The organism is Nonomuraea aurantiaca, from assembly GCF_020215705.1.
GTDB classification, from domain to species: Bacteria; Actinomycetota; Actinomycetes; order Streptosporangiales; family Streptosporangiaceae; genus Nonomuraea; species Nonomuraea aurantiaca.
On sequence record NZ_JAIWNB010000006.1, the window covers coordinates 1 to 114,509 of the forward strand.

The following is a 114,509-nucleotide window of genomic DNA, read 5'->3' on the forward strand; positions in this document are numbered from 1 at the left end:
GAGCCATCGTGAGCGTGTCCTTCCGGGAAGAATGAGCGCTTCCCTTCGACCGTCACACGATGGCTCACCTTCTGCCAGACCTCGGTGACTGATCGTCACGAACTACACCACTCGATGGGACGCCATCCAGTGGAGCGCTCGCGTAGCTTTCGGCCAGGCAGAGCGGCAGGCGACCGTCGCAGGCCCAAGGCACTCAGACGTTGCTCACGCCAGAGCACCGCGAATGCCGTCTATGACGGCCACGGCCTCAGAAGAGGAGCCGCTCTTCTCCCAGAGCTCCAGCCACTCCGAGTCCTCGCCCTTCACCCGGTCCAACGCCCGCACGGCCAGCGCCACGAGTTCGTCATCGACCTCCACCCTGCCGCCTTCCAGCAGGAAGTCCGGCGCATAAGGCGAGGTGATCGGCACGCCGCTGCGTTGAGAGGCGACGATGGCCGCTGCCGCGATCGCCTCTACCGCCTCATCGCTGTCCAGATATTTCGTACGACCCGCAGCGGCTTTGAGCGCCTTGCGGATCAGAGTCGGACGCCGCTTAGGGGCTGCGTTGTGCAGATCGCCGCACCAGTCGGCGGCCGAGTCGTTGTCGAACGGTCCCACATCCCATGTGCCCATGGCCGATTCATATCGGACCTCCGACATTTAACCGTCATCCGTCGGCGCAGCTTTGCCCTATAGGGAGCTCGCCGGACGACTCTGACGCCCGATCGGCCCGTGACCCTGATCAAGGGCTGCCCCTCAGCCGCGTCCGCACCCACGGACTGGGGCTGGGACTGACCATCGTCCGCGCGATCACCCTCGCCCACCAGGGACGCATCGCGGTCACCCCCGCACCGGCGGCGGCCTCGACATAACCATCGACCTCCCGCACAACCCGGCAACGACGGCAGATCAGCAGGCGCGATGACGGCATGCGGGTGCCGCCCAGCTTGGCGATGATCGTGGACGAAACCGCGGGTGGTCAACGCGATGGCAGGCGGCGCATCATGACGCCGACGAGCTGGTCGCCTCGCACGTAGCCGAAGTCCCGGGAATCCCAGCTGGTGTCCGGGTTGTCGCCCAGCACGACCAGGGCGCGAGGGGGCACGACGGTCTCGGGTACGTCGCGGAGCGCCGGGAAGGCCGGTCTCGGCACCGGTTCGCCGGCCACCGCGACCGCCCGCTTGACGAGCAGATGCCAGCCAGGATCCGATCTCTCCGGCACCTTGTCCTCGTCGCCGGGTTCGAGGCCCGGCGGCAGACCGTCCAGCGGTGGCGGATTCGGGATCCTGACGACCACGATCTGGCCGGCGCGGACTCGCCTCGTCTTGCGGACGAGCAGTCTGTCCCCGGAGCGCAGGGTGGGTTCCATGCTGGGGCCGTGGACAGTGGCGACCAGGTACCGCCGGCGGATCCACCACAGCGACATTCCCAATGTCAGCAAGCCGGATACCGGCAGGAGCAGATTGCCGGCCTTCATCGCACCTCCTGGTATCCCGAGGCCTGGAGCCGGAACAGACGGGCGTAGTGTCCGTCCGCGGCGAGCAGCGCCTCATGCGGTCCCTGTTCGGCGATCAGCCCGTCGTGGAGCACGGCGATGAGGTCGGCGTCCCGTACAGCGCTGAGCCGGTGGGAGATCAGCAGGCTCGTACGACCGGCCCGATACTTCCGGATGCTGGTGTGGACCTCGTGCTCGGCCTCCGGGTCCAGGCCGGAGCTGGGCTCGTCGAGGATCATCAGGTCTCTGCCGTCGCGGACGAGGGCTCTGGCCAGGGCGACGCGTTGCCACTGTCCGCCGGACAGCACCACTCCCGTCTCCGGATCGCCCTTGTCGGCCTCGGAGAAGAAGATGCGGGTGAGCAGCGTGTCGTAGCCTCGCGGCAGCCCCGAGAGCGTCTCGTGCACTCCCGCGCGGACGCCCGCCTCCTTGATCCGGGCCGGGTCGTCCAGGGCGGGCAGGTCGCCGAGTCCGATGTTCTCGGCGGCGGACATGTCGTAGTTCATGTGGTCCTGGAACACCGCGCTGATCCGCTCGCGAAGATCAGCGGGCGGGATGTCCCGCAAATCCACACCGTCCCACAGGATCCGGCCGCGCGTCGGATCGTACATCCTGCACAGCAACCTGATGAGGGTGCTCTTACCGGCGCCGTTCAATCCCACGAGGGCGACCGAACGGCCGTGCGGAATCGTCAGATCGACCCCGCGCAGCACCCATGGATGGTCGTCGCTGTAGCGAAACCAGACGTCCCGCAGTTCGATGCCCCGGCGCAGCACGGGGGCCGTACCCTCGTCCACGCTCGCCAGGTCCGGCTCGGTCCTGATCACCGCGACGTAGTGCGAGAAGGTGAGGAGCCCCTCGTGGACGGACGCCATCGAGGAGACGAGCATGTTGAGCGCGGCCTGCACCCCGCCGACGGCCGCCACGAACATGGCGACGTCTCCGACGCTGAGGGAGCCCTGGCGGGCGGCCGTGATCGCCCACCACAGACCGGCACCCGCGACCGCCGCGCTCAGCGTGGTCAGGCCGCCCTGAGTGACCAGTTCCCGGCGGTCCATCCGGTTTTCGGCGGTGTCGGCCCTGCGCCGCTCGGCCATCATCCGGGCACGAAGGAACGCGCCGATGCCGAACAACCGGATCTCCGTGGCGGCCTGGACGCCGGTGAGCAGCCGGCTGTAGAAGAACTCGCGGCGGTGGATCTGCTCGATGTCCCACTGCATGGTGGCCCGCCTCCGCGACAGCAGCACTTCGGCGACGAGCGCTGGGACGGCGGCCAGCAGTACCAGGGCGGTCATGGCGGGGCTGAGGATCAGGAGGGAGCCCACGAAACCGATGAGGGACAGGACTCCGTTCAGGCTCCCGCAGACTCCGGTGACGAGGTCGCCGGTGCCCCCGGCGCCCTCCTGCGCGAGGCGCAGCCGGTCGAGGAACACCGGATCCTCGAAACGCCGCAGGCCGACCTGCCGCTCGGCCGCCGCGAACAGCCGGTCGATCGCGTCGGCTCGCGCGAGGCGCCCGGTCTGGGCGCGCAGATAGCGGCCGATTCCCGGGAGCGCGGCGGCGGCCAGACCGGCCGCGGCCAGCCCCAGCGCGAGACCCGCGACCGCCTCGTTGGGAGTCGTCAGCCGGTCGATGACCGATTTGGTCAGCCATACGGTGGCGATCGGGGCCGCTGCCTCCGCGAGCGTCAGAAAGACGTAGCCGGTGACCCCTCCTGGTGCCGACCGCCAGGTCAGCGACAGGGCCTCGCCGGCGGCCGAGGCCAGGTCCCGAATCCCGGCCCGTCGGCTCGTACCGGGGTCGCTCATGCCGTCGATGCGACGGAAAGGTCCTCCATGCGTCCGCCGGTGGCGACGACGCGGTGATCGGAGCCGAGCAGGTAGAGCGCCGGGGTCCACGTGTTCTGGAACGCGCCTGCCACCGGGCCGTCGTAATCCTCGACGATCACACGGGCCACGGGCGTGAGCGCTTCGACCGCCTCCGCGTCGTCCCCGGCGACCACCGCCAGCACGTTCTCCCGTCCGAGGGTGCGAGCATGCTCGGTGAAGCGGGGAAGCAGCTTGTGGCAGGGTTCGCATCCGGCGGAGAAGAACCCGACCAGGCCGGCGACCGTATCGTGCGACACCGCCTGGCCGTCGACGGTCACGGCGGCGAACTCGCCGACGGGCGAGCCGGGCCGCAACGCGATGGGAGGCCCGGCGTGCTGGACGTCTGCCCCGCCCGTCTGCCTCATCCGGCGGATCAGGGTGAGGGTGAGGAGCAGATTCAACACACAAAGCAGACCGATGAGCACGACGGCGGCGGTCAGGTAAGGCATCAGGCGTTCCTCGCGAAGAGATCGACGATGTCGTCGAAGGAGGTGATCAGTATCGGCCCGATGAGCCCCCGGCACCTGCCGGGGCCGCTCCGCCGAGTGCGGGCAGGCCGCCAGGCAGCAGTACGCCGAGCGCGGCTGCGATGATCAGCAGGCTGTTTCGGACCAAGTGACGGGCGCCAAGGCAGCGGATATACCGAAGCACGCGAAGAAGAGCCCGATCAGGCAGGCGCATCCCGTCCGTACATATTCCATCCACGCATCTCCACCGCCGTGCGGGCGGCGGCTGGCCGCCACCCGCGGGACGCCTACTACAGCCGCATCAGCATTTGCCGACCTTGACCGTCTGGCAACCCTGGTCCAGGCAGCACTGACGGAGGTACTTGATTCCACCCGAGCAGTAGTAGTAGTTGCTGCAGCCGGCCTCCACGGTCACCTTGTGGGCGACGCGAGTCAGCAGACGGTCGACGAGACCGAGCATGATGTCTCCTCTCTGGCCTTGCGGGGCAAGATGATGATGATCACGATGATCCGGTCTTCCGAATTACGGCGCAACGGTCGAGATCAAATTAGCAAATAATGATCTAGAGGCACAGGTTTTCGTAATTTCGGACAAGAGATATCGTCCCCCATATGGGACCGGAACGCCTGCCGCCTCGTAGGCGGCGGCGTCGAGGCGCCAGGGCTCGAAGCCGTACCGCTCGTGGACGGCGGCCGCGATGGCGACGCCGCCCCTGTCGAAGTCGCCGTGGTACGCGAACCGCCCGCCGCCCTCCGACAGCTGACGAACGTCCGCAGTACGTCCCGGTAGAGGGCGGCGTTCGGCGCACTGAGGTGCGCGAAAGGCTGAGGCTCTTGGGGCGGGGAGGACATGAGGTCAAATGTCCCTCATGTCCCCCGTGTCTCGCCGGCCCCGCGAGGTGCTCAGCTGAGTGAGCAGCTCACTTGGGGTAGCGCGTTGGTGGTGTTGTTCCAGGTCGCGGTGAAGCCGAAGGTCGTGGACGCGCCGATCGGAAGGTTGCCGTTGTAGCCGGCGTTGCGTGCGGTGACGGTGGCTCCGTTCTGGGTGAGTGTGGTGTTCCAGGATTGGCCGATCTGCTGGCCGTTGGGGAAGGTGAAGGTGGTCGTCCACGCGGAGGAGGCGGCTGCGGAGTCGTTCTTCACCGTGATCTCGCCCTGGAAGGCGCCGCCCCACTGGGAGATCACCTTGTAGGTGGCGGTGCACCGGGCCGGCGGAGGAGTCACCGACGGGGAGGGTGAGGTCGGCGGGATCACGCCGTTGAGTACCTGCGCGAGCGTCGGGTACCAACGGTCGGCCATCTTCTGGAAGCCGGTGTCGTTGGGGTGGACTCCATCGCCGGTGTCGGTGGCCGTGTTGAAGCCGGTCCATAGGTCGGCGACGACGATGGGCGACTGTGCGGTCGTGAGGCCGGCGGCCCAGCCCGGGATCGCGTTGTCGAGCGCCACCACACTGGCCGCGCAGGTGGGGCAGCCGGACGGATTCATGGGGATGATCCGCGCCACGATGATCTTCATGTTCGGGTTGTTCGCCCGCATCTGGCCGATCAGCTTGGTATACGCGGCGAGGACGGTGGCGGTGGGGATGAAGCCACCCCACATGTCGTTGGTGCCCAGGTGCATGAGGACGATGTCGGGTTTGGCCGCGTCCAGCCACGGTGGCAGTTGGTTCTGGTCGGCGATGCCGGTGGCGGCGTAACCGCCGTGGCCCTCGTTGTCGCCGTCGTACGCGAACCCGTAGTTGCAGCCGCCGTCGGGGACGCTGCCGACGAAGTCGATATTCGTATATCCGGCTGTCTGCAAGTGGTTCCAGAGCAGGGCGCGCCAGCAGCCGGGTCCGGCGGTGATGGAGTCGCCGAGGGGCATGATGCGGACGGGGGCCGTCGCCGACAGCGCGGGCAGGGCGACGCCGAACGCGACCGCCACGAGGAGCGTGACGAGGACGGCGTACAGGTGGGATCTGCGGCGCATGAGCGGCTCCAGCTAGAGACCCGGGCCCGCCCGATGACGGACCCGGCCGAGTGCTGCTACGACAGGGGGTTCTGGGTGAGCAGGTGTGCCTTGAAGCCCTCGCCGTAGGTGCTGGTGGGGGTCCCGTTGTAGTCGGTGATGAGCACGTTGCCCTGGCTGCAGCCCCACGGGTTCCAGGTCCAGGCCGTGTACCCGACGCCGTGCGCGTCGGCCCAGCTCATCACCTGGTCGATGTAGTCGTGCGCGCAGGAGTTCTGGCCGATCTCACCGGCCTGCACCGGCACCTGGGCCGCCACCGCGCCGACCTGGCTGTCCCAGCAGGCGGTGTTGGAGCAGGTGTTGAAGTTGTAGGTGTGCCAGGCGGCCATCAGGTTGCCGGTCGGATCGGTCGGCTTGTAGGTCAGCCATTGGCTCAGGTCGTTGGACCAGGCCAGGCCGCCGAGCATGATCACATTGGTGGCACCCGTGGCGCGCACCGTGTTGACCAGCGACTGCATGCCGGCCACCTGGTAGCCGATGCCGGTGCAGGTGCCGCCGTCGCGCCAGCACTTCCAGCCGGCGGTCGCGTCCCAGTTCGCGGCCGCGTCCGGATACGGCTCGTTGAACAGGTCGAAGACGACCGCGTTGGTGCCCTTGAAGGCGTTGGCGACCCCGGTCCAGAACGTCGGGGCGTACTGGGCGTCGGGCATCGGCTTCTGGCAGGTCGCCGTGGTGTCGGAGCAGCCGGCGCCCTGACCGGTGTACTGGCCGTAGTTCCAGTGCATCTCCACGATCGGCGTGATGCCGTTGGCGACCAGCAGGTTCACGTAGTCCTTGACGTTCTGCTGGTACGTGGGGCCGCTGGGCGTGCCGTTGGTGCCGTTCCAGCACTCCTCGTTCAGCGGGATCCGGACCGTGTGGATGTTCCACGCCTTCATCGCGTCGACCGAGGCCTGGTCCACCGGGCCGCTGTCCCACATGCCCTTGCCCTGCACGCAGGCGAACTCGCCGCTGGCCCGGTTGACGCCCAGCATCCGGTAGGTGGCGCCGGCCGCGGTGACCAGCCGGTTCCCCGAGACGTGCAGGGCGGGTGCCGCGCCCCCGGTGCCGCCGTCGTTGTCGGCCTCGGTGGCGTTCACCGTCACCGACGTCAAGCCGCTGGATGCCACGGTGATCGGGCGGGCGCCGTTCGTGGTGTCGCTGTCCTCCGAGGCGCTCAACGTCACTGTCTGCGGGGTGTTCCAGTTGGCGGTGGTGAAGGTCAGGGAGGCTCCGCCGGTCACGGTGATGTTGCTGTCACCGGCGCCCGCGGTGCTGGTGACCGTCACGCTGCCGGTCGGCTGGGAGCGCAGGCGGACCGTGTAGCCGCCGGTCCCGCCCTCGGGCACGCTCACGCTGGTGGCGGAGACCACCAGAGCCTGTTGTGTCCCTCCGGAGCCGGTTCCTGTGCAGGAGACGCTGGGGTTGGTGTTGGCGCCACCGGTGTAGGTGCCGTTGAAGCCGAGGCTCCAGGTCGCCCCGGCGGCCTTGGCCGCGTTGTAGGGGACCGGGTTGACGGTGATGGCCGCACCCGCCGGAGTGGGGGTCGCCGGAGTGGGCACGCCCTCCCACATCTGGGTGATCACCTGATTGTTGGGGAAGTCGAAGCTCAACGTCCAGCTGGTCAACGCGTCGCCGGTGTTGGTCACCGAGACGGCGGCGCCGAACGCGCTGCCGTTGTCCCAGCTCTTGGTATAGGTGGCCGAACACGACACGGCGGCATTGGCGGCGGTCTGGACGATGGCGAGGCCGAAGGCGGCCAGCAGTACGGCGACCGCGGCCATCAAGGCCCTGCGTAACACGTTCGGCATGAGAGCCCTCCGTGACGAAACCGATGGACACCGCTTCTCGAAGCGGCCAAGCTCCGACACTTGGGAGCGCTCCCGACGATCTGTCGCCCTGATTCGCCCCGCAAGAGCGTCCCCAGGCCTCAGAGCACGGCACCTACGCCGACCTTGGACAAGGCCGACGACGCTGCTGAAACTTTCAGCTGGGTTCGGCCAGGATCAGGGTGAAGTCCCCGGCCGGGTCCGTGTAGCGACGGCGCACCTTGAACCCCGCGCCCACGAGCTCCGCCCACAGCCCCTCCGGCCGGAACTTCGCGCTGATCTCGGTCCGGATCTCCTCCCCCTCCGCGAAGTCGGTGACCAGTCCCAGCCCGCCGATCCGCACCCGCATGTCGCGGCTCGCCCGCAGCCGCATCTCGATCCATTCCTGCCGCTCGTCGTACAGCGCCACGTGCTCGAACGCCTCCGGGTCGAAGTCCGCCTCCAGCTCCCGGTTGATCACCCGCAGCACGTTCCTGTTGAAGGCGGCCGTCACCCCGGCCGGATCGTCGTAGGCCGCCACCAGCCGTTCGGTGTCCTTCACCAGGTCCGCCCCGAGCAGGAACGTGTCGCCGGGCTGGAGCGTGGCCCGCAGGTCCTTCATGAACACCTCGCGGGCCGCTGGTTCGAGGTTGCCGATCGTGCCGCCGAGGAAGGCCACCATCCGCCGCCCGGTACGCGGCAGCAACGCCAGATGGCGCTCGAAGTCGGCGCACACCGCCTTCACCCGCAGCCCGGGGAAGCGCCCGGCCAGCCGTTGCGCCGCCGCCGTGAGGGTGACCGCGTCGACGTCCACCGGCGTGTAGACGCGCGCGGCGAGCGCCTCGAGCAGCAGGACGGTCTTCTCGCTGGTGCCCGAGCCCAGCTCGACCAGCGTGTCCGCGCCGCTGGCGGCAGCCAGGTCCGCGGCCCGCGCGCGCAGGATGGCCAGCTCGCGCCGGGTCGGATAGTACTCGGGCAACCGCGTGATGCGGGAGAACAACTCGCTGCCCGCGGCGTCGTAGAACCACTTGGGCGGCAGCCACTTGGGCACAGCCGTCAGCCCGGCCCTGACATCGTGTTCGAGCGCCTGGCGCAGATAGTCGCGGTCAAGATAGTTGATCACCTGCACGGTCGACTGGCTGACAGGCACGATGCCTCCTGAAGTGGATTACAACGGCTGGACGCGTACGTCGTCGCGGGTGACGGTCAGCAGGCTGCGCTCGGGTACGGCCTGCCATCCGGGCAGATCGTCGAGCGGCTCGCTGGCCACCAGCACGCCGTCGTGGAGTCGGTGGTGGAAGAGGGTGTCGCCCCAGACGGTCGCGGCGATCGACGCGCCGTCGCAGGCGAGCAGGTTCAGGCGAGCCCCGGGGTCCTTCTCCCCGGCGCGGACGACGACGTCGGCGAGCGCCTCGCCCAGGCCCAGCCCGGCGTGCCCGCGCTGGAACACGGCGGCGGCGACCCAGGCGGCGTCACACGCGCTTTCCGCGCTGTCGGCCAGGTCCCTGACCGTGTCCCGCTCGACGCGCCCGTTGTGGCTGAGCAGCCACCGCCCGTCGGTGAACGGCGCGGTGGCGCTCTCCTCGATCGGCATACCGGCGGTGGCCGAGCGTACGGCCGCCAGCAGGCAGGTCGAGCGGGCGATCCGGGCGAGTCCGGGCAGGTTGGCGTCGGCCCACATAGGGATGGCACGGCGATAGCGCACCGGGTCCGGATTCTCCTCATACCAGCCCATGCCGTACCCGTCGGCGTTGATCATGCCGTAACGCTGCCGCCGCGGCGCGTACGACTGCTTCAGCAGGCCATGTTCCGGCTCGTTGATGAGCGCGGCGAGCGGGCGGGCGGCGCCCAGCCAGGCCGCGTGCCTGCACACGTTAGACCAGCTCCGAACGGGCGCAGCGGAAGCCGCTGAAGATCTGCCGGCGGATCGGGTAGTCCCAGTTCCTGAACGTGGTCCGCACCGCCGCCGGATCGGCCGCCCAGGAGCCGCCGCGCAGCACCCGGTACTCCTGGCCGAAGAACACCTCGCTGTACTCCTTGTACGGGAAGCTGCGGAAGCCGGGGTAGGGCTGGAACCAGGAGGAGGTCCACTCCCAGACGTCCCCCACCATCTGCTCGGCCCCATAGGCGCCGGCCGCGGCCGGGTAGGCGCCCAACGGCGCGGGATGGGCGGCGCGATGTCCGAGGTTCGCCCGCTCGGGGCCTGGAGCGTCCTCACCCCAGGGGTAGCGGCGCGCCTTGCCGGACAGCGGGTCCCAGCCGCAGGCCTTCTCCCATTCGGCCTCGGTGGGCAGCCGCTTGCCCGCCCAGCGGGCGTAGGCGTCGGCCTCGTACCAGGACACGTGCTGGACCGGCTCGTCCATCGGGACCGGCTCGGTACGGCCGAAGCGGGTGCGCCACCAGGCGCCGCCGTCCCTGACCCAGAACAGCGGGGCGAAGGCGCCGCTCCGCTGCCGCCACTGCCAGCCTTCCGTGGACCACCAGCGCTCGTCGTCGTAGCCGCCGTCCTCGATGAACGCCGCGTAGGCGCGGTTGCCGACGGGCAGCCGGTCGATCGAGTACGCGGGCAGGTCCACCCGGTGCGCCGGCCGCTCGTTGTCGTAGGCCCAGGGCAGCGTGTCGGTGCCCATGAGGAAGGGACCCGCGGGCACGAAGACCTCTTCCGGGCCCTCGCTCCGGCCCGGCGGAAGGTCGCCGTCGCGCACCAGCCCGGGCTGCCCGGACAGTTGCAGGGTGGCGAGCATGGTCTCGTCGTGCTGGTGCTCGTGCTGGATCACCAGGCCGAACACGAAGCCGTCGCGGTGCAGCGGGGCGGGCCCGTCCAGGTCGATGGCGTCGAGGACGTCGAGCACCCGCCCGCGCACGCCCTCGATGTAGCGGCGGGCCTCGGCCGGACCCAGGAAGGGCAGGCTGGGGCGATCCTTGCGCGGTGTCTTGAAGGCGTCGTAGATGTCGTCGATCTCGGGCCGGAGCGGATCGATGCCCCCGGCCTCGCGCAGCACCCAGAGCTCCTCGTAGTTGCCCACGTGAGCCAGGTCCCACACCAGCGGCGACATCAGCGGGGAGTGCTGGCGTACCAGCAGGTCGTCCTCCGCCGCCGTGTAGGTGAGTGACCGGTCGCGCACCGCGATGAGTTCGGCCGCGATACGTTCCTTGATGTCGTTCATTCCCATCCTTCGTCGCTCGGCCAGTTCGAGAGATCCAGCAGGTAGGAGGCCGGTGAGCGGCCCGTGCTCACGTGCCGGTCGGCGAACGCGGCCACCTCGCCGACCAGGCCGGGACCCGCGCCGCAGCGCGGCAGCGCCTCCAGCGCGGCGCGGAAGCACTCCTCGGCGGCCCGGCGCAGGCCCGGATCGGCCAGCCCGCAGCGCGCCGCCACCCCCCAGAGCCGGCGGTACGGCTCCGCGGCGGCCATCGCGGCGTCGGCGGCGCGGTCGTCGGTGACGAGGGCATGGGTCACGGCCACGCAGACGGGCCAGATCGCCGGGTGCTGGGCATCGAGGTAGCGGATCTCCAGCCAGCCCCGGGGCCGCACCGGTGGAAAAACCGTCGTGGCGTGGTAGGCCAAATCCTCGGCGGTGGGCCGCCGCCGGCCGTCGGCGTTCAGCCAGTCGCGGAAGCTGGAGCCGTCACGGACGGGGCGATAGCTCTGCTCGTCCTCTCGCACCAGCATGAGCCGGGCATCCAGCAGGTATTCGGCCCAGTCCGCGGCGGGATCGCCCGAGGCGGGCACGGGCGAGGTTCTGGTGCGGTCGAGGTGATCCCAGACGGCCTGGCGGCCCGACATCCAGCCGCACGGCCGGCCATCGCGCAGCGGCGAGTTGGCGAAGGCCGCCGTCAGCACGGGGCCGAGCGCGTGCGCCCGTTCCCAGCGCGCCACCGGCCGCTCGCCCAGGTCCAGGTTGACCTGGATCGACGCGGTCGAGCACATCATGAGCGCCCCGTACGGCACGCCGAGGAACTCGGCCATCGCGTCGTACCGGGGCTGACGCAGCTGGCGCCGGGCCGGCCGTACGGGATCGAGACCGACACCGGCCACCACCAGCCCGGACGCCCGCAAGGCGGCGCGTACGGCGGCCACGTCGGTGGCCAGGCGGGCCAGCGACTCCGCCGGCGAGTCCGTCGGGCCGGACAGTTCGAGCTGTCCGCCCGGTTCGAAGGTCACCCGGCTGCCACCGGGCAGCTCGGGCATGGCCCGCTCGATCCGGGCCGGCGGGACATGCCGTGCCGGCGTCGTACGGTCGAAGATCAGGAATTCCAGCTCCACGCCCACCTGGTCCGCGGCGGCGGGACAAAAGCAGCGACGCGCGAAATCCGCCACCTCCGAGGCGTCCCGCAATGGCGGACTCTCGGCCGTAAGCCCGATCATCGTTTCCCCTTCGCGTGGCGCATGGGTCTTTGATGGTCCAGCGGTCCACCGCAGGCAGCGATGGCCCCATCTACAGACCCACGAGCCGCGCGAGCGTTACACGCGGATTTCGGGAAAGGGATGAGCTAGGTCATGTGGGGGGCTCGCGCCTCATGACCGCCGCCGCTCGCGGAACGCGGACATGAGCCGCTTTCGCAGGTCGGCGGGGAGTTTCTCCGGGGGCGGGTCACCCAGGGCGACGATGGTCGCGCGGAACTGTTCTAAGTAGCGGCTGCACCCCTCGCAGCCGGCCAGGTGAGCGTGCACGCCCTCGCGCTCGGGCGGATCGAGGGCGTCGTCAAGGTAGGCGGTGAGGAGTTCCACCAGCTCGCCGCATGTGAAGCGCTTCACGACGTTGACCGCCCTCGTCTGCTGAATGAACCGTTTCACCTATTGTGCCGCCGCACGGAGCGGACCGCCGCACGGAGCGGAAGAGGTCAGTCCGGCTGTCTCGCGAACTCGAAGTAGTCCGCCAGCCAGCCGCGCACCGCGACGCGGGCGCGATGCAGCAGGACCCGCTGGTTGGCGGCGGAGATCTTCAGGATCTCGCACACCTCGTCGGAGGTGCATCCCTCCACGTCCCGCAGGGTGATCACGATCCGCTGCCGGGGCGGCAGCCTGGCCAGGACCTCGCCGATCAGGCCGCGCACCTCCGAGGCCAGCACCTCTTTCTCGGGCGTCGGCCACGCCGCGGGCGGATCCTGCCAGCCGCCCGGCGGCACCAGGTCGAGACTCTGGCCCGCGATCGTGCCGCCGTCGTCCTTGACAGCGCTCCACGGAAGCGTGCGCCTCTCGCGTACGCCGCGCTTCTTCGCCGTGTTGACCAGGATGCGGAAAATCCACGTCTTGACCGACGAACGGCCCTCGAAGTCGTCGATCCCGCCGATCACCGCCAGCCAGGTGTCCTGGACGACCTCTTCCGCGGAGTGGTCGGTGGGCACGTACGACCTGGCCACCCGGAGCATGCCCCGGGACCAGGTGTCGAGCAGCGCCGCGAACATCGCCTCATCGCCCGCGCGCAGGGCCGGAACGATGACGTCATCCGAAGGCAACTCCCCGCCCGCGAAAGACCCCACGATCGCTTCCCTCCGGTCAGACGTCGGGACATCGATGACATCCAGGTCGTACCGACCCCGGCCTTTACCAGGCTAATCTCCCCCACCGACGTCCATGCGCCCGGGATGCCGAGTCACCCCCGTGCGTATCCTCAAAGAAGCGAGTCCCCGGCGAATCGGTGAGGAGCATCCCATGCGTCGGTCGGAAAGGCTGCTCTACGCGGCGAACGGGGTCGATCTTCGCGTCGTGGACCTCGAACTGACCGACGGCGGGCACGTGGAGCAACCCTTCGTCCGCACCCCGCAAGCCGCCGGAGCGGTGGTCTTTCACGCCGGACGCGCCCTGTTGCTGTGGCGGCACCGTCCTGTCACCGACACGTGGGGGTGGGAGATCCCGCTCGGCGAGATCGGCCCGGACGAGGACCCCGAGAGGGCCGCGGCCCGTCTCGTGGAGCAGCAGACCGGCTGGCGGCCCGGCCCCCTGATGCCGCTGATCCGGATCCGCACCGCCGAGGACGTCGCCGACAGCGACCACGTGATCTTCGTCGCCTACCAGGCCACCCCCATCGCCGCACCGGCCGACGACCAGACTGCGCCGACCGGCGACCAGGCTCACGAACGAGAACGGGCCGAATGGCTGCCGGTGCTGGGCATCCAGCGGCTGATCAGCGAGCAGGCCATCACGTCCGCGACCACGGCAGCGGCCCTGCTCCATCTCCTGGCCGACCTCCTACAGGCCCGCACGTCACATTAGAGCAGCGCCGCCGCGGTCCTGACCCGAGAGGTTCGGCCTCCTGCCAGCGTCACCTGGTCTGATTCCCTGGATGTCAGCGTGTGACCCTTCATGCCCGGACGAGGGTGACGGCGTGACCGCGCGGGCTGGTGACCTGTTCGATGGCGGTGCGCTCCAGGAGGTGTGGGGCGGTGGGCCGGCGGTCGAAGACGATGAGGGTGCCGTGGCTCAGGTCGAGGCGATCGAGGTAACCGTCGAGCTGGTGCAGGCCGTCTTCGACGGGGTCGGGCCGCTCGACCGCCTGGTGCATGTGCTCATCGGTGATCGACTGGCTTACCGGGATGCGCATCTCGCGGATGATCTCGCGGGCGAGGGCGTTGACCAGCCACGGCTGCCCCTGGCTGGCGTGGAAGGCACGCTGGATCGCGTGCGCGGTGAACTCCTGGCCGGTGGCGTCGGTGTGCTGGCCGTACAGCTCAGCCACCTGCTCGAAGGTGAAGTCCGCCAGCCGCATCGACTTGGCGAGGATGTTGAACGGCGAGGGGCCGACCAGCCTTGACGGGTCGCCGCCCGAGGCTGCCTTGTAATCGCGCACGTCACGCATCCCGCACAGCGCCACACTGTGCGGGAACGGCACTGGGAAGCTGTTGTATCCCTGGCGGAGCTGCCGGAGAACGCTGATCAACTCATCGCCATGGATCGAGTCGATCTCGTCCATGAGCAGCACGATGGGACGCGGGCAGCGCCGAGCCCATGCGGAGAGCCCTCTGAGCAGCCGGGTCGCTCCAGGCGCCGCTGGCCAGGGCTCCGGCGGCAGACATTCCTCCGGAAGCCCCGTTGCCTGTGCCATGGCCGCGATCTCGGAGAGAATCCGCACCTCTGCCGGGGCGGCCTCCTCAGCCCGGGTGGAAGCACTCTCGCAGGAGATGTACACCGCCGCATACTCGCCCTCGTCCCGCAATTCGGCAGTCAGGGCCTGCAGCGAGGTCGTCTTGCCGCTCTGGCGAGGCCCGCGAATGACGAAGTATTTCTCCTCGTCGATCAGCTCCCTCGCCTCGGGGATCCGGGGAATCGGGGGCAGCATGAAGTGCTTGCCCGGTCGACACGGACCCGTCGTGTTAAAGGTCTTCACTCTCTGTACAATATTGGTTACCCATCTGTCGCGCGGCCTGGTCGGCGAGGGTCGTCAATCTCGGTCCCGCCGGGCCAGGAGCAGGTGCGCATCAGCTGAGACCACACTGGCCCGGAGCTCTGCCCGGCACATTGACGTTCCGCGCCACTTTCACCCCAGGCAATCGCCCCTGCTGGGGGCACCACGACAAAACCCCAGGTCAACCATGACCTGGGGTTTTGGTGCGGTGCGCCGCCAGGGACTCGAACCCCGGACCCGCTGATTAAGAGTCAGCTGCTCTAACCAACTGAGCTAGCGGCGCTTGCAGAGAGGAATATACCGGCACTCCGCATCCTGGTCGAATCGGTATCACTCGTCCGCCAGCCGCTAGAATAAAGTTCGGCAAGCAGACAGGAGCATCGATGTTCGACTCGCCCGCCGACGTGACCGAGCGGCTCGCCACCGTTGACTATCTCTCCGACGACGCCATCTCCACCTCGGTGTTCCTCGCCGCCGCCCTCGGCAAGCCGCTGCTGGTCGAGGGACCCGCGGGGGTGGGCAAGACGCAGCTGGCCAAGGCCGTGGCGCAGGCGACCGGCGCCCAGCTGATCAGGTTGCAGTGTTACGAAGGGCTCGACGAGGCCAGGGCCCTGTACGAGTGGAACTACAAGAAGCAGCTCCTGCGCATCCAGGCCACGAGTGCCGATGACGACATCTTCAGCGAGGAGTTCCTGCTGGAGCGGCCGCTGCTCAAGGCGATCAGGGCCGGGGTGCCGACCGTGCTGCTCATCGACGAGACGGACAAGGCGGATGTGGAGGTCGAGGGGCTGCTGCTGGAGCTCCTGTCGGACTTCCAGGTGACGATCCCTGAGCTGGGCACGATCAGCGCGGTCCGCAAGCCGTACGTCGTCCTGACCTCGAACGCGACCCGCGAGCTGTCCGAGGCGCTCAAGCGGCGCTGCCTGTATCTGCACATCGAATACCCGACGCCCGAACGCGAGCGCGACATCGTGCTCAGCCAGGTGCCGACGATCCGCGCGGACCTGGCCGAGCAGCTGGCCAGGACCGTCGCCACGCTGCGGGCCATGGAGCTGAAGAAGGCGCCGTCGGTGGCGGAGACGGTCGACTGGGCCAACACGCTGCTCGCGCTCGGGCGCGACGAGCTGGACGAGCCGACGGTGGCGGGCACGCTGGGCGTGGTGCTCAAGCACGCCTCCGACCATGCTCGCGCGGTCAAGGAGCTCGGGCTGCCCTCATGAGTGACACGTCGCTGGTCGACCGGCATGTCGGGTTCGTGCACGCGCTGCGGGAGGCGGGGCTGCCCGTGTCGCTGGCCGAGGGGCTCGACGCGGCGCGGGCGCTGCGGGTGATCGACCTGACCGAGCGCGAGTCGCTGCGCGCCGCTTACGCGGCGACGCTGGTCAAGAAGCCGGGCTACCGTCCCGGGTTCGACATGCTGTTCGACCTGTGGTTCCCGTCATCGACGACCGGTCTGTACGACGAAGACGCGGTAAAGAGTGACACCGCCGAGCTCAGTGAGCTGCGTGACCAGCTGGCCAGGCTGCTCACCAGGGGCGGTGAGGCCGAGATGCGGGAGTTCGCCAGGGCCATGGTCGGTCGCTTCGGCCGCCAGCCGGCGGGTCCCGGCCGCCAGAACTGGTTCTCCTACAGCGTCCTGCGCGCCCTGTCCCCCGAGACGCTCATGGCCCGGATCCTCCAGGAGGTCCTGGCCGGCCAGGAGCGCGGCGGCCTGGCCGAGAAGACCGCCCGCCAGCGGGTGAACTCCGGCATCAGGCGCTTCGAGGAGGCGGTCGCCACCGACGTGCGCCGCCGGATCGCCGAGGACTCCGGCGTCGAGCGCATCGCCCGCTCGGCCGTACGCCCCCCGCTCGACCAGCTCGACTTCCTGCGCATCACCAAGGCGGACCTGGCTAGGCTGCGGCGCGAGGTCTACCCGCTGGCCAGGCGCCTGGCGGCCAGGCTGACGATCAAGCACAGGAAGGGCCGGCGCGGCCGGCTCGACTTCCGGCGCACCATGCGGGCCTCACTGCAGAGCGGCGGCGTCCCGCTGACCACCCATTTCAAGCCGCCCCGGCCGCACAAGCCCGAGCTGGTGATCCTCTGCGACACCAGCGACTCGGTCTCGTCGTTCGCGCACTTCACGCTGCTGCTCACGTACGCGCTGAGGGAGCAGTTCACCAAGGTACGGGCGTTCGGGTTCGTCGACACGGTCGACGAGATCACCCGCTTCTTCGTCCCCGGCGCGGACGTGGTGGAGGCGATGACCCGGCTGGCCAACGAGGCGGACATGGTGCGCTTCGGGCGCACGAACTACGGCCACTCCTTCGAGCGCTTCGCCGAGCGCTACGGCGACGCGATCGGTCCCAAGACCTCGCTGCTGATCCTGGGCGACGCCCGCTCCAACTACCAGCCGGCCGCCGTCGACACCCTGCGCGCCCTGGCCGCGAAGGCTCGCCACGCCTACTGGCTCAACCCGGAGCCCCGGCAGCAGTGGGACACCGGCGACTCCATCGCCACCGACTACGACGCGGTCGTGCCGATGTACGAGTGCCGCAACGTCGCGCAGCTCAGCGCGTTCATCCAGGACCTGGCCTAAGCGCGCTGGAGCTCCCGGGCGGCGGTGCGGGTGAGCAGCTCGATCTGCTGCTCGTCGAGCACCTCGCCGGCGGTCGCCTTGATGCGCCGGGCCACCAGGCTCGGCTTGAGCAGCGTGAGGCCCTCCGCCGTGACCTGGCCGCCGCGCGGTAGCAGGCCGCAGTGCACGGCGAGCAGCGGCGTGATCGAGACCGGGATGCCGGTCTCGCGGGTCAGCAGCTCGGCGAAGGCGTTGGAGGTCTCGATGAGCGACTTGGCCACCTTGGTGCCGTACTTCTCGCCGAAGAACAGCCGCCCGTTGTAGGTGGCGATCTCGGTGTCGGGGCTCCACGACTCGTTGTCGACGACCCACAGGCCGCCGGGGCCGATCACGAGGTGGTCGATGGACGCCTGATCTCTGATGGCCCGGCCGTCCAGGACGCTGTAGCCGAGCTTGCCGAGCGAACGGCGGAGCATCCGTCCGGTGATCACCTCACCGCGCCGCCGGCCGCGCCAGACCGCGGTCGCCTGGAAGGAGCGCCAGGCGATGTACCAGTCGACGCCGGCCACGATCGCCGCCAAGGCGACGCCGTAGAAGGCGGTGAGCGCCAGGTCGAACCGGAGCGCCAGACCGATGCCGGCCGCGAAGCCCACGCCCGCCTTGATCATCCTTGATCGCTTGCGGTTGTTGGCGTCCTCCCGCCAGAACTTCTCGTAGTACCACTGAGGCGAGGCCCCAGTGAACTTCTCGTCCTGCTGCACGTAGATCGAGCCACCGGGCACGGCAAACTCCCCCAATGAGTCGCTGAACCATCAGGATCTGCCACGCCGAAGATCCCTCGCTGAGTCAATTAATACCCCACCTGGCCCCAACGGAAGCAAGGGGACCCTAAGGTGACGGAAATAGCACCTGCGGGAAGTCCGTCAACCGACCAGTCGGTATGCTGTGACGCGTGAAGGAAGAACCGGTACGCAGGAGGCTGCTGAGCGAGGCGACCCGGCTGTTCGCGGAGCGGGGCTTCGAGGGCACCTCCGTGCAGGAGATCGTCGTGGCCGCCGGCGTCACTAAGGGCGCCATGTACCACTATTTCGACTCCAAGGATGATCTCCTCCACGAGATCTACGCGCGCGTGCTGCGCATGCAGATGGAGCGCCTGGCCCAGATCGCCGACGGCCCCGGGACGGTCGCCGAGCGGCTGCACTCGGCGGCGGCCGACGTCGTCGAGACCACCACCGCGAACCTCGACGACTCCAAGATCTTCTTCCGTTCGATGCACCTGCTCGCGCCCGAGACGCGCAAGACCGTACGCGCCGAGCGCCGCCGCTACCACGAACGCTTCCGCGATCTGGTGATCGAGGGCCAGCGCGAGGGGCTGTTCAGCGAACGCGTCCCGGCCGAGCTGGTCGTCGACTACTTCTTCGGCTCGGTGCACCACCTGGGCAGCTGGTTCCACACGGACGGACCGCTCACCGGCGCCCAGGTGGGCAAGCACTTCGCCGACCTACTGCTGACCTCGCTCGGGGCCGGGCACATCGGCGAGTGAAGCCGGCGCCGGCACGTCGGCCAGTGAGGCCAGCGCCTCCCGGTGGTCGCCGGGCGTGCCGAGCGCCGTCTCGGTGGCCTTGGCGCGCTTGAGGTAGAGGTGCAGGGGATGCTCCCAGGTCATCCCGATCCCGCCGTGCAGCTGCAGGGCCTCCTCAGCCGCGTGTACGGCCACACCCGCGTTCCACGCCTGGGCCACGGCGACCGTCACGGCCGAGCCGTCACCGGCCGCGGCACGGGCGGCGGCCCGCGCCCTGACCACGTCGAGCCAGAGATCCGCCAGCCGATGCTTGATCGCCTGGAACGAGCCGACCGGGCGGGCGAACTGGTGACGCTCCTTGACGTAGGCGAGCGTGGTGTCCAGACACCACTCCGCCACCCCGAGCTGCTCGGAGGCGAGCAGCCCCGCGCCGGAGCGCAGCACCTCGGCCAGGTCGCACGGGCCCAGCGCCCGCGCGGGCGCCGCCGAGAAGGCGACCGTCGCGACCGGACGGGTCAGGTCCAGCGACGGTACGACCTGGACGGCGGCGTCGGCGGCCTCGACCGCGTACAGCTCGCCGCCGACCGGCACCAGCAGCACGTCGGCCACCTCGGCCCCCGCGACCGCGGACACGGTCCCGGACAGCCGCCCGCCGTCCAGGCTCACCGACGAGCCCCGCCCCGGCCGGTACGGCGAGGCGGCGAACGACACCACCAGGGCCGCGGTCGTCCGGCCTTCCGCCAGCCCGCCCAGCAGGTCGGCCGAGCCCGTCGCCAGCAGCGCCTGGGTGGCCAGCACGGCGCTGGTGAAGAACGGCACCGGCGCGACGCCCCGGCCGAGCTCCTCCAGCACGACACCGGCCTCACGGGCCGAGGCGCCCGCCCCGCCGTACTGCTCGGGAATGAGCAGGCCCGCGACCCCGATCTCTCCCGCGAGCGTCTTCCACAGGTCGAGGTCGTAGGGGTCGGACTCCACCCGCTTGAGCACCGCGGCGGGCGGACAGCGGTCGGCGAGCACCCCGCGCACGGCGGCGCGCAGTTCCTCCTCGACCTCCGAGTACAGCAGGGTCATCGTGGCAGGTCCTTCCAAGGGACGTCCTTGTCGACGCGGGGTTCCGAGGGCAGGCCGAGCACCCGTTCGGAGATGATGTTGCGCAGGATCTCCGAGGTGCCGCCCTCGATCGAGTTGCCCTTGGCCCGCAGGTAGCGGTAGCCGGCGCCACGCCCGTAGAAGTCGAGGTCCTCCGATCGGCGGAAGGTCCAGTCGTCGTAGCCGAGCTCGCGCCTGAGCTCGATGTCGAGGCCCGACAGCTCCTGGTTCAGTTTGGCGAACGACAGCTTCATGCCCGACCCCTCCGGACCGGGGTGGCCGGCGACGAGCTGTTCGCGCAGCCGTACTCCGGACAAGCGGGTCACCTCCGCCTCGACCCACAGCGACAGCAGCCGCTGGTGCAGGTCGTGCGTGCGCAGCTCGGGGTGCTCGCGCCAGGTGTCGAGCACCGGCCCGATCATGCCGCCGCCGCGCCGTACGGGAGCGCCGCCGATCGCGACACGCTCGTTCATCAGCGTGGTCTGGGCGACCCGCCAGCCGTCGCCGACCTCACCGAGCCGCAGGTCGTCGGAGAGCCGCACGCCGGTCAGGAACACCTCGTTGAACTCGGCCTCCCCCGTGATCTGCCGCAGCGGGCGCACCTCGACGCCCGGCGCGTGCATGTCGCAGATGAAGTACGTCATGCCGCGGTGCTTGGGCACGTCCGGGTCGGTACGGGTGACGAGGATCGCCCACCGGGCGTGGTGCGCGCCGGAGGTCCAGACCTTCTGGCCGTCGACGACCCACTCGTCGCCGTCCCTGACCGCCCTGGTGGCCAGCGTCGCCAGGTCGGAGCCGGCGCCCGGCTCGCTGAAGAGCTGGCACCAGATCTCCTCGCCCGTCCACAGCGGCCGCAGGAAGCGGCGCCGCTGCTCGTCGGTGCCGAACGCCAGGACCGTCGGCGCCGCCATGCCCAGGCCGATGCCCTGCACGCCGGTGTTGAGCTGCGGCGTGCCGGCGAGCTCCCGCTCGACGACCTGCTGCAGCTCACGCGACACGCCCAGGCCGCCGAGCCCCTCAGGGAACCACACCCACGCCAGCCCGGCGTCGAACCTGGCCCGCAGGAACTCCAGCCGGTTCTTGGGATCATTGGCACCGAGGAGCGCGTCGACGCGCTCCTTGATATCCGCCTCGTTCACATGTACCTCTTCAGTTCGCGGTAGGCGAGTGAGCGCTTGTGCACCTCGTCGGGCCCGTCGGCCAGGCGCAGCGACCTGGCTCCCGCCCAGAGGGCCGCCAGGGGGAAGTCCTGCGAGACGCCGCCCGCGCCGTGCACCTGGATCGCCTTGTCCAGGATCCATTCCACAGCGATCGGGGTCGAGATCTTGATGGCCTGGATCTCGGTGTGGGCGCCCTGGTTGCCGACGGTGTCCATGAGCCAGGCCGTCTTGAGCACGAGCAGCCGCAGCTGCTCGATCCGGATGCGGGACTCGGCGATCCACTCCTGGATCACGCCTTGCTGGGCGACGGGCTTGCCGAACGTCGTACGCGCCAGCGCGCGGCGGCACATCAGCTCGACGGCGCGCTCGGCCATGCCGATCAGCCGCATGCAGTGGTGGATGCGGCCCGGCCCGAGCCTGGCCTGGGCGATCGCGAAGCCGCCGCCCTCCTCGCCGATCAGGTTGTCGACCGGCACCCGTACGTCCTCGAACACGATCTCGGCGTGGCCGCCGTGGTCGGCGTCGCTGTAGCCGAACACGTGCATGCCGCGCTTGATCTGCATACCGGGCGTGTCACGCGGCACCAGGACCATGCTCTGCTGGCGGTGCTTGGGCGCCTCGGGGTCGGTCTTGCCCAGGAGGATGAAGATCTTGCAGTCGGGGTTCATCGCGCCGGAGATGAACCACTTGCGGCCGTTGATGACGTACTCGTTGCCGTCGCGGGCGATGGAGGTGGCGATGTTCGTGGCGTCGGAGGAGGCCACGTCGGGCTCGGTCATCGCGAACGCCGAGCGGATCTCCCCGTCGAGCAGCGGCTGCAGCCACTCCTTGCGCTGCCACTCGTTGCCGAACATGGAGAGGACCTCCATGTTGCCGGTGTCGGGCGCGGCGCAGTTGGTGGCCACCGGGGCGAGGTTGGGGCTGCGGCCCATGATCTCGGCCAGCGGCGCGTACTGCAGGTTGGTCAGCCCCCCGCCGTGCTCTCCCGGCAGGAACAGGTTCCACAGGCCGCGCTTCCTGGCCTCGTCCTTGAGGTCGGCGACGAGCGGCGGGGAGCTCCATCCGCTGGTCGCGGCCTGCTCCTCGAAGGCGGCTTCGGCCGGGTAGACGCATTCGTCCATGAAGAGCAGCAGGCGCTCACGCAGGTCCTCGGTGACGCTGTCGAAGGCGAAGTCCATACCCCGGACCCTACCGACCGGCCGGTATGAGTGTCGACAGGTGGTCCCCGATAAACCGTCGCAGGTGGCCATAAAGGCGATCCGGATCTTCTTTTAGGGTGACCGCTATGACCGCGAACCTGCCCTCCCCTGTGGTGCTCGAGAACGACGTCGTCCGCCTTGAGCCGCTGACCATGGCGCACATCCCCGACCTGTTCCTGGCCGGCGGCGGGGATGAGGAGATCTGGCGCTGGATGCCCGCCAAGCCGCCGCAGGCGGAGTCGGAGCTGGCGGAGCTCGCTCAGGGCCTCATCTCGGACGACAAGCACATCCCGTTCGCGGTGGTGCTCAGGTCGTCGGGGCTGGCCGTCGGCTGGACCACCTACGGCGACGTGCCCGGGTTCGCGGAGAGCATCGAGATCGGCTGGACCTGGTACGGCCGGACAGTCTGGCGTACGGCCGTCAACACCTCCTGCAAGGTGTTGCTCATCGACCATGCTTTCGACAAGCTGGGCTACAACCGCGTCATGCTCAAGACGGACGTCCTCAACCTCCGTTCGCAGAACGCCATCAAGCGCATCGGCGGTGTGCATGAGGGGACGCTGCGCCGCCAGCGCAGGAGGCCGGACGGCACCTGGCGCGACACGGTCTATTTCGGCATCCTCGAAGAGGAATGGCCGGACCACCGAGCTCGCCTGATCCGTTAGCCGAAAGGGCCGCATGACTGACCGGCTGGGGGGCTACTGGTTAGGCTCCCGGCTCGGCGGTGCCGTCCATGACGCTTACGACGAGTCGGGCACTCGATATGCGCTCACCCTCCTGCCCGCGCGGCCCGGGAGCTGTGTCAAGGCGGCCCTGCGGGTGCGGTCGCTGTGCGTCGCGCGGGTGGTGGAGGCCTGTCTCGACGGGGACGCGCCGTATCTGGTCAGCGAGTACGTGCCCGGGCCGACGCTGGCCGAGGTGGTCGGGCGGCGGGGGCCGTACGGCGGGGACGACCTGTACCGGCTGGCGGCGGCCACGGCGACGGCGCTGGCGGCGATCCACGAGGCCGGGGCGGTGCACGGCGGGCTCACGCCGGACCGGGTCGTCCTGGGGGCCGAGGGGCCGCGGCTGGTCGGGCTCGGGACCGCGACCGACGGGAGCGGACCGCCGGGGGATGTGCGGGATTGGGGCAGGCTGCTGGTGTTCGCGGCGTACGGCCCCGCACCACCCGACGGGCTGAACCCGTCACCGGGCCGACCCTCCGACCAGCCCAACCAGCCCGAGCGACCCGGCCAGCCCGAGCGGACTGGCCAGCCCGGTCGGTCCGAGCGGCTGCTCGATCGGTTCGATCGGCCGCTTCGGGAGCTCGTGCTGGCGGCGCTGCGCCGGGATCCGGATCGGCGGCCGAGCGCGCACCAGCTGCTGCTGTCCCTGCTCGACGTGCCGCAGTCGCAGCAGGGGCGCCTGCTCCCGCCCGAGCCGGTGGACGACCCGCCGCTGGGCGCGCGGGCGGAACGCCTCTACCTCCGGCTCAGCCGGGCCGACCAGGACCTGGTGCCCGAGGTATTCCTGCGCCTGGTCGGCATGGCGGCCGACGGCAGCGACACCCGCCGTCGCGCCACCCGTGCCGAGCTGGTCACCGGCCGCCCTCCGGAGCAGGCCGCCATGGACCGGGTCCTCAGGGCGTACACGGAAGCGGGGCTGATCGACCAGAGCGGCGCCGACGCGAACGGCCTGGTCATCGCCCATGCGGCGCTTCTGCGGGCCTGGCCGCGCCTGCACGAGTGGCTGGACGCCGAACGCGACGGCCTCGCCGTACACCGCGACCTGACCAGGGCGGCGCGGCGGTGGGAGACGGGCGGCCGGCGGGAGACCGACCTGTTCCAGGAGGACGACCTGGACAGGGCGCTGGCGTGGGCGGCGAGCGGGCGGCGGCGCGTGACGCTGAGCGCCGCCGAGCAGGCGTTCCTGGACGGCGGACGCGCGCTGGTACGCGGCCGGGCACGCGGCCGGCGGCGGGCCATGGCGGGCCTGGTGTCGGTGACCCTCGTGGCGGTCCTGGCGGCGATCGTCGTCGCCGTCTGGCACCAAGGCAGCGCCGACGGGCAGCTCAATCAGGCGATGGCGAGGGTGGCGGCGTCCAGGGCGCGGGCGCTGCGGGCGGCCGACCCGGTGGCGGCGCGCAGGCTGAGCCTGGCCGCGTGGCGCCTGGCCCCGGTCGCGGAGGCCCGAACCGCGCTGGCGGACTCGGCGGCCGATCCGGCGGTGGACGTGTTCGCCGACCCGTACGACGGTCCGCACTCGCTCGACGCCCTCAGCGACGACGGCACCCGGCTGGCCGCGCTGACCGACGGGACGATCCGGGTGTACGACACCCTTTCCCGCAGGCAGCTGGCCACGACCGCCGGCCCCGCCCAGAGCGTACGGGCGCTGGCCTGGTCCCCTGACGGCCGGACGCTGGCGCTCGTCGGCGTCGACCGGTCGTACCTGTGGGACACGTCCTCGGGCGCGGGCGTGGGACGGCCCTTCGGCCGGGGGCTGGGCGCGCCGGGGCAGCAGGCGGCCTGGTTCAGTCCGGGGGGCGGTCTGCTGTTCGCCGCGGCCCGCCAGTCAGGCGAGCGATGGGCCTGGAACCTGCGGACCGGCCGGGCCGCGTTCGTCGGCCAGTACGTGGTGGTGGGGCCGCGTGACAAGGTGGCGCTGGTGTTCGCGGGGACGCGTTCTGAGGTCGTCCGCCTGTCCGGCCATGGCGCCCGTACGCCGGCGCCCTGGCTGGACCGGATGCCGTGGGAGTACACGGTGTTCAGTCCCGAGGGTGAACGGGTGGCGATCGCCGAGGAGAGCGGGGTGCAGATCTACGCGCTGGACGGCGTGCCCGTGCTCCCCGCCCGGCTCCGGCCCGCTCCCGGCGTTCTCACCTTCAGCGCCGACGGCCAGCTCCTGGCCGGCACGGACAGCGACCGTGTGCGGGTCTGGCGCGTCGCGGACGCCACCCGCCTAGCGGACCGCCAGGTCCCGGCGGCCGGCGCCGACCGGCCCGTCCAGGCCGCCCTCGCGCCGGGCGGACGCTGGCTCCGCGTGCTGGCCGGCCACGGCACGGTCCTCACCATCGACCTCGCCCACGCCACCCCGCCCCCGGATCCGGCCGGGTCGGCGGCGTCGATCTGCGGCCGCTACGGAGGGCTGTCCCAGGCTGATTGGGACCGATATCTGTCCGAGGTGCCCTATCGACCGGTGTGCTAGCTCGGGTCAGACCAGATCTGAGGTCGTGGTCAAGGAACGAGATTCTCGGGTGGTGCCCACCGGCACGGACTTCGAGTGATCAGGGGCCAGCCGCCCGAGGGTGATGGTCCCGCCGATGGTGAGTGCGGCCGCCAGCACGGCGGGGATGGCGGTGGAGGGGTTGGCCGGGAGGGGTTCGCCGAGGAGGATCGCTCCCGCGAGTACCGAGGTGATCGGATCCACGACCTGCACGCCCGCGTACGCGATGCCGAAGTAGCCCACCGCGTACGAGCGTTGCAGCAGCACGACCGCGCAGACCAGCAACACGGGGATGGCGAGTGTGAACCAGTGCAACAGCCGGCCCCAGTCCCCCTGCATGCTCCCGCCGACCGCCCGGACGAACGTGGACACGCTCGCGGTCACGGCGCCGGCGCCCACGGACAGGATGAGGGCCTTGTTGGGCCCGCTCAGCCGGTTGGCGATCAGCTCGGCGGCCAGCACGATCAGACCGATCACGACGATGAACCCGACCGCGGCCCCGTCGCCGAGGCTCGGCGTCACGTTGTGCGCCGGAAGCAGCACCATGAGCCAGAGCAGCCCGACCGCCACCGCGATGGAGCCGAGGATCTCCGCTTTGTACGGGCGGCGGCCGTACATCAGCGCGGCGAGCGGCACGGCGAACACCAGTGTGGCCACGCTGATCGGTTGCACGGCGACCAGTGGCGCGACGCTCAGCGCCACGGCGTGCAGGCACGCGCCGGTGAAGCCGATGACGCCGCCGATCCACCAGCGGGGGCGCTTCACCAGTCTGAAGGAGGCGCCCTCCGCTACGGCTTCGTACTGTTGCAGCGCCGCACCGAACGCGTATCCGAGCGCCCCCGCGAGCGCGATCACGAGGCCGACCCAGGTCATCGTCGCCCACGCAGGGACATGGATCCTTCCAAGAGCATTGCACCAGCTTATGAGGGAAGCTAAGTGCTGCAATCATCCTTTAGGACAATAGGCCGCGCATCAGGGACGTATCCGCCGTGCCGAGCGGGGCTTCCGCACGGCGGATCCAACGGTATGTCAGGCCTGCTCAGGGCACACGCAGAACAGGTGCCCCTCCGGGTCCTGCATGACCACCCACCCCACCTTCTCCTCGGTAATGCCGGGCTGGAACGCGGGCTTCGTCGCCCCCAGGGCGATGTACTCCGCCACCGCCCGCTCCACATCCGGCACCCGGAAGTCGAGATGGAACTGCTTGTCCGAGCTGGGCCACTCCACCGGCTTGCGGTCGGCGACGCGGCCGAAGTAGATGTTCGTCGTCCCGTCGCCCACCGCGGCGTACTCGTCCTCGGAGTACTGGATGTCCAGCCCGGTCACCTGGTGCCAGAACTCGGCCAGCTTCTTGGGCTCGGCGCAGTCGATGGTGAAGGCGATGAGCTTCGCGTGAGTTGTCATGGTTAAAGGCTCGCAGGCATACCTGCCATCTTTTGTCAGGTACGCCTAGCCGCGACGCGTGGCCGATGTCACACGCTTGAGGATCCTGTCCCACTCCGTACCGAACGGGTTGTCCTGTACCAGATACGTCCAGGTCGCGGTGGGGCGCTTGAGGTCGGGCTCCGGCGCCTCGAACGATTCGACCGAGCGGCGTTCGACCTCCGACAGCAGCGACTTGTACTCCGCCACGGCCTCTCGGTGGAACTCGTCGATCGGGCTCATCCGGCCGAGCGCCCGCAGGTGGATGCCCTCGCGCAGGTCGGTCAGGAACGCCAGGTGCTCGGTCCAGCAGCGGTCGATCGCGTGCAGCACGATCTGCCTGGCGGTCTCGTCGCGGGTGTCCTCCGGCAGCGACTCCCAGCGCTCGGGATCGGCCTCGGCCAGCGCCTTGGCCGCCGAGTCGCCGTGCAGGACCTTGTCGCGCCACTCCAGGATGAGCTCGCGCTGGTGCTCCAGCAGGCGGGTGTAGCGCCACGTGTTGCGGTGGATCTCCAGGTTCACGCCCTCGGCGACCCGCTGGGCGTGGGCCACGAGGTAGGGGCCGCGGCGGTGGCGTACGAGGCCGTCGGCGTCGGCCGCGGGCGGGCGCTCGTCGGGGACGAACTGGGTGATGAGGTCGTCCTGCATGCTGACGAAGAACACCGAAGCGCCGGGGTCGCCCTGACGGCCCGCGCGCCCGCGCAGCTGGTCGTCCAGGCGGCTGCTCGCGTGGCGTCCCGAGCCGATCACGTACAGGCCGCCCAGCTCGGCCACGCCGTCACCGAGCCGGATGTCCGTGCCGCGGCCGGCCATCTGCGTGGAGACGGTGATGGCGTCGCGCTCCCCCGCCTTGGCGATGATCGCGGCCTCTTCGGCGTCGTTCTTGGCGTTGAGCACGACGGGCTCCAGGCCGCGCCGCTGCAGGAGTTTGGCCAGGTTCTCCGACTCGGCCACGTCGAGCGTGCCGATGAGGATGGGCCGGCCGGTGGCGTGCGCCTCCTGGATCTCCTCGACCAGCGCGGCGTCCTTGTCCGGAACCGTCGGATAGATGCGGTCCGGCTCGTCCTTCCTCACGCACGGCCGGTTGGGCGGGATCACCGCGACCTTGAGCCCGTAGAACTCGCCGAGCTGCTCGCTGACGGCGACCGCCGTGCCGGTCATGCCGGAAATCTGCGGATAACGCCGGATCAGGCCCTGGACGGTGATCGAGTCGAGGATCTCGCCCTTCTCGCTCGGCGGCAGCGTCTCCTTGGCCTCCACGGCCGCCTGCAGGCCGTTGGGCCAGCGCTGGAGCACGGCCACCCGGCCACGTGACGGGTTGATGAGCTGCACCTTGCCGTCGCGCACGATGTAGTCGACGTCGCGGGTCAGCAGGGCATGGGCGTGCAGGGCGAGGTTGAGCTCGATCAGCGTGCCGGGCTCGTTCTCGTCGTACAGCTCGACGTCCAGCATGCCCTCGACGCTGTCGGCGCCCTTGGTCGTCAGGTAGACGTTGCGCGCCTGGTCGTCGATCTCGTAGTGGTATCCCCGGATCAGCTGCCTGACCAGCGCGGCCATCTTGGGCACCGCGCTGCCCTCGTCCGCCGCCCCCGCCATGACCAGCGGCACCCGCGCCTCGTCCACGAGCACCGAGTCGGCCTCGTCGACCAGCGCCACCTCGGGCGCGGGCACGATGATCTCCGCCGCGTCGGTGCGCAGCCGGTCGCGCAGCACGTCGAAGCCCATCTCGCTGACGGGTCCGTACGTGACGTCCTTGGCATAGGCCGCGCGCCGCTCGTCGGGCGTGGAGTTCTGGTCGATCCAGCCCACCGTGACGCCCATCGCGTCGTAGAACGGCGCCATCCACTCGGCGTCGCGCCTGGCCAGGTAGTCGTTGACGGACATGACGTGCACCCGCTTGCCCTGCAGCGCGTACCCGGCCGCGGCCATCGCCCCGGACAGCGTCTTGCCCTCCCCGGTCGCCATCTCGGCGATCTTCCCGTCGAGGAGAGCGAGCGTGCCCAGAAGCTGCACGTCGTACGGCCTGAGCCCGAGCGTCCGGTCGGCGGCCTCCCGCGCCACGGCACAGAACTCCGCCAGATCATCCATTTCCGGCCTGGGCAACTCTTCGAGCGCGCTGACGCGTTCGGCTCGTTCGCCCGCCGCCTTGACGATCTTTTTGTACGGGCTGAGGTTCACCCCGCCCGGACGATCCAGGAGGTTTCTCACTATTCCGGAAATCGACGCCACAATCCCTCCAACGCATGCTTTGTCAGCGCCGTTCCCATTTAGTGTCAAGTGCGCTCAATCGGGAGCGGAGCGACGGTACGGCAAGCATCGCCGTACCGGACCCTAACTCATAGGACGCCCGCAATCGCCACTCCGCTCCGCGACCACTAATCCTTCTCTGTAGTACATCCTGCTCGAACGGCCGGCACCACCACCGCCGCCAGCAGCAACGCGCATCCACACCATGCCATGGGCGTGAGCCGCTCACCGAACAGCACCACGCCGAGCACGGCCGCGCTGACGGCTTCACCGAGCGAGATGATGGAGACGGTCGTGGCGTTCAGCGCGGTCAGGGCGCGGAAGAACAGCCCGTACGCGAGCGCGGTCGGCACGGCGCCCAGGTAGAGCAGCAGGGCGACAGGGGTTACCCCGGCTGCCGGCAGCACCCCGTCGACCAGGGCGAACGGAGCGAGGCAGGCGGCCGCGACGGCGAACCCGCCCATGGCCGTGCGCTGGGGGTCGTCGCTGTGGTGGCGCGAATAGAGGGTCACGCCGGCGTACCCGGCCGCGGACACCAGAGCCAGCACGATCCCGGCCGCCCGCCCGCCGCCGACGCTCTCCCCGGAGAGGGCGTTCTCCCCCGTGAGGAGGAGCAGGCCGCCCAGCGCCGCGGCCAGCGCGGCGAGCGCGGTGCGGCCGATGCGCTCCCCCAGGAGGAAGCGGCTGCCCAGTGCGGTGACCACCGGTGTGGCGCCCATCGTGACCACCGTGGCGATGGCCACGCCGGACTGGGCGATCGCGCCGAAGTAGGCCGTCTGGTATACGGCCATCCCGACGCCGACGACCAGAACCCGCCGGTCGAGACGCCCCCGCGGAAGCCCGCCGAGATCACCCGGCCGAACGACAACCGACCGAACGGCGGCTCGCCGAACGGCGGCTCGCCGAACGGCGGTCGAGGCGAGGCGGGTGGTGACGTACAGGAAGGCAGCGCCCAAGAGGTAGCGCCAGAACGAGACGTCGACGGGGCCGAGCCCGCCCGTCTGGAAGAGCAGGGAACCGGCGGCACCGCCGGTGCCCCAAGCGGTCGCGGCCACGGACACGTAGAAGGCGCCCCGCCGTGCGGAGACATGGGACATGACTGATCTCTCCGGATGGAGTGGTGGAAGTGGGCCCGGTGCGCGGGCAGCAGCCACCCCCAGATCTGGTCAGATCCGGAAAAATCGGGAAAAGCCGCCCGCTACTCGGCGGGCGGAGGGGAACAGATCAGTCGACGCGGCACGACGCCCACTCTAGCGCCGGCAGCGAGTCAGCGAGGTTTGCGCGCCACGCCGCCCAGCAGAAGCGCCTCCCACGTGGCCAGCGGCCCCGGCAACCGCTCATCAGGCCGCCACTCCGGGAAGTGCACCACCCCGGGCTCCTCCAGCACCAGCCCGTCGAAGAAGCGCTCGACCTCCTCCCGCGACCGGAAGTAGCCCGTCCCCATCGTCGCGTGCAGCATGGCTTCCAGCGCCTGGGCCTGCGGGCTGACCGAGGCCAGCATGTTGGAGGCCGCCAGGTAGCTCCCCGGCGCCAGGGCGTCCATGTACCTCTTGACCAGCCCGTGCGGATCGTCCCTGTCGGGGAACAGGTGCAGCAGCCCGATCGCCATCAGCCCGACGGGCTGCGAGAGGTCGATGAGCCGGGTCAGCCTCGGATGCCGCAGCACGGCCGCCGCGTCCCTGGCGTCCTCGGTGATCGCCAGCGCGTTCTCGTTCCCGTTCAGGATCGCCCGCGCGTGCGGCTCGACCATGGGGTCGGAGTCGACGTACACGACCCGCACGGAGGGGTCGGCGAACTGGGCGACCTCGTGGGTGTTCTCGATCGTGGGCAGCCCGGACCCCAGGTCGATGATCTGCCGGATCCCGGCCTCACGGACGAAGAAGTCGACGACCCGGCCGACGAAGGCGCGGTTGCACCAGACGAGGTTCACCACCTCCGGCACCGCCTCTTTCAGGCGGCGGGCGATGGCCCGGTCGGCGGCGAAGTTCTCGGTGCCGCCCAGGAGGGCGTCGTGCACGCGCGCGACACTCGGCGTGGTGCTGTCCACGCCGGGAGGCGCCCACTCGGACCCGAGAGTCACCTGTCCCCTTTCACCCATGTGTGACGCGGATGTTATCCGCTAGCTGGCCATTCCGGAACTGCCGGCCGGCTCGGCGGGACGCCGCCGGGGAGCCGTCAGGCGCCTGAGCGCGGCGCGATTCGCCCCCTACGTCATGAGGAGAGGGCCCAGCCGCCTTGGCGGCTCATTGACGACCGCTTTACGAGAGCGCGGTGTTTAGCGGCCATGGACGGGGTAGCGGAGGGCCTGCCCGAGAAAAGACGAAAGACGGAGAGAGGATGAGCCATGGAGCTCTGGGACTATCAGCCTGACGTCTACAACCGCGGCCAGAGTCTGGACCTCGTGGGTTACCACGTCCAGGCGACGGACGGGAAGATCGGGTCCGTCGATGAGGCCACGTACGAGGTCGGCGAGAGCTACATCATCGTCGACACCGGTCCGTGGATCTTCGGCAAGAAGGTGATGCTCCCTGCCAAGGTCGTCACACGTATCGACCCGCAGGAGCGCAACGTCTACGTCTCGCGTACCAAGGCCGAGATCAAGGACGCGCCCGAGTTCGACGAGGGCAGCTTCAAGGAGCCCGAGTACAGGACGCGGCTGGGTGACTACTACGGCCGCTTCCCGCACTAAGCTCCCCGCGCAAGACGAGAGCCGCGCCCGACCACGGGCGCGGCTCTCGCCGTCTCGGCCACCGTCTCGGCCACCGTGGCGACCGCCGTCTGTGCCGACGTGGCGACCGCCGTCGAAACGGCCACCACGTCACGCCGCCACGTCATATGGTCACGGCCAATGCGGGTCGCCGTTCGCCTTCACCGGCGAATCCAGTACGCCCAGGCGTTCGAGCAGCGTGATGAACGTCGTGGCGTACGGCGATCCGGCGACCACGGCCGCCGCCCGGGGCCAGTCGACCTGCTCGCGCAGGGCCCGCACCTGGGGCAGCAGCGCCCCGTAGTCGCAGGCGTGCTCCGACAGCGGCAACAGCCACGAGATCACCAGGTCGGTCGCCTCCAGCACGGGCACGATGACCGCCGACGCCGTCATCGGCTCGGCCCGGTCGAGGAGCTCGTCCGTGATCGCCTGGTCGGACACCCGGAAGATCAGATCGACCAGCCGGTCCTCGTCGAACGCCTTGACCAGCCAGTCCTCCGGCGGTTTGGCGGTCTTGAAGCCGATCCCCCGCAGGGCCTCCAGCGCGGCCGGCACATCATGCTCGGTCAGGACGAAATCGACGTCGTGCAACGAGGGAGCGGCGCCTCTGGCATAAGCCGCACAGCCGCCCGCCAGGGCGAACTTCACCCCCGCGTCCTTCAATCCGGAGCTCGCGCGCTTGAGTGTGTCGAGGATGGCATCAGTGACCGCGTGACTATGGCTGCTCATGGGATCGGGCTACCCGGACGATCGACAAGTAGACGTTGCCCCGCGTAGCGGAGTAGAGCCGGAACCCGAGGGTAGCGCCAGCCCTTATGACCGACTTCCTGGAGCAGACCGAACGGGACTACGAAGGCGAGCACGACCGGCCACTCCGCACCTACGCACGGATCATGGCCGTCTACGGCGGCGCGGTGGCGACGGCGGTGGCGGCCGCCGCGCTCACCGGGCGGCGGCCACCCGAGCGCGTCGGGTTCATGGACGTGGCGCTGATGGCCGCCTGCACGCACAAGGTGGCGCGGCTGATCGCCAAGGATCCGGTGACCAGCCCGCTGCGCGCGCCCTTCACCCGCTACGAGGGCGTGAGCGGGCCCGCCGAGCTGGACGAGACACCCCGCAACACGATGGGCGAGCTGCTCAGCTGCCCGTTCTGCATCGCCCAGTGGGCGGCGACGGCGTACGCGGCCGGGATGGTCTTCGCCCCCCGGTTCACCCGGCTGGCGGGCGCGACGATGACCGCCGTGGCCGTCGCCGACTGGCTCCAGCTGGGTTACGCCAAGCTCATCAAGGCGACCGATTAGCGAGCCCCTTCTCAGCCCAAGAAATGGGGCTATACACCTTTCTACCTGGTGGTTCGGAGAAAAGCATGTTAAAGGCCGATCGCTGAGGGCAGAGGCGGCTCATGGCTACTTTGCTCTGGATCATCGCCGTCATACTCGTCATCTCCGGGATCTACGTGATCCTGGCCCGGCGCGACCTTCTCTGGGGAATCGTGCTCATCGTACTCGGCTTCCTGGTCGGTCCCGGCGGTGTCAGCATCTTCAATGTGTAAGGGGCGTGATGCCCCGTCACACCGTCCCCTCCACTGGGCCGGTCTAGGAGTCCGGCCCAGTGGACTGTCTACTCTTTGCTGAAATATCGCAACGTATGCACCTCTTTCTCGCCCTCTGGTAGGGAATGGGAAGGATGTGAGCAATTACCCGCCGTTCGGCGGCCGCTACGACTGTGGCGCGGCGGCCGCCGGGATTCGCGAGCTGCTGACGCGGCTTCGTCGCCGGATGCGTAACGAGGCGATCGTCGACGAGGCCACCGCCAGGCTGGCGATACGGCTCAACGTCAGGCCCGCGGAAGCGGCCGACGAGCTGTCACGGATGGCGCACGACAGTGGGATCTCGCTGATCGAGGTCGCCATGGGAGTCGATCGGCCGCCCGGCAAGCCCGTCGAGCCGCCGAAGCTGCCCGGCTGGGTAACCGGAGTCCTCGAAAGCGTGCACGTCCCGGCGTGTTTCCTCACGCCCGTGCGCGACGCCACGGGCCGCGTGGTGGACTTCCTGATCGCGGCCGCCAACCAGCAGGCCGGCGAGCCGGCCGGTCTGACGCCCGAGGAGCTGCGCGGGCGCCGTCTCATCGAGACCAGCCCCGGTGCGGCCAACTCGGGGCTGTTCGACGACCTCCTGAAGGTCCTGGAGACCGGTGTGACGCTGCACCGGGGGCCGCTGGAGTTCGTCGAGGCGCGGGACCACCTGCTCTGGCCGGCCACGATGACCGTCCGCGCGGTGCGCATCGAGAATGGGCTGCTGGTCAGCTGGCGCGCGCTCGACGACGAGGAAGTGCTGGTCGCCGGCTGGGAGCGGGCGCAGCGGCTGGCCGAGCTGGGCTGGGGCGAATGGAACCTGGCCACCGAGCGGACGCTGTGGACGCCGCAGATGTATGAGATGTTCGGCAGGGAACACGGCGAGGGGCCGATGCCCCTGGAAGAGCTGCCCCTCGTGGTGGTGCCCGAGGACCTGCACATCGTGGACGACCAGTTGCGCACGCTCCTGGAGCACAGCGAGGCGGTCGAGACGGAGTTCCGCATCCAGCACCGGCACGGGCTGCGGCATCTCAGCGTGGTCAGCGAGCCGGTGCTCGACACCGACGGGCTGCCCGTCAAGGTGCGCTTCCTGGTCCAGGACGTGACCAAGAACCGCCGCAGGGAGCGGGCCCTGGCCGTGGCGCACGCGCAGGCCTCCCGGCAGCGGGAGCGGGCCGAGGAGGAGCACCGCGTCACCGTCCAGCTCCAGAACACGATCCTGCCGGTACGCCGGGGGCTGATGCAGCTGCCCGGCCTGTCCATCGGCGTGCGCTACCTGCCCGGCGAGGAGCTGTCCCGGCTGGGCGGCGACTGGTTCAAGGCCCGTCCCATCCCCGACGGCAGGGTGCTGCTGGCGATCGGCGACGCGATGGGCCACGGGCTGGCGGCGGCGAGCCTCATGCTGCAGATGCGCTCGGCGCTGGCCGGCCTGGCCTACACGCACGCGCCCGCCAACCAGCTCACCACCTGGCTGAACGACCTGCTCGTCCACTCCAACGAGGGTGTGACCGTGACCGGCACCGCGATCATCGGCCACTTCGACCCCGTTGACCGCACGCTGACCTGGACGAACGCCGGCCATCCGCCGCCGGTCCTGGTCAGGAACGGCCACGCCGAGCTGCTCGAGGGCGTGCCCGGCACCATGCTGGGCGCCTTCGAGGCCGCCCAGTACGGCCTGGCCACCACGCAACTGGAGGCCGACGACACCCTGGTGCTCTACACCGACGGCGTCATCGAACGGCGCAGCCAGGACCTCGACGCCGGGATCGCCGCCCTCGCCCAGGCCGGGAGCCAGTGCGTCGGCGACGACCCGGAGAAGATGATCGACTGCGTGCTGGCGCACCTGGACGGCCGGGCGACGGACGACGACGTCTGCATCGTCGCCGCCCGCGTCCTGTGAAGCCCAGGTCGATCAGTCGCAGGTCGATCAGTCGCAGTCGTCGAGGCAGTAGACCCCGTACGCCCGGCCGAGCACTGGCAGGGCCACGTTGCGCACCCTGATCCCGCCCGGCGTCATGCCCTTCTCTGTGCCCTTGTGCGCGTGCCCGTGCACGAAGAGGTCCGCCCCGGCGGTGTCGACCGCCTCGGCCAGCAGGTAGCTGCCGAGAAACGGGTAGATCTCGGGCGGCTCGCCCTCCAGCGTCTCCTTGATCGGCGAGTAGTGGGACAGGACCAGGCGATGATCGGCCTGAACCTCCTTCAGCGCCACCTTCCACGCCTCGGCGATGTGCCGGGTGTGCGCCACGAAGTTCTTGATCTCCCGCTCGCCGAACTCGCTCGCGCTCTTGCCCGCGAACCCGCCGCCGAAGCCCTTGCCGCCGACCACGCCCAGCTTCGTCTCGCCGCACTGGAGCACGGCGCCGTCGTCGTCGAGCACCGTCACCCCGGCGTCGCGGAGCTCCGAAGCGATCTCGTACTGCTGGTCGGAGTGGTAGTCATGGTTGCCGAGCACGGCAACGACGGTGACGGGCAGGTCGCGGAACTCGTCGGCGACCACCCGGCCCTCCTCCAGCGTGCCGTGGCGGGTCAGGTCGCCCGCCAGCATCAGCACATCGGCGCGCTCCTCGATGCCCTCCAGATGTTTCCGGTAGTGGCCCCGACTGTCCTCGCCCAGGTGAACGTCCCCCACGGCCGCTATACGCAGGTCAGTCAAGGTGCTCATCCTCTCCGGGCTCGACGATGTCGACGATCTTGATCTCGTTGTGCAGGTGGAGGGCCGGCGCCGTCTCGTGGGCCACCGCCCCGAGCCGCTCGCGCTGTTCGGCGCCGTCCACCTGGCCGCGCAGGAACAGCTGATCGCCTCTGATGTCGACCCGGATGCCGAGCTCGTGCGTGCGCGCATCCTCGGCCAGCGCCCGCTGGACCCTGGCCGCGACGTACTGCGGAGCTTCCATCGCAACTTCCTCCTTCTCCAGACGCCGCATGCCCAAAGGGAAACCGCTCAAACGGCGCGTACCAGGCCGATGACCGCCCGTTCCACCGGGCCACGCGTGGCCAGTTGGCCGAAGCCGGCGTCGGCGCCGAGCTCGGTCAGCGCCCCCGCGATCGTCTTTCCCCGCTCGTACGCCTCGACCACCCGCGGGTCGACGTAGGACTCGCGAGCGACCGTGGGGGTGTTGCCGAGATACTCGGACACCTCCTTCATGACCCGCGCGACCGCCCGCTTGCCGGTCCCGGCGTGGACGGAGACCGCCAGCCCCACGGCCGCCAGCACGGTCGCGTGCCAGGTGCGGAAGTCCTTCGCGGTCACCTCGTAGCCGATCGTCTCGCGCAGGTAGTCGTTGATGTCCTCGCTGCGCACGTCGGCCCAGCCGCCGTTGTGCCGGTAACGCAGCAGCTCGCCCTCGGCCCTGAGCCTCTTGAGCGACCTGATCACCGCGCACGCCCCGGGGTCGGCCACCTCGATCTCGCGGGAGATGTCGCGCTTGGCGGGGTACGAGCAGGTGATCACGCCCTTGCCGCACGACACGTGCTCCATCTTGAGCGTCGCCAGGCCGTACGAGTCGTAGCTTTCCCCGCCGACCCGGAAGAAGCCCACGTCGAGCAGCCGCGCGGCGGCGGCGAGCACCCGCTCCTTGGTCAGCCCGCGCCCGGAGAGCTGCTCCTCGACGGTCTCGCGGAAGGCGGGCAGCCGCTCGGCCAGTTCCAGCACCCGGTCGAACTTCTCCCGGTCCTGCTGCTCGCGCCAGACGTCGTGGTAGCGGTACTGCCGGCGCCCGGCGGCGTCGGTGCCGGCCGCCTGGAGGTGCCCGTCCGGCGAGGCGCAGATCCACACGTCGGTCCAGGCCGGCGGGATGGCCAGCGCCCTGATCCGGCTCAGCGTCCCGGCGTCGCGCACCACGCCGCCGTCGGGCGTGTGGTAGCTGAATCCGCGACCGCGCCGGCGGCGCGCGATCCCCGGCTCGTTCTGGTCACTCGGCCGCAGTTCAGGCACGACAGCGCGGCTACCCGCGACGTTAAGCGGCAAACGGCGGGGGCAGGTGGGCCATATGCCTGAGAACAACGGTTGGGAAGAGAGCCGGGATGAGCGATCCCACGCGATGGTCCCCGCGACACCGCGCGATGTGGCGCACATCAGGGTGGGCTCCTTCATCTTGGTGTTCCTGTTCGCGTTCGCCGTACTCGGCGTCATCGCCAGGGCCCCCGTGATGACCGGCATCGCGGTCGTGGCGGCGATCGCCACGGTCATTGACATGGTGCTGGCCGTCCGGCGGCAGCACCGCGGTAGATCAGGAGAGGCGGGTTGACCTTCATGGCGCCACAGAGTGCCGAGAATCTCACGACAAAGACGGATATCACGGACGACCTGCGGGGACGCGTGGTCGTGGTGACGGGCGCGAGCGGCGGCGTGGGCCGCGCGGTGGTGCGCGAGCTGGGCGCGAAGGGCGCCAAGGTGGCGCTGATCGCCCGCGGGACGACCGGCCTGGGCGCCGCCGCCGTGGACGTCGCCGCCGCCGGCGGGAGCGGGCAGGTCTATGAGGCGGACGTGGCCGAGTACGACCAGGTACGCCAGGCGGCCGAGCGCATCGAGGCGGAGATCGGCCCGATCGACGTGTGGATCAACGTGGCGTTCTCCTCGGTGTTCGCCAGGTTCTCCGACATCTCCCCGGAGGAGTTCGAGCGGACGACCAGGGTCACCTACCTCGGCTACGTCTGGGGCACCCGGGTGGCCCTTGAGCTGATGCGGCCCCGCAACAGGGGCGTCATCGTCCAGACCGGCTCGGCCCTGTCCTATCGGGGGATCCCGCTGCAGTCGGCGTACTGCGGGGCCAAGCACGCGGTCAAGGGCTTCACCGAGTCGGTGCGGGTCGAGCTCCTGGCCGCCCGCAGCAACGTCAAGATCACCATGGTGCAGCTGCCGGCGGTCAACACGCCCCAGTTCGACTGGGTGCTCAGCAAGCTGCGCCGCCACCCGCAGCCGGTGCCGCCGATCTACCAGCCCGAGGTCGCGGCCCGCGGCATCGTGTACGCCGCCGAGCACCCGGAGCGCAAGGAGTACTGGGTCGGCGCCACGACAGCGGCCACCCTGGTCGCGCAGCGGATCGCCCCCGCGCTGGTGGACCGCTACCTGGCGCGGACCGGCGTGGACTCCCAGCAGACGGACGAGAAGCCGCGCAGCGATGCGGCCAACCTCTGGGAACCCATGGACGACGACCGCGACTACGGCGCGCACGGCAGCTTCGACAAGCGCTCGCACGCCCGCAGCCCGCAGCTCTGGCTGTCGCAGCACCGGCGCGCGGTGCTCCTCACGCTGGCCGCCGCCGCGACGGCGACCGGTCTCGCGGCCCTCGGCCGGGCCAGAAGCTGAGGAAGCCTCACGCGGGCCAGCGTTAAGCAGGCCAGAAGGGGTAGGCGGCGGGGCAACCACGAGGAGGGACCTGATGCCTGAACGCGATCTGCGATTCCTGTCCGAACTCGCCGCCCAGTTGCGTGTGGACTCCGTACGCGGCTCGGCCGCCGCCGGCTCCGGCCATCCGACGTCGTCGATGTCGGCGGCCGACCTGATGGCGGTGTTGTTCGCGTGCCACCTGCGCTATGACTTCCAGAATCCCGGCAATCCCGCCAACGACCATCTCATCTTCTCCAAGGGTCACGCCTCGCCGCTGCTCTACGCGCTGTACAAGGCCGCGGGCGCGATCACTGACGAGGAGCTGCTGTCGTTCAGGAGGCGCGGCAGCCGTTTGGAGGGCCATCCGACGCCCAAGCTGCCATGGGTGGACGTCGCCACCGGCTCGCTCGGACAGGGGTTGCCCATCGGGGTGGGGGTGGCGACGGCCGGGCGGCTGGAGCGCCTGCCGTACCAGGTGTGGGTGCTCTGCGGTGACAGCGAACTGGCCGAAGGGTCCATTTGGGAGGCCGCCGAGCAGGCGGGGGCTGAAGGGCTGGCGAACCTGACGTTGCTCGTGGACATCAACCGGCTGGGCCAGCGCGGCCCGACCCGGCATGGCTGGGACACCGGCGCGTACGCCCGCAGGTTCGGGGCGTTCGGCTGGCACACGATCGAGATCGACGGGCACGATCCAGGACAGATCGACTTCGCGCTGAACGACGCCTGCAACACCCGCCGGCGGCCGACCGTGATCCTCGCCAAGACGCGCAAGGGCGAGGGCGTCCTGGAGGTGGAGAACCGCGAGGGCGCCCACGGCAAGGCGCTCAAGGACCCGGACAAGGCCATCGGCGAGCTGGGCGGCGTGCGGGACGTGCGGGTCGAGGTGCGGCCGCCCGAGCCCACCGGCGAGCCGTTCCGCTTCCACAGCGGGGAGCTGGTGCTGCCCGCATACAAGACCGGTGACGAGGCCGCCACCAGGGACGGGTTCGGCGCGGCGCTGGTCGCGCTGGGCGCGGCCCGTGGCGAGGTGGTCGTGGTCGACGGCGAGGTGGCCGACTCGACCAGGACCGAGGACTTCGCCAAGGAGTTCCCCGAGCGCTTCATCGAGTGCTACATCGCCGAGCAGCAGCTGGTCGCGATGGCGATCGGCCTGCAGGTGCGCGGCTGGATCCCCTACGCCGCCACCTTCGCGGCCTTCCTGACCAGGGCGTACGACTTCATCAGGATGGCCGGGGTGAGCCACGCGTCGATCAGGCTGGTCGGCTCGCACTCCGGCGTGTCGATCGGCGAGGACGGCCCCTCGCAGATGGGCCTGGAGGACCTGGCCATGATGCGCGCCGTGTACGGCAGCACGGTGCTCTATCCGTGCGACGCCAACCAGGCCGCCGCGCTGACGGCCGCGATGGCCGACATCTCAGGGGTGTCGTACCTGCGGACCACTCGCGGCGCCCTGCCGGTGATCTACGAGCCGGGCGAGCGCTTCCCCGTGGGCGGCTCGTCCGTGCTGCGGCAGTCGGCGGCGGACCGGGCCACGATCGTGGCGGCCGGGGTGACCGTGCACGAGGCGCTCGCGGCGGCCGACGAGCTGGGCCGGGACGGGATCCCCGTGGGCGTGATCGACATGTACTCGATCAAGCCGATCGACACGGCCGCGCTGATGGAGGCGGCCACCACCACGGGAACCCTCATCACCGTGGAGGACCACCGGCCGGAGGGCGGGCTGGGCGACGCCGTGCTGGACGCCGTCAGCGAGCTCGGGCCGCGCGTGGTGAAGCTGGCGGTACGGGAGCTGCCCGGGTCGGCGACGCCGCATGAACAGCTGGCAGACGCCCGCATAGACCGCCACGCGATAGCCGAGGCGGTCAAGCGGGTGCTGTGAGGGGGTGGTGAGGGTCAGCCGCGGGCCTTGGCGCCGGCCCGCGGGTTGACCTTCAGGTAGCTGGAGGACTTACAGGGGCGGCTCGTCATAGCGGCGACGCTCCTCGTACACGGTGGTCCGGCGCGCCTCGGGCTGCTCGTAGACGTCGTGACGGACTACCGGCTCGTCGATGGGGGCCACGGCCCTGCGGGTCACGCTGATCCGGTAGATCCCGAACAGCAGGCCGGCCACACCACCCAGCATGAGGATGACGCCGACCACGTTGATGTCGAGTCCGGCAAGATCGAACTCGACGGCCCAGGTGAGAATCGCACCGAGCATGATGAGGATGATGCTTCCGGCTATGGTCATGATTTACCTCCTTGACAAGATGAACCTCTATCCCCATGTCGAAAAACAAACCACTGGTCATGGGCAGGTCGAGTTTGCCCCTGCTGAGCAGGCTTGATAGTGAGGGGGGATGTTCGCTGACAAGCCCACCCTCCAGGGCCACCGAGTGACGCTGCGCCCGGTCGGCCCCGAATACGCCGACGATCTGTTCGAGCTGGTCACCGACCCCGAGGTGCGGCGGCTGACCGGCTCGCACGGCGAGTTCGACCGGGAGGCCAGCCGCCACTGGTACGCGACGAGGAGCCAGCACGCCGACCGCCTCGACCTGGCGATCATCGCGGAAGGCGGCTTCGTGGGCGAGATCGTGCTCAACGAGCTCGACGAGGGCAACCTCGCGTGCAGCATGCGGATCGCGCTCATCGGCGCGCGCGCGTTCGGCAAGGGCTACGGCACGGAGGCCATCGACCTGCTGCTCGGCCACGCCTTCAGCACGACACCGCTGCACCGGATCGGCCTGGAGGTCTACGCCTTCAACGACCGCGCCAGGCACGTCTACAAGAAGGTGGGCTTCGTCGAGGAGGGCGTACAACGTGACGCGCTGCTCTGGGACGGCCAGTGGCACGACGCCATCACCATGTCGATACTGCGGACCGAATGGCGGCCAAGATCGGAAAGCCTGACATAATGATCATGACGCACGGGTCCTCCGGGGCGCGCGGGGGACCTGTGACGTCTTGCAACCAATTCACGATTTCGTGCATCTAAGCAGCAGTGACGATGCGCTTGGTGCCCGGTGACCCCGAGAGACTTGGCGGCTACTGGCTGGCCGGGCGGCTTGGCGCGGGCGGGCGCGGGGTGGTCTACGACGCCTACAACGACGAGGGCCGCCGGTTCGCGATCAAGGTGCCTCGGGGCGAGGTCACCAGGCAGCTCGCCGAGGCCGTCGGCCTGATCAAGCCGCGCCACCTGGCCCGGGTGGTCGGCGTCGGGCTCGACAGCGAGAGTCCCTACATCGTCAGCGAGTTCGCCGACGGACCCGATCTGCGGCAGGCGGTGGCCGTGCACGGGCCGTACGCGGGTGACGAACTGCTCGCGCTCGCGCTCGCCCTGGCGACCGCGCTCAGGACGCTGCACGAGGCGGGCATCACCCACCGCGACCTGAAGCCCGAGAACGTGCTGCTGGCCCCCGACGGCCCGCGCGTCATCGACTACGGCATGGCGGCCGGCAATCCGGTCGGCGGACGGCACACCTACCTGGCACCCGAGGTGCTCACCGGGCAGCGGGCCGGCACCGCGGCCGACGTGTTCGCCTGGGGCGCGGTCGTGCTCTACGCGGCCACCGGCCGCGACCCGTTCCAGGGCGAGAGCCTCGGCGCGATCATGCACCGGCTGCTGACCGTCGATCCGGACCTCGGCGAGCTGCCGCCGCGGCTGCGCGACCTGGTGGGGCGCGCCCTGGCGAAGAACCCGGCCGACCGCCCCTCCGCCACGGAGCTGCCGGCACGCGGTCCGGCCGAGCTGCGCCCGCCCGGCGGGCTGAGCGGCCCGCGCTCGCTCGGCGAGGTGGCCGAGGAGGCGTACGCCTCACTCACCCCGGCGCAGCAGGGCGAGCTGCCCGGCCTGCTGCTGCGCCTGCTGGACGGCGAGGAGGTCAAGGACGACGGCGAGGAGCCGGGGGTGCTGACCCGCCTGGTCGCCGCCGGCCTGCTGGTACGGCTCAGCGTCCGGGTCGAGCCCATCACGACCGAGGTGGGCAAGCTGGTGGCGATCAGTGACGACCGGGTCGCCCCGGCCAGCGCCGCGCTCTTCCGCGCCTGGCCCCGGCTACGCGACTGGGCGGCGCACGACGCGGCGAGCCGCCACTCGAGCGGCGCGCCGGCCCGGCGGACGAACGGCTCGGCGGCCCGGCGGGCGACCTCCACTCGCGAGGACGGCTCGGCGGCCCGGCGGACGGCCTCCGCTCGCGAAGACGGCCCGCCCCTGACCGGCCCCGCCCCGATGTCGGATCTCACCTCGACGGCCGGTCTCACCTCGACGGCCGACCTCACCTCGATGTACGTCGTCCACCGCGCCATGCTGACCGACCTGCGGCGGCTCGCCGAGCTGCTGACCGGGCCCGCCGAGCTCGGCGCGGCCAGGGGCAGGGCGGTGCGCGGCTACGCGGCCGCGCTGCTGACCCAGGTCGGCCACCACCACGCCAACGAGCGCGACCTGCTGTGGCCGGCCATCGAGCGCGCCGCGGGCCAGTCCGTCGACCTGACCTCCTACGCCACCGGCCGCCAGGCGTTCGGCCCGCTGCTGGCCCGCTGCCGCGCCGCGCTGACCGGTGAGCCGGGCGCGCTCGGCCGGGAGCTGAGCGAGTTGCTGGAGCCACTTGAGGAGCACCTCGCCGAGGAGGAGTCCGAGCTGTTCCCGATCGTCTTCCGGTTCGTGCCGTTCGACGCCTATGTACGGGTGGAGCGGCAGGTCGCCAGGCGCGCCACCCTCCGCGAACTGGCCTTCACCACTCCGTGGCTGCTCCGCCACGCCACGCCCGAGGAGGCCGCGCGCCTGCTCAAGCGGGCGGGCGGGCCGCTGCGCCTGCTGGCGGCCGCCACCGGACCAGGCTACACCCGGCGCGAGCGGCAGATCTTCGGCTAGCCCGTTGCCTACGGGCACCCACGTGAGGCCGCTGCATGACGGGCACCAACATGATGCCGCGCCTGGTCGGCGGGTACCCTGTGGGCGGCCGAACGTCCGCGGAACGGCGCCGCGCATCTTCGAACAGCTGGGAGCTCGACTCGATGACCGATCTGGTGACCTTCGGTGAGACCATGGCGCTGTTCTCGGCCCGGCGCACCGGTCCGCTGCGCTTCGCCCGCGACTTCGACCTGGGCGTCGGCGGCGCCGAGTCGAACGTGGCCATCGGTGTCAGCCGCCTGGGTCACAGCGCCACCTGGATCAGCCGGGTCGGGGCCGACGAGTTCGGCGAGCTGATCCGCTTCACGCTCCAGGGCGAGGGCGTCGACGTCCGGGCCGTCACGGATCCGGAGGCGCCGACCGGCCTGATGATCAAGGGCCGGCGGACGGCCGACCTCGTCGACGTCCGCTACTACCGGGCGAGGAGCGCCGCGTCCCGGATCACGCCCGAAGACGTCGACCCCGCGCTCATCCAGGCCGCCCGGGTGCTGCACGTCTCCGCGATCACCCCGGCCTTGTCGGCGTCCGCCCGCGAGACCGTACGGCAGGCGATCGCCGTGGCCCGCGCCGCCGGGGTGTTCGTGTCACTGGACATCAACTACCGCCGGGCGCTGTGGACGGCCGAGGAGGCCGGCGCCTGGCTGCGCGAGACGATCGGCGACGTGGACGTGCTGTTCGCGACCGAGGCGGAGGGCCGGCTGGTCACCGACGTCGAAGGGGGCGCCGACCTGGCCAAGGCGCTCGCCTCGCTCGGTCCCGGCCATGTGCTGGTGAAGTCGGGTGCCGAGGGGGCCCTGGAGTACTCGGGCGGCTCCGTACGGCAGGCTCAGCCGTTCCGGGTGACGGAGGTGGACCCGGTCGGCGCCGGGGACGCGTTCGCGGCCGGGTGGCTCGCCGACTGGCTGGCCGGCGCGGACGCCGGCCAGCGGCTGCGCACGGCGTGCGCGGCCGGGGCGTTCGCGGTGACCTCGCAGGGCGACTGGGAGAGCCTGCCCCGCCGGGCCGACCTGAACCTGCTCCAGCGGCCCGCCGACGGGGTCAGCCGCTAGTCACTTGATCGCGGCGACGTCGAGCCGTCCCTGGCCGCACACGCGGTCGGCGCCGAACGCGATGGTCGTGTACGTCCGATCGTCCGGCGCGATGACGAGCAGCCGGTTCGCGCCTGGACAGTCCGTCTCGCCGCCGCTCTCCACGACGGTCCAGTGGAGGACCGCGCGGGCGCTGCCGCCGGGCCTGAGCGTCACCTTCGGGTGCGCTCCCGGCGTCCGGCGAACTCTTGTACGCAGGGCGTCACCCCGCTCGTCGAGCATCACCAGACCGGGATAGCCGCGTACGGTGCACGTGGCGCGCGACCGGTTGGTGAACACCAGCGGCGCGTAGCGGTTGCCCGCCCCGGCGTCCACCCGGCCCAGGCGCACCTGGAGCTGGGTCGTGGAGCAGCGCTGCGGGGCCGCGGCCGGTTGCGCGCTCTCCTGCGCCAGCGCGGGCGCGGCGCCGCCGAGCAGCAGCAGCCCGCCCACGAGTGCGGCGATCCTGAACGTCTTCATGGATTTTTTGACGCGTGCAACACACCAAAGGTTCTAAGCCGGACTTTCTGGCATTCGCGCTGGTATTGCCGCTGGCCGATCAGTCGCCACAGGACGCGGGCGGCCATCGGCATCAGGCGGAGAAAGGCCTCGCGCTCCCATGGGGTGGCGTCCTCCAGCAGCGCGCCAAGGTTGATCAGCAGCCGGTCCTTGGGCAGCTGGGCGCGGGCGTACTCCGAGAGCGTGTCCCATTCGGCCTTGGTCAGGTGCGCGGCGACGAGCGGCAGGATGCGCTCCTCCTCCTGGTCGAGGTGGACCAGGAGCTCGTCGTGGAGCAACGTCAGCGTGTCGGCGAGCCGGTCCCTCCGCTCGGCGTCGGCCTCGGCCCGCCAGGCGGGCAGCAGTTCCTCCAGCACGGAGATGTGGTCGGCGACGCGCTCGTGCTGCTCCTCCATCGTGCGGATGAGGACGCTCTCCAGCTGTACGCGGCGGAGGAGCACCGGCCAGAGCAGCTTGTCCTCGGCCTCGTGGTGGTGGTGCAGGCCGGTCAGCAGCTCGCCCAGGTAAGCGGCCAGCGTGGCGGCCCGCTCGGTGTCGCCGGGGGCCACCTGCCGGACCAGCTCGGGGGCCAGCCTGAACTCGCGGCGGAACACGCGGTGGACGACCACCATCTCCCAGATGGCAGGTGCGTTGTCGTTAGTCACCAGGACAGGATGGGGGACGCCGATTGCCATCCGATTGTCCACTGATGCAAGCGGTAGCACCCGCCCCGCTGTTACAGGAGGCCGGCGGCGGCCAAGTGCTTGCCGACGCGGCCGGTCTCCTCGTCGTTCAGCGGGACCTGCGGCAGCGCGGTTGCCGGGTGGTCGATGACGCCGCGCAGGTGCAGCGCGGCCTTGAAGGCGCCCAGCCCCGACGAACTGCCGCCCATCCGGTCGCCGCCGACCGTGACGATCTCGAACAGCCGTACCAGCCGCTCCTGCTCCAGCCGGGCCGCCTCCCAGTCGCCCCGCCGCGCCGCCTGGTAGAGCCGGACGTACCCGTGGGGATCGACATTGCCCAGACCGGGCACCACGCCGTCGGCGCCCATCCACAGGGCGGAGTCCACCGTCACCTCGGACCCGGTCAGCACGCTGAACGGCGCCTCGCGGCCCAGGATCACCTGCCGCAGACCGCCGTCGTCCCCGCTCGAATCCTTGACCCCGGCCAGCACCCCCTCGGCGGCCAGTCCCAGCAGCAGCTCGGCGGACAGCTTGGTGCGCACGGCGACCGGCAGGTCATAGGCGTAGACCGGCAATCCGCTCTCGGCCCTGATGGTCCGGAAATGTGTCCGTATCTCGGTGGGATGGGTGCGCGTGTAGAACGGCGCCGTCGCCACCAGCCCCGACACCCCGGCCTCGACCGCGACCCGCACGTGTTCGAGCACCCGTGGCGTGGTCATGTCGATCACCCCCGCCAGCACCGGCACCCGGCCGCCCGCATGACCGACCACGGTGTCGAGCACCACCCGGCGCTGGGCGTCGGGCAGGTAGGCCACCTCCGACGACGACCCGAGCACGAACAGCCCGTCCACCCCGCCGTCGATCAGGTGGTCCACCAGCCGGATCAGCGACGCGGCGTCCACCTGGCCGCCGGCGGTCATCGGGGTGCACACCGGGGGGATCACACCGGTCAATGTCATGCGTGCTCCTGGATCAGTTCGAGGTCGGTCGCTCCCGGCGCCACCGGGTGGTAGCAGTGGAAGAGGTGGTCGGCGTCGGTCCGCGCCGCGGGCCAGGCCGCGCCGCACTCCTCGTCCGCCCGCCAGCATCGGGTGCGGAACGGGCAGCCGCTCGGCGGCCTGGTGGCCGAGGGCACGACGCCGACCAGCGGGATCGGGTTGATCGGGGAGATCAGTCCCGGCGTGGCGGAGAACAGCGCCCGCGTGTAGGGGTGCCGGGCGTTCAGGGGTACGGCGTGCGCGGGAGTCTGCTCGACGATCCTGCCCAGGTACATGGTCACCACCCGGTCGCTCATCCGCCGGACCGTCTGGATGTCGTGCGAGACGAACACCAGCGCCAGCCCGAGCCGCTCCTTCAGATCGAGCAGCAGGTTGAGTATCTGCGCCCGTACGGACACGTCAAGGGCGCTGGTCGGCTCGTCGGCGATGAGCAGGTCGGGTTCGAGGGCCAGCGCCCTGGCGATGGCCACGCGCTGCCGCTGCCCGCCGGACAGCTGGCCGGGCAGCAGGTCGGCCGCGCCGGCGGGCAGGCCGACGAGGTCGAGCAGCTCCCGGACCCGGGCGTCCCGCTCGGCCGGGGTGCCGCGCCCGTGCACGTTGAGCGGGTCGCGGAGCACCTTGCTGACGGGCAGCCGCCGGTTGAGCGCCGTGGACGGGTCCTGAAATATCATCCCGACGCTGGACCCGATCAGCCCCCGCCGCTCCGCCTCCTTGAGCGCCCACAGGTCCTTGCCCCGGAAGGTCACGGTGCCCGAGGTCGGCCGTTGCAGGCCCACCAGCACCTTGGCCAGCGTGGACTTGCCGCAGCCCGACTCCCCCACGACGCCGACCGTCTCGCCGGGGCTGATCGAGAGGTTCGCCTCGGTCAGCGCGTAGACGCGGTCCCGCGAGAACACCCCGCCCGAGCGGGCCTTGTACACGACGTGCACGTCCTTGAGATCAAGCATGCTGATCACTCCCCACGAGGACGACGGCGGGATGGTGACACGCCACGGCGTGCCGCCGGGTGTCCCCTTCCAGCACCGGAGCGTCGGTGCGGCACACATCCGTGGCCATCGGGCACCGGTCGGCGAAGCGGCAGCCGGCCGGGAAGTCCGCCGCCGCGGGCACCACGCCGGGGATCTGCGTCAGCCGCTCGGCCCCCGACTCCAGCGACAGCACCGAGCCGAGCAGCCCGCGGGCGTAGTGGTGGGCGGGCGCGCCGACCAGCGTCGCCGTGGCGCCGGTCTCCACGATCTGCCCGCCGTACATGACGACCACGCGGTCGGTGACGTCGGCGATCAGCGCGAGGTCGTGCGAGACGAGGATCAGCGCGAACCCGAGCTCCGCGCGCAGTTCCAGCAGCAGCTCGATGACCTGCGCCTGGACGGTCACGTCGAGCGCGGTGGTGGGCTCGTCGGCGACGATCAGCTTGGGCTCGCGCGACAGCGCCATCGCGATCAGCACCCGCTGCCGCTGCCCGCCGGACAGCTCGTGCGGGTAGGAGGACAGGGTACGGCGGGCGTCCAGGCCGACCAGTTCGAGCAGTTCGGCCGGTGTCCGGCGGCCACCACGGCGGGTGACCTGCTTGAGCTGGGCCTTGATGGTCATGGCCGGGTTCAGCGAGGAGAGCGCGTCCTGGTAGATCATCGCCATCTCGTGGCCGAGCAGGCGGCGGCGGGCGCGGCGCGGCAGCGAGAGGAGCTCCTGCTGGTCGAAGCGTACGTGGCCGCTGACGCGGGCGTCGCGGGGCTGCAGGCCCATGATGGTCAGCGCGGTCAGCGACTTGCCGCAGCCGGACTCGCCGACCAGACCGAGCACCTCGCCCGGACGTACCTCGAAGGCGATGCCGTCGACGATGTCCACGCCCTCGGCGAAGCCGATGCGCAGCCGCTCCACCGCGAGGATCGGCGGGCCCGAGGGCAGGGGGCGGGCCCGCTCGGCCAGCCTGCGGGCGGCCTCGGCCAGGCCCGGCAGCTCGACGATCTCGCCGGAGCCCGGCCGGGCCGCCTCGAACGCGTCGTCCTTCTTGATGGCGGCCTTGCGGGTGGCGGGCGCGGCCCAGGCGTCGGAGATGCCCTCGGAGAGGATGTTCAGGGCGAGCACGGTGATCAGGATGAGCAGGCCGGGGAAGACCGTGGCCCACCAGCCGCCGAGGAGCACCATGTTCTTGCCGTCGGCGATGACGCTGCCCCACGACGGGTTCGGTGGGCGTACTCCGGCGCCGATGAACGACAGCGAAGCCTCGAACACGATCGCGTCGGCCACCATCACCGTGCAGAACACCAGCACGGGCGCGGCGCAGTTGATGGCGATGTGCCGGATCAGGATGTGCGGGGTGCGGGCGCCGATGATCCGCTCGGCCGCGACGTAGTCCTCGCCGTACTGGGCGATCACGTTGGCCCGTACGACCCGCGCCACCGAGGGCATGTAGAGGAAGGCCATCGCCATCACCAGCACCGGAATGCTGCCGCCGAACACCGCCACCAGCACCGCGGCCAGCGCGATGCCGGGGAAGGCCATGATCACGTCGAGCAGGCGCATGATCGTCTCGTCGACGGCCCGGCGGGAGGTGGCCGCGGCGGCGCCGATGACGGCCCCCACGACCAGGGCCAGGGCGGTCGCGCCGAGGCCGATGATCAGCGACCAGCGCGCGCCGTACAGGAGCCTGGACAGGATGTCGCGGTTGGCGCTGTCCAGTCCCATCCAGTGACTCGCGGACGGGCCGCCGCCGGCGACCTCCTGGAAGTACGGCGAGTGCGGCGCGATCACCGGCGCGAGCAGCGCGGCCAGCACGATCACGGCGACGACGCCCACGGCGATCCACGACAGCGGCCGGAGCCGTCTGAAGGCGACGCCCGGCTTGGCGAGGCGTTCGGTCAGTCCACGTCTCATCAGGTGGCGCTCCTGAGCCTGGGGTTGACCAGCAGGTACAGGACGTCGACCAGCAGGTTGACGACCATGAAACCGACCGCGACGGTCAGCACGACGCCCTGCACGACCGCGGGGTCACCGTCGCGCACCGCGTTGATCATGAGCTGGCCCATGCCCGGCAGGCCGTAGATCTGCTCGATGACCACCGCGCCGCCGATCAGGTAGCCGATGCGCAGGCCGAGCACGGTCAGCGGGTTGATCAGCGCGTTGCGCAGTACGTTGCGGCCCACCACCACGATCGGCGGCAGCCCGCTGCCGATCGCGGTGCGTACGTAGTCGCGGTCGAGCTCCTCCACCATCGAGGTGCGGATGATCCTGGTGAGCTGGGCCGCGACCGGCAGCGACAGCGACAGCGCGGGCAGCGTCATCGAGCGCAGCCAGCCGCTCGTCGAGTCGGCGGGGTTGATGTAGCCGCCGGTCGGGAAGAGCCCCTCCCCCACGGCGAGCCACTGGATCATCAGCAGTGCCAGCCAGAAGGCCGGAGCCGCGACCCCGACCAGGGACACGATGCGGATCACCTGGTCGGGCCAGCGGTCACGGAACAGCGCCCCGGTGACGCCGAAGATCAGCGCCAGCACGACCGCGACGAGCAGGCCGAGGAGCGTGAGCTGGAGCGTCAGCGGCAGCGCGGTCGTGACCGATTCGAGCACCGGCTTCTTGGTGAGCACGCTGGTGCCCAGGTCGCCGCGGACCAGGTCGCCGATGAAGCGCAGGTAGCGCAGCGGCAGCGGGTCGAGCAGGCCGTTCTCGACCTGGAACTGGTGGATCTGCTCGGGGGTCGGGTTCGCGCCCTGGAAGTAGGCGTACTCCGGCTTGCTGTTGGAGAAGCGCATCACGATGAACACGAACGCGGCGACCCCGAGTACCAGCGGGACCAGAACGAGGATCCGCCGGAGGAGCATTCTGACGATGAAGGCCATGGGCTCAGGTGCGCTTGGCCTGGAGGACGTTGATGCCCGGGTAGGCCTGCGCACGGATCCCGGTCAGCTTCTTCGGGTCCCAGGCGGTCATCAGCTCGGTGTGGACGACGGGGTAGAGGACCGCCTGCTCGGCGATGAGATCCAGATATTTCTGGACCTTCGCGGTCTTGGCCGCCTTGTCGGGCTCTTTGGTGGCCTCGTCCATCTGGGTGAACAGCGCCTTGGCGTCCTTGCTGTCGCCCCAGTGGCTGTACTTCATCCACAGGCCGCCGGCCACGTAGTTGTAGCGCATGATCAGGTCGGCGTCCATGCCGAACTGGTTGGGGTTCGAGGCCGCCGCGACCACCTGGTAGTCCTGGAACTGGTCCATCTTGGCGAACAGCGCGGCCGTGTCCTGCGGCTCCAGCGTCGTCTTGACGCCGATCGCCTCCCAGGAGGCGGCGATGGTCGGCAGGCAGTCGGCGATCCAGCTCACGTTGACGGCCATCAGGTTGACCGTCAGGTCGGTCACGCCCGCCTCTTTGAGCAGCGCCTTGGCCTTCTCCTGGTCGTAGTCGTAGACGACCGAGGCCCGCTTGTGGTCGGGGTGGCCCTCGTTGAGGAAGGAGCTGGAGGCGGTGCCGTGCCCCTTGAGGGCCACGTCGATCAGCTTCTTCTTGTCGATGGCGTAGTGCAGCGCCTGGCGTACGCGGACGTCGTCGAACGGCTTGGTCCCGGTGTTGAACATCAGGAACATGTGGTTCATCCCCGCGCCGCCCTCGACGCTCAACCCCTGCTGCTTGAGCTGCTCGACGTTGGCGTACGGGATGTTGTCGGCGATCTGCGCCTCGGCCGAGCCGCCGGAGATCTTCGCGACGCGGGCCGCCGCGTCCACGATCGTCAGCCAGTTCATCTTCTTGACGGTCGCCGGGCGCGGCCCGTTGTAGTCGGCGAACGCCTCGAAGGTGGTGTTGCTCTTGGGGTTGTGCGCGGTCTGCTTGTACGGCCCCGAGCCGACGGCCTTGCCGGTCTTGGCCTGGTCCCAGGCGCCCGCCTGGCTGAAGACGTGCTTGGGCATGATCTTGGCAATGGTCAGCCTGGGCGCCGCGTCGGGGAAGGCGAACTTGAAGACCAGCTCGACGTTCTTGTCGTCGATCTTCTTCACTTCCTGGAGCCAGGACTTGAAGAAGTTGCCCGTCAGCACGTTGGCTGCCGGGTCGAGGATGCGCTGGAAGGTGAAGACCACGTCGTCGGCGGTCACCGGCTGCCCGTCGTGCCACTTCGCGCCGTCGCGGAGGGTGAACTTCCACGAGGTGGCGTTCAGGTCCGTCGGCAGCGCGGTCGCCAGGGCCGGGTACGGCTCACGGGTGATCGGGTCGGTGTCGAGCAGGCCCTCGTAGACGTGCTGGATGCCGGCCATCGCGAAGGCCGAGGCGGTCTGCGTCGGATCCCAGCTCTGGTCGTTGCCATAGCCGATGACGGCGGTGATCAGGTCCTTGTTGGATCCGGCGCCGACCGAACCGGTCGAGGCCGGGCCACCCGAGCAGGCGGAGAGGGTGGTGGCGATGAACGCCGCCGCACCCGTGGCCCCGCTGTAGCGCAGGAAGTCACGGCGGCTGAACTCAGAGCTCACGGATGCCTCCTGGGGGTTGGTGCAGATCCTGCGATCCGCATTAGGCCGCCGATCCGCGGTCCTAATGTAGAACGTGGGACATCCCATGTCCTATGTTGTGCGTAGGGTGGACGCTATGGGCCGGACCCGGTTGAGGTCAACAGGAGATTTCCGGAATGTTACCTAAGCGCTTACGACGAAGGGATTTTTCATGACCACTGTCCCGCGCCCGCGGCCCAGCCGTGCCGTCGAGGCCCAGGAGGGCGTCAAAGAGCTCATCCTCCGGCGCGGGCTCGTGGCGGGCGATCCCCTGCCCACCGAAACCGAGCTCATGGAAGAGCTCCAGGTCAGCCGCAACTCCGTCCGGGAGGCGCTCAAGGCGCTCCAGGCCGTCGGGATCGTCGACATCCGCCACGGCTTCGGCATGTTCGTGGGCCGGATGTCGCTGGCCGGGCTGGTCGACGAGCTGGCCTTCCACAGCCGCATCACCCTCCAGGACGGCAAGAGCCACCTCACCCACCTCACCGAGATCCGCGAGATCCTGGAGGCCGGCCTGGTTCAGCGGCTCATCGACCTGGGCCCAGAGGCCGACCTGACGCCGGTGGCCGACGTGATGGCCCGCATGGAGAGCGAGGCGCTGGTCGGCGACGTGTCACCGGAGACGGATCGGCTCTTCCACGACCTGCTCTACCGCCCGCTCGGCAATCCGCTGGTCAGCCAGCTGCTCGGGGCGTTCTGGGACGTCTACCACCAACTGCGCGACGGCCTCGGCACGCCCGACGAGCCCCCGGCGGACGTGGCCAAGCGGCACCGCGACATCTACACGGCCGTGCAGGCCGGGGACAAGACCGCGGCGGTGGCGGCGGTCTTCGCCCACTTCGACGGCGTCCGCAACCGGCTGGCCCGCCTGCACACCCGCTGACGGGTTACTCCGCTTCGAAGGCCCGCCAGTCGTCCCGCCAGCCGGCGAACCAGCGGGCGAACCACGGTGACGTCGCCGCCAGCGGCACGATGTGCTCCACCGTCTCCCGGTGGTATCGCCGCTGGAAGTCCACCGGCATCCGGTACAGCTCCTGTACGTTGCTCACCCGGTCGGCCAGCTTGACCAGCACGGCCTGCGGCGGCGCTCCCGCCAGCGCCCGCAGGTAGGCCGCCTTCACCGCCGCCTTCGCCGCCGCCCTGTCCTGCCCGGTGACCACGCCCGGCTTGTCCTGCGGGGCGGCCACATCGCGCTTGTCCTGAGGGGCGGCCACGTCGGGCTTGGTCACCCATGCGACCAGCTCGGCGACGTGCTCTCCGAACCGCTCGGCGATCTCCGCGCGCGTGCACGGGGTGTCCTCGACCACGTCGTGCAGCACGATCGCCACCAGCACGTCCGGGTCGCGCACCGCCGCCCCGCGCACCGCGATCTCCAGCGCCTCCAGCAGATGCTCCACGTAGGGGACGCCGGTCGGCCGCAACTGATCGTCGTGGCGCAGTACGGCGAAGGCCACCGCCTCCTCCAGCACCGCGACCGTCTCCTCCGGCAGCGCCGCGGCCAGCGGTTGCTCGGCGTCCCGCCAGGATTTCCAGCTCGTGAAGATCTCAGTCACGCCTCGGATGCTATCCTCTGGTCAAACGCCTTGGACGATCGCCCAGGGCGTACGCCCAACGGGAGGAACCCATGCCCGGACCCAAGGCGGCGGACCAGGGCCGTGAGGTGCGCGGGCGGCTGCTGCGCGTGGCCGCGGAGCTGATCGCCGAGCGTGGGTGGTCGGCGGTGAGCACGCGGATGCTGGCCGAGCGCGCCGGGGTGACGCCCGGACTGGTGCATTACCACTTCTCCTCGGTGCACGCCCTGCTCACGGAGGCCGCCATCGGCACGATGCGGAGCCTGGTCGAGGGGCTGGGCCCGCTGCTGGAGCGGGCCGGCACGGCAGAGGAGGCGCTGGACCTCATGCTCGCCGCGCTGGACGAGCACGACGGGCGCGACCCCCTGTCGCTGCTGTTCGCCGAGACGTACTTGGCGGCCGCCCGCGACGAGACGCTGCGCCGGTCGCTGGCCGAGGTGGTCACCGCCTTCCGCGACCGGCTGGCCGCACGGCTGGCCGCCCAGGGCGTGGCGGCGCCGGACCAGACGGCGGCGGTGGTGGCCGCCGCCATCGACGGCCTCATGCTGCACCGGGCCTTCACTCCCGGCCTGACCGCCCCGGCCGTCGCCCCCATCCTCAGACGGCTTCTCGACGGAAGGGTGCTCACATGAAAGCCGTGATCTGCGGTGCCGGCATCGGCGGGCTGGCCCTGGCCCAGCGCCTCGACACCATCGGCTGGGACGTGGTGGTGCTGGAGCGGTCCCCCGGCCCCCGTACCCATGGCTACATGATCGACTTCTTCGGCCCCGGATACGACGCCGCCGAGGCCGTGGGCGTGCTGCCCCGCCTCCATGAGGTGGGCTACGTGGTGACGGAGATGACCTACCGCGATGAGGAGGGCCGCCGCCGCTCCGGGATGTACTACGACCAGGTGGCCCAGGTGGAGCTGCCACAGTGGAGCCGCGACCGGGTGACGCTCATCGGGGACGCCTGCCAGGCGGTGTCGGTGGTGGCCGGCCAGGGCGCCTCGCTCGCGATCGCGGCCGCCTACGTCCTGGCCGACCGCCTCTCCACGGCGCCGTCGATCGACTCCGCCCTGGCCGAGTACGAGCGGGTGCTGCGCCCGGTGGTGGCGGACAAGCAGGAGGTGGCGCGCAAGGGCGTCCGCTGGTTCGTACCGGAGGCGCGCTGGCAGCTGCCGGCCCGCAGAACCGCCCTCCACCTGGCCCGTCTGCCACTTCTCGACCGCTATGTGGCGGACGCGGTGGCGGGGAAGCCGAGCGCCATCATCTCCTAGACATCGGCCGGCTACTTCGCACGGTCGGCGATCAGGAGTTCCAATCGGCGTCGCCGGCCTGGTCCTGTTCCTGGTACGGCAGGCCAGGGTGGCCGACCCCCTCATCGACGTCAGCCTCTTCCGGCGGCCCGCGTTCGCCGGTTCGATCAGCACGAACCTCTTCGCGATGTTGGCGGACCCGAGCACGGCTGTGGCACGGTGTGGGCGTGTCCGACGAACTCCCCCGCACCGCGCTTCCCCAGACCGTGACCGAGGCGATCGCCGCCGAGCAGGCGGGCCAGGTCCTGCGCTACCTCTACTTCTGGGGCCACCGCCCGGCCCGCGACGGCGGGGTCGGTCCCGGCTGCCTGTCGCAGTGGTGGCCGGTCACGTTCACCGAGGACGGCCACACCTTCGCCTCCGCCGAGCACTACATGATGGCTCACAAGGCGTGGCTGTTCGACGACCAGCAGACCGCCGCCGAGATCCTCGCCGCGGATCATCCCGGCGAGGCCAAGAAACTCGGCCGGGCCGTGCGCGGCTTCGAGGAGGACGTCTGGAACGCCCGCCGCTTCGACATCGTGGTCCGCGGCAACCTCGCCAAGTTCGCCCAGCACCCCGACCTGGCCGGCTTCCTGCTCGGCACCCGGAACCGGGTCCTGGTCGAGGCCAGCCCCCACGACCGGATCTGGGGCATCGGCCTGACCGCCGACGACGAGCGCGCCGCCTCCCCGGCGACCTGGCGGGGCCTGAACCTCCTCGGCTTCGGCCTGATGTCCGTACGGGACACGCTATCTGCGGCTTCGGTCTGATGTCCGTACGGGACGCGCTCGCCGCGGCTTCGAAGGGGCGAGCCTGGGTCAGCTCATGTGCTTGACCGACCCCGGGCGACTGCGGCGAGGAACCCGCCGACGAACGCGTCGCCGAGCCCGATGGTCGTGGGCGCGGCGACGTCAAGCTCGAAGCCGGGCAGGCAGCGAACAACCCCGCCCATGCGGCCTTCCAGCGCCGCGGCGAAATCCACCGCCTCCGTTCGCCTCGGCCGGTTCCGCATGAGTTCGTAGTGGTGCCCTGCGTACCCATCGCCGTGCGAGTAGCGAGTGCTGGCGATCACGATGCCCTCGTTCAGCGGCTCCGCGTAGTCGCCGGCTCTCTCGCCGTAGGCCGCCGACCAGTACTTGGTATGCACGACCAGGGTCGGCACGGGGATGAGAGCGCACAGCGATTCGAGGGCGCGGGCCACCTCCGTCACGGAGAGCAGGTCGACGGCGTAGCCCAGGTGCGACTGCAGCTCGTCCTCGTTCAGTCCGTGGACGTCGATGACTTCCAGAAGCGCGTCGCGGACCAGTTGGCTGTGGCCCGGCTCGTGGAATCCGGCATCCTCGTAGTAGACGACCGCCTCGGCCGGAAGTTGCCGCATGTGGCTGCGCAGCGTGGACAGACGCAGGTCCAGTGTTCGCCGGTCCCGTATCGCGTTGAATCCCGAGATCAGAAAGACCCGTGCCTCGCGAAGCAATGAGCCCAGCTCATCGCTCAGCAGCATGGACTCGTTCGCCGGGTCGTTGACGTAGATCAATCTGTTCGGGAACGGCGCTCGGATGTCGATGTCACCTGCTCGAACCCGCAGGTCCTGGTCGTACTGCACGATCAGGTGCGGATAGAGGGTGTCCCCGTCGCCGCTGCAGATGTAGTCGCAGCTCGCCGGCAGCAGGCGGCGGACGATGTCGTTGAGACTGACCAGGTGCAGGGTGGAGGGCACGCCGAGCCGGCTCATCTCCATCGCCGCTCGGACGGAGGTGCCGCCCAGGGTCGTTCGTGTGGGGAACCGCCCGGCGAATGCGCTCAGGCATTCGGAGGAGGCGACGAAGTGCTCGCCTCCTCCGCCCTTTTTGAGGTAGGTGAGAATGGAGATGACCAGCTCGCGCTCGTTGGTCACGGTGACCGATGACGTCAGCTCGGCATCGTGGATCTCGTACGCGACGACCAGCTGCTCCAAGATCGACGAGGACAGCTTGAGTTCGTAGTCGACGCATCCCCCCAAGCCCAGGACCACATGGCTGGTCATGTCAGTAGAGAGATGCCTTGCCGGCCGCTTCGAAGAGCTCGATCTTCTGCGCGGCCACCACCTTCATCGCGTCGATGCACGGCGGCTGGATGGAGTTGGGCTCGCGCAGGCTCTCATCGGCCAGGACCTCGCGCATCTTCGTGTGGTAGGCCAGCTTGATGTCGCTGGAGATATTGATCTTGTTGATACCGAGCTTGACCGACTCCGCGATCTCGTCGTCGGGATTGCCCGATCCGCCGTGCAGCACGAGGGGGATCCTGACCCGGTCCTTGATCTCCTTCAGCAGGTCGAGCTTGAGCTCCGGCTTCAGGGTCTTCGGGTAGATGCCGTGATAGGTGCCGATGGCCACGGCGAGGCTGTCCACCCCGGTCTCCCGCACGAAGGTCACGGCGTCCGCCGGGTCGGTGTAGATGATCGCGTCGCTGCCGTCTTCGGCCTCGTTGTCGGTCTTGCCGATCGTGCCCAGCTCCGCCTCGACCGACAGGCCGACCGCGTGCGCGGTGTCGGCGACCTTCTTGGAGATCGCGATGTTGTCCTCGAAGGACTTCATCGAGGCGTCGATCATCACCGAGGTGAAGCCGATGCGGATCGCGGTCAGCATCTCCTCATAGGTCGCGCCGTGGTCCCAGTGGATCGCGATCGGCACGGACGAGCGATGGGCCCGCTGGGTGATCGCGGCGATCACGTCCACGCCGAGGTGCCGTACCTCGTCGGGATGGATCCCGACGATGAGCGGCGCGTTCGTCTCTTCGCTGATGTCCACGATGCCGTTGAACATGGCGTAGTCGCTGATGTTGAAGGCGGGCACCGCGAAGTTTCTTTCGTTCGCGACAGCCAAGAGCACCTTGCCGGTCGTCAGCATTACTTTATTTCTCCTTCTGAATAATGATTGTCGTGCGGGACGGGCATGATGCGTCAGGCCTTGACGGCGCCGGAGGTGAGGCCGCCGATGAATCGCCGCTGGAAGAGGAGGAACAACAGGAGCACCGGGATGGACCCCAGAATGCTCATGGCCATCATCTGATTCCACTCGTAGGAGTGCTGGCCCATCAACAGCTGGATGCCGATGGGCACGGTTCGCATGTCGTCGGTACGAGTGAGGGTCAGCGCGAACAGGTATTCGTTCCACGAGATCATGAAGGTGTAGACGCCGACGGCGACCAGTCCGGGAACCGAGATGGGCACCAGAATTCGCCAGAGAGCCGTCCAGCTCGACGCCCCGTCCACCTTGACGGATTCGTCCAATTCCCGGGGCAGGGTATTGAAGTAAGCGGTCATCATGATGATCGCATAGGGCAGAGTGAACACCATGTGCGTGAGAATCAGGCCCGGATAAGTATTATACAGGCCGAGCCCCACCACGAGACCGAAGTAGGGAATGACGAGGGTGATCGGCGGCACCGCCTGAACGGTGACGATCACGGCATTGATGGATCGCTTCATCGGGAAGTTGTAGCGGCTGAATCCATAGGCCGCGAGTATCGCCACGAACAATGTCAGCACGGTCACCGAAAGCGCGACGATGTAACTGTTGATGAAAAACCGCAACTGGGCCGCGTCGCCCAGGATCTTCGCGTAGGCGTCGAACGAGAAGTTATCGGTGATCAGCCGCGGCGGGACCTGGAAGACCTCCCCATTGGTCTTGAACGACGTCGACAGCATCCACACGACCGGCAGGCCGGCGAAGGCCGCGCCGACGCACAAGCCCGCGAGCACGGCGATCTTCGCGTAGAGGCGCCGCCTTTGACGGGTGAGCACGGGTGATCACCTCTCCTTTTGCAGGCGAACGTAGAAGACGGCCAGAATCATCGTGAGCAGCAGGACTATGACGGCGGCGGCGGACGCGGTGGCGAACTCGTAACTGCTGAAGGCCTGCTTGTAGGTGTAGGTGCTGAGCATCTCGGTGACATTCAGCGGGCCACCACCGGTGGTCATCCAGATGAGGGCGAACTGCTGAGAGGTCCAGATGAGATCGAGCACGGCCATGCTGAGGAGCACCGGCTTCAGCTGGGGCAGCGTCACATTGCGGAACTGCCGGAAAGCGGTCGCGCCGTCCACGGAGGCCGCCTCGTACAGAACCGGGGAGATCCCCTGCAACCCGGCGAGAATGCTGATCATGAAGAAGGGGAAGCCGGCCCAGATGTTGATGAAGGTCAACGCCCAGAGCGCCATGTTCGGGTCGGAGAGCCAGCTCACTTCCGCGCGCAGCACGCCGATCGTGGTCAGGATGTAGTTGACCACCCCCGACGGGTCCAGCATGAGCCGCCAGATGACCGCGATCACGGCGACCGTGAACAGCCAGGGCAGGATGTAGACGATGCGGAAGATGGCCTTCGTCACTCCGCCCAGCAACGGCGAGTTGAGCATCGTCGCGAAGGCCAGCCCGAGGCCGAGGTGCGCGGCGGTGCTCAGAGTGATGAAGATGAACGTGTTCTTCAGCGCTGCCAGGAAGTTGGGATCGGTGAGCACCGTGGTGTAGTTGGCGAGACCGGCGAAGACCGGATTCTGCTCGACGATCACGTTGTCCTTGAACGAGTAGCTGACCACCATCGCGATGGGGATGATCATCAGCACAAAGATCAATATGAGCGTCGGCGAGAGATAGCCGAACGGGACGACACGCTGCACGGGGAAAGGCCGCGTACTTCTCCGTCGGCCCGCAGCGGATTCCGCTGCCGGTGGTGGGGCTCCCGGGGAGGCCGCGGGATCGAGTTTCGCGGTTTCCATCGATGTCTCCTTGGTTCGGGGCCGCGCCGCACGGTCGGCGCGGCCCGCGAAGTGCGGAAGGTCAGAGCACCGGCGCCCAGGCCTGTTGCGCCTTGTTGAGCGTGTCGTCGATGCTCTGCTTACCGGTGAGCAGGAGCTGCAACTGCTCGTCAAAGCTGCGCATGAGGTCTTCGGCCTTCGGCAACCCCACGAACTCGTTGGCGGGATAGCCCTCCTTGTAGATGTCGAAGGCCGTCTTGAACAGCGGGTCGCTCGTGCTGAAGTCGGGCTCGGCCGTCTTGTTGCCGGGGAAGCCCTTCGCCAGCGTGCTCAGCTCCGCGTTCGCCTGCTTGTTCATCAAGAACTGGACCAGCTTGAACGCCTCGGCCTTGTGTTCCGAGGAGTCGGCGACGCCGATGCCCCAGGACGCGTACGGGATGCCGCGCTTGCCGGTGTAGCCGTCCTGGGCCGGAATCGGCACCACGCTGAAGTCCAGCTTGGGATTGTTCTTCTTGATCAGCGTGATGTGGGCCAAGGAATCGATCATCATGCCGACCTGGCCGGTGGCGAACTTCTCGACCTTGTCCTGCTCTTTCATGGTGAGCGAGCCGGGCGCGACGACGCCCGCGTCGTTCAGGCTCTTGACGTATTCAACGGTGCTCCTGACGCCTTGGCCGGTCAGGTCGGGCTTGCCGTCCTTGGTGAGCATGCTGCCGCCCGATGCCCACAGCCACGACATCACGTCATTCTGGATGCCGTTGGGAACGGCGGTGTCGAGTGGCAGAGCCCAGCCCTTGACGTTGCCCCCGAGCGCGCTGATCTTCTTCGCCGCGTCCAGGAACTCCGTACGCGTGCTCGGCGGCTTCTTGACCCCCGCCTTCGAGAGCAGGTCGTTGTTGACGAACAGGGGGTAGACGAAGTTGACCACGGGGATCATGTAGGTCTTCCCCTTGACCTGGATCTGGCTGGCGAGCTGGCTCGAGTCGTACTTCGCAGCCGTCATGAGCTCGGACAGGTCAGCGATGGCGCCCTGCTTGGCGAAGTCGCTCACCCAGGCGCCGTCGAGGCCCACAACATCGGGCAGCGTCCTCGACGCCGCTCCGGACACCAACTGCTGCTTGGTGGACGCGTACGGACCACTCAGCAGTTTGACCTTGATATTCGGGTTCTGCGCCGTGAATTCCGACATGAGCTTGTCGAAGGATCCCGCCGGGAGCTCGGGCGCCCACCACTGCGCGAACTCCAGCGTGACGGGGCCACTCCCGCTCGATCCCGCGCTCGTTCCCGAGTTGGATCCACACCCCACGGCGGTGGCGCTGAGCACCGCCACCGCCATCACCCCGAGTAGTCGCCGTGTCCGGCCCTGCAACCGGGTGCTGCCTCCGGTCATCGCGACCTCCTTGCTGTACAGGTGTTACCGCTCTTTGCCGGTTTCCGCCACATTAACAACGCGTGACGCCGCCCACAAGCCCCAGCAACCGCAAAATACAGCTAGGAACCGCACAGTTCGGCAAAGAAAAGAGAGGAGGTGCGCCATCAGCAGGGGGATCCAGGCGTCGGACCCCTGCGGAGTAAGCGGCATCGTGCCCTGGAGAGGCAGTGTTATGCGGTAGTCTGCGGTTCTAGGACCTGTATCACTCCTCTGTTGCGTGGATCCAGAGCGCAACTACCGCAGAGATGGGAGGGTCAGTGACCCTTGACGAAGAGGACCGGCAGCGTCGTCTACCTGCAGGACGTAAGGCCCAACTGGCGGCATACGTCGCGGAGACCGGGCAGGTCACGGTCAGCGCACTCGCAGAGCGTTTCGGGGTCTCCATCGACACGATCCGGCGGGACCTGGACCAGCTCAGCGCCGAGGGCGTCCTGGTCCGCACCTATGGCGGAGCAGTCAGTCAGTCGACCCTTTCCCGGGTCGACCGGGCCGTGGACGTGCGGCTCAAGATGGAAGAGCGAGAGAAGGAGAAGATCGCGGTACTTGCCGGGTCGCTGGTCGAGGACGGGTCGATCGTCATGATCAACGGCGGCACGACCACTCTTGCCGTGGCCCGCAACCTGCGCAACCATCGCGACCTGACAGTGGTGACCAACAGCCTGCTCGTACCCCCGGCACTGCCGACCTCAGCAGTCCGCGATGTGTACGTCGTCGGTGGCGCGGTCCGCACTCTCACGCTGGCCACCATCGGCCCCGTCAGCTTCCGGGCGTCCGGCGGAAGCGAGCTGGACATCAGCTGCGACCTGGCGTTGATCGGAGTCGGCGCCGTTTCAGCGACCGCCGGCTACACGACGAGCAACCTCGCCGAGGCGGCGATGATGCGAGAGATGATCTCTCGGGCGGCGCGCGTGGCGATCCTGGCCGACTCCTCCAAGTTCGGTCGCCGGCTCTTCGCCCAGGTGGCCGAGTTGGGGGGCGCCGACTACCTAGTCACGGACTCGACTCCTCCGCCTGATCTTTTGGAGGCGCTGAGGGAGAGCGAGGTAGAGGTGATCACGCCGGAGAATCTCGAAGGCGCTCCCGAGACCAGCCAGGATCCTCAGTAGCCCACAAACACCACTGGCCGTTCCCCCATGACAGGAGAACGGCCAGTTGACGATGGTGCGCCGCCAGGGACTCGAACCCCGGACCCGCTGATTAAGAGTCAGCTGCTCTAACCAACTGAGCTAGCGGCGCCCGCAACAGAAGTAACTGTAGCAGCCACCGCACACCACCCAGCACATCATCCGAGCCGCTCCCCCAGCCCCTCGTAGGCCCCCAGCACCGTCTCCCAGAACCGCTTCACGTCCAGCGATGTGGCCACCAGCGCGTTGGGCCGCCTGTCACGGAGTTTGAAGTCGGTGACCGTCATTCCCGAGGTGTGGCGGCCGACCGTCTCCACGTCCACCCGCGCCGGTACGCAGGTGAACAGCTCAGGGTCGAGCACGTACGCCACGGCGCACGCGTCATGGATGGCCGGTCCGGAGTCGGCCGTGACCCTGCCGTAGGACTGGGCGGCCGGGACCAGCAGGTCGGACAGCCGGCCGAGCGGGCGCATCCGGTCCAGGACATCGGTGGTCACCTCGGCCGTGAGGGTCACGTCGAGGCCGAGCATCTTCACCGTCCAGCCGGCGTCGAAGACGATGGCGGCCGCCTCCGGGTCGGCCTTCATGTTGAACTCCGCCGCCGGAGTGGTGTTGCCGCGGGTGTAGGAGCCGCCCATGATCACGAAGTCGCGGGCCCACTCCACGACGCGTGGCTCCCGGCGTACGGCCAGCGCGATGTTGGTCAGCGGCCCGATGGCGACCAGGGTGATCTCGCCCGGCGCGGCCCGCAGGGTCTCCATGATGAAGTCCACGGCGTGGCCGTCGGAAACGGGACGGGTCGCCGGCGGGAGGACGGCGTCGCCGAGACCGGACAGGCCGTGGACGTCGGCGGCGCGGACCGTGGGGCACACCAGCGCGCCCGAGCTGCCCGGAACGACCGGAACGTCGCCGAGGTCGAGGAACTCCCTGAGCGCCAGCGCATTGGCCGTGGTCAACGCGAGATCGACGTTGCCGCCGACCGTGGTGATGCCCACGAGCTCCAGGGCCGGGGTGCCCGCCACCAGCGCCAGGGCGAGCGCGTCGTCGATGCCGGGATCACAGTCAATGAGGACCTTTGTCACAGAACCGAACAATACGCATGAATCGGGGCCGGACAGTCCCCCAACTGTCCGGCCCCGACCGAGGGCGGTCCAGGCCGACGCTTTCCCCCAAAAACGCCGGCGGTCCCGCACTGCGAACGACGGTCCCCCTCCGCGTCCGCTCTTCGGTAAAAGTCTGCAAGTCAGTCGCAGGACTCTTGACCTGCCTCGACACTACCGAGACGAATGCAACGAACGTGCCATAGGGGGGTCGAATGTCCGCCTAATCCGGTTACGGGATTACCAAACGGACCTCCGTACCTTCCTGGAGGGAGCGGCTGACCGTGCAGTACTTCGCGTGCACCCGCTCCGCCACGGCCCGGAAGACCTCATCCGCCTGCTCAGAGGGGACTTCGACGTCATAGGTCACCGTGACGGGACCCAGCAGGTTCGGCTCGATCTTCTCCGATTCGACGCTCATCGCCAGGCGGATCAGCCTTTGCCCACGCTTGGCGGTCAGGGGCTCCACGGACACGATGTTGCACCCGCCCACCGCCGCGAGCAGCAGCTCGACGGGCGTGAACACGCCCTCCTCGTCGCCGCCCCCGATCCGTACCTCCGCGCCACGGGCGTTCGTCGCCCGGAACCCGCCGTCTTCGGTCCGCTCAACACGTACGTTAGCCATGTTTCAGACACTACTCAGATGGCTCTCATGTTCGGCGCGCATCGTCTATCCCATGGCTAGCGAGGCAAAGGCTAATCAGCCTCTCATCGTGTTCTGGTGCGGTGTGGCGGTTGCGGAGTTCGGGGCGATCCCACCGGGGTTCGGCTACCCGTGGCGCCCGTCCGCGTGGGCCGTCGCCGGACTGCTGGTGACGCTCGGGCTGCTGTCCGCCAGGGCGCCGGAACTCCTCCGTTCGGAACAGGTCAGGCGACGCCTGCGCCTGGCCGGTTATGTGGCGGGCACGCTGCTGGTGACGCACCAGCTCAGCTCGACCGCCTATGTGACCAGCGCCAGCCGCACCGGCTCGCTCCTCCTGTACGGCATCGCGGCCGTGATGGCCGTCTGGCACCACGGCGTACGGGCCACGACCAGGGGCTCCCTGCTCATCGTCGCCGACCTCGAACCCGCCGGGCTGCGCGACCTGCTCGCCACCCGCACGGGCGACACCGTGACGGTCTACCGGACCGACCGGGTGACCGACGAGCTGCGCGAGCTGGAGGCCGAGCACGGCCTGGTGCTCGTCACCGGCGAGGAGCACGACCCCCGGGCCAAGGAACGGCTCAGCGCCTCGGGGCTGCGCCGCCAGGTGCCCGACATCGCCGAACGCACTGTGATCGTCGCCGGACCCCGGCCCTTCCAGAGGTACGTCCGGGGCGCCCTGACCCGGCTGTCCGTACCAAAGGCACAGGTCAGGACAACTCGTTTCAAACCCAAGCCTAGGGTTTAACCAGGCATTACGCGCGCCGTGGGACGGTTGCTGCGAACAAGGAGGCAAGGTGACGACTTTCCCCGGAAGCGCCCGTGTCGAAATGGTCATGGGCATACCGGTCAGCGTGGACATCCGTACCGCCCTGCCGCAGCGTGAGCTGGTCCCCGTACTCGACGACGCCTTCGCCTGGCTGCGCTGGGTGGACGAGACGTTCAACCCCGCAAGGGAGGACAGCCAGATCAGCGCACTGAACCGCGGTGGGACCATCCGGCAGATCCCGGAGCTCATCGAGGTGCTGCATCGCTGCGACGAGCTCAGCGAGGCGACGGGCGGGTGGTTCGAGTCCCGCATCAACGGCGTCATAGACACCTCCGGCTACATCAAGGGGTGGGCGCTCGAACGGCTCTCCCGCGCGCTGACCAACGCCGGCGCCGTCGATCACCGCATCACCGCCGGCGGGGACATCAGGGTGCGCGGCTCGGCCGCCCCCGGCAAGCGCTGGCAGGTCGGGATCCGCGATCCGCGCACCGGTCTGGTGCGCAGGGCCGTCTTCACCCACGACCTGGGCATCGCCACCACGGGCGGCGCGAAGGTCGTCGATCCGCGCACCGGAATCAGGCAGGACAGCCTCGGGTCGGTCACCGTGCTCGGCCCCGACCTGAGCGTCGCCGACGCCTACGCGACCGCGATGTACGCCATGGGTCCGGTGCTGGCCAGGCGCTTCGCCATGGAGCTCGCGGCGGCCGGGGCGTACGAGACCATGCTCATCGGCCGTGACGACCAGGAGGTCAGCACGCCCGGCTTCGCCGCTCACGGCGGCCCGGAAGCCCGCCTGGCGGGCTGAGGCGCCTTTCGGACGGCGCGGCCCTTTCGGACGGCGCGGCGCCTTTGGGTGACGCGGCACAGAACGGCCGCGGAACAGAACAGCTGTGGGGTGGAAGCACTAAGCCTCGGGGTGCTTGCTCAGATATTCGATGTAGACCGGCCGCAGGGCCTCGCCCAGCTCGCCTTCGCCGGCCGCCAGAGCATCGCTGAGCAGCGCGGACACCCGGCTGAGGTCGTTGGCGGTCTCGGTGTCGTGACCGCTGGCGGCCTCGGCCGCCGGGATCACCCGCAACAGGTTCCACAGAAAGCCCAGGTCGCCGTGGCGTACGGCGTAGCTGACCGCGCGATCGTGCAGCTCGCTGGCCGACAGCGATTCGAATCCGTCCGAGTCCATCTCGCTCCCTTCCCCCGACTGCCTCTTCCCAGTGTCGCCCCTCGGTAACGCCTATCGACAACGCCTATCACAGTGGGTGGCCGGGCTACACATATCCGCTCATCACGATGTGCCTCTATCGAAGCACCGATCGGTAATGGGAGGATCAACCAGCGTGAGATTCATCATCAGAACCCTGGCGGCCGCGGTCGCCCTCTGGGTCGCCATCCAGTTCGTCCCCGGCATTCAGATCGCCGGAGCGAACACCCCCAAATACTGGGGCACCCTGCTGATCGTCGCCCTGATCTTCGGCCTGATCAACGCCATCGTGAAGCCGATCATCAAAACGCTGGGCTGTGCCCTGATCGTGCTGACGCTGGGGTTGTTCCTCCTCGTGATCAACGCGGCCATGCTGCTGCTGACGAGCTGGATCTCCGGCCAGCTCGACATCCCCTTCCATGTCGACAACTTCTATCCGGCCGCCTTCTGGGGCGCGATCATCATCAGCGTGGTCAGCTGGCTGCTCGGCCTGTTCATCCCCGACAACGATTGAGCCCGGTGGAACTCGACGGTGCCGCTCTGACCTGCGCGCAGGTCTATGCGGTGGCGTACGACGCGGCTCGGGTCACGATCTCCTCACTGGATCGGGCCCGGGCGGCGTGGCGGGCCGCCCAGGAGCTGACCGGCCCCATCTATGGGCGGAGCACCGGGGTCGGGGCCAACAAGGACGTGGGCGTCGAGGAGGGCGGGATCGACCTGCTGCGCAGCCACGCGGGCGGGGCGGGGCCGCTCGGGGCACCCGAACGGGCCAGGGCGATGCTGGTGGTGCGGCTCAACCAGCTGCTGGCGGGCGGCTCGGGCATTGATCCGGGCGTGCTGCCGGTGCTGGCGGAGGCGATCAACGACGGCTTCACACCCCCGATCCGCACCTACGGCGCCATCGGCACCGGCGACCTGACCGCCCTTGCCACTACCGCGCTGTGCCTCCTGGGAGAAATCCCCTGGCGGGGGCCGGCCTCTCCGCAGGAGCCCACGACGGCTCCGGTGAGCGGGCCCCGTTATCCCCTGGTGTCCGGTGACGCGTTGCCGTTCATCAGCTCCGGGGCCGCGACGCTGGCCCACGCCGCCATCGCCGTGCACCGGCTGCGCGTCCTGCTCGATGCCGCCGTCGACGTGGCGGCGTTCAGCTTCGTCGCGGTGTCGGCCTCGGCCGAGCCGCTGGCCGCCGCCGTACAGGAGGCCCGACCGCATCCCGGCCAGGCCGCCACGGCCGCCCGCCTGCGCGGGCTGCTCTCGCGGGAGCTCGCCGCCCGCATCCAGGACCCGTACGGCTATCGCGCGTTCGCCCAGGTGCACGGAGCCGCGCTGGACGCGCTCGGCCGCGCCGAGAGCGTCGTCGAGACCGACCTCAACGCCGCCACCGAGAACCCGCTCATCGCCGACTCGCTGGCCTGGCACAACGGAAACTTCCACTCGGCGCCGATCGCGCTGGCGCTCGACGCGCTGCGCGCGGCGCTGGTGCCGACGGCCCAGCTCAGCGTGGCCAGGCTGGCGACGCTCATGGAGCCCGCCTATACGGGGCGGCTGCCGTTCCTGGCGGCGCGGCCGGGCGGGTCGGGGGCGTTGATCCTGGAGTACGTGGCCCAGGACGCGCTGGCCGAGCTGCGCCACCTCGCGAACCCGGTCACGGCCGCGACCGCCGTCATCTCCCGGGGGACGGAGGATCACGCAGGGTTCGCGACGCAGGCCGCGCGCTATGCCCTGCGCTGCGTGGAGCCGCTGGAGATCGTGCTGGCCTGCGAGCGCGTCGCCGCCACAAGAGGCCCCGATGTCCCCGACCGTCCCCTCTCGGATGACCTCGACGCCGCACGCGCGCTGATCTCACAGCCTTTCGATCTCGTACGGCAAGCGGTGGGCACCCGCCACCCACCGCACGGGGCTGAGCGCCTCCAGGAAGACGGCCGCTGACCGGCACAGCCATCCCGCCGTTACGCCCCGCCCACAGTCGGCGCGTGCCCCACCGAGCCGCGTTCGCGGAGTGTCGGCTGCTGTACGACCCGGCGGCGCCGGGCCCCTCCGTCGGCCGCCGCCGACATGAGGCGGACGGCCGCCCGTACGATGCCGTCGATGTCCCAGTCGACCGTCGTGAGCCCCGGTGTGAGCAGGCTCGACATCGGGTGGTTGTCGTACCCCATGACCGAGACGTCGCCCGGGATCGACAGCCCCAGCTCTGCCGCCGCCGCGTAGACGCCGTAGGCGATCGAGTCGGCGAAGCAGAACACCGCGCTCGGCCGGTGGGCGTCGAGGATGCGGTGGGCCGCGTCGGTGGCCGCCGCCAGGCCGTGGGGCGCGGTGGCCACCACGATGTCGAGGCCGAGGCGGTCGGCCTCGGCGGTGACGAGCACGTCGGCGGGACGGTCGGGGGTGCTGGTCATGGTCGGCGTCAGGAGGGCGATCCGCCGATGGCCCATGGCGTGGAGGTGTTCGAGCGCGAGGGTGACACCGCGGCGGTTGTCGAAGACCACTTCGCCGGCCGTGCCCGCCAGTGAGTCGCCGATCGCCACCACCGGCAGCGACTCGCACAGCTCCGACCAGAACGGCGCCGCCGGATCGACGGGCTGCACGATCATGCCGTCGACCCGCTGGTCGCGCAGCTGCTGGGCCAGTGCCCGCTCGCGGGCCGGGTCGCCCACCGCGTCGAGGATCAGCGCGTAGCGGTCCTTCTCCCGCAGGCCCCTGCTGATGCCGACGGCCAGCGACTGCTGCCAGAGGTCCTCCAGCGAGCCGCAGAGCAGCCCGATCATGTTGGTGCGCCCGCTGGCCAGGGCCCTGGCGATGGGGTCGGCCTCGTAGCCGAGCTCGGCGGCGGCGGCACGGACCCGCTCCATGGTCTCCTCGGAGACCTGCATGCCACGCAGCGCGTAGGAGACAGCGGCCGGCGACAGACCGGTCGCCTGGGCCACTTCCCGGATCGTCGCTCTCTTCCGTGGCATCTAGCCAGCCTATTGCGTGACACCGACAGAAGCTCGCATGCCGAAGAGACCGCCGGCGGGGTTCGTCCCTCTCGTGGGCAAGCGGCCAACAGTTGACATTTGTCCGGTGAAACGGTTCACTGAACCGTATCACTGAAACGGTTCACAACCTTGAAATTCCAGCGTGATAGGTTTACCTGCAATACTAGTAGGAAATACAGGGAGGTGTGGTCGTGATCATCGACATCCATCAGCATTTGTGGACCGGAACATTCGTCGAAGCGCTCCGCGACCGGACCGCGCCTCCCTACCTCGACGGCTGGACGCTGATCCTCGACGGCGAGCCGCCCTACGAGGTCGACCCCGCCGACCACGCGAACCGGGACGTCTCAGGGCTGGAGCTGGCCCTGGTCTCGCTGTCCAGCCCGCTCGGCATCGAGTTCCTGCCGCCGGAGGAGGCGTGGCCGCTGCTCGACGCCTATCACGAGGGCGCGCTCGGGCTGCCCGAGCCGTTCGGGGCATGGGCCTCGACCTGCCACAGCGAGCCTGACCCCGAGCGCCTGGCCAAGGACCTCGACCGCGGGTTCGCCGGGCTGCAGATCCCGGCGACGGCCGTGCCCGACGACCGCCTGCTGGACGTGCTCACGGAGCGGGACCTGCCGCTGTTCGTCCATCCGGGCCCGGCCGCGGCCACCCCCGGCACACCGTCGTGGTGGCCCGCGCTGGTGCCGTACGTCCAGCAGATGCACGCGTCGTGGCACTACTTCCATGCGGTCGTCCGGCCGCGCCACCCCAGGCTGCGCGTGTGCTTCGCGCTGCTGGCCGGGCTGGCCCCGCTCCACTCGGAGCGACTGATCGCGAGGGGCGGCACCAGCCGCGGCCTGGTGGACCCCGGCTGCTTCGTGGAGACCTCCTCGTACGGCCCGCGCGCGATCGACGCGATCGTCCGCGAGCTCGGCGTCGACGTCGTGGTCAACGGCTCCGACGCCCCCTACGCCACCGCACCCGACCCGGGACTCGGCGAGGCAGCCGCCCACGCCATCCGGGTCACCAATCCCCGTCGTCTACTCGGTCGAAAGGAGACCCGTACGTGAGCGAGCAAATCCTCGAGCACACCGGCATTGATCAAACCCAGGACGGGGGTGCCTGTGCCCGGCTTCCGGAGCGCACACTGGACCGGCGCGAGCTGCGCAAGCTGGTGAACGAGCTGGCCGCCAACCCGGCCGAGTGGCGCAACCAGGTGGAGTTCCCCGCCGACGGCGGCCGGCACTACGCCTCGCTCTACCGTGACGCCTACGTCGACGTCTGGCTCCTGTGCTGGCGGCCCGAGGACGACACGGGCTGGCACGACCACGACATCTCCTCGGGCGCGGTCCACGTGGTCCAGGGGGCGCTGCTGGAGTGCAACCCGCGCATCGGCGGCGAGCACCTGGAGACCGTGGTGTCGGAGGGGCAGTCGTTCTCGTTCGGCCCGGACCACATCCACCGGCTCAACGGCGCCATGGACAACAGCGTCTCGATCCACGCCTACTCGCCGCCGCTGTGGCGGCTCGGCCAGTACTCCATCGACGACACCGGTGTCATGCGCCGCGTCTCGGTCAGCTACGCCGACGAGCTTCGTCCGATGGACGACGCCGCGGTGGCCTGAGCACGCAGCAGCTCGCGCAGGGCTCCACATCGGGCAGCGCGATCCACAGGCAGCAGGTCCGGCGGAAGTAGCCGTCGTCGGAGGGCTCGATCAGCCCGTCGACCGGCTTGCCGATCTCGGCCAACAGCGCCATGTAGTCACCCGCCACGAACTGCGTCAACGGGTGGGCGAACGCCTCCGCGGTCGAACCCCAGAGCGTCCGCTCACCCACTCTGGCCATCCGGCTGAGCACGCGGACGAGCGGCGCCTGCGACTCGGCCAGCGCCCGCCTGATCGGCGCGACGCCGGAGCCCCAGCTCACGCGGCTGGCCGCGATCGTCACCCCCGCCCCGGACACCTTGAAGTACGTGTCGGCCGGCCGCATGGTGGGCACCCGCCCGTCGAGCGCCCAGCCGAGCGCCATCGGCATCGTGTGCCAGTAGCCGTAGGTCTTCCAGAACAGCGCGGCACCGACGTGGCGCGGGGCGCTCCAGCGCGCCGCCGTCTCGTCGACCAGCTCCTCCAGCAGCGTGTACGGCGGGCGCAGCAGCTCCGAGGCGGCCGTCCAGGTCTCGTCCGGCGTGATGACCAGATCGGGTTCGACCCCGATCACCCCGCCGCGCTCGTCGGCCAACCGCTGCAGCGCCTCCGTCAGCACGTGAGTCCTCCCGCTACCGGTAAGCCTTGTCCAACGTAGCAGGACGCCCCGCGAACCAGCCGGCCAGGAGCTGCGCCCCCAGCACCCCGAGCCCCGTCAGCAAGGACACCGTCCACCCGCCGGACACCTGCCTGAGCAGCCCGAACAGGACCGGCCCCAGCGCGGCCACCGCGTACCCCACCGACTGCGCCACCGACGACAGCGCGGTCACCGACGCCGGGTCGGGCGCGCGCAGCGCGATCAGCAGCAGCGCCAGCGCGAACGAGGCCCCCTGCCCGACCCCGAGCACGACCATCCACACCCACGGCAGCCAGGGCGCGGCGACCGGGGCCAGCAACATGCCGAGGTACCCGGCCACGGTCAGCAGCCCCGCCCCCATCACGAACGGCACCTGCGACGGCCGCCGCCCGGCCAGGATCGGCACGGCGAGCGTGGCGCCCACCTGGACCAGGTTCGTCACACTGAGCAGGTAGCCGGCCTGATCGGCGGGCAGGCCGGCGTCATGGAAGATCGTCGGCAGCCAGGCCAGCAGCACGTAGAAGGTGAACGACTGCAGGCCCATGAGCGCGGTCACGTACCAGGTGATCCGGCTGCGCAGCACCACCCCGAACGGCCGCGGCCCGCCCTGCGGCCCCGCCTGCCCGCGCAGCGCCTGCGGCAGCCAGAGCAGCGCGGCAAGCAGCGCGGGCACGGCCATCAGCGCCGAGACGCCCCGCCAGCCGTAGCCCGTGGCGTGCTCGACGGGGATCACCAACGCCGAGGCGGTCGCGGCGCCGCCCACGATCGCGGAGCTGTAGACGCCGGTCATCAGGTTGACCCGGTCGGGGAAGTACTCCTTGGTGATGCCGGGCATGGCCACGTTCATCACGGCGATGGCGGTGGCCGCGATCGCCGAGCCCGCGTACAGCGCGGGGACGCCGTCGAGGCCGCGCAGCACCACGCCGGCGGCCAGCACGAGGAGCCCGGCGAGCAGCGTGCGGTCCAGCCCGATCCGGCGCGCGAGCAGCGGCGCGATCGGCCCGAACACGCCCAGGCAGACCACCATCACCGTGGTGATCCCGCCGCCGGCGGCGGGTGTGAGGCCGACGTCGTTCATGACCTCGTCGAGGAGCGGGGAGACGCCGGCGATCGCGGGCCGCAGGTTCAGCGCGGCCAGCACGAACCCGGCGACGAGGAGTGCGGATCTCGGCGACATAGAACCTCTACTCTCGCATAACCCTCTGACAACGTTGTCTGGCCGTCCTACTTGGGAAAGGATCCAAGAGTGAGACCGACGATGAAGGATGTCGCCACGGCAGCCGGGGTGGCGCTCAAGACGGTCTCGCGCGTCGTGAACGGCGAGCCGGGCGTCAATCCGGCGACGGCCGAACGGGTGCGCGAGGCCATCGACCGGCTGGGCTACAGCCGCAACGAGAGCGCCCGCGTGCTGCGCAGGGGCCGCACCGCGACCGTCGGGCTGGTCATCGAGGATGTCGCCGACCCGTTCTACGCGGGGCTGAGCCGGGCGGTGGAGGAGGTGGTCATCGGTGAGGGCTGCCTGCTGCTGAGCGGCTCGTCCGGCGAGAAGCCGGCCAGGGAGCGCGAGCTGGTGCGCACGTTCTGCGCCCGCCGGGTCGACGGTCTGATCGTGGTGCCCGCCGGTGACGACCACTCCTACCTGCGTCCCGAGCTCGACGCCGGGACGCCCGCGGTGTTCGCGGACCGGCCGCCCGGGCCCGGCCTGGACGTCGACACCGTGCTCAGCGACAACGCGGGCGGCGCCAGGGAGGCCGTCGGCCACCTCCTGGCGCACGGCCACCACCGGATCGCCATGCTCGGCGACCATCCGTCGATCTACACGGCGGCCGAGCGGCTGGCGGGTTACCGCGCGGCTCTCGGCCCGCTCTTCGACTCCCGGCTGGTGGCGATGCGCGGGCCCGCGCCCGAGACGGTCTGGGACGACCTGGAGCGGATGCTGGCGCTCGACTCGCCGCCGACCGCCCTGTTCACCGGCAACGGGCGGCTCACCGTGACCGCGCTGCGCGCCCTGGGCGGGCGGCGGATGGGGCTGGTCGGGTTCGACGACTTCGAGCTGGCCGACCTGCTGACGCCCGGGGTGACGGTGGTGGCCCAGGACCCGGCCGGGATGGGCCGGGTGGCGGCCGAGCTGCTGTTCCGCCGCCTGGCAGGGGACGGCGGGCCGTCGGAGCACGTCGAGCTGCCGGTACGCCTCATCCCCCGCGGCTCGGGCGAACTACCTCCGTGACCTCCGGGCCCGCCTCTCCGGCCGAAGCCGGGTAGGCGTCTCCAGCTAGAGCCGGGCGAGTGTCCGGGCGTAGTGCGCCTGACAGGGCCAGGGCGACGAGGACGCCCGCGACGCCCGCCGCGAAGATCGCCGGTCCCGGTCCGATCGCCTCGCCCAGGACGCCGATCGCCGCCGCGCCGATCGCCTGCCCGGTCATCAGCCCGGCCGACAGCAGCCCGAACGCCTGGCCGCGTACCTCCTCCGGCACCGCGTCCACGAAACGCCGCTGCAACCCGAGCTGGTAGGACACCCCGGCGGCGGACACGGCGGCCAGCACCGCCGCCCACGCCACGCCGGGCGCCATGAGGAAGGCCAGCCACGGCAGCCCGATCAGCACCGCCAGCGGCAGCGACAGCCGCTCCCTGACCGCCGGAGCCGCGAACCGCCCCACCGTGAACTCCCCGACCGCCATCCCACCGGCCGCCGCCGCCAGCACCACCCCCGCCTGCCCCTGGCCACCCAGATAGGGCACGACCATCGCCTCGGCCCCGGCCAAGCACATGCACGGCAGCCAGCTCGAAAGCAGCAGCCCCCGCACCCGCCGATCGACCATCAGCGACCGATTCACCCGCAGAGTCACCCGCACGGCCCCACCGCCCGAGCCGCGACCCGCCGCCCCATCACCGGCCGCCGCCGTACGGCCGCCTGCCGCGCCACCAGCAGCCGTACCACTGCCTGCCGCGCCCCGGCCAGGCCGGTAAGGCAGGCCGTACCGGAGTACCAGGGCGGCCACCGCCGAGAGCGCCGCCGTGACCGCCAGCGCCCCGCGCGGCCCCGTGACCGCCAGGAAGGCACCCCCCACGGCCAGCCCGGCGATCTGGGCGCCCGCCGAGGTGACCCCCATCAGCGACCGCGCCAGCACGAACGCGTCCCCGGGCAGCACGTCGGGCAGCAACGCACTGCGCGCCGCCCCGAACACCGGCGCGAACAGCCCCGTCACCAGCACCAGCCCGAGCATCACCGGCACCGGCAGTCCGGCGAAGGCCAGCAGCAGGCACACCACCACCCTGACCAGCTCGCCCACGACCATCACCGCCCGAGGCGGCAGCCGATCGGCCAGCGAGAGCAGGAACAGCCCGCCCAGGATGTACGGCAGCCACCCGGCCATGTACGCGGCGGCCGAGAGCCCCGGCGACCCCGTCTCCGCGTACACCAGCACCGACAGCGCCAGCATCTTGATCGAGTCCCCGGAGATCAGCAGCGCGAAGCTGCCGAACAGCACCCGGAACTCCCGCACCGCGAACACCTGCCCGAAGGTGGCCCCACGCTCGGTCAACCCGCACCTCCACATTGAAAGGGCGGCTCCGGAGGGAGGTCTCGGAACCGCCGGTCACGATGCTGCGGGACCAGGCCCGGCGAAGGCGACACTTTCGGATATAAACGAAAGGTGTTCAGGATCGAGGTCACCCCGCAGGACGTGGTGGCCAGCCGGTTCGCCATCTCGCCGCTGATCGAGACCATGCACGCGCAGTGGGTCCTCGAAGGGCGTACCAGGGCGGGCGCGCACCGGCGGTGGGTGGACAGGTGGCACGAGCGGTACAAGGAGCTCGCCGCCCGCCACCCCGCCCTGCGCGCCATGGCGGCGATCACCGGCAACAAGGGCAGCGGCAACGTCGACTTCATCGCGCCGCCGCCCGCCGGGATGAGCGTGCCGTTCGAGACCGAACTGGCCGCCATGCGCACGACTCCGGTCGGGCAGGCGCACGCCGAGATCGCCTCGGTCCTGGCCCAGCGGCCGCCCGTGCCGGAGTGGACCAGGCAGCTGCTGCTCGGACCCGACGTCGTCCAGGTGCTGGCCGACGCCTACGAGGTGCTGTGGACGGAGATCCTGTCCGCGGACTGGCCGCGCTTCCAGGCGATCCTGGAGCGCGACGTGGTGCAGCGGGCGGGCCGGCTCGCGGCGTACGGCTGGGCGGCCGCGCTCGACGACCTGAGCGAGCAGGTCCGGTGGCACGGCGACGGGTACATCGAGGTCCGGATGGGCCAGAGCGAGGAGCGGCACCGACTCGGCGGCAAGGGGCTGCTGTTCCTGCCGTCGGCGTTCGTGCCCGCCGTGGGCGCCTATCTGGAGGACGCCTGGCCGTACGCGCTCACGTACCCGGCCCGCGGCACGGCCGTCGAGGCGCCCGCGACGGGAGCGGGGGCGGCCCTGGCGGTGCTGATCGGCCGCACCCGGGCCCGCATCCTCGCCGAGCTCGCCGTGCCCGCCACGACCACCCACCTCGCCGCCCTGCTCGGACACAGCCTCGGCACCACGGGCGGCCACCTGGCCGCCCTGCGCCGCACCGGCCTCATCGCGGGCACCCGTACCGGCCGCGCCGTCCTGTACGCCCGCACCCCACTCGGCGACGCCCTCGTAGCGGGAAACAACTGAAGCACGGGTACGCGCGCGAGGACCGATGATAGTTCGGCAGACTCGATACCCCCTTGATCTGAGGGCACGAAGGTATAGTCACATCCGTCCAGCACAACTGTTCAGGCCCGAGGGAGCGCGCGCATGAAGGCCGCCGATGTCGCGCCAGAGGCGCAGGCCCGGTTCCCGCACGATCTCATGTACGCGGCAGCGACCCAGTACTACCTCGAAGACGCCACCCAGGCCGACATCGCCAAGCGGCTGGGCGTCAGCAGGGCGACCGTGAGCCGGCTGCTCACCGAGGCCCGCCGCCAGGGCATCGTCGAGATCAAGGTGCACCGGCCCGCCACCCTTGAGGACGGCCCCCTGGCCGCCAGCGTGGCCGAGGCGCTGCGGCTGCGGCGCGTCCACCTGGTCCCCAAGGTCAGCGGCCCGGCGCTGGGCCCCTGGCTGGCTCCGGGGCTGGCCCGCGCCCTGGCCGGGGTGGGGCTGGAGTCCGGCGACGTGGTGCTGGTCTCCTCCGGCAGCACGGTGTACGAGTGCGCGCGCGAGGGGCTCGGGCAGTTCCCCGGCGTCACCATCGCACCGGCTGTGGGCGGGCAGGAGGAGCCGCAGCCGTGGTTCCAGACCAACGAGACCACCCGCATCCTGGCCGAACGCGTCGGCGGCGTGCCCAGCTACCTGTACGCGCCCGCGCTGCCAGGGCCCGAGCTGTTCTACTCCCTCCAGCACGAGCCGTCGGTGCGCAAGGTCATGGACCTGTGGGCGCACGCCAAGTGCGCCATCGTCGGCGTCGGCTCCGCGCCGCTGATGCGTCAGGTCGTGCCCGCCTTCATGCCGCGTGACGCGGAGAGCCTGCGCGAGGCCGTGGGCGACGTCTGCATGCGCGTCTACGACCGGGCCGGCGAGCCGGTCTCCTATCCGGGCAGCGAGCGCCTGGTGGCCCCCGGCCTGCACGAACTACGCCGCATCCCGTCGTCGATCGCCGTCGCGGTGGGCGCCGAGAAGGTGCTGTCCATCATCGCGGGCGCCAAGGGCGGCTACTTCAACCAGCTGGTCACCGACGTCCTGACCGCCGAGGGCCTCCTCGCCGCCGCCCGGCGCTCCTGACGTTCCTGATAGACAGCCGACAAACCGGGAACGAACCCCAAAGGACTACTTCTTGCCCAAAACCAGGCTCAAGCCCTGAACACTTTTGCTGGACAATTATTCAGACCTCGCGCTAGCGTGAGCCGCACCACAGGACGTGGCCGGTTGTGAGCGGCTTGTCTCCCGTGGAGTTTTCGGGGGAGCGACGCGATCAGCGAGTCTGTGAGGACGTAGTGAGTGAGGAAAGAACCCGTGAAGAGAGTTCAGATGCGGACCTCCGCGTTCGCCGCGGTTGTAGTCATCGCAGGGTCGGCGCTGGCCGCCTGCGGCTCCGGTTCCACCGGTGGTGACAGCGGCTCCAGCAGCACCAAGGCGGGCGGCGGCGCGGAGAACGCCAAGGTGGCCTTCCTCATGCCCGACCTCGCCTCGACCAGGTACGAACTGCAGGACAAGCCGCTGTTCGAGGCCAAGATGAAGCAGCTCTGCCCGAGCTGCACGGTCATCTACCAGAACGCCGACTCCGACGCGGCCAAGCAGCAGCAACAGGCGAACTCGGCCCTGGCGCAGGGCGTCAAGGCCATCGTGCTCGACCCGGTCGACTCGGCCGCCGCGGCAACGATGGTCAAGACGGCGCAGTCGCAGGGAGTGGCGGTCATCGCCTACGACCGGCCGATCCCGGCCACGCCCGCCGACTACTACATCTCGTTCGACAACGAGAAGATCGGCAACATGATCGCCCAGTCCCTGGTCGACCACCTCAAGAAGGAGAACATCCAGGGTGGTCTCCTGGAGGTCAACGGCTCGCCCACGGACGCGGCGGCCGGCCTGATCAAGAAGGGCATCCACAGCGCGATCGACCCGAGCGGCTTCAAGCTGCTGGCCGAGTACGACACTCCCGATTGGCAGCCGGAGAAGGCCCAGACCTGGGTCAGCGGCCAGATCACGCAGTTCAAGGACCAGATCGCCGGCGTGGTCGCGGCCAACGACGGCACCGGCGGCGGCTCGATCGCCGCGTTCAAGGCGGCCGGCGTGAAGGTGCCGCCGGTCACGGGCAACGACGCCGAGCCGGCCGCCGCCCAGCGGATCATCGCCGGCGACCAGTACAACACCATCTCCAAGCCGATCAAGATCGTGGCGGAGGCGTCGGCCGACGTCGCCTACCAGTTCATGCAGGGCAAGAAGCCCGCGGGCAAGACCACGCTCTACAACACCCCGTCCCAGCTGTTCGTCCCCACGGTCGTGACCAAGGAGAACATCAAGGCGGTCCTGTTCGACAGCGGCATCATGAAGGCCAGTGAAGTGTGCACCGGCGAATACGCCAAGGGCTGCGCCGACCTGGACATCAAGTAAGGCTAGGGAGGAGCGGCCTTGTCGCCCACACAGCAAGCGGACAGCGTTCTGTCCCTGCGGGGGATCAGCAAGACGTTCGGAGCGGTCGCCGCGCTCACCGACATCGACCTCGATGTCGCGGCGGGCCAGGTCATGGCCATCGTCGGCGACAACGGCGCGGGCAAGTCGACGCTGGTCAAGATCCTGTCGGGGGTGCACCCGCCCGATTCGGGGACGATCACCTTCGAGTCGCGGGACATCCACATCCCGACGCCGGCGGCGGCGCACAAGCTCGGCATCGCCACCGTGTTCCAGGACCTCGCCCTGTGCGAGAACCTCAACGTGATCCAGAACCTGTTCCTGGGCCAGGAGGTCCGCCCGCTCCGGCTGAACGACGTGGCGATGGAGACCCGCTCCTGGGATCTGCTCCGCCAGCTGTCGGCGAAGATCCCCAGCGTCCGGGTGCCGGTGGCCGCGCTCTCCGGCGGCCAGCGGCAGACGGTGGCCATCGCCAGGTCGCTGCTCGGCGACCCCAAGGTGATCATCCTCGACGAACCGACCGCCGCCCTGGGCGTCGCCCAGACGGCGGAGGTGCTCAACCTGGTCGAGCGGCTCCGCGAGAACGGCCTCGGCGTCATCATGATCAGCCACAACATGGCCGACGTGCAGGCCGTGGCCGACACCGTGGCCGTGCTCCGGCTCGGCCGCAACAACGGGGTGTTCGACGTGGGCGCGGTCTCCACCGAAGAGATCATCGCCGCCATCACCGGCGCCACCGACAATGCGGTCTCCCAGCGCCAGGCGCGCCGCAAGGAAGGTCTGCCCTCATGAACAGCACGCTCACCACGGACCGCCAGGACGAGCGGCTGAGCGGGAACGAAGGGCTGCGCGGCGCGATCGCCGACGTGGTCGAGCGGGCCCGTGGCGGCGACCTGGGCGTGATCCCCGTCGTGGTGGGGCTCATCGTCATCTGGACGGTGCTGCAGATCCTCAACCCGATCTTCCTGTCCAGCGCTAACCTGGTGAACCTCACGCTGGAGTCGGCCGCGACCGGCATCATCGCGCTGGGCATCGTCTGCGTGCTGCTGGTCGGCCAGATCGACCTGTCGGTCGGCTCGGTCAGCGGCCTGTCGGGGGCCGTGCTCGCCGTGCTCTTCGTGGTCAAGGGGCTGCCGGTCTGGCTGGCCATCGTGGCCGCGGTCATCATGGGCGCGGTGATCGGCTGGGTGTACGCGCAGCTGTTCAACCGCTTCGGGGTGCCGAGCTTCGTCATCACGATGGCCGGGCTGCTGGCCTTCCTCGGGCTGCAGCTCTACGTGCTGGGCACCAAGGGCTCGATCAACCTGCCGTTCGACTCGGGCCTGGTGAACTTCGCGCAGCTCGACTTCGTACCGGCCTGGCTGTCGTACTGCTTCGCGGTGATCGCGGCCGTCTGGCTGTTCGGCAGCGGCTACCTGCACGCCCAGGAGCGGCGGCGCGCCGGGCTGTCGGCCAGGAGCCTGTCCATGCTGCTCATCAGGAGCCTGGCGCTGCTGGCCGTGCTGGCCTTCGTGGTCTATTACCTCGGGCAGACCCGCGGTATCGGCTGGATGTTCATCTTCTTCGTGGCGCTGGTGCTGATCATGCACTACATGCTGTCGCGTACCAAGTGGGGCCGGGCCGTCTACGCGGTCGGCGGCAACGTGGAGGCCGCGCGCCGCGCGGGCATCAACGTCAAGGCTGTCTACACCTCGGTGTTCGTGCTCTGCTCGTCGTTCGCGGCGGTGGGCGGCATCCTCGCGGCGGCCCGGCTGGCCGCGGCGAACCAGAGCAGCGGCTCGGGCGACGTCAACCTCAACGCCATCGCCGCGGCGGTGATCGGCGGGACGAGCCTGTTCGGCGGGCGCGGCACGGCCTTCGGCGCGCTGCTCGGCATCATCGTCATCCAGTCGATCTCCAGCGGACTGACCCTGCTCAACCTCGACTCCTCCATCCGCTTCGTGGTCACGGGCATCGTCCTGCTGCTCGCGGTCGTCGTCGACTCGATCGCCCGCAAGTCGCGGACCTCCCACGGACGCGCCTGATGGCGGTCATCTGCGTCGACGCGGGGACCACCGTCATCAAGGCCGTCGGATACGACGAAACGGGCGCCGAGACGGCCGTCGCCCGGCACGGGACCACCGTCTCCAGACCCGCGCCCGGCCATGCCGAGCAGGACATGGACTCCGTCTGGGACGCGGTCGCCGGCACGGTCCGCGAGGTGGCCTCCCGGCTCGGCACCGCGCCGGACTTCGTCGCCGTGACCGCGCAGGGCGACGGCTGCTGGCTGGTCGACGCGGCGGGCCGGCCCACCGGTCCGGCGATCCTGTGGAACGACGGCCGGGCCGCCGCGACGGTGGACCGCTGGAACCGCTCGGGGCTGGCCGCCGACGCCTTCCGCGTCAACGGCTCCTCCGCCGCCTCCGGTCTCCCCCACGCAATCCTGACCTGGCTGAACGAGCACGACCCCGACCGGCTGGCCCGCTCGGCCGTCAACCTGTCGTGCGGCGGCTGGATCTTCTCCCGGCTGACCGGCGAGTTGGCCGCCGACGAGTCCGACGGCTCGGCCCCCTTCATGGACCTGCGCACCCGCGCCTACTCCCCCGCGCTCCTGGCCATGTTCGGCCTGGAGTGGGCCGGGCACCTGCTGCCCGAGCTGCGCGACGACACGCGCCGGGTGGGCGCCCTGACGCGGGAGGCCGCCGAGCTCCTCGGGCTGCCCGCCGGGACACCGGTCGTGATGGCCCCCTACGACATCGCCGCCACGGCCATCGGCGCCGGCACCGTGGGCCCCGGCCAGGCGTGCAGCATCCTGGGCACCACGCTCTGCACGGAGACCGTCGTCGAGCGGCCCGACCTGGACGGCGAGCCCGTCGGCATCACGATCGCGATGCCCGACGGCTACCTGCGCGCCTTCCCCACCTTCGCCGGGACCGAGGTCCTCCAGTGGGCCTGCCGGCTGCTCGGCCTGGACGGCCCCGCCGAGCTGGGCGAGCTGGCCGCCACCGGCCCGCCGGGCGCGGGCGGGCTGTCCTTCCAGCCCTACTTCTCCCCCGCCGGGGAGCGCGCGCCGTTCTCCGATCCGCTGGCCAGGGGCGCGTTCCTCGGCCTGTCCTTCGAGCATGGGCGCGAGCACGTCGCCCGGGCCGTGCTGGAAGGGCTCACGCTCGTCATCCAGGACTGCCTGGCCGCCTCCGGTGAGGGGCCGCACGAGCTGCGGGTGTGCGGCGGCGGCTCGGCCAGCGCGCTGTGGCTGCGGATGATCTCCGACGTCACCGGCCTGCCGGTCTTCCGGTCGGGTGACGCCGAGGTCGGCGCCAGGGGCGCCTTCCTGGTCGGCCTGGTCGCCACGGGCGCGGCCACGAGCATCGAGGCCGCGGCCGACCGGTACGTCCGGCTGCGGGATGCCGTACGACCCGAGTCCGGCGCGTACGGCACGGCCTACCAGGACTTCCTGGCCCTGCGCGAGACCAGCGCCCGATCATGGCCGCTGCTCGCCGAGATGCGGGGGCGCTCGTGAGCGTCTGGATCGGTGTGGACCTGGGCACGCAGAGCGTCCGGGCGATGGCCGTCACGGACGGCGGCGAGGTGCTCGGCGCGGCGAGCAGGCCGCTGACCAGCCACCGCGACGGGCCCCGGCACGAGCAGGACCCTGAGGAGTGGTGGCGGCAGCTCGCCGCCGCCACCCGCGAGGCTCTGCGCGACGTGCCGCCGGAGCGGATCCGCGGCGTCGCCGTAGCCGCGACCTCGGGCACGATTCTGCTGACCGGCCCCGACGGCGCCCCGCTGACCCCCGGCCTGATGTACGACGACCGGCGGGCGGCGGCCGAGGTGGCCCGGATCGACTCGGTCGGCGCGGCCGTCTGGCAGCGGCTCGGCTACCAGCGCATGCAGGCCAACTGGGCGCTGCCCAAGCTGCTGTGGCTGCTGCCTGACGCCCCGCCCGGCGCCCGCCTGGCCCACCAGAACGACTTCGTGAACCGGCGCCTGGTCGGGCGCGAGGTGGCCACCGACCTGAGCAACGCGCTCAAGACCGGCGTGGACCTGATCGAGGAGCGGTGGCCGTACGAGGTGTTCGACGAGCTGGGGGTGCCCGCCGAGGCACTGCCCGACGTCGTACGGCCCGGCACCACGCTCGGCACGGTCTGCGCCGAGGCCGCCGCGAGCACCGGCATCCCGCTCGGCACCCCGGTGATCGCCGGGACCACCGACGGGTGCGCGGCGCAGCTCGGCGCCGGGGCCATGACGCCGGGCAGCTGGAACTCCGTCATGGGCACCACCCTGGTGCTCAAGGGCGTCACCAGGGAGCTGATCCACGACCCGCTGGGCGTCGTCTACTCGCACCGCGCGCCGGACGGCTCGTGGCTGCCGGGTGGCGCGTCGAGCACGGGCGCGGGGGTGCTGACCCGCGAGTTCGCCGGGCACGACCTCGACGCGCTGAGCGCCCAGGCCGCCGCCCGCTTCGGCCCCACCGCCACCGGCGGCGCCACGGAGCCGGTGGTCACCTATCCGCTCGTGTCGCGCGGGGAGCGGTTCCCGTTCGTGGCGCCCGAGGCCGAGGGGTTCACCCTCGGCCGGCCCGCCGACGACGTCGAGCGCTACGTGGCCATCCTGCGCGGCGCGGCGTTCGTCGAGCGGCTCTGCTTCGACTATCTCGACCTGCTGGGCGCCCCGGCGGACGGGGAGATCGTGCTGACCGGCGGAGCCACCAGGAGCGCCTACTGGACCCAGCTGCGCGCCGACGTCCTCGGGCGTCCCGTCACACTGCGGGAGAACGCCGAGCCCGCGCTCGGCATGGCCGTACTGGCCGCGGGAGACAAGGGAGACGCGGCCGGGATGATCCGCACCCGCGCGGTCGTGGACCCGGCCGGACCCCGCATGGACGAGACCTACCTACGCTTCGTCACCGAACTGGAAGGACGCGGCTGGCTGCCCGCGAGCGCCGCCGACCACGCCCGGGAGAGGACCGCGCCATGACCCACATCGCACTGGTGCGCCACGGGGAGTCCGTCTGGCATGCCGAGAACCGCTACGCCGGGCTCAGCGACATCGAGCTGACCCCGCGCGGCCTCGACCAGGCCGGGCAGCTGGCCTCCTGGGCCGGCCGGGCCGGGCTGTCGGGCGTCTGGGCGTCCACGCTGAGCAGGGCCCGCATCACCGCCGCCGCCAGCGCCGAGGCGGCGGGTGTGGAGCTGCGGGTGGACGAGCGGCTGCGGGAGCTCGACTTCGGCCAGGCTGACGGGCTGACCGCGGCGGAGATGCGCGAGCGGTTCCCCGAGGCCCGCGCCGCCTTCGAGGCCGACCCCGCCACGAACCCACTGCCGGGCGGCGAGGACCCCAAGCTGGCGGCCGACCGGTTCACCGAGTGCCTTCGAGACATCGCCGCGGCCCATCCCGCCGGCCGGGTGATGGTCGTCGCCCACACGACCGTCATCAGGATCGCGCTGTGCCGGCTCATGGGCGTGCCGCTGGGTGAGTACCGACGGCTGTTCCCGAGCCTGGACAACTGCGCCATCACAGAGATCCGCCCGCGGGACGGCCAGGTGGCGATCCTGCGGTACAACTCCCCGATTGGAGCTCTTCGTTGACCATCCGAGTCCTTGCCGCCGGCGACCACTTCGTCCAGAACCGCCTCTTCATCGACGCGCTCCGGCACGCGGTTCCCGGTGACGTGGAGATCAGCGAGCTGACGCTGCCGTGGCCGGTGGTGCCGTTCGGCCGGGTGAGCGAGGTGGACGAGGCATCCGATGTGGAGGACGAGCTGATCGAGGCGCTGCGTGGCGTCGAGGTCTGCGTGACCCAGATGGCCCCCCTGACGAAGCGGGTGCTGGACGCGTGCCCGGAGCTCAAACTGTTCTGTGTCAGCCGGGGCGGCCCGGTCAACGCCAACCTGGACGCGGCCACCGAGGCGGGGGTCGCGGTCACGTTCGCGCCGGGACGCAACGCCGTGGCCACCGCCGAGCACACCCTGGCCATGCTTCTCGCGGCCACCCGCCGCATCCCCCAGACGCACGCCGACCTGGCGGGGGGCGTCTGGCGGGGCGACTACTACACCTATGACAACGTCGGGCCGGAGCTGGAGGGCTCCACGGCGGGCCTGGTCGGCTACGGCGCGATCGGCAGCCGGGTGGCCCGCATGCTGGAGGGCTTCGGGGCGGAGGTCCTGGTCTACGACCCTTACGTGGAAATTTCAGGACAGGTGGAGTTGGACGAGCTGCTCGAACGCGCCCAGTTCCTCTCCCTGCACGCGCGGGCCACCCCCGAGACCATCGGCATGATCGGCGCACCGCAGATCGCCGCGATGCCCCGCGGGTCCGTCATCGTCAACTGCGCGCGCGGCTCGCTGCTCGACTACGACGCCCTGTGCGACGCGCTGGACTCGGGACACCTGTTCGGCGCCGCGGTGGACGTCTTCCCCGAGGAGCCCATCCCGGCGGGCTCGCGGCTCCTCACCACCCCGAACCTGGTGATGACCCCGCACCTGGCCGGCGCCAGCAAGGAGACGGCCATGAACGCCGCCGAGATCGTCGCCGAGGACGTGGCCCGCTACGTCCGCAAGGAGCCGCTCAAGCACTGGGCCAACCCGGCGGCGCTCATCCCTTGAGCGCGCCCGCCATCAGGCCGCGCATGAAGAACCGGCCGAGCAGCACGTAGATCAGCATCGTCGGCACCGAGGCCAGGATCGCCGCCGCCATCTGCTGGCTGTACGGCGTGGCCTGGGCGCCGGCGATGTTGTTGAGCATGACGGTCGTCGGCCAGCTCGTCGGCCCGGTGAGGAAGACGGCGAACAGGAAGTCGTTCCACATCGAGGTGAACTGCCAGATGATCACCACCGCGATCGCCGGCGCGGACACCGGCAGCACGACCGACCAGTACGTACGCAGCATCCCCGCGCCGTCCACCCGAGACGCCTCGATGAGCTCGTCCGGGATGGTGACGTAGTAGTTGCGGAAGATCAGCGTGCAGATCGGGATGCCGTAGACCACGTGCGCCAGCGTCAGCCCGGGGATGCCGCCGTAGAAGACGCCCTGCAGCCCGGTCAGCTCGTTGAGGTTCACCAGGAGCTGCACCAGCGGGATCATCACCCCCTGGTAGGGGATGAACATGCCGAACAGGAACAGCGTGAACAGCAGGTCCGCGCCCGGGAAGCGCCATTTGGACAGCACGTAGCCGTTCATGGAGCCGAGCACGCAGGACAGCAGCGAACCCGGCACGGCCAGCAGGACGGAGTTCCACAGGCCCGGGGCCAGCTTCTCCCACGCCACGCGCCACGCCTCGAAGGTCCAGGTACGCGGCAGGTTCCACGCCTGGCCCGGGTCCGCCTCGGTGAGCGGCTTGAAGCTGGTGACCAGCAGGACGTAGATCGGGATCAGGAAGATCACCACGAAGGCGATCAGCAGGACGAGCCGCACCCCGGTGGACACCCGCCGGCGCCCGATCACCGCGGTCATGAACGCCTCTCCTTACGCACGGACCAGATGAGGTACGGGATGACGAAGACGGCCACGCTCAGCACGATGTACGAGGCGATCGTGGCGCCCTTGGCCGGGTCGTGGGAGTCGAACACCGCCACCCACATGAACACGGCGGGCACGTCGGTGATGATCTGCTTGCCCGACACCGCCACGATCAGGTCGAACACCTTGAGCGAGATGTGCCCGAGGATGATCAGCGCCGACAGCGTCACAGGGCGGAGCATCGGCAGCACGACGTACCGGTAGACGCCCCACTCGTTGCACCCGTCGACCCGCGCCGCCTCGCGCAGCTCCTCCGGCACACCGCGGAACCCCGCCAGGAACAGTGCCATGACATATCCGGACATTTGCCAGACTGCCGGAAGGGCCATCGCGGCCATCCCCCAGTCCGGATCCCGGAACCACTGCCACTGCGGCAGCCCGATCCAGTCGAACAGCCGGTTGAGCCCGACCGCCCGCTGTTCCATCCCCGAGTTCATCAGCCACCGCCACACGATGCCGGTCGCGACGAACGAGATGGCCATCGGGAACAGGTAGATTGCCCGGAACGTCCCCTCGCCCCTGATCCCCTTCTCCATGAGGAAGGCCAGGAACCAGCCGAGCACCAGCGCGCCCAGCACGAACACGAGCGTGAACATGATCGCGTGCTGTACCGAGAGATGCCATCGAGGCAGGTCCCAGATGTCGACGAAGTTCTTCAGCCCGACGAACTTGCCCTCGGACACCTCGTCGTGCTTGTCGGTCATGGCCAGCCGGAAGTTCCAGCCCAGCATGCCGTACACGAACACGCCGATCGCGATGATGGACGGCGTGACGAGGAGTAACCCAGGCAGCCAGGTGCGTGCCCGCCTCACAACATCCCCTCCAAGAGGTACGGCAGGCGCGAAACGCCTGCCGTACCCAGGTGACTGTCTTACTGCGCGTTGGCCGTTGCCGCGTCGGCGAGCCCCTTCTGCAGGGCCGCGACGTCCTTGCTGCCGATGAACAGGCCGACCGCCTCGGTGATCGAGGCCAGCCACGGCTGGTTCACCGACACCCCGTGCTGGATGGAGCCGGCCAGCTTGTTGCTCGACCAGTCCTTCAGCGCGTCCGCCAGGTAGTCGGTGTAGAGCGACTGGTCGGCGTCCTTACGGGCGGGGATGGAGCCCTTCTTCGGGTTGAAGGCGTCCTGTCCCTCCTTGCTGGCCGCGACCTTGAGCCAGGCGATGGCCCCGTCACGGTTCTTGGCGCCCTTGGGCAGCGTGAAGCTGTCGGACAGCCACAGGTAGGTGCCCTCGGTGCCGGGAGAGGGCGCCCAGTCGAAGTCCTCCTTCGACTTCTTGCCCAGGCCGCCGTCCGGCGGGTTGTGGAAGTAGCCGTAGGCCCAGTCGCCCATGACGTTGAACGCGGCCTCGCCGTCGGCCACCTGCTTGGCCGCGGGCTGCCAGTCGTCCTGCGGGTCGCCCGCGTACGACATGATCGTCTTGAAGCTCTCCAGCGCCTTCTTCACCTCTGGGCTGCCCCAGTTGGCGCCCGGCTTGAACAGCGCGTTGTAGGCGTCGGTGCCGAGCGAGCCGAGCAGCACGCTCTCCATCAGGTGCACCACGGTCCACTCCGAGCCGATGGACAGCGGGATCTTGCCCTTGGCCTTGACCTTGCCCAGGTCGGCGATGAACTCGTCCACCGACTTGGGCGCGGCCGCGATCCCCGCGTCCTTCAGCAGCTTCGGGTTGAACCAGAGCACATTCGACCGGTGGATGTTGACCGGCACCGAGTAGATCTTGCCGTCCACGCTGATCTGGTCGATCAGCTGGGAGGGGAAGACGTCCTTCAGCTTCAACTCGTCATAGAGGGAGTTGAGGTCCTCCAGGTCTCCCGCCTTGATGTAGCCCTGCAATTCGGCGCCCGCGTGACCCTGGAAGGTGTCCGGCGGGGTGTCCGCCTGCAACTTCGACTGCAGCAGCGCCTTGGCCTTGTCGCCGGAGCCGCCCGCGACCGCCGCGTCGAAGAAGGTGTAGTTCGGGTTCTGCTTCTCGAAGATCTCCCGCATCGCCTTCAGACCGTCGGCCTCACCCGGCCCGGTCCACCACGAGAACACCTCGACCTGCTTCTTCTCGCCGCCACCCGTGGCCTGCGGGCTCGCCGTTGCGCCGCCGCCGCTACCACCGCAGCCGGCCAGGCCGAGCACGCTCGCCATAGTGATCGCGACGGCCGCCAACCACCGTCGTCGCATCGCACACCGTCCCTTCGAAACCCCGAGTGGTGAAGGTTGACAACGTTGTCAGTAGGGCCATCAACCCACTTCGCACTTGGAGCCGTCAAGGCATGTGCCGGTAACAGGTCCGCATAGGCGCGACGACCAGCCCGGTAGTTGGGCGGGCCCGAGCCCTGCGCGGCTCGAGCCCGCTGTCACGCGTCCGGAACCAGACCCCCACCCCTCCGAGGAGGCCAAGCTCCGCCTGGACACGCGACGCCCCATTGGATCGAGCCACGACGCCCCTGACTGAGAGGCGAGATCGCAAGGTGCGGTCGATCACACGCAGAACGTTAGACATGCGGGCCGGACACCGCATGCGTCGAGATGGCCATTCGAGGATGTAACCGTTCGACCCCCGAGATGTGTAGAGAGGTCTGTGCAGCCCCATATGTAGGAGGAGAAGAGTGCCGAGGTCATCCCCGTGGGCGCGTGTTGGCGTACCTCATTAGGAGAGTGCCGCCTCCAGGACCGCGCGGGCGATGAGGGCGGCGGTCGACGGGGCGGCGTCCTCCAGGACCACGCCCACGGCCACCTCCGGCGTGTCCGCCGGGGCGAACGCCGTGAAGAGCGCGTGATCATCACCGGCCCCCGACTTGGCCGCCACCTTCACCCCCGGGATGGCGGCCGCCGTACCGGGCCCGCCGGCACCGGTGACCGTGAGCATCATCGACGTGAGCTGGCCGGCCAGGACGGCGGGCATGGTCACCCGGTACGGCGCCGGGTCGGCCCGGTCGATGAGCGAGCCGTCCGGAAGGCGTACGTCCTCCACCAGGTACGGGCGCATGAGAACGCCGCGGTTGGCGACGGCCGCCGACAGCATGGCGATCATCAGCGGGGTGGCCCGGACGTCATGCCGCCCGATGGCCGACAGGGCGGTCTGGGCCCGGTCCATGTTCGGGGGATAGGTGCTGGCGGTGACCTGCAACGGGATCGTGAGGTCGCGGTCGTTGAAGCCGAACGCCTCCGCCTGGTCGCGCAGGATGTCCTGCCCCAGCTGGAGGCCGATGCCGGCGAAGGCCGTGTCGCAGGAGGACCGGAAGGCGTCCGGCAGCGTCGGATGGGCGTCGCCGCAGGGGCCGCCCGTGTCGGGCAGGTAGGCCGTGCTGCCGGGCAGCCGCAGCCGGGCGGGGGCGTCGACCCGTGAGGTGGGCGTGTACTCGCCCGACGACAGCGCGGCGGCCGCGGTGACCAGCTTGAACGCGGAGCCGGGCGGATATCTCTGGCTGACCGCCCGGTTGAGCAGCGGCCCGGTGGGGTCGCCGCGCAGGCGCCGCTCCGTCTTGGCCAGCTCGGCGGGGTCGGTGGTGGTGTAGGCGTTCGGGTCGTACGACGGGTAGCTGGCCAGGGCGAGGATCGCGCCGGTCGCCGGGTTGACGGCGACCGCGGCGCCCGGCCGGCCCGCCGCCCTGAGGCCCTCGTACGCGGCCGCCTGCGCGCGGTCGGTGATCGTGAGCCGGACGTCGGCACCGCGGGCCTTGCCGTGCCGGACGAGCGAGCGGACCTGGATCCTCGGGTCGTCGCCGGACAGGACGTCGTCCGCCGCCCCCTCGATGCCCGTGGTCCGGTTGAGCGACGCCGTCCCGGTCACGGGGGCGTAGCGCTCACCGTCGGGGTAGACCCGGCGATACGCGTACGGCCCGCGGGCCGTCGCCCGGCTCATGGCGACGGTCGTGCCGTCATAGGTGAGGATGTCGCCGCGCGGATGGTCGAACCTGGCGATGACCAAGCGCTGGTTACGCGGATCGGCGTTGAGCCCCCGAGCCCCGAACCCCTGGATCACCGTGACGTTGGCCAGCACCGCGAACAGCAGCATCGCGCACCCCTTGGCGACGCGGCGCAGCGGGATGTTGATCCGTCTCGCCCTGGGTCCGGCCATGGTCCCGGTCTAACAACCGGACCCCAAAGACAGGGCTAGACGACTCTGCGGTAGTAGGAAATCTTGTCGTGGATGTAGCGCTGACGCTCGGTGAGGTTGGCGATCTGGTCCCGGACGCGTCCGTCGTGCTCCTCCAGGAGCTTGATCCGGTCGGCGATCGTGTGGTCGCCCTGCCGGACCAGGTCGGCGAAGCGCAGCATCTCGGCGATCGGCATGCCGGTGTCGCGCAGGCAGCGGATCGTGCCGAGCCAGCCCACGTCCTCCTCGGTGAACCTGCGCTGCCCGGCGGCGTTACGGCTGACGGGCTCCAGCAGGCCGATCTTCTCGTAGTAGCGCAACGTGTCCAGGGTGAAGCCGGTCTCCTCGACCACTTCGGCGGGTGTGTAGACGCTCACGGCAGAAGCATCGCACCTGGAGCCGACTCCAGGTCAACCAGTTCTCCACCGAGGTCGGCTTGACATGGAGCGCACTCCAGCTTTCACGATCTCCACCATGAACATCGCACTGGGCACGATTCCGTTCGGCACCGCCGTCGACGAGAAGGACACTTTCGCCATTCTGGACCGGTTCGTCGAGGCCGGGGGCACCATGCTGGACACGTCCAACAACTATCCGTTCTGGGTGCCGGGATGCACGGGCGACGAGAGCGAGCTGGCCATCGGCTCCTGGCTCGCGGCGCGCGGCAACCGGGACCGGGTGTTCCTGAGCACGAAGACCGGCGCCCGGCCCACCGTCCCCGGCGACGACACGCTCGCCTCGGCGGAGGGACTGTCCGCCGCCGCCATCGGCAAGGCGATCGAGGGCAGCCTGCGGAGATTGCGGACGGACTACATCGATGTGTATTGGTCGCACATCGAGGACCGCTCCGTACCCCTGGAGGAGACCCTGGGGGCATTCGACGACCTGGCCCGGCAGGGCAGGATCCGCAGCGCGGGGGCCAGCAACCTGGCCGCCTGGCGGGCCGAGCGGGCCAGGAACCTGTCGGCGGCGCGGGGCTGGCTGCCGTACACATGCCTGCAGCTCCGGCACACCTACCTGCGCCCGCGACCGCTCACCCGGCTGGCCGAGGCAGCCCACACGCTGGCGACGGACGAGACGCTGGATTATGTACGCGCCGAGCCCGACGTGACGCTGTGGGCGTACAACACGCTGATGGCGGGCGCCTACACACGGGCCGACCGCCCCATTCCCGACATCTACCACCATCCGGGTACAACCCGACGGCTCGCGGTCCTGCAAGAGGTGGCGGCTGAGGTGGGGGCCACGCCCAACCAGGTGGTGCTGGCCTGGCTGCTGGCCGACGGGCACGTCCCGATCGTCGGTGTCTCCACGATGGACCAGCTCAACGAGGCCCTGGGCGCGGCGGACGTACGGCTGGACGACGAACTGCGCACCCGACTGGACGCGGTGTCCTGAGACCGGTCGCGGGAGCGCTCCCGCGGAGTGCCGCGAGGAAGCGGCAAGCGGGCCGTCAGCGGCGAAAGGACCGTCAGGGCAGGTGGTCGGCCAGGTAGCGGTGGACCAGCTGCTTGCACTCGGCGATCAGGTCGGAGTCACCGTCGGGACGCACCCGGAACGCCAGCTTGAGCACCGCGTCCGTGGCCTCGACCGCCACCAGCAGGGCCCGGTCGAGCCCCGGCCCGACAGGCGCGTCGAGCAGGTCCACGGTGAGGGCCCGCAGCCGGTCGGCGACGACGACGTTGTTCTCCAGCGCGGCGTCGAGCATCCGGTCGGTGCCCTTGAGCGCCGGCCCGCCCGGCGCCGTCAGCACCTCCCCGAAGTCGACCACCGCGAACCCCGGAGTGGTGCGCTTCATCACCACGAACTCGTCGATGGCCAGGTCGACCAGGTCGGTCCAGTGGTCGAGACCGGCCTCGGCGATCCGCTCCGTGAGCCGCTCGGTGATGCGCTGCAGGAAGGCGTCGAGGTTGCGCAGGGCCAGCGCTCGCACCAAGCCCTGCTTGTCGGAGAAGAACTGGTAGAACGTGCCTATCGGCACCTCGGCCCGGCGCGCGACCTCTTTGGTGGTCAGCGCCTCGTAACCGACCTCGTCGAGCAAATGTGCGCACTCGTCGAGCATCCGTTCGACTCGCTCCACGCTGCGGCGTTGGGCTGGACGCCGGCGCAGGGTACTCGTCATGCCCCCCATCTTGGCGTATTACCGCCAGGTAGGGTTCACCGAGCCTCCGCGAGTTAACATGAGTGCCACTCGGATGATCGCTTAGGAGTGCGCATGTTCCTGTGGGGTACGGCTACCGCCGGCTACCAGATCGAGGGCGCCGTCAAGGATGACGGCAGGGGCGCCTCCGTCTGGGACACGTTCGCCCACGAGCCGGGCCGCATCCGGGACGGGCACACCGGGGACGTCGCGTGCGATCACTACCACCGCTGGCCCGAGGACGTCGCGCTCATGGCCGACCTGGGCGTCAACGCCTACCGCTTCTCGATCGCCTGGCCCCGCGTCCTGCCCCAGGGCACGGGCCGGGTGGAGCCGAGGGGTCTCGACTTCTACGACCGGCTGGTCGACGGCCTGCTGGCGGCGGGGGTCGCGCCGGTGCCGACCCTGTTCCACTGGGACCTGCCGCAGGCGCTGCAGGACATGGGCGGGTGGATGAACCGCGATATTTCCTACTACTTCGCCGATTACGCGGCGATAGTGGCCGAGCGCCTGGCCGACCGGGTGCCCATGTGGATCACGCTGAACGAGCCCTTCGTGCACATGGCCTTCGGGTACGGCATGGGCATCCACGCCCCCGGCCAGACCCTGCTGTTCGACGCCCTGCCCGTCGCCCATCACCAGTTGCTCGGCCACGGCCTGGCCGTACAGGCGCTGCGCGCGGCCGGAGCGCGGCAGGTGCTGATCACGAACAACTGCACCCCGGTCTGGCCCGCCTCCGAGGAGGCAGCGGACCTGGCGGCGGCCGACGCGTACGACACCCTGCACAACCGCCTGTTCAACGACCCGATCCTGCTGGGCGAGTATCCGGACCTGAAGGCCATCGGCGCCATGGACGTGGTCCGCGACGGCGACCTGGCCGTCATCTCCGCGCCCCTGGACGGCCTGGGCATCAACTACTACAACCCCACCCGCATCGGCGCGCCCACGGACGACGGCCTGCCCTTCACCGATCACGGCATCACCGGCTACCCCACCACCGCCTTCGGCTGGCCGGTCGTCCCGGACGGCCTGCGCGAGCTCCTGACGGGCCTGCGCGCCAGGTACGGCACCGCGCTGCCGCCGGTGTACGTCACGGAGAACGGCTGCTCCCAGGACGACGTCCCCGGCCCGGACGGCACGATCGACGACCAGGGCCGCATCGCCTTCCTGGACGGCCACATCAGGGCGGTGGAGCAGGCGGCGGCGGAGGGCGTCGACGTGCGGGGCTACTTCGTCTGGTCGCTGCTGGACAACTTCGAGTGGGCCGAGGGCTATCACCAGCGCTTCGGCCTGGTGCACGTGGACTTCGCCACCCAGCGCCGCACCCCGAAGGCGTCGTACACCTGGCTCCGCGACCTCCTCGCCACCAAGCGCTAGCACGGTCTCCCTACCTAGGGACCCCAGCCTCCACGGACCGCCCACTCCCCCGCCCCCGGAGGGGCCATCCACCCCAAGGACCCCAGCCCCCACGGACGTCTACTTCCGCTCCCCCGGAGGGGGGTATCCCTCCAAAAGGACACCAGCCCCAACGGACCGTCATTCCGCACAGCCGCTAGAACACCGACACATGCACGTGGTCGTAGTGGTTGGCCGTGACCCCACCCCGGTCCGACATGGGGTCCCAGCCGCCCCCCGACCGGATGTCGTAGTAGCGCTGCTTCCAGATGATGTACATCACCCCGATCCGGGGCCCGTTCTTGATCAGCCACTCGGCCAGCGCGTCACCCCGGTCGGCGTCGGCCCCCGTGGCCGCCCGGCCTCCGCTCGACATCATGAAGTCGCACGCCCGGCCCTTGCCGTGCTCGCCGGGGTCGCCAGGACGCAGGCAGCCCACCCCGTACGGCATGGGGAAGTTCCGCATGATCTCCGCGCGTACCGCGATCATGCGCGGCGTAAGCCCCGAGGAGCCGCCCGGCTGCTGGAAACCGTACTTGGCGAGGAGCCGCTCGATCTCGCGGCGCTTGCCCTGCATGGTCTTGATCTCTTTTTTCAGCTTGCTGATCTTCTCGGCGACGGTCCGCTTGGCCTCCGCCGACTTGTCGATCAACGTCTGAATGCTCTTGACCTTGTTGATGCGCTCGTTGGCCAGATAGGTCATGTTCGCCGCCTGGCCGAGCGCGAGGGTGGGGTCGACGGTCGAGGCGAACAGCTGGGTGCCGTCGAGCGGTCCCACGATGTAGGTGCTCTGGGCGATCGAGGACACCTCGGCCTTGGCCCTGGCGAGCTGGGCCTCCAGGTCGCCGGAGTTGTCGGTGGCCCTCTTGGCCTGGATCCGGATCTCCTCCAGGCTCTGGATCTGGCCCCGATAGAGCTCGTTGAGCTGGGTCGCCTGCTTGGTCAACTTGCGCAGCTCGGCCGGGTCGGGATCCGCGAAGACCGGGAGGGGGAACGCGAACAGCCCCACCAGGACGATGGCGAATAGGGCGAAACGACTGATTTTCACGTCCGTCCTCCCCTCATAGACGGACCGAAACTATAGAAGATGATCTTGAATATTGTCACCTGAACGCGACAAGTCACGCCCCTTTGGCGAGTTATCTGAGGATTGTCCAATCTAAGACAGACATAAGGATTGGGCCTTGCCGAGCGCGGCGGAACGGTCTGAGATGGCGACGAAACTGGTCTCTGCGAAGGGGCAGACCTCGTGTCTCGATTACTGACCCTGTCCACGGCCGTCGTCCTCGGCCTCGGCACGTCCCTCGTCGCCCTGGAGGCCCAGGCGTCGGTGGACCCCCTACCACCCCGTGACAGGATCGAGCTCTACCAGCTTGAGAGCACGCCCGGCACCGGGCAGGCCCTCAAGGAGAAGGGCTTCGACGTCGTTCAGCAGGACACCGCGGGCGGCAAGGAGCACGTCGAGGTGACCGCCGCCCAGACCGACCTCGACGGCCTGCGCAAGCTCGGCTACCGGCCGGAGCCCGTACGCAATCCGCAGGGTCAGACCCAGCTGGAGGCCGCCAAGGCGCAGGCCGCCGGCGGCTACACCGTCTGGAAGTCCTACTCCGAGCCAGGCGGCATCGCCGACCAGCTCAAGGCCATCGCCAACGCGAACAAGGACATAGTGAAGATCGAGTCCCTCGGCAAGACGCTGAAGGGCCAGGACATCCTCGCCGTCAAGGTCACCGCCCTGGCCAGGGTGCTGCCCGACGGCATCAAGCCGGCGACGCTGTACTCGGCGACGCAGCACGCCCGCGAGTGGATCTCCACCGAGGTCGACATGCGGCTGCTGAAGCACGTGATCGCCAACCGGTCCGCGCTCAGGGACCTGCTGAACAGGACCGAGCTCTGGTTCGTGCCGGTCGCCAACCCCGACGGCTACGACTTCACCTTCACCGAGGGCAACCGCCTGTGGCGCAAGAACCTGCGTGACAACGACGGCGACGGGCGGATCGCCACCGGCGACGGCGTCGACCCGAACCGCAACTACCCCACCAACTTCCACTACGACGAGGAGGGCTCCTCGTCGATCCCGAGCAGCGAGACCTACCGCGGCGCGGCGCCCGCCAGCGAGCCCGAGACCAGAGCGCTCGACGGGCTGCTCAGGCGGATCAGGTTCAAGGGCCAGGTGAACTACCACTCCTTCGGCCCGCTGCTGCTCTACCCGATCGGCTGGCAGGTCGCCACCAAGACCGCGGACAACCCGATCTACGAGGCCATCTCCGGAAACGATGCCAAGCCGGCGATCCCGGGCTTCGACCCGGACCTGTCGGCGGAGCTCTACACCACCAACGGCGAGACGACCGACCACGCCCACGCCACGTACGGCACGCTGGCCTGGACGCCGGAGCTCGACGAGGGCTGTGACGGCTGCGGGTTCGTCTTCCCCGACGACGAGGCGCTGGTCCAGGCGGAGTTCGAGAAGAACATCCCGTTCGCCCTGGACGTGGCCAAGTCGGCCACCAACTGGTCCGAGCCGGTCAACCACCTCGGCAACTCCACGGCCGACTTCGTGCTCGACCCGTTCGAGGTCAGCTACGGCAGGGACCAGGTGGTCCAGGTGGACGCCAAGCGCAAGCTCGGCCCGATCTTCCTGAACTACCAGGTCAACGGCGGCCGTACCAAGACCGTGCTGACCGGCGAGTGGCGGGGCGGCGAGCGCTACGGCAAGGGCTACGACACCTACTACCACTGGATGCGCGGCAAGATCACCGGCACCAGGCCCGGGGACAAGGTCAAGGTCTGGTTCAGCTCGATCGGCAGGAAGAGCGGGGACTTCACCTACCAGGTCTCCAGTGACATCGGCGGCAAGGTGCTGGTGCTGGCCACCGAGGACGTGACGGGCCTCAGCCCCGTCCAGGGCGTGACCGAGGCCAAGTACGCCGACGACTACGTCAAGGCGCTCGACGAGGCGGGTTACAGCTCCGACGTCTACGACATGGACAGGATGGGCCGCAAGGCGCCCCACCCGCTCGGCGTGCTCAGCCACTACAAGGCGGTGGTCTGGGAGACCGGCGACGACATCATCCCGAGATCGGTCGGCCAGGTGGCCGGCACCACCTCCAAGGGCGGCGTCGACACCGAGCTGGCCGTGCGCGACTACCTGAACGAGGGCGGCAAGCTCCTGCACGCGGGCAAGTACCCCTCGTACGCGGCCAACAACAACGGCGCCTACTACTACCAGCCCGACCAACCGGCCCAGCCCGAATGCGCCGATCCCAACGACCCGCCGTGCATCCAGGTGTTCAACGACTTCCAGCAGTACTGGCTGGGCGCCTACGTCTTCTTCGACGACTCGGGCACCAACCCGGACACGGGCCTCCCGTACGCGCTGCAGGGCATGAGCGGCCGCTTCAAGGGCTTCACCGGCACGCTGGAGCCGAGCCACACCAACTCGTTCGTGGCGACCTCGGCGATCCTGCCGCCCGACCGGTTCCCGCAGTTCGCCAGTTCCGCCCCCGTCAAGTGGGTACGGCCGGGCGGACCGTTCGACCCGCACACCGGTTCCTGGGACGTCTACAGCGGCATCGCCGACGCCTCCTGGAAGCGGCTGACCAAGACCGTCGACCTGACCGGGAAGACCAGCGGTGACCTGTCGTTCTGGACCTCCTACGACACCGAGGCCGACTGGGACTTCCTGACCGTCGAGGCGCACACCGTGGGCGGCGACGACTGGACCACCCTGCCGGACGTCAACGGTCACACCTCGCAGAGCACGGGCAGCAGCTGTAACCCGCCCAGCGGCGGCGAGGGCTGGCGCGCGCTCCACCCGTTCACCCAGCGCTACCAGGGCCCCGGCTGCGCGCCGACCGGCACCTCCGGCTCGTGGAACGCGGCCTCGGGCAACTCGGCCGGCTGGCAGCAGTGGAAGGTCGACCTGACCCCGTACGCGGGCAAGAAGGTGGAGCTGTCCGTCTCGTACATCAGCGACTGGAGCACCCAGGGCGCGGGCGTCTTCCTCGACGACTTCACCGTCACGCTGAACGGCGCGACGGCGGAGCAGACCTCGTTCGAGAGCGACCTGGGCGGCTGGACCGCGGCGGCGCCTCCTGAGGGCACCTCGCCCTCGATCAACAACTGGGGCCGCACGGACAAGGTGTTCGAGGAGGGCGGCGGCATCGCCACCAAGGACACCGTCTACCTCGGCTTCGGCGTGGAGAGCCTGACGACCCAGGCCATGCGCACGGACCTGGTCAAGCGGTCCTTGCGGCACCTGCTCGGCTGATCGACCGGAGGGGTCCGGCACGCGTACGCGCCTGCCGGACCCCTCTTGCGCGCGTGGACAGAACATGGTTCGGTCAGCTTGAGTAGTGCGGTAACCAAGCAAGCATTCGGTCAAGCAGGAGGCTCACGACATGCGCCAGCACGACACGCTGTTCATCGGGGGCGAATGGGTGGCCCCGGCCGGGACCGGCACCATCGACGTCATCTCCCCCCACACCGAAGAGGTCGTGGGCCGCGTGCCCGACGGCACCCCCGAGGACATGGACCGCGCGGTGGCCGCGGCGCGGCAGGCGTTCGACCACGGTCCGTGGCCGCGCATGACGTTCGCCGAGCGGGCCGAGGTGATCGGCAGGCTGGCCGAGATCTACGCCGCCCGGCAGGGCGAGATGGCCGCGCTCATCACCGAGGAGATGGGCTCGCCGATCACCTTCTCCAACCTGGCGCAGGCGCCGCAGCCGCTCGGCATGCTGCAGTACTACGCCGACTACGGCAAGACGTTCGCCCAGGAGGAGCAGCGGCCCGGCCTGTTCGGGCCGACGACCGTGCGGCGGGAGCCGGTGGGCGTGGTGGCGGCCATCGTGCCGTGGAACGTCCCGCAGTTCGTCGCCATGACCAAGATCGCGCCCGCGCTGCTGGCCGGCTGCGCGATCGTGCTCAAGCCCGCGCCGGAGACGCCGCTCGACGCGTACCTGCTGGCCGAGATGGTCATTGAGGCCGGGATCCCGGCCGGCGTGCTCAACATCGTGCCCGCGGGCCGCGAGGCCGGCGAGCACCTGGTCTCCCACCCGGGCGTGGACAAGGTGGCCTTCACCGGCTCGACCGCCGCGGGCCGCCGCATCGCCTCCATCTGCGGCGAGCAGCTCAAGCGGGTCAGCCTGGAGCTCGGCGGCAAGTCGGCGGCGATCATCCTCGACGACGCCGACCTGCCGTCCAGCATGGGCATGCTGGCGATCGCCTCGCTGATGAACAACGGCCAGGCGTGCGTCGCCCAGACCCGCATCCTGGCCTCGCGGGCCCGCTACGACGAGGTCGTGGACGCCGTCGCGAACATGGTCACCTCCCAGCCCGTCGGCGACCCCACGGACCCGGGCACCGGCATCGGCCCGCTGGTCGCCAAGCGACAGCAGGACCGCGTCGAGGGCTACATCAAGGTCGGCATGGACGAGGGCGCCAAGGTCGTCGTCGGCGGCCTGGACCGGCCGATGGACCGCGGCTGGTACGTCTCCCCGACCGTCTTCGCGGGCGTCACCAACGAGATGCGCATCGCCCGCGAGGAGATCTTCGGCCCGGTGCTGTCGGTGATCCCGTACGAGGACGAGGCGGACGCGATCCGCATCGCCAACGACAGCGACTACGGCCTGGCCGGCACGGTCTGGACGGCCGACGCCGACCACGGCATGGAGGTGGCCCGCCAGGTCCGCACCGGCACCTACGGGATCAACTGCTTCATGCTGGAGTCGAACGCGCCCTTCGGCGGCTACAAGGCCAGCGGCGTGGGCCGCGAGCTGGGCCCCGAGGGCCTCAGCAGCTACCTGGAGTACAAGACCATCGCGCGCCTGGGCTGAGACCTGGGCTGAGAACAGGGCTCCGGTACGGCGTACCGGAGCCCTTCTCACGGCGCCCCGCACCCAGCGCGCCCCCGCAACGCTTGGTGTGGTCTCCGCTACTCCACGAAGTATGTCCCACGTCCACCGCCTCGACGGTTTCCTTCCCGTGGGACTTTCTCCCGGTGGATTTCTTCCTTACGCCCTAGATAGACGTCTATTACTCAGAAAAGGTTCGTACTGATCCACTTTCCGATTCGGCGGATGAGTTCCGGGGTCGCGGCGGACTCCGCGTGGCCGTACCCCCGCTCGATCCAGAGCTTCTTGGGCTCGCGGGCGCCCGCGTAGAGCTGGTGCGCGTGCTCCAGCGGGAAGAACGCGTCGGCGTCGCCGTGGACGATCAGCAGCGGCGTCGGGGAGATCAGCGCGGCGGCCTCGTGGGGCGGCACCGGGATCGGGTCCCACTCGCCGCGGGCGATCCTGGTGCGCTTGGCCACCCTGGCCGCCCACCTGCCGATCGGCCGCTCGATGGCCCAGTGCACCTGGCGCATCGGCTTGGTGCCGCGGTAGTGCCAGCGGGCCGGGCCGCTCACCGACACCACCGCGTCGATGCCGCCGAGCAGTCCCGCGTGGCGTACGGCCACGGCGGCGCCCATGGAGAAGCCGACCACGGCGACCTTGGAACAGCCGATCACCCGCGCGTGCCGTACGGCGGCGTCGATGTCGAGGATCTCCTTGTCGCCCACGGTGGACTCGCCGCCGGAACGGCCGTGACCACGGAAGTCGAACGCGATCACGCCGCCGTAGCCGCTCAGCACGTGCGCGATGCGCCGCGTGGCGGGGTCGCGCCACGAGCCGGTGAATCCGTGCGCCACCACGATGCCGAGGCCGGAGTGGGTGGACGGGGTGTGCGCGGCGTCGATGCGGACGCCGTCCTCGGTGCGGAGCATGACCGGGAAGTTTGGAGCGAGCGGCATGTTTCCGAGCTTATGGTCAGCGGTTGCCGAGGCTGTGTTCGGCCGCCCGTACCGAGCTCATGGTCACCGGTGGTCGAGGCCGTGTTCGGCCGCCCATACCGCGATCTGGGCGCGTGAGCCGAAGCCGAGCTTCTCCATGATGTTGGCCACGTGCCTGGCGACCGTGGCGGGGCTGATCACCAGCTGTGCCGCGACGGCCCGGTTGCTCAGGCCCTCGGTGAGCAGTCCGGCGATCTCCCGCTCGCGCGCCGTCAACGTCGCGTAGCGCGGCTCGCGGGCGGCCGGGCCCGACGAGGACACGAACGGCGTGGCGGGCAGGGACGGGAGCAGGTTGGCGGGCTCGTGAACATCGCCGACGCCGGCCTTCTGGTCGAGGATCCGCCGGGCCACCGCGCCGGGATCCTGGGCGATGCCACTGGCCCAGAGCAGCGCCACCCGGCCCTCGCCGAGCTTGTCGCGGGCCAGCGAGAGCAGTTCCTGGGTGCGGGCGGGGGCGTCGTGCTGGCCGATCGACTCGCGCAACGCGCTCGCCGCCGCGGCCGCGACCACCGCCCCGTCGAGATCGCCCTCGGCCTGCGCCAGGACGGACAGGGCGACCAGCGCGCGGACGACGCCGCTGCGCCGGCCGGTCTGCGTGCTCAGCACCAGGCTGGCGGCCAGGCTGCGCCGGGCGGCCGGGAAGTCGTGCGACCTGGCCGCCACCCTGCCGACCTTGGCCTGGCAGCGGGCCAGCTCGACCCGGTTGTCGAGCTCCTCGAGGATGGGCAGCGCCGCCGTGTGGTGCCGCATGGCGGCCTCCAGGTCGCCCCTGGCCTCGGCCACCGCGCCCAGGTGGGTCAGGGCCCTGGCCAGGGTCCAGTGGTGGCCGGTCTCCATGGCCAGGGCCAGCGCCTCCTCGCCGAACCGCTGCGCCTGGCGCGGCTGCCCCTGGAAGAGCGCCAGGTTGAGCCGGGCGATGCGGGCGGTGGTCAGGTTGAACAGGTCGTCGTGCTCGGCGGCCGCCACTTCGAGCTCGCGCAGGTAGCGCAGGGCCGTGCCGGTCTGGCCGGTGCGGAAGAAGACGGTCAGGGCGACGCCGTAGGTGACGCCGAGCCATTGCGTGTAGGGGTGGCGCCGCTGCTCCTCGATGCTCTCCTCGATGAGCGCCGCGGCCCGGTCCAGCTCGTCGCGCGTTTCGAGCCCGTAGGCGAGGCCGCCCTTGGCCACGCCGATCAGCTGGTCGGGCACGCCCGACAGGTCGAGGCCGAGCAGCCGTTCGTACCAGCCGACGCTCTCCCGCAGATCGCCGCGCACCGCGAGGATGGTCAGCGCCGCGTGGGCCAGTCGCAGCCCCAGCTCGGCGCTGCCGGACTCGACGGCCCAGTCGATCGCCGCCCGGCAGTCGTCGAGCAGGCGGCGCCCCTTGGCGAAGTGGACGGCGCGGGCCGGCCACGACAGCCGGCTGTCGAGCGAACCGGCCTCGTGGCAGCGCTCCATCTCGGCGCAGATCACCTTGAGGTGGCCGCCGCGCAGCCTCGCCTCCTCGCCCGCCTCGCGCAGTCGCTCGGCGGCGTAGTGCCTGATGGTGTCCAGCAGGTGGTAGCGGCCGCCGTCGCCGTGGTGGAGCACCAGTGACTTGTCGACCAGGCCGCTGAGCACGTCGAGCACCTCGCCGCGGCGCAGCAGGTCGCCGTCGGCGCACACCTGCTCGGCCAGGTCGAGGTCGAAGCGCCCGGCGAACACCGACAGCCGCCGCAGCAGCACCCGCTCCTTGCGGGCCAGCAGGTCGTGACTCCACTCGACCGTGGCCAGCAGCGTGCGCTGGCGGGCGTGGGCGGTGCGGTCGCCGGTGGTCAGCAGCTTGAACCGGTCACCGATCCGGTCGGCGATGCGCCCCGGGCTGAGCAGGCTGCTGCGGGCCGCGGCCAGCTCAAGGGCGAGCGGCAGCCCGTCGAGCGCCCGGCACAGCCGGATGACGTCGGGCATGCTGTCGGTCACGGCGCGGGCTCCGGCCGCGGCCGCCCGCTCGACGAAGAACAGCACGGACTCGGCGTCGGGATGTCGCTCGTCGGGCAGGTCGAGCGGCGGCACCCGCCAGATCAGCTCGCCGGGGATGCGCAGCGGTTCGCGGCTGGTGAGCAGGAACCTCAGCTCGGGGCAGTCGGCGAGCAGGCCGGCGACCAGCTCGGCGCACGGCTCGACGAGGTGCTCGCAGTTGTCGAGGAGGAGCAGCGTCCTGGTGCCGCGCAGCCGGATCCGGAGCCCGTCGAGCAGCCGCTCGGAGCCTTCCTCGCGGACGCCGAGCACGTCGGCCATCTCCTTCACGATCAGCTCGGGGTCGCTGACGCGGGCGAGCTGCACCAGCCACACGCCGTCGGCGAAGCCGGGCAGGGCGCTGGCCGCGACCCGCAGCGACAGGCGGGTCTTGCCGATGCCGCCCACCCCGCTGAGCGTGACCACGCGCTCGCCGCGGACCAGCGCGCACAGCTCGGCCACGTCGCGCGCCCGTCCGACGAAACGGTTGGGTTCGGCGGGGAGGTTGTGCTGGACTTGCGGAGTCATCGACTACCACCGGCTGAAGCTGGTGTGAGCCGCAGTCGCCCGATCGAGGACAGGCCGTGCCGTTCGGTGACGGAGCGGCGGATCGTCATCGCACACCTCCTGTCACAGCGTCCTCACTCACCGCACACACTACCGAACGTGACTGAGTCTTTCCATTCTGTTGGCAAAAGGAGGAGTGGCACCCCCTCCCGGCCCTGACGGACCGGGTCTGGCGGGAGGATCACACTCCCTCACAGTCTCCCTTGGTTCGCCGCCCGGTGGGATCACTTTCCGTGCGGCGTTCGCGACTGACCGGATAGGAATGCAGCTCCGCGACGCTCACCACCATGCGTACCCATGACTCTCGCGCCGCGTTCATCGCCCGCGGCAGGTCGGAGATCATCAGGCGGGCCCGGCTGGCCATGATCCGATCCCGCAGCCTGCCCTCGTCGAGCTCCGCCGGGACCGGCCAGACGATTCCGCCCGCGGCTATCACCGCGTCGGTGGCCACCAGCAGATCGGGACCGACGGTCAGGCAGATGAGCACCGTGTCGCCCGCGCGCACGCCCCGGCGTCGTAGCTGGACGGTCGCGGCGGCCGACCTCTCGTCCAGCTGTCCCTCGGTGAGACACAGGCCGGTGCCAGAGTCCACCATCACGATGCGCTCCTCCATGGCGCCCACGCTATGGAGGGCATCTCGTGCACACATGGGGCGGAATATGCAGATCGCTATGCAGAACCGCGCGGCTGCTCGGCCGCCCACACCGCGATCTGGGCGCGCGAGGTGTAGCCGAGCTTCTCCATGATGTTGGCGATGTGCCTGGCCACGGTCGCGGGACTGATGACGAGCTCCTCGGCGATGGCCCGGTTGGACAGGCCCCTGGTCAGCAGGGCCGCGATCTCCTGCTCGCGGGCGGTCAGCAGCGAGTGCCTGACGGGCTCGGTCACCACCGGACCGGCCGGGACCGGCCGCTCGCCCGCGAGGACCTGGCGGGCGGCGTCGTCGGGGCTCATCGTCCTGCCCCGCGACCAGAGCGTCGCGGTGCGGCCCTCGCCGAGCTTGGCGCGGGCGCGGGTGAGCAGCTCCTCGATGCGGATCGTGGCCGAGTGCTGGCCCATCGACTCGCGCAGCGCGGTGGCCGAGGCGGCGGCCAGTACGGAGCTCTCCAGGTCCCCCTCGGCCTCCGCCAGCACCGACAGGCTCACGAGGCAGCGGGCCACGCTCTGGCGCTGCCCGGTCAGCCTGCTCAGCTTCAGGCTCGCGGCCAGCCGCTCCCTGGCCACCTCGAACTCGTGCAGCAGCGCCGCGACCCGGCCGATCCTGGCCAGGCAGCGGGCCAGCTCGATGGTGCCGTTGAGCTCCTCCAGCCACGGGACCGCCAGCTCGTACTGGGCCATCGCCTTCACCAGGTCGCCGCGCGCCTCGGCGACCGCGCCGAGCTGCGTCGCGGTCCTGGCCAGCAGCCAGCGGTGCCCGTGCTGGCGGGCCTTGGCCAGGGCCTCCTCGCCGTGACACTGGGCCTCGCGCAGCCGGCCGCGGGTGAGTGCGACCGCCGACAGCCCGGCCAGCGCGGCCGCCTGGTTCCACTGGTCGCCGGAGGCGATGGCCAGGGCCAGGCCGGTCTCGGCGTGGTGCAGCGCCTCGTCGCCGCGTCCCATGCGCAGCAGCACCACGACCGACAGGCTGTGCATGACGCAGCTGGGGAAGACGTTGTCGGCGCCCAGGCCCGCCAGGCTGACCGTGGCGTACTCCAGCGAGCGGGCCAGCTCGTCGCGGCCCTCCAGCCCGTAGGCCAGGTACGCCTGGGCATGCGCGATCTGCTCGTCGGGCACCTGGGTCAGGTCGAGGGCCAGCAGGCGCTCCACCCAGCCGACGATCTCGGCCGGGTTGGCGCTGCTGACCGGGAGCAGGCTGGTGCTGTAGGCGCACAGGCGCAGGCCCAGCGGCGCGTTGCCGGACTCGATCGCCCAGTCGAGCGCGGCCCGCTGGTCGTCCACCAGGCTCCGGCTGGCCTCCAGCGCGGCCAGCCGCACCGGCCACGGCAGGTCGGGCTCGACCATCTCGGTGCCGAAATGGCGCAGCTGGAGCTCGCACAGCACCTCCAGGTGCCGGTCGCGCAGCACCTCGCGCTCGGCCGCCTCCGCCAGCCGCTCGGCCGCGTAGTGCTTGATGGTCTCCAGCAGCCGGTAGCGCCTGCGCTCCTCGTCGCACAGCACGAGGGACTTGTCGACCAGGGCGCCGAGCAGGTCGACGATCTCCGCCTCCGAGATGGGCCGGTCGGCGCAGATCTGCTCGGCGAGTTCGAGGTCGAAGGACCCGGCGAACACCGACAGTCTGCGCAGCAGCACCTGCTCCTTGGCCGACAGCAGGTCGTAGCTCCATTCGACCGCGGCCAGCAGGGTGCGCTGCCTGGGCGGCGCCGTACGGCCGCCGGTGGTGAGCAGCGAGAAGCGGCCGTCGATCCGATCGACGATCTGCCCGGGACTGAGCAGGCTGGTGCGGGCCGCGGCCAGCTCCAGCGCGAGTGGCAGCCCGTCGAGCGCCCGGCACAGCCGTACGACGTCGTCCAGGCTCGCCGGGCTCAGTTTGGTGCCCGCGGCGGTGGCACGGTCGACGAAGAGCTGCACGGACTCGGCTTCGGGATGTCGCTCGTCGGGCAGGTCGAGCGGCGGCACCCGCCAGACCAGCTCACTGGCGATGCGCAGCGGCTCGCGGCTGGTGGCCAGGATGCCGAGGCCCCGGCACGCCGCGACCAGCTCGGCGGCCACTTCCGCGCACTGGTCGACCAGGTGCTCGCAGTTGTCCAGCAGCAGCAGGGCGGGTGTGTCGCGCAGCCGGGCCGCCACCGTGTCGAGCAGCGGGCGGGTGCCTTCCTCATGGATGCCGACGGCCCGGCCGATCTCCTGGAGGATCAGCTCGCCCCGGGTGAGCCTGGCCAGCTCGACCAGCCACACGCCGCCCGGGTAGGAGGGCACCAGGCGGGCGGCGACCCGCAGCGCCAGGCGGGTCTTGCCGATGCCGCCGACCCCGCACAGCGTGACCACGCGCGTCTCACCCAGCAGCCCGCACAGGTCGTCGACGTCGCGCTCGCGACCTACGAACCTGTTGGGCTCGGCCGGAAGATTGTGCCTGGGGGGCTCGGACATTGTGGTCACCCTGCGTCGCGGAAGGATCACACTCTCCCACAGTGTCGCACTTTTCACCGGCTGAGCGAGCTGACGACGGCCCTTTCGTCCACAACGCGCAACGTCGGATCGCCGAGCAGGCGTCTGGCCACCTCGTTCGGCGCGATCACCAGGGTGGCCGCGTGCACGTGCGCGAGTACGCGGCAGCCGATCAGGCTCGGCTCGTGCGCGATGACCACGTGGGCGCCCGACATCAACGCCAAATCGAGAACCCGCAGCCCCTTGAGCGGATCGCTGACCGCGGCGAGCACGACGTCGTCCTCGCTGACCAGCAGCCGCGACGACAGGCTGCGCAGGTCCGACGCCAGCTCGTCGTGGTCGTAGACGTATTCGCCGCCGACGCTCAGCGCGGGGCCGGCCAGCGGCCCGAACTGGACCGAACGCTCGCCCAGCAGGTCGCTGAACGGGAGCTCCCCCGGCGTCGGCTCGAAGGTGAAGACCTTCTGAACATCGACCGCGAGCGGGTCGTAGCCGCGCTGCGCGATCATCATGCGGGCGGTCCCGGAGGCTCCGAGCACCGCCACTCCCCCGGACCAGGCGACGGAGTGGACGGCGACGGCGAACCCCGCCCCGAGCGGCATGTCGACGATCACGCGGTCGCCGTAGCGGAGACCGTGACGGCGCAGCCCCGCCGCCGCGTGCGTGACCTTCCGCGCGAACGCGTTGTACGACAGCACCTCTCCGGTTCTGACGTCGCTGACCGCGGGCTGGTCGCCCTGTACGGGAGAGGCGCCCAGCACCAGCTCTGTCCAGGTCATGCCGCCAATGTAGGCATCCGGCACCGGCCGGGACATGCGTAGAAATGTGCAACCCGCTATGTACGTCCGGTGCCCGGCGAGCCCCCCATAGTCTTGATCCATGCGGGACGACTCCAGCGGGCCGACCACGGCTGGACGCATCCTCGACGCGGCCTACACGCGGATGCTGGAGCACGGCCTGCGCCGCCTGACCGTCGACGACGTCGCCCGGCAGGCGGGCCTGTCGCGGATCACCGTCTATCGGCGCTTCGCCCGCAAGAGCGACCTGATCCAGGGCGTGATGCTGCGCGAGCTCCACCGGTTCCTGCGCGCCTTCGAGCAGGCGGTCGGGCCGCTGCCGACCATGGCCGACCGGGTGACGGAGGGGTTCGCGATCACGCTGCGCCTGGTGCGGGGGCATCCGCTGCTGAGCAGGTTGCTGGCGACCGAGCCCGAGATGATCCTTCCGCACCTCACTGTGGAGGCGGGCCCCTACCTCGCGGTCGCCAGGGCGTATCTCGCCGGCCACCTCGGCGCCTCGGACGCCCCGGACGCCGAGGCCGTGGCCGAGATGTTCATCCGCATCGCGCTGTCGTTCGTGCTCACTCCGGACAGCGCGATACCGCTGGACAGCGACGACGAAGCCCGTGCCTACGCCAGGCGGCATCTCGTCCCGCTCCTGCCATCAGAGGGGATCAACTAGACTTATAAGGCCGCGACTTCGCGCGGTCGCCCCCACGATCACAGAGCGAGACGTCATCATGCCTTTGAACAGCCGCGACGACCTGCGGAACATCGCGATCATCGCGCACGTCGACCATGGCAAGACCACGCTGGTCGACGCCATGCTCTGGCAGTCCGGGGCGTTCCGCGCCAACCAGGACGTCGACGACCGTGTCATGGACTCCAACGACCTCGAGCGCGAGAAGGGCATCACCATTCTCGCGAAGAACACCGCCGTGAGTCACGGCGGAATGACCCTCAACATCATCGACACCCCCGGCCACGCCGACTTCGGCGGCGAGGTCGAGCGCGGCCTGTCGATGGTCGACGGTGTCGTGCTGCTGGTCGACGCGTCGGAGGGACCGCTGCCGCAGACCCGCTTCGTGCTGCGCAAGGCGTTCGGCGCCAAGATGCCGGTCATCCTCTGCATCAACAAGGTCGACCGGCCCGACGCGCGCATCAAGGAGGTCGTGGACGAGGTCTACGAGCTCTTCATGGACCTCGACGCGACCGAGGAGCAGATCGACTTCCCGATCGTCTACGCCTCGGCCAAGGCCGGCCGCGCCTCCATGAACCGTCCCGAGGACGGCGGCATGCCGGACGCCGAGGACCTGGAGCCGCTGTTCGACATCATCAAGTCGACGATCCCGGCGCCCACCTACGACCCCAGCGCCCCGCTGCAGGCCCACGTCACCAACCTCGACGCCTCCTCCTACCTGGGCCGTATCGCGCTGTGCCGGGTGCACCAGGGCGTGCTGCGCAAGGGCCAGCAGGTGGCCTGGTGCCGTACCGACGGCACGATCCAGCGGGTCAAGATCACCGAGCTGCTCATGACCGAGGCCCTGGAGCGCAAGCCGGCCGAGGAGGCCGGTCCCGGCGACATCATCGCGATCGCCGGCATCCCCGAGATCATGATCGGCGAGACGCTGGCCGACCCCGAGGACCCGCGCCCGCTGCCCCTCATCACGGTCGACGAGCCCGCCATCTCGATGACCATCGGCACCAACACCTCGCCGCTGGTCGGCAAGTCCAAGGGCTCGAAGGTCACCGCCCGCATGGTCAAGGACCGCCTGGAGAAGGAGCTCGTCGGCAACGTGTCGCTGCGCGTGCTCCCCACCGACCGGCCCGACGCCTGGGAGGTGCAGGGCCGCGGCGAGCTGGCGCTGGCCATCCTGGTCGAGCAGATGCGCCGCGAGGGCTACGAGCTGACCGTCGGCAAGCCGCAGGTGGTCACCAAGATCATCGACGGCAAGGTGCACGAGCCGGTCGAGCGCCTCACGGTCGACTGCCCGGAGGAATACCTGGGCGCGATCACGCAGCTGCTCGCCGTCCGCAAGGGCCGCATGGAGCACATGACCAACCACGGCACCGGCTGGATCCGGATGGAGTTCGTGGTGCCGGCGCGCGGCCTGATCGGCTTCCGCACCGAGTTCCTCACCGAGACGCGCGGCACCGGCCTGGTGCACCACGTCTTCGACTCCTACGAGCCGTGGTTCGGCGAGCTGCGCACCCGCAACAACGGCTCCTTGGTGGCCGACCGCTCCGGTCCGGTGACCGCCTTCGCCATGCTCAACCTGCAGGAGCGCGGCACGCTGTTCGTGTCGCCGACCACCGAGGTCTACGAGGGCATGATCGTCGGCGAGAACTCCCGGTCCGACGACATGGACGTCAACATCACCAAGGAGAAGAAGCTCACCAACATGCGCTCCTCCACCAGCGAGGAGACCGAGAAGGTGATCCCGCCGCGCAACCTGTCGCTGGAGCAGGCGCTGGAGTTCATCCGCGAGGACGAGTGCGTGGAGATCACCCCTGACCACGTGCGCATCCGCAAGGTGGTCCTCGACGCCTCCACCCGTGGCCGCTCGGCGGCTCGCGCCAAGCGCGCCTGACTCAGGCTCGCACTGACCACACCTGACTTCTTCCTGACATTCGGGAGAAGTCAGGTGTGACCACACCGTGACCGGAGTGGCGAGAACAACTCCCTCCGCGAGTGAATCATCCACTCTGTGGGGAAGCTCCGGATGTTCATCGCGTTCGGGCTCGCGATGGTCTCGGCGGGAGCGATCGTCTGGTGCACGGTGGCGGCCAGGCCCGTGCCGCTGTCCACGCGGTCCGCGAATCCCGTCGTGCCCGAACCATGGGCGCTGGACGCCCGGGGCGACTCTCAGGTGAAGCTCGCCCGGCAGGCGACGACCGAGGTCGTGGTGACCAAGGCCGGCCCGGGTGACCTGAGCGCCGTGCCCCAGGGGCGGCTCGACGAGCGGCAGCGCCAGGTGAAGGTGACCATCAAGCACCGGCTGCGCATGAACCGGGCCGACCCGCTGGTCGAGACGCTGCGGCAGGGCGGCAGCTTCCCCGGCGGCATCCAGCGGTTCACCGACGACGGGTTCGGGGCCATCAAGGTGGGTGGCGACTGGCTGGCCCCGACCACGCGGCCGGCGCCGATCCTCACCACGTCCGGCGGGCTGACCACGGCCGAGTTCCGGGTGACGTTGCTGCGGCAGTTCAAGCCCAGCGATCTGATGACGCTCGACTTCAACGCCCCCAGCGCCAAGCCGCTCATCGTGAGCCAGCGGACGATCAGCCTGCTTCCGGGCGACTGGACCGTACTGCAGGCCCAAGGGCTCGATCCCGAGCGGGAGGAGGCGGAGCTTCTGCGGTTCACCGTCGGGTCGTACCTGGTGAAGGTGACGCTGGCCCAGGACTCCTACGGGTTCCCGGACGCGGAGGAGGCCGACGACTTCTCGTGGACGGCCGGGCTCGGCGTGCTCACCGCGATCGCGCTGGTCGCCTTCCTGGCGCGCTCGCTCGGCCTGGCCTGGTGGAACCGGCCGCCCAACCGCGAGCTCCTCCTGGGGATCGCCCTGGTCACGCCTCTGGTGCTGCTCCCGCTCCTGGCACCGGACTGGCGGCCTCTGGCGTACGTGGCCCTGTTCCTCGCGCTGCCGGCGCTCACGGCGCGGCACGCGAGCCGGGCCCTGCCGACCAGCCCGCCGTGGACCACCCGGGACATGCTCGTGGTCACCGGGCTCGCCTGCCTCGTCGGCCTCGGCATGCTGTCCTGGTCGTGGCTGCACGAGCAGCTGCCCGCCCAGACGCTGCTGATCGGCTCCGTGGTCGCGGCCGTGACGGCCGCCGCGGCGGCGGTGGTGTTCAGCGTGGACCTGGGGGTCCGCGTGGTGATCGTCCGGCTCGCGGTGCTGGCGGCCGAGGCGGCGATCGGCCTGCTGGCGCTCGCCCTGTGGGGCCGGGCGCTGCTGACCGGGGTCTATCCGCCGGACAGCATCCGGCTGGTGCTGGCCCTCAGCTGGGCGGTGATCCCTGTCTCCGCCATCGCCGTGGCCACCAAGACGTGGACCCGCACCGCGGTCTTGGGCGCCGTGCTGGTGAGCCTGCTGGTGCAGGGCTGGCCGACCGAGTGGCTGGACAGCGGGTCGTGGAACCTGCCCTTCGGCGCGGACGTGTCGAACATGCCGAAGATCGGCATCCTGCCGCTCGACCCCCTCGTGCGCGGGGTGCTCGGGTTACTGCTGCTGGCGTTCGCGTTGCTGGTGCTCCGGCTCCGTCGGCTCGGCGGCTCGCTGGCCGCGCTCGACCACCCGGCGACGCACCCCACGGTGATCGCCTGCCTGATGGTGCTCTATCTCACCCCCCGGGGCAGCACCACGCTCACCGACGCCAACGTGGCGCTGCCGCAGCTGACGATCACCTCGATCGCCGCCTGGGTGACGGCCCGCTGGCTGCTCGTACGCCCCCACCCGGCCGTCGTCGAGCCCGCCACCCCCGAGGAGCACCGGCAACTGGTCAGGGCCGCCCTGCACAAGCGGCTCCTGCTCATCTCCGAGCAGGAGCTCTATCGCATCGGCCGGGGCAAGCTGGGCGCCGGCGAGCTGACGATGGCCGAGTTCGACACGCGGCGCCACGAGCTGGAGGCCGCGCTGGACGAGCACGGGCGGCACCCCGAGACGGCCCTGGCCACCGCCGCCGGCTGCCCGCCCTGGCACAACGGCGTGTACGCGTTCGTGATCAGCCTGCTGCTGAGCCTGCCCTTCGTGCTCGTGTTCGGCTGGCCGACGGGGGCCGACCTGAGCAGCTTCGTGTTCGACTCCCGCTACCTGCTGACGCTGCCCGCCTTCGGCTTCGTGTTCGGCTACTTCTATCCGCGCGTCCGGGGCACCCAGCCGATGACCAAGGCGCTCCACCTGATGGCGGCGGCGCTGGTAACGGAGCTGTCGGCGTACCTGCCCACGCTGTTCGAGCCGGACATCGGGATGGCGGTCAAGGTGCAGGTGGTGGCCATCGTGGTGGGCGAGGTGGCGTTGGTCTGCATCGGGCTCGGGTTGTACTGGGAGTGGCGGGTCATGCATCTGGCCGGGGAGCCGTGGGCGCGGGTGCGCAACGTACGCAGCGTACGCAGCCTGGCCACGCCGCTGCTGGCCGTGGTGATCGCGGCGGGCACCACGGCGGCGACGTCGGCGGCGGGCCAGACCGTGGACCGCATCCTCAAGGGGGACCAGGTGTCCTCTGGGGGGCCGTAGCCGCCAGGACCATGTAGCCGTCCTGGGAGAACCGCACCTCGTAGCCGCTGCCGACCAGGAGCCGTACGCGCTCGCGCTGCTCGGCCACGTCCACGAACGGGAAGGTCTTCCGCCCCACCTCGGCCACGACCCACGGGGCCCCGCGCGGCGTGCGGTCCCACAGCAGCACCCTGCTCCGCCCCGACAGGGCCGGCGCCAGGTTGTTGGCCGCCTCCACGAGCACCCCGTCGGGCACCACGGCGACGGCGGCGGCCGCGGCCCGCTCGCGGGCGTCGTGCCGGTAGGAGCCGGGGTCGGCGAGCCCGGCCAGGGAGAAGAACGGCACGGAGACCACCGCGAACCCGACCACCCCCAGGGCCCAGACCCGCGTCATCCGATCCCCGAGGGCCCAGATCCGCGTCGCCGGGTCCCCGCCGGGCGCCTGGCGGGCGCGCAGGCGGCGGACGCCGTCCACTCCGGCCGCGAAGACCACCACGACGACGAAGGCGTTGTAGTGGTAGCCGGCCACCCACCAGTTGGGGAACGAACCGGCCAGCATCCGCTCGGCGAGCAGCGGCACCGCCATGACCAGCAGCGGCGACCGCGGTGCCACCAGCAGCGTGATGCCGAGCAGCAGGGCCAGCGTGACGAGCTTGACCGGTGGGCTGCCGAGCTGGGCCAGCACCGCGAGCGGATCGGTCAGGGCGGTGCGCGCGACACCCCGCATGTCCGGCCCCAGCGCGCCGTACGCCCAGTAGTAGTCGGACCGCCCCCCGAACAGCGGGATGAGCACCTGCGACGCCAGCCACGTGTAGGCCGCCCCGCCGGCCACGAACGCGCCGCCCAGGACCCGCCAGCCGCGCTGGGTGAGCAGGACCACCCCGAACCCGGCCACCAGCAGCCCCATGTCCTCCTTGACGCACAGCAGCGCCAGGGCGGCCGTCACCACCGCGACGCGTTTGCCGGCCTGGTGGCGTTCGAGCAGTACGGCGGTGAGCAGCGGCGCGAACGCCGCCTCGTGGAAGTCGAATGCCACGGTCTCCACCACGGGCCACGAGAGCGTGTAGGCCACGGCGACGAGATGCGCGGCGCCCGGCCCCAGCGCCCGCCGCGTGAACACCCACAGCGGCACCGCCGCCGCGGCCAGCAGCACCGCCTGGGCGACCAGCAGCGTCGCCGGGCCGTCGAACAGCCAGTAGAGCGGGGCCAGGAGGGCGAGGATGGGTGACCAGTGATCACCGAGGGTGGAGAAATCCGGGCCGAAGCCGTTGTGGACGCCCTTGACGATGGCTATGGGCAGGCGGAACTGGGAGTAGGAGCGCACGGCCTGATCGAAGATCACCAGGTCGTAGGCGCCGGCCTTGAAGTTCGCCAGCTTGGTGAGGGAGAGGGTGGTGTAGAGGGCGGCCGCCGTGGCGGTGATCGCCGCCAGTGTGACACGGTCGCGGCGCGTCCGATCCCCCGTCTCGGTGGTGACCGTCGCCGCGTCGTCCCCGCGTACCGTCACGCTCTGTTGACCTTCCATGGTCAGCGGCGCGGCAGCTCGCTGGCGCGTACGTGGGCGCACATCCAGTCCACCAGCGGCCCGAAGGCCCGCCAGGTGGCGCGGACCCGCTCGAGGACCTCGGCGGTGTGCACCCACGGCTCGGGCTCCCACCGGCGGCCCGCGTGCAGGGACCTGTGGCGCAGCAGGTCGAGGCGCGGATGGTCCTCCGCTATGCCACGGGGACGGGTCTTCAGCCGGTCGCCGCCGATGACGTAGCCCTCGGCCCGCAAGGCCGTCACCATGTCCGCCAGCGGCTTGCCCGTCAGGTCCTCGTCGACCGCGGCGCGGTAGCGGGCCACCTGGTCGGACGCCTGGGTGTAGCAGCCGCCCGCCGCGAACAGTCCGTCGGCACCGAGCTGGAAGTAGAAACCGATGCCGGGCGTGAGATCCACGAAGGCGCCCTGATGGGTCTTGTACGGTGACTTGTCCTTGGCGAAACGGACATCACGGTAGGGGCGGAACAGCTGGGCCTGACCGAACTCCGCCGCCAGCTCCTCGGTGAGGGCGAGCATCGGCGCCCGCACCGCGTCCTCGTAGAAGTGCTTGTGGCGGGTGAAATATGTCTTGCTGTTGTCCGCCTCGAGGCCCTCGTAGAACACGAACGCCTCGTCGGGGAAACCGGTGAAACCCATGGGTCAAGAGTGCCACGGCCCGCCGACGGTTTG

107 protein-coding genes and 2 tRNA genes are annotated in these 114,509 nt (G+C 70.1%); 44 read left to right on the plus strand and 65 right to left on the minus strand.

All coding sequences use genetic code 11. From position 1 onward, the window contains the following. Positions 1-204: 204 nt before the first annotated feature. The 14 genes from LDL49_RS16035 to LDL49_RS16100 all read right to left on the minus strand — a co-directional run bounded on the left by LDL49_RS16035 (position 205) and on the right by LDL49_RS16100 (position 13,087). Complete coding sequence (locus tag LDL49_RS16035; protein WP_225291850.1) at positions 205-639, minus strand: DUF4259 domain-containing protein; 435 nt, start codon at positions 637-639, stop codon at positions 205-207. 319 nt (positions 640-958) lie between these two features. Beyond that, on the minus strand, positions 959-1,456 hold the full coding sequence (locus LDL49_RS16040) for a S26 family signal peptidase (protein ID WP_225291851.1): 498 nt from the start codon (positions 1,454-1,456) through the stop codon (positions 959-961). Then, complete coding sequence (locus LDL49_RS16045) at positions 1,453-3,282, minus strand: ABC transporter ATP-binding protein (RefSeq protein ID WP_225291852.1); 1,830 nt, start codon at positions 3,280-3,282, stop codon at positions 1,453-1,455. The genes LDL49_RS16040 and LDL49_RS16045 overlap by 4 nt, the downstream gene beginning before the upstream one ends. Beyond that, the gene (locus LDL49_RS16050; protein ID WP_225291853.1) at positions 3,279-3,791 is read right to left on the minus strand and encodes a TlpA family protein disulfide reductase; all 513 of its coding nucleotides are present in this window, start codon (positions 3,789-3,791) and stop codon (positions 3,279-3,281) included. The genes LDL49_RS16045 and LDL49_RS16050 overlap by 4 nt, the downstream gene beginning before the upstream one ends. A gap of 319 nt (positions 3,792-4,110) precedes the next feature. Continuing rightward, positions 4,111-4,269 carry a hypothetical protein gene (locus LDL49_RS16055; RefSeq protein ID WP_225291854.1) on the minus strand — a complete coding sequence of 53 codons (159 nt, stop codon included), beginning with the start codon at positions 4,267-4,269 and terminating at the stop codon, positions 4,111-4,113. 63 nt (positions 4,270-4,332) lie between these two features. Beyond that, on the minus strand, positions 4,333-4,569 hold the full coding sequence (locus LDL49_RS16060; RefSeq protein WP_225292241.1) for a DUF2399 domain-containing protein: 237 nt from the start codon (positions 4,567-4,569) through the stop codon (positions 4,333-4,335). A 143-nt stretch (positions 4,570-4,712) separates the two neighbouring features. Next, positions 4,713-5,777: a cellulose binding domain-containing protein gene (locus tag LDL49_RS16065; RefSeq protein WP_225291855.1), complete on the minus strand. Its 1,065-nt coding sequence runs from the start codon at positions 5,775-5,777 to the stop codon at positions 4,713-4,715. A 56-nt stretch (positions 5,778-5,833) separates the two neighbouring features. Continuing rightward, a complete protein-coding gene (locus tag LDL49_RS16070; RefSeq protein ID WP_225291856.1) occupies positions 5,834-7,606 on the minus strand; it encodes a cellulase family glycosylhydrolase in 1,773 nt (590 codons plus the stop codon). A 175-nt stretch (positions 7,607-7,781) separates the two neighbouring features. After that, positions 7,782-8,753, minus strand: coding sequence for an L-histidine N(alpha)-methyltransferase (gene egtD / locus LDL49_RS16075; RefSeq protein ID WP_225291857.1), 972 nt, complete (start codon positions 8,751-8,753; stop codon positions 7,782-7,784). Positions 8,754-8,771: 18 nt separating this feature from the next. Continuing rightward, positions 8,772-9,476, minus strand: a complete 705-nt coding sequence (gene egtC, locus LDL49_RS16080; protein WP_225291858.1) for an ergothioneine biosynthesis protein EgtC — start codon at positions 9,474-9,476, stop codon at positions 8,772-8,774. Between the two features lies 1 nt (position 9,477). Continuing rightward, the gene (egtB, locus tag LDL49_RS16085) at positions 9,478-10,770 is read right to left on the minus strand and encodes an ergothioneine biosynthesis protein EgtB (protein WP_225291859.1); all 1,293 of its coding nucleotides are present in this window, start codon (positions 10,768-10,770) and stop codon (positions 9,478-9,480) included. Beyond that, a complete protein-coding gene (gene egtA / locus LDL49_RS16090) occupies positions 10,767-11,972 on the minus strand; it encodes an ergothioneine biosynthesis glutamate--cysteine ligase EgtA (RefSeq protein WP_225291860.1) in 1,206 nt (401 codons plus the stop codon). Before egtA ends, egtB begins: the two co-directional genes overlap by 4 nt. 150 nt (positions 11,973-12,122) lie before the next feature. Then, positions 12,123-12,362, minus strand: coding sequence for an anti-sigma factor family protein (locus LDL49_RS16095; protein ID WP_225291861.1), 240 nt, complete (start codon positions 12,360-12,362; stop codon positions 12,123-12,125). 86 nt (positions 12,363-12,448) lie between these two features. Beyond that, the gene (locus tag LDL49_RS16100) at positions 12,449-13,087 is read right to left on the minus strand and encodes an RNA polymerase sigma factor (RefSeq protein WP_225291862.1); all 639 of its coding nucleotides are present in this window, start codon (positions 13,085-13,087) and stop codon (positions 12,449-12,451) included. Between the two features lie 172 nt (positions 13,088-13,259). On the opposite strand from LDL49_RS16100, the gene LDL49_RS16105 reads away from it, so the two are divergent. Then, on the plus strand, positions 13,260-13,820 hold the full coding sequence (locus LDL49_RS16105; protein WP_225291863.1) for an NUDIX hydrolase: 561 nt from the start codon (positions 13,260-13,262) through the stop codon (positions 13,818-13,820). An 88-nt stretch (positions 13,821-13,908) separates the two neighbouring features. On the opposite strand, the gene LDL49_RS16110 is transcribed toward LDL49_RS16105, so the two are convergent. Together LDL49_RS16110 and LDL49_RS16115 are read right to left on the minus strand one after the other, a co-directional pair. Then, positions 13,909-14,931: an ATP-binding protein gene (locus LDL49_RS16110; protein ID WP_225291864.1), complete on the minus strand. Its 1,023-nt coding sequence runs from the start codon at positions 14,929-14,931 to the stop codon at positions 13,909-13,911. Positions 14,932-15,158: 227 nt separating this feature from the next. Continuing rightward, a tRNA-Lys gene (locus tag LDL49_RS16115) sits at positions 15,159-15,232 on the minus strand. A 100-nt stretch (positions 15,233-15,332) separates the two neighbouring features. On the opposite strand from LDL49_RS16115, the gene LDL49_RS16120 reads away from it, so the two are divergent. Both LDL49_RS16120 and LDL49_RS16125 read left to right on the plus strand, forming a co-directional pair. Beyond that, on the plus strand, positions 15,333-16,169 hold the full coding sequence (locus LDL49_RS16120) for an AAA family ATPase (protein WP_225291865.1): 837 nt from the start codon (positions 15,333-15,335) through the stop codon (positions 16,167-16,169). Then, the gene (locus LDL49_RS16125) at positions 16,166-17,527 is read left to right on the plus strand and encodes a vWA domain-containing protein (protein WP_225291866.1); all 1,362 of its coding nucleotides are present in this window, start codon (positions 16,166-16,168) and stop codon (positions 17,525-17,527) included. Before LDL49_RS16120 ends, LDL49_RS16125 begins: the two co-directional genes overlap by 4 nt. On the opposite strand, the gene LDL49_RS16130 is transcribed toward LDL49_RS16125, so the two are convergent. Beyond that, entirely contained in the window at positions 17,524-18,288 is a 765-nt protein-coding gene (locus LDL49_RS16130) for a nuclease-related domain-containing protein (protein ID WP_225291867.1), read from the minus strand. The two genes, LDL49_RS16125 and LDL49_RS16130, sit on opposite strands and share 4 nt — an antisense overlap. A 170-nt stretch (positions 18,289-18,458) precedes the next feature. Between LDL49_RS16130 and LDL49_RS16135 the strand changes: the two genes are divergently transcribed. Next, positions 18,459-19,049 carry a TetR/AcrR family transcriptional regulator gene (locus tag LDL49_RS16135; protein WP_225291868.1) on the plus strand — a complete coding sequence of 197 codons (591 nt, stop codon included), beginning with the start codon at positions 18,459-18,461 and terminating at the stop codon, positions 19,047-19,049. Here the strand turns inward: LDL49_RS16135 and LDL49_RS16140 are convergent. The 3 genes from LDL49_RS16140 to LDL49_RS16150 are packed head-to-tail and all read right to left on the minus strand — an operon-like array spanning position 19,008 to position 22,455. After that, on the minus strand, positions 19,008-20,099 hold the full coding sequence (locus tag LDL49_RS16140; protein WP_225291869.1) for an acyl-CoA dehydrogenase family protein: 1,092 nt from the start codon (positions 20,097-20,099) through the stop codon (positions 19,008-19,010). The two genes, LDL49_RS16135 and LDL49_RS16140, sit on opposite strands and share 42 nt — an antisense overlap. After that, the gene (locus LDL49_RS16145) at positions 20,096-21,241 is read right to left on the minus strand and encodes an acyl-CoA dehydrogenase family protein (protein ID WP_443689878.1); all 1,146 of its coding nucleotides are present in this window, start codon (positions 21,239-21,241) and stop codon (positions 20,096-20,098) included. The genes LDL49_RS16140 and LDL49_RS16145 overlap by 4 nt, the downstream gene beginning before the upstream one ends. An 11-nt stretch (positions 21,242-21,252) precedes the next feature. Continuing rightward, positions 21,253-22,455, minus strand: coding sequence for an acyl-CoA dehydrogenase family protein (locus LDL49_RS16150; protein WP_225291871.1), 1,203 nt, complete (start codon positions 22,453-22,455; stop codon positions 21,253-21,255). 107 nt (positions 22,456-22,562) lie between these two features. On the opposite strand from LDL49_RS16150, the gene LDL49_RS16155 reads away from it, so the two are divergent. Together LDL49_RS16155 and LDL49_RS16160 are read left to right on the plus strand one after the other, a co-directional pair. Further along, positions 22,563-23,141: a GNAT family N-acetyltransferase gene (locus LDL49_RS16155; RefSeq protein ID WP_225291872.1), complete on the plus strand. Its 579-nt coding sequence runs from the start codon at positions 22,563-22,565 to the stop codon at positions 23,139-23,141. A gap of 13 nt (positions 23,142-23,154) precedes the next feature. After that, a complete protein-coding gene (locus tag LDL49_RS16160) occupies positions 23,155-25,659 on the plus strand; it encodes an nSTAND1 domain-containing NTPase (RefSeq protein ID WP_225291873.1) in 2,505 nt (834 codons plus the stop codon). Positions 25,660-25,665: 6 nt separating this feature from the next. Here the strand turns inward: LDL49_RS16160 and LDL49_RS16165 are convergent, their stop codons facing one another. The 5 genes from LDL49_RS16165 to LDL49_RS16185 form a co-directional block, all read right to left on the minus strand. Then, the gene (locus LDL49_RS16165) at positions 25,666-26,550 is read right to left on the minus strand and encodes a DMT family protein (RefSeq protein WP_225291874.1); all 885 of its coding nucleotides are present in this window, start codon (positions 26,548-26,550) and stop codon (positions 25,666-25,668) included. 156 nt (positions 26,551-26,706) lie between these two features. Continuing rightward, positions 26,707-27,081: a VOC family protein gene (locus LDL49_RS16170; protein ID WP_225291875.1), complete on the minus strand. Its 375-nt coding sequence runs from the start codon at positions 27,079-27,081 to the stop codon at positions 26,707-26,709. A 45-nt stretch (positions 27,082-27,126) separates the two neighbouring features. Beyond that, positions 27,127-29,307 (minus strand): accessory Sec system translocase SecA2, encoded by a 2,181-nt coding sequence (secA2, locus tag LDL49_RS16175; RefSeq protein WP_225291876.1) that lies wholly within the window; start codon positions 29,305-29,307, stop codon positions 27,127-27,129. Between the two features lie 167 nt (positions 29,308-29,474). Beyond that, positions 29,475-30,443, minus strand: coding sequence for a DMT family transporter (locus LDL49_RS16180; RefSeq protein ID WP_225291877.1), 969 nt, complete (start codon positions 30,441-30,443; stop codon positions 29,475-29,477). A 170-nt stretch (positions 30,444-30,613) separates the two neighbouring features. Further along, entirely contained in the window at positions 30,614-31,426 is an 813-nt protein-coding gene (locus LDL49_RS16185) for an SAM-dependent methyltransferase (protein ID WP_225291878.1), read from the minus strand. Between the two features lie 264 nt (positions 31,427-31,690). Between LDL49_RS16185 and LDL49_RS16190 the strand changes: the two genes are divergently transcribed. Continuing rightward, positions 31,691-32,035 (plus strand): PRC-barrel domain containing protein, encoded by a 345-nt coding sequence (locus tag LDL49_RS16190; protein ID WP_225291879.1) that lies wholly within the window; start codon positions 31,691-31,693, stop codon positions 32,033-32,035. 150 nt (positions 32,036-32,185) lie between these two features. Here LDL49_RS16190 and LDL49_RS16195 read toward each other — a convergent pair whose 3' ends face one another. Next, entirely contained in the window at positions 32,186-32,782 is a 597-nt protein-coding gene (locus tag LDL49_RS16195; RefSeq protein ID WP_225291880.1) for a nucleotidyltransferase, read from the minus strand. Positions 32,783-32,868: 86 nt separating this feature from the next. Here LDL49_RS16195 and LDL49_RS16200 point away from each other — a divergent pair, with 86 nt between their 5' ends. From LDL49_RS16200 to LDL49_RS16210, 3 genes are all read left to right on the plus strand, one after another. After that, a complete protein-coding gene (locus tag LDL49_RS16200; RefSeq protein ID WP_225291881.1) occupies positions 32,869-33,354 on the plus strand; it encodes a DUF1360 domain-containing protein in 486 nt (161 codons plus the stop codon). 101 nt (positions 33,355-33,455) lie between these two features. Then, entirely contained in the window at positions 33,456-33,605 is a 150-nt protein-coding gene (locus LDL49_RS16205; protein ID WP_165959640.1) for a GPGG-motif small membrane protein, read from the plus strand. Positions 33,606-33,741: 136 nt separating this feature from the next. Then, entirely contained in the window at positions 33,742-35,526 is a 1,785-nt protein-coding gene (locus LDL49_RS16210; RefSeq protein WP_225291882.1) for a SpoIIE family protein phosphatase, read from the plus strand. 27 nt (positions 35,527-35,553) lie between these two features. On the opposite strand, the gene LDL49_RS16215 is transcribed toward LDL49_RS16210, so the two are convergent. The 3 genes from LDL49_RS16215 to LDL49_RS16225 are packed head-to-tail and all read right to left on the minus strand — an operon-like array spanning position 35,554 to position 37,560. Continuing rightward, positions 35,554-36,279: a metallophosphoesterase family protein gene (locus LDL49_RS16215; protein WP_225291883.1), complete on the minus strand. Its 726-nt coding sequence runs from the start codon at positions 36,277-36,279 to the stop codon at positions 35,554-35,556. After that, positions 36,272-36,520: a BON domain-containing protein gene (locus tag LDL49_RS16220; RefSeq protein ID WP_225291884.1), complete on the minus strand. Its 249-nt coding sequence runs from the start codon at positions 36,518-36,520 to the stop codon at positions 36,272-36,274. Before LDL49_RS16220 ends, LDL49_RS16215 begins: the two co-directional genes overlap by 8 nt. A 47-nt stretch (positions 36,521-36,567) precedes the next feature. Next, on the minus strand, positions 36,568-37,560 hold the full coding sequence (locus LDL49_RS16225; RefSeq protein WP_225291885.1) for a DNA topoisomerase IB: 993 nt from the start codon (positions 37,558-37,560) through the stop codon (positions 36,568-36,570). A 55-nt stretch (positions 37,561-37,615) separates the two neighbouring features. Here LDL49_RS16225 and LDL49_RS16230 point away from each other — a divergent pair, with 55 nt between their 5' ends. The 3 genes from LDL49_RS16230 to LDL49_RS16240 all read left to right on the plus strand — a co-directional run bounded on the left by LDL49_RS16230 (position 37,616) and on the right by LDL49_RS16240 (position 40,834). Next, the gene (locus LDL49_RS16230; RefSeq protein ID WP_225291886.1) at positions 37,616-37,873 is read left to right on the plus strand and encodes a hypothetical protein; all 258 of its coding nucleotides are present in this window, start codon (positions 37,616-37,618) and stop codon (positions 37,871-37,873) included. A 5-nt stretch (positions 37,874-37,878) separates the two neighbouring features. Beyond that, positions 37,879-38,934, plus strand: a complete 1,056-nt coding sequence (locus LDL49_RS16235) for an SDR family oxidoreductase (RefSeq protein WP_225291887.1) — start codon at positions 37,879-37,881, stop codon at positions 38,932-38,934. Positions 38,935-39,007: 73 nt separating this feature from the next. Continuing rightward, positions 39,008-40,834, plus strand: coding sequence for a transketolase (locus tag LDL49_RS16240; RefSeq protein WP_225291888.1), 1,827 nt, complete (start codon positions 39,008-39,010; stop codon positions 40,832-40,834). Between the two features lie 69 nt (positions 40,835-40,903). Here the strand turns inward: LDL49_RS16240 and LDL49_RS16245 are convergent, their stop codons facing one another. Next, positions 40,904-41,185 (minus strand): hypothetical protein, encoded by a 282-nt coding sequence (locus LDL49_RS16245; RefSeq protein ID WP_225291889.1) that lies wholly within the window; start codon positions 41,183-41,185, stop codon positions 40,904-40,906. 109 nt (positions 41,186-41,294) lie between these two features. On the opposite strand from LDL49_RS16245, the gene LDL49_RS16250 reads away from it, so the two are divergent. The 3 genes from LDL49_RS16250 (at position 41,295) to LDL49_RS16260 (ending at position 44,892) form a co-directional block, all read left to right on the plus strand. Beyond that, positions 41,295-41,849, plus strand: coding sequence for a GNAT family N-acetyltransferase (locus tag LDL49_RS16250; protein ID WP_225291890.1), 555 nt, complete (start codon positions 41,295-41,297; stop codon positions 41,847-41,849). A 92-nt stretch (positions 41,850-41,941) separates the two neighbouring features. Then, on the plus strand, positions 41,942-43,804 hold the full coding sequence (locus LDL49_RS16255) for a protein kinase domain-containing protein (RefSeq protein WP_225292242.1): 1,863 nt from the start codon (positions 41,942-41,944) through the stop codon (positions 43,802-43,804). Between the two features lie 143 nt (positions 43,805-43,947). After that, the gene (locus tag LDL49_RS16260; RefSeq protein WP_225291891.1) at positions 43,948-44,892 is read left to right on the plus strand and encodes a sugar kinase; all 945 of its coding nucleotides are present in this window, start codon (positions 43,948-43,950) and stop codon (positions 44,890-44,892) included. Here LDL49_RS16260 and LDL49_RS16265 read toward each other — a convergent pair whose 3' ends face one another. The 7 genes from LDL49_RS16265 to LDL49_RS16295 all read right to left on the minus strand — a co-directional run bounded on the left by LDL49_RS16265 (position 44,893) and on the right by LDL49_RS16295 (position 52,534). Beyond that, the gene (locus LDL49_RS16265; RefSeq protein ID WP_225291892.1) at positions 44,893-45,390 is read right to left on the minus strand and encodes a DUF4232 domain-containing protein; all 498 of its coding nucleotides are present in this window, start codon (positions 45,388-45,390) and stop codon (positions 44,893-44,895) included. It lies immediately after the preceding gene. After that, positions 45,387-46,073 carry a hemerythrin domain-containing protein gene (locus tag LDL49_RS16270; protein WP_225291893.1) on the minus strand — a complete coding sequence of 229 codons (687 nt, stop codon included), beginning with the start codon at positions 46,071-46,073 and terminating at the stop codon, positions 45,387-45,389. Before LDL49_RS16270 ends, LDL49_RS16265 begins: the two co-directional genes overlap by 4 nt. A gap of 71 nt (positions 46,074-46,144) precedes the next feature. After that, positions 46,145-47,050 (minus strand): dihydrodipicolinate synthase family protein, encoded by a 906-nt coding sequence (locus LDL49_RS16275; protein WP_225291894.1) that lies wholly within the window; start codon positions 47,048-47,050, stop codon positions 46,145-46,147. Then, entirely contained in the window at positions 47,047-48,036 is a 990-nt protein-coding gene (locus tag LDL49_RS16280; protein ID WP_225291895.1) for an ABC transporter ATP-binding protein, read from the minus strand. The genes LDL49_RS16275 and LDL49_RS16280 overlap by 4 nt, the downstream gene beginning before the upstream one ends. Continuing rightward, positions 48,029-49,963 carry a dipeptide/oligopeptide/nickel ABC transporter permease/ATP-binding protein gene (locus LDL49_RS16285; RefSeq protein WP_225291896.1) on the minus strand — a complete coding sequence of 645 codons (1,935 nt, stop codon included), beginning with the start codon at positions 49,961-49,963 and terminating at the stop codon, positions 48,029-48,031. Before LDL49_RS16285 ends, LDL49_RS16280 begins: the two co-directional genes overlap by 8 nt. Continuing rightward, on the minus strand, positions 49,963-50,904 hold the full coding sequence (locus tag LDL49_RS16290; RefSeq protein ID WP_263655130.1) for an ABC transporter permease: 942 nt from the start codon (positions 50,902-50,904) through the stop codon (positions 49,963-49,965). Before LDL49_RS16290 ends, LDL49_RS16285 begins: the two co-directional genes overlap by 1 nt. 22 nt (positions 50,905-50,926) lie before the next feature. Continuing rightward, positions 50,927-52,534, minus strand: a complete 1,608-nt coding sequence (locus LDL49_RS16295; protein ID WP_225291898.1) for an ABC transporter substrate-binding protein — start codon at positions 52,532-52,534, stop codon at positions 50,927-50,929. Between the two features lie 190 nt (positions 52,535-52,724). Between LDL49_RS16295 and LDL49_RS16300 the strand changes: the two genes are divergently transcribed. Next, entirely contained in the window at positions 52,725-53,435 is a 711-nt protein-coding gene (locus LDL49_RS16300; RefSeq protein ID WP_225291899.1) for a FadR/GntR family transcriptional regulator, read from the plus strand. A gap of 4 nt (positions 53,436-53,439) precedes the next feature. On the opposite strand, the gene LDL49_RS16305 is transcribed toward LDL49_RS16300, so the two are convergent. Continuing rightward, the gene (locus tag LDL49_RS16305) at positions 53,440-54,105 is read right to left on the minus strand and encodes an HD domain-containing protein (protein ID WP_225291900.1); all 666 of its coding nucleotides are present in this window, start codon (positions 54,103-54,105) and stop codon (positions 53,440-53,442) included. Between the two features lie 71 nt (positions 54,106-54,176). Between LDL49_RS16305 and LDL49_RS16310 the strand changes: the two genes are divergently transcribed. From LDL49_RS16310 to ybiA, 3 genes are all read left to right on the plus strand, one after another. Then, positions 54,177-54,755, plus strand: coding sequence for a TetR/AcrR family transcriptional regulator (locus tag LDL49_RS16310; RefSeq protein WP_225291901.1), 579 nt, complete (start codon positions 54,177-54,179; stop codon positions 54,753-54,755). After that, positions 54,752-55,381, plus strand: a complete 630-nt coding sequence (locus tag LDL49_RS16315; RefSeq protein WP_225291902.1) for an FAD-dependent monooxygenase — start codon at positions 54,752-54,754, stop codon at positions 55,379-55,381. Before LDL49_RS16310 ends, LDL49_RS16315 begins: the two co-directional genes overlap by 4 nt. A 206-nt stretch (positions 55,382-55,587) precedes the next feature. Further along, positions 55,588-56,172: a riboflavin biosynthesis intermediates N-glycosidase gene (gene ybiA, locus LDL49_RS16320; protein WP_225291903.1), complete on the plus strand. Its 585-nt coding sequence runs from the start codon at positions 55,588-55,590 to the stop codon at positions 56,170-56,172. Between the two features lie 53 nt (positions 56,173-56,225). On the opposite strand, the gene LDL49_RS16325 is transcribed toward ybiA, so the two are convergent. From LDL49_RS16325 to LDL49_RS16345, 5 genes are all read right to left on the minus strand, one after another. Then, positions 56,226-57,425 (minus strand): ADP-dependent glucokinase/phosphofructokinase, encoded by a 1,200-nt coding sequence (locus tag LDL49_RS16325; RefSeq protein WP_225291904.1) that lies wholly within the window; start codon positions 57,423-57,425, stop codon positions 56,226-56,228. A 1-nt stretch (position 57,426) separates the two neighbouring features. Next, complete coding sequence (locus tag LDL49_RS16330; protein WP_225291905.1) at positions 57,427-58,287, minus strand: ketose-bisphosphate aldolase; 861 nt, start codon at positions 58,285-58,287, stop codon at positions 57,427-57,429. 53 nt (positions 58,288-58,340) lie between these two features. After that, on the minus strand, positions 58,341-59,183 hold the full coding sequence (locus tag LDL49_RS16335) for a carbohydrate ABC transporter permease (protein WP_225291906.1): 843 nt from the start codon (positions 59,181-59,183) through the stop codon (positions 58,341-58,343). A 6-nt stretch (positions 59,184-59,189) separates the two neighbouring features. Further along, on the minus strand, positions 59,190-59,993 hold the full coding sequence (locus LDL49_RS16340; protein WP_225291907.1) for a carbohydrate ABC transporter permease: 804 nt from the start codon (positions 59,991-59,993) through the stop codon (positions 59,190-59,192). Positions 59,994-60,213: 220 nt separating this feature from the next. After that, positions 60,214-61,521 (minus strand): ABC transporter substrate-binding protein, encoded by a 1,308-nt coding sequence (locus tag LDL49_RS16345; protein ID WP_225291908.1) that lies wholly within the window; start codon positions 61,519-61,521, stop codon positions 60,214-60,216. A 299-nt stretch (positions 61,522-61,820) separates the two neighbouring features. On the opposite strand from LDL49_RS16345, the gene LDL49_RS16350 reads away from it, so the two are divergent. After that, on the plus strand, positions 61,821-62,669 hold the full coding sequence (locus tag LDL49_RS16350) for a DeoR/GlpR family DNA-binding transcription regulator (RefSeq protein WP_225291909.1): 849 nt from the start codon (positions 61,821-61,823) through the stop codon (positions 62,667-62,669). A gap of 53 nt (positions 62,670-62,722) precedes the next feature. Here LDL49_RS16350 and LDL49_RS16355 read toward each other — a convergent pair. From LDL49_RS16355 to LDL49_RS16365, 3 genes are all read right to left on the minus strand, one after another. After that, positions 62,723-62,799, minus strand: a tRNA-Lys gene (locus LDL49_RS16355). Positions 62,800-62,845: 46 nt separating this feature from the next. Next, positions 62,846-63,769 (minus strand): nucleoside hydrolase, encoded by a 924-nt coding sequence (locus tag LDL49_RS16360; RefSeq protein ID WP_225291910.1) that lies wholly within the window; start codon positions 63,767-63,769, stop codon positions 62,846-62,848. A gap of 250 nt (positions 63,770-64,019) precedes the next feature. Further along, positions 64,020-64,412 (minus strand): OsmC family protein, encoded by a 393-nt coding sequence (locus tag LDL49_RS16365; RefSeq protein ID WP_225291911.1) that lies wholly within the window; start codon positions 64,410-64,412, stop codon positions 64,020-64,022. A gap of 52 nt (positions 64,413-64,464) precedes the next feature. Here LDL49_RS16365 and LDL49_RS16370 point away from each other — a divergent pair, with 52 nt between their 5' ends. Both LDL49_RS16370 and LDL49_RS16375 read left to right on the plus strand, forming a co-directional pair. Beyond that, positions 64,465-65,178: a ferredoxin reductase domain-containing protein gene (locus tag LDL49_RS16370; RefSeq protein ID WP_225291912.1), complete on the plus strand. Its 714-nt coding sequence runs from the start codon at positions 64,465-64,467 to the stop codon at positions 65,176-65,178. 49 nt (positions 65,179-65,227) lie between these two features. Further along, entirely contained in the window at positions 65,228-66,004 is a 777-nt protein-coding gene (locus LDL49_RS16375) for an FAD:protein FMN transferase (RefSeq protein ID WP_225291913.1), read from the plus strand. A gap of 99 nt (positions 66,005-66,103) precedes the next feature. Here the strand turns inward: LDL49_RS16375 and LDL49_RS16380 are convergent, their stop codons facing one another. Continuing rightward, positions 66,104-66,379: a hypothetical protein gene (locus LDL49_RS16380; protein ID WP_225291914.1), complete on the minus strand. Its 276-nt coding sequence runs from the start codon at positions 66,377-66,379 to the stop codon at positions 66,104-66,106. A gap of 154 nt (positions 66,380-66,533) precedes the next feature. Here LDL49_RS16380 and LDL49_RS16385 point away from each other — a divergent pair, with 154 nt between their 5' ends. Continuing rightward, entirely contained in the window at positions 66,534-66,911 is a 378-nt protein-coding gene (locus LDL49_RS16385) for a phage holin family protein (protein ID WP_225291915.1), read from the plus strand. A 5-nt stretch (positions 66,912-66,916) separates the two neighbouring features. After that, positions 66,917-68,326, plus strand: coding sequence for an aromatic amino acid ammonia-lyase (locus LDL49_RS16390; RefSeq protein ID WP_225291916.1), 1,410 nt, complete (start codon positions 66,917-66,919; stop codon positions 68,324-68,326). 20 nt (positions 68,327-68,346) lie between these two features. On the opposite strand, the gene LDL49_RS16395 is transcribed toward LDL49_RS16390, so the two are convergent. Continuing rightward, the gene (locus LDL49_RS16395; protein WP_225291917.1) at positions 68,347-69,351 is read right to left on the minus strand and encodes a LacI family DNA-binding transcriptional regulator; all 1,005 of its coding nucleotides are present in this window, start codon (positions 69,349-69,351) and stop codon (positions 68,347-68,349) included. A gap of 212 nt (positions 69,352-69,563) precedes the next feature. Here LDL49_RS16395 and LDL49_RS16400 point away from each other — a divergent pair, with 212 nt between their 5' ends. Both LDL49_RS16400 and LDL49_RS16405 read left to right on the plus strand, forming a co-directional pair. Next, complete coding sequence (locus LDL49_RS16400; protein WP_225291918.1) at positions 69,564-70,424, plus strand: amidohydrolase family protein; 861 nt, start codon at positions 69,564-69,566, stop codon at positions 70,422-70,424. Then, the gene (locus tag LDL49_RS16405; protein ID WP_225291919.1) at positions 70,421-70,978 is read left to right on the plus strand and encodes a cysteine dioxygenase; all 558 of its coding nucleotides are present in this window, start codon (positions 70,421-70,423) and stop codon (positions 70,976-70,978) included. The genes LDL49_RS16400 and LDL49_RS16405 overlap by 4 nt, the downstream gene beginning before the upstream one ends. On the opposite strand, the gene LDL49_RS16410 is transcribed toward LDL49_RS16405, so the two are convergent. Both LDL49_RS16410 and LDL49_RS16415 read right to left on the minus strand, forming a co-directional pair. After that, a complete protein-coding gene (locus LDL49_RS16410) occupies positions 70,929-71,615 on the minus strand; it encodes a hypothetical protein (RefSeq protein ID WP_225291920.1) in 687 nt (228 codons plus the stop codon). The two genes, LDL49_RS16405 and LDL49_RS16410, sit on opposite strands and share 50 nt — an antisense overlap. Before the next feature lie 13 nt (positions 71,616-71,628). Beyond that, positions 71,629-72,810, minus strand: coding sequence for a CynX/NimT family MFS transporter (locus LDL49_RS16415; protein WP_225291921.1), 1,182 nt, complete (start codon positions 72,808-72,810; stop codon positions 71,629-71,631). A 69-nt stretch (positions 72,811-72,879) separates the two neighbouring features. On the opposite strand from LDL49_RS16415, the gene LDL49_RS16420 reads away from it, so the two are divergent. After that, the gene (locus tag LDL49_RS16420; protein ID WP_372470373.1) at positions 72,880-73,860 is read left to right on the plus strand and encodes a LacI family DNA-binding transcriptional regulator; all 981 of its coding nucleotides are present in this window, start codon (positions 72,880-72,882) and stop codon (positions 73,858-73,860) included. Here LDL49_RS16420 and LDL49_RS16425 read toward each other — a convergent pair. Then, positions 73,826-75,175, minus strand: coding sequence for an MFS transporter (locus LDL49_RS16425; RefSeq protein ID WP_225291922.1), 1,350 nt, complete (start codon positions 75,173-75,175; stop codon positions 73,826-73,828). The two genes, LDL49_RS16420 and LDL49_RS16425, sit on opposite strands and share 35 nt — an antisense overlap. 111 nt (positions 75,176-75,286) lie before the next feature. On the opposite strand from LDL49_RS16425, the gene LDL49_RS16430 reads away from it, so the two are divergent. The 9 genes from LDL49_RS16430 (at position 75,287) to LDL49_RS16470 (ending at position 85,292) form a co-directional block, all read left to right on the plus strand. Next, complete coding sequence (locus tag LDL49_RS16430; RefSeq protein ID WP_225291923.1) at positions 75,287-76,273, plus strand: ArsR/SmtB family transcription factor; 987 nt, start codon at positions 75,287-75,289, stop codon at positions 76,271-76,273. A 123-nt stretch (positions 76,274-76,396) separates the two neighbouring features. Further along, complete coding sequence (locus tag LDL49_RS16435; protein WP_225291924.1) at positions 76,397-77,362, plus strand: sugar-binding transcriptional regulator; 966 nt, start codon at positions 76,397-76,399, stop codon at positions 77,360-77,362. A gap of 231 nt (positions 77,363-77,593) precedes the next feature. Further along, on the plus strand, positions 77,594-78,691 hold the full coding sequence (locus LDL49_RS16440) for an ABC transporter substrate-binding protein (RefSeq protein ID WP_225291925.1): 1,098 nt from the start codon (positions 77,594-77,596) through the stop codon (positions 78,689-78,691). An 18-nt stretch (positions 78,692-78,709) separates the two neighbouring features. Next, the gene (locus tag LDL49_RS16445; RefSeq protein ID WP_225291926.1) at positions 78,710-79,501 is read left to right on the plus strand and encodes an ATP-binding cassette domain-containing protein; all 792 of its coding nucleotides are present in this window, start codon (positions 78,710-78,712) and stop codon (positions 79,499-79,501) included. Next, entirely contained in the window at positions 79,498-80,733 is a 1,236-nt protein-coding gene (locus tag LDL49_RS16450; protein ID WP_225291927.1) for a sugar ABC transporter permease, read from the plus strand. Before LDL49_RS16445 ends, LDL49_RS16450 begins: the two co-directional genes overlap by 4 nt. Then, entirely contained in the window at positions 80,733-82,208 is a 1,476-nt protein-coding gene (locus tag LDL49_RS16455) for an FGGY-family carbohydrate kinase (protein WP_225291928.1), read from the plus strand. The genes LDL49_RS16450 and LDL49_RS16455 overlap by 1 nt, the downstream gene beginning before the upstream one ends. Beyond that, the gene (locus tag LDL49_RS16460; protein ID WP_225291929.1) at positions 82,205-83,665 is read left to right on the plus strand and encodes an FGGY-family carbohydrate kinase; all 1,461 of its coding nucleotides are present in this window, start codon (positions 82,205-82,207) and stop codon (positions 83,663-83,665) included. The genes LDL49_RS16455 and LDL49_RS16460 overlap by 4 nt, the downstream gene beginning before the upstream one ends. Continuing rightward, entirely contained in the window at positions 83,662-84,276 is a 615-nt protein-coding gene (locus tag LDL49_RS16465) for a histidine phosphatase family protein (protein ID WP_225291930.1), read from the plus strand. The genes LDL49_RS16460 and LDL49_RS16465 overlap by 4 nt, the downstream gene beginning before the upstream one ends. Beyond that, the gene (locus LDL49_RS16470; RefSeq protein ID WP_225291931.1) at positions 84,273-85,292 is read left to right on the plus strand and encodes a 2-hydroxyacid dehydrogenase; all 1,020 of its coding nucleotides are present in this window, start codon (positions 84,273-84,275) and stop codon (positions 85,290-85,292) included. Before LDL49_RS16465 ends, LDL49_RS16470 begins: the two co-directional genes overlap by 4 nt. Here LDL49_RS16470 and LDL49_RS16475 read toward each other — a convergent pair. The 5 genes from LDL49_RS16475 to LDL49_RS16495 all read right to left on the minus strand — a co-directional run bounded on the left by LDL49_RS16475 (position 85,282) and on the right by LDL49_RS16495 (position 90,670). Further along, positions 85,282-86,139: a carbohydrate ABC transporter permease gene (locus LDL49_RS16475; RefSeq protein WP_225291932.1), complete on the minus strand. Its 858-nt coding sequence runs from the start codon at positions 86,137-86,139 to the stop codon at positions 85,282-85,284. The genes LDL49_RS16470 and LDL49_RS16475 overlap by 11 nt on opposite strands. After that, on the minus strand, positions 86,136-87,017 hold the full coding sequence (locus tag LDL49_RS16480) for a carbohydrate ABC transporter permease (protein WP_225291933.1): 882 nt from the start codon (positions 87,015-87,017) through the stop codon (positions 86,136-86,138). Before LDL49_RS16480 ends, LDL49_RS16475 begins: the two co-directional genes overlap by 4 nt. Before the next feature lie 59 nt (positions 87,018-87,076). After that, positions 87,077-88,375 carry an ABC transporter substrate-binding protein gene (locus LDL49_RS16485; RefSeq protein ID WP_225291934.1) on the minus strand — a complete coding sequence of 433 codons (1,299 nt, stop codon included), beginning with the start codon at positions 88,373-88,375 and terminating at the stop codon, positions 87,077-87,079. A 469-nt stretch (positions 88,376-88,844) separates the two neighbouring features. Continuing rightward, on the minus strand, positions 88,845-90,275 hold the full coding sequence (locus tag LDL49_RS16490) for a penicillin-binding transpeptidase domain-containing protein (RefSeq protein WP_225291935.1): 1,431 nt from the start codon (positions 90,273-90,275) through the stop codon (positions 88,845-88,847). 35 nt (positions 90,276-90,310) lie between these two features. Then, positions 90,311-90,670, minus strand: coding sequence for a MerR family transcriptional regulator (locus LDL49_RS16495; protein ID WP_225291936.1), 360 nt, complete (start codon positions 90,668-90,670; stop codon positions 90,311-90,313). Positions 90,671-90,767: 97 nt separating this feature from the next. Between LDL49_RS16495 and LDL49_RS16500 the strand changes: the two genes are divergently transcribed. Next, positions 90,768-91,691 (plus strand): aldo/keto reductase, encoded by a 924-nt coding sequence (locus tag LDL49_RS16500; RefSeq protein ID WP_225291937.1) that lies wholly within the window; start codon positions 90,768-90,770, stop codon positions 91,689-91,691. Positions 91,692-91,764: 73 nt separating this feature from the next. On the opposite strand, the gene LDL49_RS16505 is transcribed toward LDL49_RS16500, so the two are convergent. Continuing rightward, positions 91,765-92,415: a TetR/AcrR family transcriptional regulator gene (locus tag LDL49_RS16505; protein WP_225291938.1), complete on the minus strand. Its 651-nt coding sequence runs from the start codon at positions 92,413-92,415 to the stop codon at positions 91,765-91,767. Between the two features lie 93 nt (positions 92,416-92,508). Here LDL49_RS16505 and LDL49_RS16510 point away from each other — a divergent pair, with 93 nt between their 5' ends. After that, positions 92,509-93,810 (plus strand): GH1 family beta-glucosidase, encoded by a 1,302-nt coding sequence (locus LDL49_RS16510; protein WP_225291939.1) that lies wholly within the window; start codon positions 92,509-92,511, stop codon positions 93,808-93,810. 175 nt (positions 93,811-93,985) lie between these two features. On the opposite strand, the gene LDL49_RS16515 is transcribed toward LDL49_RS16510, so the two are convergent. Continuing rightward, the gene (locus LDL49_RS16515) at positions 93,986-94,876 is read right to left on the minus strand and encodes a coiled-coil domain-containing protein (protein WP_225291940.1); all 891 of its coding nucleotides are present in this window, start codon (positions 94,874-94,876) and stop codon (positions 93,986-93,988) included. 201 nt (positions 94,877-95,077) lie between these two features. Here LDL49_RS16515 and LDL49_RS16520 point away from each other — a divergent pair, with 201 nt between their 5' ends. Further along, positions 95,078-98,095, plus strand: a complete 3,018-nt coding sequence (locus LDL49_RS16520; protein ID WP_225291941.1) for a M14 family metallopeptidase — start codon at positions 95,078-95,080, stop codon at positions 98,093-98,095. 130 nt (positions 98,096-98,225) lie between these two features. Next, positions 98,226-99,659, plus strand: coding sequence for an aldehyde dehydrogenase (locus LDL49_RS16525; protein ID WP_225291942.1), 1,434 nt, complete (start codon positions 98,226-98,228; stop codon positions 99,657-99,659). Positions 99,660-99,862: 203 nt separating this feature from the next. Here LDL49_RS16525 and LDL49_RS16530 read toward each other — a convergent pair whose 3' ends face one another. The 5 genes from LDL49_RS16530 to LDL49_RS16550 form a co-directional block, all read right to left on the minus strand. Further along, positions 99,863-100,615, minus strand: a complete 753-nt coding sequence (locus tag LDL49_RS16530; protein ID WP_225291943.1) for an alpha/beta hydrolase — start codon at positions 100,613-100,615, stop codon at positions 99,863-99,865. A gap of 63 nt (positions 100,616-100,678) precedes the next feature. Beyond that, a complete protein-coding gene (locus LDL49_RS16535) occupies positions 100,679-103,156 on the minus strand; it encodes an ATP-binding protein (protein ID WP_225291944.1) in 2,478 nt (825 codons plus the stop codon). A 220-nt stretch (positions 103,157-103,376) separates the two neighbouring features. Then, positions 103,377-103,808 carry an AMP-binding protein gene (locus LDL49_RS16540; protein ID WP_225291945.1) on the minus strand — a complete coding sequence of 144 codons (432 nt, stop codon included), beginning with the start codon at positions 103,806-103,808 and terminating at the stop codon, positions 103,377-103,379. Positions 103,809-103,864: 56 nt separating this feature from the next. Continuing rightward, positions 103,865-106,282, minus strand: coding sequence for a LuxR C-terminal-related transcriptional regulator (locus LDL49_RS16545; RefSeq protein WP_225291946.1), 2,418 nt, complete (start codon positions 106,280-106,282; stop codon positions 103,865-103,867). Positions 106,283-106,335: 53 nt separating this feature from the next. After that, positions 106,336-107,079, minus strand: coding sequence for an AMP-binding protein (locus LDL49_RS16550; protein WP_225291947.1), 744 nt, complete (start codon positions 107,077-107,079; stop codon positions 106,336-106,338). 100 nt (positions 107,080-107,179) lie between these two features. Between LDL49_RS16550 and LDL49_RS16555 the strand changes: the two genes are divergently transcribed. The 3 genes from LDL49_RS16555 (at position 107,180) to LDL49_RS16565 (ending at position 112,319) form a co-directional block, all read left to right on the plus strand. Continuing rightward, positions 107,180-107,761 carry a TetR/AcrR family transcriptional regulator gene (locus tag LDL49_RS16555; protein ID WP_225291948.1) on the plus strand — a complete coding sequence of 194 codons (582 nt, stop codon included), beginning with the start codon at positions 107,180-107,182 and terminating at the stop codon, positions 107,759-107,761. 58 nt (positions 107,762-107,819) lie between these two features. Continuing rightward, positions 107,820-109,670, plus strand: coding sequence for a translational GTPase TypA (gene typA / locus LDL49_RS16560; protein WP_225291949.1), 1,851 nt, complete (start codon positions 107,820-107,822; stop codon positions 109,668-109,670). A gap of 117 nt (positions 109,671-109,787) precedes the next feature. Then, entirely contained in the window at positions 109,788-112,319 is a 2,532-nt protein-coding gene (locus tag LDL49_RS16565) for a hypothetical protein (protein WP_225291950.1), read from the plus strand. Here LDL49_RS16565 and LDL49_RS16570 read toward each other — a convergent pair. Both LDL49_RS16570 and LDL49_RS16575 read right to left on the minus strand, forming a co-directional pair. Then, entirely contained in the window at positions 112,285-113,805 is a 1,521-nt protein-coding gene (locus LDL49_RS16570; protein ID WP_225291951.1) for a DUF2079 domain-containing protein, read from the minus strand. The genes LDL49_RS16565 and LDL49_RS16570 overlap by 35 nt on opposite strands. 20 nt (positions 113,806-113,825) lie before the next feature. Then, the gene (locus tag LDL49_RS16575) at positions 113,826-114,476 is read right to left on the minus strand and encodes a DUF2461 domain-containing protein (RefSeq protein WP_225291952.1); all 651 of its coding nucleotides are present in this window, start codon (positions 114,474-114,476) and stop codon (positions 113,826-113,828) included. Between the last annotated feature and the right edge of the window lie 33 nt (positions 114,477-114,509).

Coding starts and splice junctions, on each gene's coding strand:
- typA (WP_225291949.1), top strand. CDS start 107,820: ATGCCTTTGAACAGCCGCGACGACCTGCGGAACATCGCGATCATCGCG.
- LDL49_RS16290 (WP_263655130.1), bottom strand. CDS start 50,904: ATGCTCCTCCGGCGGATCCTCGTTCTGGTCCCGCTGGTACTCGGGGTC.
- LDL49_RS16200 (WP_225291881.1), top strand. CDS start 32,869: ATGACCGACTTCCTGGAGCAGACCGAACGGGACTACGAAGGCGAGCAC.
- LDL49_RS16240 (WP_225291888.1), top strand. CDS start 39,008: ATGCCTGAACGCGATCTGCGATTCCTGTCCGAACTCGCCGCCCAGTTG.
- LDL49_RS16245 (WP_225291889.1), bottom strand. CDS start 41,185: ATGACCATAGCCGGAAGCATCATCCTCATCATGCTCGGTGCGATTCTC.
- LDL49_RS16510 (WP_225291939.1), top strand. CDS start 92,509: ATGTTCCTGTGGGGTACGGCTACCGCCGGCTACCAGATCGAGGGCGCC.
- LDL49_RS16155 (WP_225291872.1), top strand. CDS start 22,563: ATGACCGCGAACCTGCCCTCCCCTGTGGTGCTCGAGAACGACGTCGTC.
- LDL49_RS16485 (WP_225291934.1), bottom strand. CDS start 88,375: ATGCGACGACGGTGGTTGGCGGCCGTCGCGATCACTATGGCGAGCGTG.
- LDL49_RS16165 (WP_225291874.1), bottom strand. CDS start 26,550: ATGACCTGGGTCGGCCTCGTGATCGCGCTCGCGGGGGCGCTCGGATAC.
- LDL49_RS16300 (WP_225291899.1), top strand. CDS start 52,725: ATGACCACTGTCCCGCGCCCGCGGCCCAGCCGTGCCGTCGAGGCCCAG.
- LDL49_RS16105 (WP_225291863.1), top strand. CDS start 13,260: ATGCGTCGGTCGGAAAGGCTGCTCTACGCGGCGAACGGGGTCGATCTT.
- LDL49_RS16040 (WP_225291851.1), bottom strand. CDS start 1,456: ATGAAGGCCGGCAATCTGCTCCTGCCGGTATCCGGCTTGCTGACATTG.
- LDL49_RS16450 (WP_225291927.1), top strand. CDS start 79,498: ATGAACAGCACGCTCACCACGGACCGCCAGGACGAGCGGCTGAGCGGG.
- LDL49_RS16230 (WP_225291886.1), top strand. CDS start 37,616: ATGCCTGAGAACAACGGTTGGGAAGAGAGCCGGGATGAGCGATCCCAC.
- LDL49_RS16455 (WP_225291928.1), top strand. CDS start 80,733: ATGGCGGTCATCTGCGTCGACGCGGGGACCACCGTCATCAAGGCCGTC.
- LDL49_RS16535 (WP_225291944.1), bottom strand. CDS start 103,156: ATGACTCCGCAAGTCCAGCACAACCTCCCCGCCGAACCCAACCGTTTC.
- LDL49_RS16235 (WP_225291887.1), top strand. CDS start 37,879: ATGGCGCCACAGAGTGCCGAGAATCTCACGACAAAGACGGATATCACG.
- LDL49_RS16505 (WP_225291938.1), bottom strand. CDS start 92,415: ATGACGAGTACCCTGCGCCGGCGTCCAGCCCAACGCCGCAGCGTGGAG.
- LDL49_RS16525 (WP_225291942.1), top strand. CDS start 98,226: ATGCGCCAGCACGACACGCTGTTCATCGGGGGCGAATGGGTGGCCCCG.
- LDL49_RS16550 (WP_225291947.1), bottom strand. CDS start 107,079: ATGACCTGGACAGAGCTGGTGCTGGGCGCCTCTCCCGTACAGGGCGAC.
- LDL49_RS16315 (WP_225291902.1), top strand. CDS start 54,752: ATGAAAGCCGTGATCTGCGGTGCCGGCATCGGCGGGCTGGCCCTGGCC.
- LDL49_RS16330 (WP_225291905.1), bottom strand. CDS start 58,287: ATGCTGACGACCGGCAAGGTGCTCTTGGCTGTCGCGAACGAAAGAAAC.
- LDL49_RS16545 (WP_225291946.1), bottom strand. CDS start 106,282: ATGTCCGAGCCCCCCAGGCACAATCTTCCGGCCGAGCCCAACAGGTTC.
- LDL49_RS16045 (WP_225291852.1), bottom strand. CDS start 3,282: ATGAGCGACCCCGGTACGAGCCGACGGGCCGGGATTCGGGACCTGGCC.
- LDL49_RS16050 (WP_225291853.1), bottom strand. CDS start 3,791: ATGCCTTACCTGACCGCCGCCGTCGTGCTCATCGGTCTGCTTTGTGTG.
- LDL49_RS16370 (WP_225291912.1), top strand. CDS start 64,465: ATGGCTAGCGAGGCAAAGGCTAATCAGCCTCTCATCGTGTTCTGGTGC.
- LDL49_RS16465 (WP_225291930.1), top strand. CDS start 83,662: ATGACCCACATCGCACTGGTGCGCCACGGGGAGTCCGTCTGGCATGCC.
- LDL49_RS16055 (WP_225291854.1), bottom strand. CDS start 4,269: ATGCTCGGTCTCGTCGACCGTCTGCTGACTCGCGTCGCCCACAAGGTG.
- LDL49_RS16260 (WP_225291891.1), top strand. CDS start 43,948: ATGACCGATCTGGTGACCTTCGGTGAGACCATGGCGCTGTTCTCGGCC.
- LDL49_RS16540 (WP_225291945.1), bottom strand. CDS start 103,808: ATGGAGGAGCGCATCGTGATGGTGGACTCTGGCACCGGCCTGTGTCTC.
- egtB (WP_225291859.1), bottom strand. CDS start 10,770: ATGAACGACATCAAGGAACGTATCGCGGCCGAACTCATCGCGGTGCGC.
- LDL49_RS16325 (WP_225291904.1), bottom strand. CDS start 57,425: ATGACCAGCCATGTGGTCCTGGGCTTGGGGGGATGCGTCGACTACGAA.
- LDL49_RS16205 (WP_165959640.1), top strand. CDS start 33,456: ATGGCTACTTTGCTCTGGATCATCGCCGTCATACTCGTCATCTCCGGG.
- LDL49_RS16555 (WP_225291948.1), top strand. CDS start 107,180: ATGCGGGACGACTCCAGCGGGCCGACCACGGCTGGACGCATCCTCGAC.
- LDL49_RS16285 (WP_225291896.1), bottom strand. CDS start 49,963: ATGAGACGTGGACTGACCGAACGCCTCGCCAAGCCGGGCGTCGCCTTC.
- LDL49_RS16475 (WP_225291932.1), bottom strand. CDS start 86,139: ATGACCGCGGTGATCGGGCGCCGGCGGGTGTCCACCGGGGTGCGGCTC.
- LDL49_RS16575 (WP_225291952.1), bottom strand. CDS start 114,476: ATGGGTTTCACCGGTTTCCCCGACGAGGCGTTCGTGTTCTACGAGGGC.
- LDL49_RS16280 (WP_225291895.1), bottom strand. CDS start 48,036: ATGCTTGATCTCAAGGACGTGCACGTCGTGTACAAGGCCCGCTCGGGC.
- LDL49_RS16190 (WP_225291879.1), top strand. CDS start 31,691: ATGGAGCTCTGGGACTATCAGCCTGACGTCTACAACCGCGGCCAGAGT.
- LDL49_RS16255 (WP_225292242.1), top strand. CDS start 41,942: ATGCGCTTGGTGCCCGGTGACCCCGAGAGACTTGGCGGCTACTGGCTG.
- LDL49_RS16065 (WP_225291855.1), bottom strand. CDS start 5,777: ATGCGCCGCAGATCCCACCTGTACGCCGTCCTCGTCACGCTCCTCGTG.
- LDL49_RS16140 (WP_225291869.1), bottom strand. CDS start 20,099: ATGACCCTGCTGTACTCGGAGGTCGAGGAGGAACTGCGCGCCGCCGTG.
- LDL49_RS16180 (WP_225291877.1), bottom strand. CDS start 30,443: ATGTCCCATGTCTCCGCACGGCGGGGCGCCTTCTACGTGTCCGTGGCC.
- LDL49_RS16150 (WP_225291871.1), bottom strand. CDS start 22,455: ATGGACTTCGCCTTCGACAGCGTCACCGAGGACCTGCGTGAGCGCCTG.
- LDL49_RS16435 (WP_225291924.1), top strand. CDS start 76,397: ATGAAGGCCGCCGATGTCGCGCCAGAGGCGCAGGCCCGGTTCCCGCAC.
- LDL49_RS16195 (WP_225291880.1), bottom strand. CDS start 32,782: ATGAGCAGCCATAGTCACGCGGTCACTGATGCCATCCTCGACACACTC.
- LDL49_RS16395 (WP_225291917.1), bottom strand. CDS start 69,351: ATGCCACGGAAGAGAGCGACGATCCGGGAAGTGGCCCAGGCGACCGGT.
- LDL49_RS16170 (WP_225291875.1), bottom strand. CDS start 27,081: ATGACAACTCACGCGAAGCTCATCGCCTTCACCATCGACTGCGCCGAG.
- LDL49_RS16365 (WP_225291911.1), bottom strand. CDS start 64,412: ATGGCTAACGTACGTGTTGAGCGGACCGAAGACGGCGGGTTCCGGGCG.
- LDL49_RS16070 (WP_225291856.1), bottom strand. CDS start 7,606: ATGCCGAACGTGTTACGCAGGGCCTTGATGGCCGCGGTCGCCGTACTG.
- egtA (WP_225291860.1), bottom strand. CDS start 11,972: ATGATCGGGCTTACGGCCGAGAGTCCGCCATTGCGGGACGCCTCGGAG.
- LDL49_RS16160 (WP_225291873.1), top strand. CDS start 23,155: ATGACTGACCGGCTGGGGGGCTACTGGTTAGGCTCCCGGCTCGGCGGT.
- LDL49_RS16345 (WP_225291908.1), bottom strand. CDS start 61,521: ATGACCGGAGGCAGCACCCGGTTGCAGGGCCGGACACGGCGACTACTC.
- LDL49_RS16380 (WP_225291914.1), bottom strand. CDS start 66,379: ATGGACTCGGACGGATTCGAATCGCTGTCGGCCAGCGAGCTGCACGAT.
- LDL49_RS16340 (WP_225291907.1), bottom strand. CDS start 59,993: ATGATCATCCCCATCGCGATGGTGGTCAGCTACTCGTTCAAGGACAAC.
- LDL49_RS16125 (WP_225291866.1), top strand. CDS start 16,166: ATGAGTGACACGTCGCTGGTCGACCGGCATGTCGGGTTCGTGCACGCG.
- LDL49_RS16490 (WP_225291935.1), bottom strand. CDS start 90,275: ATGGCCGGACCCAGGGCGAGACGGATCAACATCCCGCTGCGCCGCGTC.
- LDL49_RS16265 (WP_225291892.1), bottom strand. CDS start 45,390: ATGAAGACGTTCAGGATCGCCGCACTCGTGGGCGGGCTGCTGCTGCTC.
- LDL49_RS16035 (WP_225291850.1), bottom strand. CDS start 639: ATGTCGGAGGTCCGATATGAATCGGCCATGGGCACATGGGATGTGGGA.
- LDL49_RS16220 (WP_225291884.1), bottom strand. CDS start 36,520: ATGGAAGCTCCGCAGTACGTCGCGGCCAGGGTCCAGCGGGCGCTGGCC.
- LDL49_RS16310 (WP_225291901.1), top strand. CDS start 54,177: ATGCCCGGACCCAAGGCGGCGGACCAGGGCCGTGAGGTGCGCGGGCGG.
- LDL49_RS16415 (WP_225291921.1), bottom strand. CDS start 72,810: ATGTCGCCGAGATCCGCACTCCTCGTCGCCGGGTTCGTGCTGGCCGCG.
- LDL49_RS16275 (WP_225291894.1), bottom strand. CDS start 47,050: ATGACATTGACCGGTGTGATCCCCCCGGTGTGCACCCCGATGACCGCC.
- LDL49_RS16250 (WP_225291890.1), top strand. CDS start 41,295: ATGTTCGCTGACAAGCCCACCCTCCAGGGCCACCGAGTGACGCTGCGC.
- LDL49_RS16530 (WP_225291943.1), bottom strand. CDS start 100,615: ATGCCGCTCGCTCCAAACTTCCCGGTCATGCTCCGCACCGAGGACGGC.
- LDL49_RS16500 (WP_225291937.1), top strand. CDS start 90,768: ATGAACATCGCACTGGGCACGATTCCGTTCGGCACCGCCGTCGACGAG.
- LDL49_RS16120 (WP_225291865.1), top strand. CDS start 15,333: ATGTTCGACTCGCCCGCCGACGTGACCGAGCGGCTCGCCACCGTTGAC.